The 92439-nt window shown below is 47.6% G+C and carries 83 protein-coding genes and 1 riboswitch; of the genes, 50 read left to right on the top strand and 33 right to left on the bottom strand.

Annotation, left to right across the window (positions count from 1 at the left end):
* The 16 genes from WH37_RS27600 to WH37_RS27520 all read left to right on the top strand — a co-directional run.
* Nucleotides 1-1771, top strand: a 1771-nt coding sequence (locus WH37_RS27600; RefSeq protein WP_046233883.1) for a condensation domain-containing protein, incomplete at its 5' end; no start/stop codon positions are given.
* 119 nt (nucleotides 1772-1890) lie between these two features.
* Entirely contained in the window at nucleotides 1891-5172 is a 3282-nt protein-coding gene (locus WH37_RS27595; RefSeq protein WP_046233871.1) for a non-ribosomal peptide synthetase, read from the top strand.
* Between the two features lie 103 nt (nucleotides 5173-5275).
* Nucleotides 5276-6997 (top strand): ABC transporter ATP-binding protein, encoded by a 1722-nt coding sequence (locus tag WH37_RS27590; protein ID WP_082111031.1) that lies wholly within the window; start codon nucleotides 5276-5278, stop codon nucleotides 6995-6997.
* Nucleotides 6994-8775, top strand: coding sequence for an ABC transporter ATP-binding protein (locus WH37_RS27585; protein ID WP_046233869.1), 1782 nt, complete (start codon nucleotides 6994-6996; stop codon nucleotides 8773-8775). Before WH37_RS27590 ends, WH37_RS27585 begins: the two co-directional genes overlap by 4 nt.
* Nucleotides 8776-9077: 302 nt before the next feature.
* Complete coding sequence (locus WH37_RS27580) at nucleotides 9078-9383, top strand: pyruvate kinase alpha/beta domain-containing protein (RefSeq protein ID WP_269431352.1); 306 nt, start codon at nucleotides 9078-9080, stop codon at nucleotides 9381-9383.
* 270 nt (nucleotides 9384-9653) lie between these two features.
* The gene (locus tag WH37_RS27575; RefSeq protein WP_046233867.1) at nucleotides 9654-10982 is read left to right on the top strand and encodes an SPFH domain-containing protein; all 1329 of its coding nucleotides are present in this window, start codon (nucleotides 9654-9656) and stop codon (nucleotides 10980-10982) included.
* 124 nt (nucleotides 10983-11106) lie between these two features.
* Nucleotides 11107-11556: a hypothetical protein gene (locus WH37_RS27570; RefSeq protein WP_046233866.1), complete on the top strand. Its 450-nt coding sequence runs from the start codon at nucleotides 11107-11109 to the stop codon at nucleotides 11554-11556.
* 48 nt (nucleotides 11557-11604) lie between these two features.
* Nucleotides 11605-12165, top strand: coding sequence for a hypothetical protein (locus WH37_RS27565; RefSeq protein ID WP_156182397.1), 561 nt, complete (start codon nucleotides 11605-11607; stop codon nucleotides 12163-12165).
* Nucleotides 12166-12336: 171 nt separating this feature from the next.
* A complete protein-coding gene (locus tag WH37_RS27560; protein ID WP_046233864.1) occupies nucleotides 12337-12678 on the top strand; it encodes a hypothetical protein in 342 nt (113 codons plus the stop codon).
* A gap of 85 nt (nucleotides 12679-12763) precedes the next feature.
* Nucleotides 12764-13294 (top strand): hypothetical protein, encoded by a 531-nt coding sequence (locus WH37_RS27555; protein ID WP_046233863.1) that lies wholly within the window; start codon nucleotides 12764-12766, stop codon nucleotides 13292-13294.
* A gap of 95 nt (nucleotides 13295-13389) precedes the next feature.
* Nucleotides 13390-13911 carry a DJ-1/PfpI/YhbO family deglycase/protease gene (locus WH37_RS27550; RefSeq protein WP_046233882.1) on the top strand — a complete coding sequence of 174 codons (522 nt, stop codon included), beginning with the start codon at nucleotides 13390-13392 and terminating at the stop codon, nucleotides 13909-13911.
* 275 nt (nucleotides 13912-14186) lie between these two features.
* Complete coding sequence (locus WH37_RS27545; RefSeq protein WP_046233862.1) at nucleotides 14187-15350, top strand: response regulator; 1164 nt, start codon at nucleotides 14187-14189, stop codon at nucleotides 15348-15350.
* An 89-nt stretch (nucleotides 15351-15439) separates the two neighbouring features.
* Nucleotides 15440-15973, top strand: a complete 534-nt coding sequence (locus WH37_RS27540) for a hypothetical protein (RefSeq protein WP_052737256.1) — start codon at nucleotides 15440-15442, stop codon at nucleotides 15971-15973.
* Between the two features lie 358 nt (nucleotides 15974-16331).
* Nucleotides 16332-16416: riboswitch (cyclic di-GMP riboswitch) on the top strand.
* A gap of 13 nt (nucleotides 16417-16429) precedes the next feature.
* Nucleotides 16430-17245, top strand: a complete 816-nt coding sequence (locus WH37_RS27530; RefSeq protein ID WP_046233860.1) for a transglutaminase-like domain-containing protein — start codon at nucleotides 16430-16432, stop codon at nucleotides 17243-17245.
* 282 nt (nucleotides 17246-17527) lie between these two features.
* Entirely contained in the window at nucleotides 17528-23398 is a 5871-nt protein-coding gene (locus WH37_RS27525) for an SdrD B-like domain-containing protein (RefSeq protein ID WP_046233859.1), read from the top strand.
* A gap of 205 nt (nucleotides 23399-23603) precedes the next feature.
* Entirely contained in the window at nucleotides 23604-24248 is a 645-nt protein-coding gene (locus WH37_RS27520; protein WP_231594388.1) for a class D sortase, read from the top strand.
* Between the two features lie 92 nt (nucleotides 24249-24340).
* On the opposite strand, the gene WH37_RS27515 is transcribed toward WH37_RS27520, so the two are convergent.
* From WH37_RS27515 to WH37_RS27485, 7 genes are all read right to left on the bottom strand, one after another.
* Nucleotides 24341-25099 carry a GGDEF domain-containing protein gene (locus WH37_RS27515; RefSeq protein WP_052737255.1) on the bottom strand — a complete coding sequence of 253 codons (759 nt, stop codon included), beginning with the start codon at nucleotides 25097-25099 and terminating at the stop codon, nucleotides 24341-24343.
* A 74-nt stretch (nucleotides 25100-25173) separates the two neighbouring features.
* Nucleotides 25174-28146, bottom strand: a complete 2973-nt coding sequence (locus tag WH37_RS27510) for a hybrid sensor histidine kinase/response regulator (protein ID WP_231594387.1) — start codon at nucleotides 28144-28146, stop codon at nucleotides 25174-25176.
* Between the two features lie 211 nt (nucleotides 28147-28357).
* The gene (locus tag WH37_RS27505) at nucleotides 28358-29242 is read right to left on the bottom strand and encodes an STM4011 family radical SAM protein (RefSeq protein WP_046233857.1); all 885 of its coding nucleotides are present in this window, start codon (nucleotides 29240-29242) and stop codon (nucleotides 28358-28360) included.
* Entirely contained in the window at nucleotides 29239-30597 is a 1359-nt protein-coding gene (locus WH37_RS27500) for an STM4012 family radical SAM protein (RefSeq protein ID WP_231594390.1), read from the bottom strand. Before WH37_RS27500 ends, WH37_RS27505 begins: the two co-directional genes overlap by 4 nt.
* Before the next feature lie 26 nt (nucleotides 30598-30623).
* Nucleotides 30624-31409 carry an STM4013/SEN3800 family hydrolase gene (locus tag WH37_RS27495; protein ID WP_046233855.1) on the bottom strand — a complete coding sequence of 262 codons (786 nt, stop codon included), beginning with the start codon at nucleotides 31407-31409 and terminating at the stop codon, nucleotides 30624-30626.
* A 26-nt stretch (nucleotides 31410-31435) separates the two neighbouring features.
* Nucleotides 31436-32614 (bottom strand): STM4014 family protein, encoded by a 1179-nt coding sequence (locus WH37_RS27490; RefSeq protein ID WP_231594386.1) that lies wholly within the window; start codon nucleotides 32612-32614, stop codon nucleotides 31436-31438.
* Between the two features lie 29 nt (nucleotides 32615-32643).
* Nucleotides 32644-33486 (bottom strand): STM4015 family protein, encoded by an 843-nt coding sequence (locus tag WH37_RS27485; RefSeq protein ID WP_046233853.1) that lies wholly within the window; start codon nucleotides 33484-33486, stop codon nucleotides 32644-32646.
* A 522-nt stretch (nucleotides 33487-34008) separates the two neighbouring features.
* Between WH37_RS27485 and WH37_RS27480 the strand changes: the two genes are divergently transcribed.
* Together WH37_RS27480 and WH37_RS27475 are read left to right on the top strand one after the other, a co-directional pair.
* Nucleotides 34009-34428 carry a hypothetical protein gene (locus tag WH37_RS27480; protein ID WP_046233852.1) on the top strand — a complete coding sequence of 140 codons (420 nt, stop codon included), beginning with the start codon at nucleotides 34009-34011 and terminating at the stop codon, nucleotides 34426-34428.
* A 47-nt stretch (nucleotides 34429-34475) separates the two neighbouring features.
* Entirely contained in the window at nucleotides 34476-39413 is a 4938-nt protein-coding gene (locus tag WH37_RS27475; RefSeq protein ID WP_046233851.1) for a DUF4132 domain-containing protein, read from the top strand.
* A gap of 103 nt (nucleotides 39414-39516) precedes the next feature.
* Here the strand turns inward: WH37_RS27475 and WH37_RS27470 are convergent, their stop codons facing one another.
* The 3 genes from WH37_RS27470 to WH37_RS27460 form a co-directional block, all read right to left on the bottom strand.
* The gene (locus WH37_RS27470; RefSeq protein WP_046233850.1) at nucleotides 39517-40833 is read right to left on the bottom strand and encodes a DUF5050 domain-containing protein; all 1317 of its coding nucleotides are present in this window, start codon (nucleotides 40831-40833) and stop codon (nucleotides 39517-39519) included.
* 181 nt (nucleotides 40834-41014) lie between these two features.
* A complete protein-coding gene (locus WH37_RS27465) occupies nucleotides 41015-41977 on the bottom strand; it encodes an alpha/beta hydrolase (protein ID WP_046233849.1) in 963 nt (320 codons plus the stop codon).
* 176 nt (nucleotides 41978-42153) lie between these two features.
* Entirely contained in the window at nucleotides 42154-43089 is a 936-nt protein-coding gene (locus tag WH37_RS27460) for a DMT family transporter (RefSeq protein WP_046233848.1), read from the bottom strand.
* Nucleotides 43090-43225: 136 nt separating this feature from the next.
* Here WH37_RS27460 and WH37_RS27455 point away from each other — a divergent pair, with 136 nt between their 5' ends.
* Nucleotides 43226-44122 (top strand): LysR family transcriptional regulator, encoded by an 897-nt coding sequence (locus WH37_RS27455; RefSeq protein ID WP_046233847.1) that lies wholly within the window; start codon nucleotides 43226-43228, stop codon nucleotides 44120-44122.
* Here WH37_RS27455 and WH37_RS27450 read toward each other — a convergent pair whose 3' ends face one another.
* Complete coding sequence (locus tag WH37_RS27450) at nucleotides 44123-44665, bottom strand: cysteine hydrolase family protein (RefSeq protein ID WP_231594385.1); 543 nt, start codon at nucleotides 44663-44665, stop codon at nucleotides 44123-44125.
* Nucleotides 44666-44819: 154 nt separating this feature from the next.
* Between WH37_RS27450 and WH37_RS27445 the strand changes: the two genes are divergently transcribed.
* On the top strand, nucleotides 44820-45641 hold the full coding sequence (locus WH37_RS27445) for a PPK2 family polyphosphate kinase (RefSeq protein WP_046233846.1): 822 nt from the start codon (nucleotides 44820-44822) through the stop codon (nucleotides 45639-45641).
* A 79-nt stretch (nucleotides 45642-45720) separates the two neighbouring features.
* On the opposite strand, the gene WH37_RS33995 is transcribed toward WH37_RS27445, so the two are convergent.
* The 14 genes from WH37_RS33995 to WH37_RS27375 all read right to left on the bottom strand — a co-directional run bounded on the left by WH37_RS33995 (nucleotide 45721) and on the right by WH37_RS27375 (nucleotide 59159).
* Entirely contained in the window at nucleotides 45721-46314 is a 594-nt protein-coding gene (locus tag WH37_RS33995; protein ID WP_052737254.1) for an SMI1/KNR4 family protein, read from the bottom strand.
* Nucleotides 46311-47210, bottom strand: coding sequence for a hypothetical protein (locus WH37_RS27435; RefSeq protein ID WP_046233845.1), 900 nt, complete (start codon nucleotides 47208-47210; stop codon nucleotides 46311-46313). Before WH37_RS27435 ends, WH37_RS33995 begins: the two co-directional genes overlap by 4 nt.
* Before the next feature lie 200 nt (nucleotides 47211-47410).
* A complete protein-coding gene (locus tag WH37_RS27430) occupies nucleotides 47411-48394 on the bottom strand; it encodes a LacI family DNA-binding transcriptional regulator (protein WP_046233844.1) in 984 nt (327 codons plus the stop codon).
* A 132-nt stretch (nucleotides 48395-48526) separates the two neighbouring features.
* Nucleotides 48527-49483: a ribose ABC transporter substrate-binding protein RbsB gene (rbsB, locus tag WH37_RS27425; RefSeq protein WP_046233876.1), complete on the bottom strand. Its 957-nt coding sequence runs from the start codon at nucleotides 49481-49483 to the stop codon at nucleotides 48527-48529.
* 38 nt (nucleotides 49484-49521) lie between these two features.
* Entirely contained in the window at nucleotides 49522-50469 is a 948-nt protein-coding gene (locus WH37_RS27420) for an ABC transporter permease (RefSeq protein ID WP_177218070.1), read from the bottom strand.
* Nucleotides 50459-51961, bottom strand: coding sequence for a sugar ABC transporter ATP-binding protein (locus WH37_RS27415; protein WP_046233843.1), 1503 nt, complete (start codon nucleotides 51959-51961; stop codon nucleotides 50459-50461). The genes WH37_RS27420 and WH37_RS27415 overlap by 11 nt, the downstream gene beginning before the upstream one ends.
* Before the next feature lie 33 nt (nucleotides 51962-51994).
* Nucleotides 51995-52393: a D-ribose pyranase gene (rbsD, locus tag WH37_RS27410; RefSeq protein WP_046233842.1), complete on the bottom strand. Its 399-nt coding sequence runs from the start codon at nucleotides 52391-52393 to the stop codon at nucleotides 51995-51997.
* A gap of 41 nt (nucleotides 52394-52434) precedes the next feature.
* A complete protein-coding gene (gene rbsK / locus WH37_RS27405) occupies nucleotides 52435-53343 on the bottom strand; it encodes a ribokinase (protein WP_046233841.1) in 909 nt (302 codons plus the stop codon).
* 71 nt (nucleotides 53344-53414) lie between these two features.
* Complete coding sequence (locus WH37_RS27400) at nucleotides 53415-54014, bottom strand: PfkB family carbohydrate kinase (protein WP_197091399.1); 600 nt, start codon at nucleotides 54012-54014, stop codon at nucleotides 53415-53417.
* A gap of 60 nt (nucleotides 54015-54074) precedes the next feature.
* Complete coding sequence (locus WH37_RS27395) at nucleotides 54075-54827, bottom strand: IucA/IucC family C-terminal-domain containing protein (protein WP_046233840.1); 753 nt, start codon at nucleotides 54825-54827, stop codon at nucleotides 54075-54077.
* Nucleotides 54828-54905: 78 nt separating this feature from the next.
* Nucleotides 54906-55946 carry an ABC transporter substrate-binding protein gene (locus WH37_RS27390; RefSeq protein WP_046233839.1) on the bottom strand — a complete coding sequence of 347 codons (1041 nt, stop codon included), beginning with the start codon at nucleotides 55944-55946 and terminating at the stop codon, nucleotides 54906-54908.
* Nucleotides 55947-56070: 124 nt separating this feature from the next.
* The gene (locus tag WH37_RS27385; RefSeq protein WP_046233838.1) at nucleotides 56071-57729 is read right to left on the bottom strand and encodes a helix-turn-helix domain-containing protein; all 1659 of its coding nucleotides are present in this window, start codon (nucleotides 57727-57729) and stop codon (nucleotides 56071-56073) included.
* Nucleotides 57730-57822: 93 nt separating this feature from the next.
* Nucleotides 57823-58440 (bottom strand): hypothetical protein, encoded by a 618-nt coding sequence (locus WH37_RS27380; protein ID WP_046233837.1) that lies wholly within the window; start codon nucleotides 58438-58440, stop codon nucleotides 57823-57825.
* Between the two features lie 86 nt (nucleotides 58441-58526).
* Nucleotides 58527-59159 carry a TetR/AcrR family transcriptional regulator gene (locus WH37_RS27375; protein WP_046233836.1) on the bottom strand — a complete coding sequence of 211 codons (633 nt, stop codon included), beginning with the start codon at nucleotides 59157-59159 and terminating at the stop codon, nucleotides 58527-58529.
* A gap of 263 nt (nucleotides 59160-59422) precedes the next feature.
* Here WH37_RS27375 and WH37_RS27370 point away from each other — a divergent pair, with 263 nt between their 5' ends.
* Together WH37_RS27370 and WH37_RS27365 are read left to right on the top strand one after the other, a co-directional pair.
* Nucleotides 59423-59788: a hypothetical protein gene (locus WH37_RS27370; protein ID WP_046233835.1), complete on the top strand. Its 366-nt coding sequence runs from the start codon at nucleotides 59423-59425 to the stop codon at nucleotides 59786-59788.
* 30 nt (nucleotides 59789-59818) lie between these two features.
* Nucleotides 59819-60109 carry a DUF3139 domain-containing protein gene (locus tag WH37_RS27365; RefSeq protein WP_046233834.1) on the top strand — a complete coding sequence of 97 codons (291 nt, stop codon included), beginning with the start codon at nucleotides 59819-59821 and terminating at the stop codon, nucleotides 60107-60109.
* Between the two features lie 51 nt (nucleotides 60110-60160).
* Here the strand turns inward: WH37_RS27365 and fliB are convergent, their stop codons facing one another.
* The 3 genes from fliB to WH37_RS35810 all read right to left on the bottom strand — a co-directional run bounded on the left by fliB (nucleotide 60161) and on the right by WH37_RS35810 (nucleotide 62195).
* Nucleotides 60161-61357, bottom strand: coding sequence for a flagellin lysine-N-methylase (gene fliB, locus WH37_RS27360; protein ID WP_143088673.1), 1197 nt, complete (start codon nucleotides 61355-61357; stop codon nucleotides 60161-60163).
* Nucleotides 61358-61570: 213 nt separating this feature from the next.
* A complete protein-coding gene (locus WH37_RS27355) occupies nucleotides 61571-61996 on the bottom strand; it encodes an ABC transporter substrate-binding protein (RefSeq protein ID WP_052737252.1) in 426 nt (141 codons plus the stop codon).
* A gap of 46 nt (nucleotides 61997-62042) precedes the next feature.
* Nucleotides 62043-62195 (bottom strand): hypothetical protein, encoded by a 153-nt coding sequence (locus tag WH37_RS35810; protein ID WP_156182393.1) that lies wholly within the window; start codon nucleotides 62193-62195, stop codon nucleotides 62043-62045.
* Nucleotides 62196-62534: 339 nt separating this feature from the next.
* Between WH37_RS35810 and WH37_RS27350 the strand changes: the two genes are divergently transcribed.
* From WH37_RS27350 to WH37_RS27340, 3 genes are read left to right on the top strand one after another with little or no spacing between them, the layout of a single operon-like run.
* The gene (locus WH37_RS27350) at nucleotides 62535-63014 is read left to right on the top strand and encodes a GreA/GreB family elongation factor (protein WP_046233832.1); all 480 of its coding nucleotides are present in this window, start codon (nucleotides 62535-62537) and stop codon (nucleotides 63012-63014) included.
* Nucleotides 63004-63498, top strand: a complete 495-nt coding sequence (locus WH37_RS27345) for a cation:proton antiporter regulatory subunit (RefSeq protein ID WP_046233831.1) — start codon at nucleotides 63004-63006, stop codon at nucleotides 63496-63498. The genes WH37_RS27350 and WH37_RS27345 overlap by 11 nt, the downstream gene beginning before the upstream one ends.
* Before the next feature lie 3 nt (nucleotides 63499-63501).
* On the top strand, nucleotides 63502-64704 hold the full coding sequence (locus WH37_RS27340) for a cation:proton antiporter (protein WP_046233830.1): 1203 nt from the start codon (nucleotides 63502-63504) through the stop codon (nucleotides 64702-64704).
* A 177-nt stretch (nucleotides 64705-64881) separates the two neighbouring features.
* Here WH37_RS27340 and WH37_RS27335 read toward each other — a convergent pair whose 3' ends face one another.
* On the bottom strand, nucleotides 64882-65550 hold the full coding sequence (locus tag WH37_RS27335) for a PspA/IM30 family protein (protein ID WP_046233829.1): 669 nt from the start codon (nucleotides 65548-65550) through the stop codon (nucleotides 64882-64884).
* A 26-nt stretch (nucleotides 65551-65576) separates the two neighbouring features.
* Nucleotides 65577-65792, bottom strand: a complete 216-nt coding sequence (locus WH37_RS27330; protein ID WP_046233828.1) for a PspC domain-containing protein — start codon at nucleotides 65790-65792, stop codon at nucleotides 65577-65579.
* 238 nt (nucleotides 65793-66030) lie between these two features.
* Here WH37_RS27330 and WH37_RS27325 point away from each other — a divergent pair, with 238 nt between their 5' ends.
* The 16 genes from WH37_RS27325 (at nucleotide 66031) to WH37_RS27260 (ending at nucleotide 79718) form a co-directional block, all read left to right on the top strand.
* Nucleotides 66031-67293, top strand: coding sequence for a LolA family protein (locus tag WH37_RS27325; protein WP_046233827.1), 1263 nt, complete (start codon nucleotides 66031-66033; stop codon nucleotides 67291-67293).
* Between the two features lie 143 nt (nucleotides 67294-67436).
* Nucleotides 67437-68630 (top strand): alanine racemase, encoded by a 1194-nt coding sequence (alr, locus tag WH37_RS27320; protein ID WP_046233826.1) that lies wholly within the window; start codon nucleotides 67437-67439, stop codon nucleotides 68628-68630.
* 231 nt (nucleotides 68631-68861) lie between these two features.
* Nucleotides 68862-69143: a CopG family ribbon-helix-helix protein gene (locus WH37_RS27315; RefSeq protein WP_046233825.1), complete on the top strand. Its 282-nt coding sequence runs from the start codon at nucleotides 68862-68864 to the stop codon at nucleotides 69141-69143.
* Between the two features lie 3 nt (nucleotides 69144-69146).
* Nucleotides 69147-69497, top strand: a complete 351-nt coding sequence (locus WH37_RS27310; protein WP_046233824.1) for a type II toxin-antitoxin system PemK/MazF family toxin — start codon at nucleotides 69147-69149, stop codon at nucleotides 69495-69497.
* Between the two features lie 561 nt (nucleotides 69498-70058).
* Nucleotides 70059-70784, top strand: a complete 726-nt coding sequence (locus WH37_RS27305) for a CpaB family protein (RefSeq protein ID WP_046233823.1) — start codon at nucleotides 70059-70061, stop codon at nucleotides 70782-70784.
* Nucleotides 70784-71629 (top strand): CpaE/TadZ family protein, encoded by an 846-nt coding sequence (locus WH37_RS27300; protein ID WP_046233822.1) that lies wholly within the window; start codon nucleotides 70784-70786, stop codon nucleotides 71627-71629. Before WH37_RS27305 ends, WH37_RS27300 begins: the two co-directional genes overlap by 1 nt.
* A complete protein-coding gene (locus WH37_RS27295; RefSeq protein ID WP_046233821.1) occupies nucleotides 71626-73005 on the top strand; it encodes an ATPase, T2SS/T4P/T4SS family in 1380 nt (459 codons plus the stop codon). The genes WH37_RS27300 and WH37_RS27295 overlap by 4 nt, the downstream gene beginning before the upstream one ends.
* Nucleotides 72998-73933 (top strand): type II secretion system F family protein, encoded by a 936-nt coding sequence (locus WH37_RS27290; protein WP_231594384.1) that lies wholly within the window; start codon nucleotides 72998-73000, stop codon nucleotides 73931-73933. The genes WH37_RS27295 and WH37_RS27290 overlap by 8 nt, the downstream gene beginning before the upstream one ends.
* Before the next feature lie 48 nt (nucleotides 73934-73981).
* Nucleotides 73982-74872 carry a hypothetical protein gene (locus WH37_RS27285; protein WP_046233820.1) on the top strand — a complete coding sequence of 297 codons (891 nt, stop codon included), beginning with the start codon at nucleotides 73982-73984 and terminating at the stop codon, nucleotides 74870-74872.
* Between the two features lie 40 nt (nucleotides 74873-74912).
* Complete coding sequence (locus WH37_RS36110) at nucleotides 74913-75062, top strand: hypothetical protein (RefSeq protein WP_177218068.1); 150 nt, start codon at nucleotides 74913-74915, stop codon at nucleotides 75060-75062.
* 40 nt (nucleotides 75063-75102) lie between these two features.
* On the top strand, nucleotides 75103-75249 hold the full coding sequence (locus WH37_RS35805) for a hypothetical protein (RefSeq protein WP_156182391.1): 147 nt from the start codon (nucleotides 75103-75105) through the stop codon (nucleotides 75247-75249).
* Nucleotides 75246-75671 (top strand): hypothetical protein, encoded by a 426-nt coding sequence (locus WH37_RS27280; protein WP_046233819.1) that lies wholly within the window; start codon nucleotides 75246-75248, stop codon nucleotides 75669-75671. The genes WH37_RS35805 and WH37_RS27280 overlap by 4 nt, the downstream gene beginning before the upstream one ends.
* Before the next feature lie 78 nt (nucleotides 75672-75749).
* Complete coding sequence (locus WH37_RS27275; RefSeq protein WP_046233818.1) at nucleotides 75750-76238, top strand: hypothetical protein; 489 nt, start codon at nucleotides 75750-75752, stop codon at nucleotides 76236-76238.
* A gap of 123 nt (nucleotides 76239-76361) precedes the next feature.
* On the top strand, nucleotides 76362-77591 hold the full coding sequence (locus WH37_RS27270) for a M24 family metallopeptidase (RefSeq protein ID WP_046233817.1): 1230 nt from the start codon (nucleotides 76362-76364) through the stop codon (nucleotides 77589-77591).
* An 11-nt stretch (nucleotides 77592-77602) separates the two neighbouring features.
* Nucleotides 77603-78082, top strand: a complete 480-nt coding sequence (locus WH37_RS27265) for a PH domain-containing protein (protein WP_046233816.1) — start codon at nucleotides 77603-77605, stop codon at nucleotides 78080-78082.
* Nucleotides 78075-79718, top strand: a complete 1644-nt coding sequence (locus tag WH37_RS27260) for a PH domain-containing protein (protein ID WP_177218069.1) — start codon at nucleotides 78075-78077, stop codon at nucleotides 79716-79718. Before WH37_RS27265 ends, WH37_RS27260 begins: the two co-directional genes overlap by 8 nt.
* A gap of 52 nt (nucleotides 79719-79770) precedes the next feature.
* Here the strand turns inward: WH37_RS27260 and WH37_RS27255 are convergent, their stop codons facing one another.
* On the bottom strand, nucleotides 79771-80415 hold the full coding sequence (locus WH37_RS27255; protein ID WP_046233814.1) for a GNAT family N-acetyltransferase: 645 nt from the start codon (nucleotides 80413-80415) through the stop codon (nucleotides 79771-79773).
* Between the two features lie 2 nt (nucleotides 80416-80417).
* On the bottom strand, nucleotides 80418-80981 hold the full coding sequence (locus WH37_RS27250; RefSeq protein ID WP_046233813.1) for a hypothetical protein: 564 nt from the start codon (nucleotides 80979-80981) through the stop codon (nucleotides 80418-80420).
* Between the two features lie 145 nt (nucleotides 80982-81126).
* Here WH37_RS27250 and WH37_RS27245 point away from each other — a divergent pair, with 145 nt between their 5' ends.
* The 8 genes from WH37_RS27245 (at nucleotide 81127) to WH37_RS27210 (ending at nucleotide 90467) form a co-directional block, all read left to right on the top strand.
* Nucleotides 81127-81729: a TetR/AcrR family transcriptional regulator gene (locus tag WH37_RS27245; protein ID WP_046233812.1), complete on the top strand. Its 603-nt coding sequence runs from the start codon at nucleotides 81127-81129 to the stop codon at nucleotides 81727-81729.
* 151 nt (nucleotides 81730-81880) lie between these two features.
* Nucleotides 81881-82261: a hypothetical protein gene (locus tag WH37_RS27240; protein ID WP_046233811.1), complete on the top strand. Its 381-nt coding sequence runs from the start codon at nucleotides 81881-81883 to the stop codon at nucleotides 82259-82261.
* A gap of 168 nt (nucleotides 82262-82429) precedes the next feature.
* Nucleotides 82430-82717, top strand: coding sequence for an Asp-tRNA(Asn)/Glu-tRNA(Gln) amidotransferase subunit GatC (gene gatC / locus WH37_RS27235; RefSeq protein WP_046233810.1), 288 nt, complete (start codon nucleotides 82430-82432; stop codon nucleotides 82715-82717).
* A gap of 67 nt (nucleotides 82718-82784) precedes the next feature.
* On the top strand, nucleotides 82785-84242 hold the full coding sequence (gene gatA / locus WH37_RS27230; protein WP_046233809.1) for an Asp-tRNA(Asn)/Glu-tRNA(Gln) amidotransferase subunit GatA: 1458 nt from the start codon (nucleotides 82785-82787) through the stop codon (nucleotides 84240-84242).
* Nucleotides 84243-84589: 347 nt separating this feature from the next.
* On the top strand, nucleotides 84590-86035 hold the full coding sequence (gene gatB, locus WH37_RS27225; RefSeq protein WP_046233808.1) for an Asp-tRNA(Asn)/Glu-tRNA(Gln) amidotransferase subunit GatB: 1446 nt from the start codon (nucleotides 84590-84592) through the stop codon (nucleotides 86033-86035).
* Nucleotides 86036-86209: 174 nt separating this feature from the next.
* Entirely contained in the window at nucleotides 86210-88129 is a 1920-nt protein-coding gene (locus WH37_RS27220; protein WP_143088674.1) for a DUF4097 family beta strand repeat-containing protein, read from the top strand.
* A gap of 71 nt (nucleotides 88130-88200) precedes the next feature.
* Nucleotides 88201-88629 carry a peroxide-responsive transcriptional repressor PerR gene (gene perR, locus WH37_RS27215; protein ID WP_046233806.1) on the top strand — a complete coding sequence of 143 codons (429 nt, stop codon included), beginning with the start codon at nucleotides 88201-88203 and terminating at the stop codon, nucleotides 88627-88629.
* A gap of 116 nt (nucleotides 88630-88745) precedes the next feature.
* The gene (locus WH37_RS27210; RefSeq protein WP_231594389.1) at nucleotides 88746-90467 is read left to right on the top strand and encodes a glycosyl hydrolase family 18 protein; all 1722 of its coding nucleotides are present in this window, start codon (nucleotides 88746-88748) and stop codon (nucleotides 90465-90467) included.
* Nucleotides 90468-90664: 197 nt separating this feature from the next.
* On the opposite strand, the gene WH37_RS27205 is transcribed toward WH37_RS27210, so the two are convergent.
* A complete protein-coding gene (locus tag WH37_RS27205) occupies nucleotides 90665-91015 on the bottom strand; it encodes a YgzB family protein (protein ID WP_231594383.1) in 351 nt (116 codons plus the stop codon).
* Nucleotides 91016-91166: 151 nt separating this feature from the next.
* On the opposite strand from WH37_RS27205, the gene WH37_RS27200 reads away from it, so the two are divergent.
* Complete coding sequence (locus tag WH37_RS27200; protein WP_046233803.1) at nucleotides 91167-92042, top strand: nucleotidyltransferase-like protein; 876 nt, start codon at nucleotides 91167-91169, stop codon at nucleotides 92040-92042.
* Nucleotides 92043-92439 lie beyond the last annotated feature (397 nt).

Genomic DNA, 92439 nt, shown 5'->3' with positions numbered 1-92439 from the left:
CAAACCGCTGACGGTGAGCGAGCTAAGAGGAAGGCTGTCGCAGGAGATGCCGGGGTACATGATTCCGTCATACTTCGTGCAGCTGGAGAAGATGCCGCTGACGGCGAACGGGAAGACGGACCGCAAGGCGCTGCCCGCGCCGGAAGGAAGCGTGAATACCGGTGCGGAATACACCGCGCCCCGTACACCGCTGGAAGAGCAGCTCGTGCGGATTTGGCAAGAGGTGCTTGGAACGGAAAGGATCGGAGTGAAGGACAATTTCTTCGATCTGGGCGGCCACTCCCTTCGTGCGACTGTGTTGGTAAGCAAGCTCTATAAAGAGATGAAAGTCAATCTGCCGCTGCGGGACGTATTCCGGCTCCCGACCATTGAGGAGATGGCGAAAGCGATCGCCGACATGGCGCAAACGACCTATGCATCCATACCGGCCGTTGAGGAAAGGGCGTACTACCCGCTATCCTCTGCGCAAAAGCGGCTTTACATTCTGCATCAACTGGAAGGCGCGGAACAAAGCTACAACATGCCGGAATTCATGACGCTTGAAGGTCCGCTGAATCGTGAGCGGTTTGAAGAGTCGTTTAGGAAGCTGATCGCACGGCATGAGATTTTGCGCACCGGCTTTGAGATGGTGCACGGCGAACCGGTACAGCGGGTGCACGCGCAAGTGGAATTTGAGGTGGAGTACGGGCAGGCTGACGAAGAAGAGGTCGAAGACATTGTCCGCGGTTTCGTCCGCACCTTTGATTTGAAGCATCCGCCTCTGCTTCGCGTAGAACTCGTCGAGCTGGAGCCGGAGCGCCATCTGCTGATGGTGGACATGCATCACTTAATTTCCGACGGTGTCTCTATGGGGATTTTGGTGGATGAATGGTCCCGACTCTATGCAGGCGAGGAGCTCCCGCCTTTGCGGATTCAGTACAAGGATTTTGCCGTATGGCAGCAGCACGAGGCGCAGCGCGAACGCATGAATAAGCAGGAGGGGTATTGGCTGCAGGCGTTCGAAGGGGAACTGCCTGTGGCAGATTTGCCAACGGATTACGAACGGCCTTCTGTTCGAAGCTTTGAAGGAGCACATGTCGAATTCGAAGTCGATTCCGAGCTTGCACGGCAATTAAACCAATTGGCGTCAACCCGCGGGAGCACGCTGTATATGGTTCTCCTATCCGCCTATAACGTGCTGCTCTCCAAATACAGCGGCCAGAAAGACATCATTGTGGGGACGCCTGTCGCAGGAAGAACACATCCGGATTTGGAGCCGCTGCTCGGGATGTTTGTCAACACGCTTGCCATCCGCAATTATCCGGCGGGAGACAAGACGTTTGCTTCCTTCCTGGAAGAAGTCAAAGAAACGACACTGGGTGCATTCGAGCATCAAGACTATCCTTTCGAAGAGCTTGTAGAACGGTTGGATGTGAAACGGGACGCAAGCCGCAATCCGGTGTTCGACACGATGTTTGTCATGCAGAATACCGAGGATCGTGAGGCCAGGTTTGAAGCGCTGCACTTGACCCCGTACGTTCTTGACCATACGAATGATGCGAAATTCGATCTTTCATTGTTTGTAGCGGAAGATAACGGAGTCATCACGGGCGGCTTCCAGTACTGCGCTAAGCTGTTCAAACCGGCGATGATCCATAAAATGTTGAAGGATTTCCTGTTTGTGTTGTCGCAGATTTGCGAAGACCCGAACATCCCATTAAACCAAATCCAATGTCATGCGCCTTCGGCAAGCCGCAAAGGCTCGTTGGAGGACATTGAATTTGCATTCTAGACAGAACCGAAGAAATACACCGTCTATACCCGAAATATACCCGAAAGAGTGTGTGTCCGTCTTGTTCCGGGGGCACACACTCCGGGTTTTGTCTGACATCAGTATGGGGAGGGATAATAATGAAGTCGGTGTTTGAGAGGGAAGAGGCCTATTGGAACGAAATATTTGACGCCGAAGATAGTATGAGCTTCTTGCCGTACAGCAGCCCCGCCAATAAGGGAACGAGCGTGAATGCTGCGTCCAACATAGGTGTAATCTGCCGCACACTACCGCAGGAGCTATCGGCGAAAATTCTCTCGCTGGCGAATGGATCGGACATGGCCGTCTATCTGATCGTAATGGCTGGAGTCAACGGGTTGCTCTACACCTATACTCACCAAGAACATACGATTGTGGGCATGCCCGCTTACAGCGAGCCTGATGATGGAAATCTGCCGACCCAAGATGTTCTCTTGATTAAAACTAGGGTGAATGGTGAGAGCACGATTAGAACGCTGCTGGGCCAAATCAAGTCGTCCGTCAGCGGAGCCATAGAGCATCAGCATATTCCGTTTCGAAAAATGGTTCGGCCTATGAACGTAGAGTACAATTCGCTTGGCGAGCCCGTTGTCCCTACAGTGGTCTCGTTTGCAAACATACATACGGATGCCGGGAAGAACAAAACTTGGACCGACACCTTGTTTCAGTTTGAATCGATGCAGGGCTCCATGGTATTGAATCTAAGCTTCGACTCCACCCGATACGACCAAGATTTTATGGTCAAGGTGACCGATCATTACATTCGGCTTCTTTCTGGCATTTTGTTTCAACCGGATCTGGCCGTCGATAGAGCGGACATCTTGTCTGAGGCCGAGGTGCATGAGATTCTTACCGTATTCAACGATACGGATGCGGATTACCCGAGAGAGAAGACGATTCACGAGTTGTTTGAGGAGCAGGCGGAGCTTCATCCGGATGCGGTCGCGGTCGAGTACGAGGACGAGCGTCTGACGTACCGCGAGCTGAATGAGCGGTCGAACCGTCTGGCGCGTACTCTGCGCAGCCAAGGCGTAGGGGCGGATCAGCTGGTGGGCATTATGGCCGAACGTTCTCCTTCCATGGTGATCGGGATTCTCGCGATCCTGAAGGCGGGTGGGGCGTATGTGCCGATCGATCCGGAGTATCCGGAGGAGCGCATCCGCTACATGCTGGACGATTCGGGAGCCGGTGTACTGCTGCTGCAAGCGCATTTGCGGGACAAAGCGACCTTTGCGGGCGTTTGCCTGTTCCTGGATGACGAGCAGACCTACGCAGCGGACAGCGCGAGCCTCGTCTCGGTTAACCAGCCGAACGATCTGGCCTATGTGATCTATACCTCGGGAACGACGGGCAAGCCGAAAGGCACCTTGATCGCGCACAAGAACGTCGTCCGACTGCTGTTCAACAGCAAGAACCTGTTCGACTTCGGCTCTTCCGATACGTGGACCTTGTTCCACTCGTTCTGCTTCGACTTCTCGGTGTGGGAAATGTACGGGGCGCTGCTGTATGGGGGCAAGCTGGTGATTGTGCCGCCGATGACGGCGAAACAGCCGGCACAGTTCTTGCAGCTGCTGAAGGAGCGTGGGGTCACGATCCTGAACCAGACGCCGACGTATTTCTACCAGCTGCTTCGCGAAGCGCTGGCGGAGAGCGGGCAGACGCTGAGCCTTCGAAAGGTCATCTTCGGAGGAGAGGCGCTGGCGCCGCAGCAGCTGAAGGACTGGAGGAAGCGTTACCCGGCTACGCAGTTGATCAATATGTACGGGATCACAGAAACGACGGTACACGTGACCTACAAGGAAATCACCGAGGTGGAAATCGCCGAGGGGAGAAGCAATATCGGAAGACCAATCCCGACGCTGAAGGTGTATGTGCTGGATGGCAACCGCCGATGCGTGCCGGCGGGAGTGGCTGGGGAGATGTATGTGGCCGGAGAAGGTCTGGCGCGCGGGTACTTGAACCGCCCAGAGCTGACGGCGGAGAAATTCGTGGACGATCCGTTTACGCCAGGAGAGCGGATGTACCGATCGGGGGATTTGGCGAGATGGCTGCCAGATGGCAACATCGAATACATGGGACGGATCGACCATCAAGTGAAGATACGCGGGTACCGGATCGAGCTTGGGGAAGTGGAAGCGCAGCTGTTGAAGGTGGAGTCGGTGCAGGAAGCGATCGTGATGGCGCGAGAGGATGAAAGCGGGGAGAAGCAGCTGTGCGCGTACGTGGTAGCGGACAAACCGCTGACGGTGAGCGAGCTAAGAGGAAGGCTGTCGCAGGAGATGCCGGGGTACATGATTCCGTCGTACTTCGTGCAGTTGGAGAAGATGCCGCTGACGTCGAACGGGAAGACGGACCGTAAGGCGCTGCCCGCGCCGGAAGGAAGCGTGAATACCGGTGCGGAATACACCGCGCCCCGTACATCGCTGGAAGAGCAGCTCGTGCGGATTTGGCAAGAGGTGCTTGGAACGGAAAGGATCGGAGTGAAGGACAATTTCTTCGATCTGGGCGGCCACTCCTTAAGCCTTATGCAATTGATTCAAAAAGTGTATGCCGCAATGGGAGTCGAAATCTCACTCCACAACATGTTCCAGAATCCGTCCGTCGAAGCGATGGCTTATGAGATCTGGCAATCCGGGCTTGAGGGACACAGCGGCAACCGCTTTATGAAACTCAACGAGAACGGACCGATCAACGTCTTTTGCTTTCCTCCGGGGGGCGGATATGGCATAAGCTATATGGAACTTGCGAAGAAGCTGGATGACCGCTGCGTGCTTTACGCCATAGATTTTATAGACGATACGGATGGCTTCAAGGACATCCCAGACCGTTATGTAGAGGAGATACTCCGCGTGCAGGAAGGCTCGCCGTATGTGCTGCTGGGGTATTCGTTGGGCGGCAATCTGATGTATGAGGTGGCCCAAGCGATAGAGAGGAGAGGCGGCCGCGTCTCCGACCTGATCATGTTGGACTCCCCGTATAAAAAATTCGAAACTCCGATGGACGAAGTGGAGAGTGACATCAAGGAAATTCTGGAGCCTGCCGAAGGCGAGGAGAAAGAATTGCTCGACAACCCATTCATTCGCGAACGCGTGGAGCGCAAAGTGCGGGCGTATCTGACGTATGGAGCGAAGCTGATTCACTCGGGCACGGTTCAGGCGAATATTCACGGGCTAATCGCGGAGGGTTCCAGAGAGCGTGGAGCGCTTGAACATAGGCCGTCATGGCAGGAAGCGACCCGGCAAAACTACGAGGAATATCAGCTCGCCGGGGTTCACGAGCAGGTGTTTGCTCCTGAATACGTGGAAGAAAACGCGAACGTGATTGGTGGCATCGTCCAACACATTATTGAGCGGAAGATGGAATCTCATAAGGTGCCGTTTTGAAGTCGAATAACCCTGCGCATACCTTGAAAGGGGACAACATGTGGTGCAAGAGCGAAAAGACGGATTGACCCTGTGGAAATCATTTCTATGGATATGGACATATATGAAAACTCACATAGGCTGGATGATCGTCGGAATTGTCTCGGCCATGGCGGCAGCGCTGATCGAGATATGGATAGGCAGTTTCATTCAAGATTTAACGACTCGTGCGGAGAATGGGGCAGGGCGGCTTGTCTTGTCCATCGTTTTCACAGTTTTTGCCGTCATCCTAATCGGCGTTCCTGCGAAGTATTTTATGGCGTTCGGCGTGGAGCGAAGCAGCGCCTTGACCATAAGAGATATTCGCAATCATCTGATGAATCATATCGGAAAGCTGCCTGTTCATTATATCGAAAAGCAGCACTCCGGAGATGTGTTGTCGCGATCCAGCAATGACCTGCAGGTCATCCATCAATTCATGAGTCGAGATTTGGCGCAATGGTTTTACCATCCGATGTTGTTTATCGGCTGCTTCATCTATTTGATTTGGATTCAGTGGCAGCTCGTATTGTTCAGTCTTCTGCTTCTTCCTATATCCTTGCTTGTATCGCATTGGGTCGGCAAACAAATGCAGCGACTGACGGAAGAGGTGCAAGAGCATACGGGGCAAATGAACGCTATTGCGCAGGATACGCTGGGCGGAATGCCAATTGTGAAAAGTTACCTGCTCTCAGGAATGCTGCTTCGTTCGTATCAGTCTTTGCTTCAATTGACGCTGCTCAAGAAACTGGCCTTGCGAAAACGGGAGGCTTGGGTTGATCCGCTCTTGTTCTCGTTGATGCTAAGTCCGATTATCTTTGCCGTGATCTACGGCAGCTACTTGATATCCATAGGAAAGTTTGGCGCCGGAGAATTGATCGCCTTTTTGTATCTGCTTAATTTATGCCTGGAGCCGCTGGATCACATCCCGACTCTGATTACGAACACCTTTCAAATGACTGGGGCTTTGAAGAGGGTGGCCGAAATGCTGAAGCAGCCTGCCGAAAATCTGGAGGGGCATTCGATTGCAAGAACGGATGATCCGCCTGTCGTATTCGATAACGTTACGTTCGCTTACGATAACAACGCCCCTGTGCTGCGAAATCTCAGCTTTACGGTAGCGGCAGGGAAAACCGTTGCGCTGGTCGGAGAGAGTGGCGGGGGAAAGAGCACGGTGTTTAAGCTGCTATGCGGATTTTATCCCTTGCCTGCTGACCAAGGAACGATTCGAATTTTCGACCAACCAATTCAAGACAGCAACCCAAATGAGCTTCGTTCTTGTTTTTCGGTTGTTACCCAGGATGCCTATTTGTTCAGCGGCACGATTGCCGACAATATTGCTTACGGACGGGAGCATGCGACGATGGACGAGGTGATCGAGGCGGCGAAGCTGGCTAATGCGCATTCGTTTATCATGGAGCTTCCCGGCGGGTACCAAGCCGAGGTAGGAGAGAGGGGGGGGCTTCTGTCTGGCGGACAGCGCCAGCGGATTACCATTGCGCGCGCGTTCCTTAAGGACGCGCCTATCCTGCTCTTGGACGAGCCTACATCCGCGCTGGATACGGCATCTGAATTGTACGTTCAGGAAGCACTGAAAGTACTCATGAAGGACCGAACAACCATTGTGATTGCGCACCGACTGTCAACCATCGAGAAGGCGGATGAAATCTTGGTCATGGAGCGGGGCGGGATTGCAGAGGCTGGCAATCATGGCGAGCTGCTAGCGTTGAACGGCTTGTACGCCCGTTCGTATCATCAGGAGTTTACCACCGCTCTTGTGAAGAGTAGAGAGGTGGTCTTCTTATGAAAGTGGCTGACATAGTCTCCCATGCAAAGGAACTTGGCCATATCCTAAACTTTATGAGCAAAAGAAGCAAAATTCGTTATTTCACTGGCCTTAGTATAAGCACGACCATTCAAAGTTTGTTTTTGGTATCATTCAGCCTAGTCGTCCAGGGTCTGGTGGATTTTGCGGTGACGCAGGATACTTCGCTGATGTATCGTGCCATTTTTATCTTGGCCGGCTCCCTGTTTCTCGTGAATTTCGTCGCTCCGTTTTTTTCCTATATGTTTCGCAGCAGCGTGGAGTTGACGATGGCGGATATAAGGGAGCGTCTGTTTGTCAAGCTTTGCAAGCTTCGGTCGAGGTATCTGGAACAGACACACAACGGGGATATCCTCTCTCGGATGAACAACGACGTGACCACTTTGGAAGTGACATACACAGGCGTTTATTTCGTGCTGCTGCTGCAATTCGTATTCGGTGTGGGCTCGCTTGTGACGATGTTTGTCGTTCATTGGCCGTTTGCGTGCGCTTCGCTTGCCATTTTGCTGGTTTCCTTTGCGATCAGCGCCCGGTTTGTACAGCAGATCCGCACACTCTCCGAGCAATCGCTCCAGCTTCTGGCCAGGATGACGGGGAAATTCTCCGACTTTATCGGAGGGATACAGCTTGTGAAATTATTTCATATCCAGCCGATCTATGCGCAGTATGCAAGCTTGAATGAACAAGTAACGAGAGTAGCCACACAAACCGCCAGAAAGAATGGTATGCTGGCCGCCGTAAATTATTTTGTCAGTTATGTGACATTCTGCGGAATCATTGCCATAGGCAGTCTGCTCTATACCTATGGCCTTATTGGAATGGGAACCGTAGCGGCGCTGGCCGTGCTTCAAATCAATCTGACCCACGCCATTATGAATTTCGGCACGACGCTGTCCATGGCGCAGAACTCGTTGGCGGGTGCGCAGCGTCTGCAGCAATTATTGGACGAGCAAGAGGAGCCGGAGCAAATCGGATCTCGGCAAGAGGATGAGACTTCGTTTAAGACCTTGTCTGCATCTTCGCCTGCCATGGTGGAGTTTCAGAGCGTAGATTTTTCCTATCTGCCAGGCAAAAAAGTTCTGAGCGATGTATCTTTGCGAGTAGCTCCAGGACAAATCGCCGCGATCGTAGGCAGCAGCGGCAGCGGCAAAAGCACACTGATCAAGCTGCTGCTGGGCTTCTACCCCATTGACGGCGGGGAACTTCTGATTCAAGGCAAGCCGCTAGGACATTATACCTTGGACGAGCTTCGCGCACGCATCGCCTATGTGCCGCAGGATGCCTTCCTGTTCAGCGGAACGATCGAAGAGAACATTCGTTACGGAAATCCGCAAGCCACGGAAGAGGAGATCATAGAGGCGGCCAAAGCGGCGCATGCGCATCATTTTATTGAGGAGCTGCCCGAGCAGTATCGGGCGCAAGTGGGGGAGCGCGGGAAGTCTTTGTCAGGCGGTCAGAGACAGCGGATTGCCATTGCCCGCGCATTGCTCAAGAACGCCCCGATTTTGCTGCTGGATGAGGCAACGTCCGCCTTGGATTCCGAATCGGAATATTGGGTGCAGCAGGCCCTCAACCAATTGATGGAAGGCCGCACGACCATTCTGATCGCTCATCAGCTCAGCACCGTGGAGAAAGCGGATCTGATCATGGTCATGAATGAGGGAAACGTTGTCGAACAAGGCACGTATCGGGAATTGCTTGAACGAGGGGCCTACTTCGTGAAATTATACGGTAGCACGGAATTGAGTAGGAGGGGATGACGAACCCCCTGATCTCTCACCCCCGTACATGCGGGGCGCATACGGCGGCGGTTCATAAAGGTTAACGAATGAACTGGCAAAGAAACGCATAACTGTGGTATGTATCTTCTGAACCGTTTTTTTCAGTAGGGTTGTCATGCAAAAACTCAACTTGAAAAATATCGGGTGACAAGAGCTTGGATTGAAAAGGGATGTTGCTTAGGGACTATCCATTCCATTGTTTTTGGTTCAAGGTTTCCAGATGCCTCAACTACAGCAATGTAGTGTCTTATTTTGCAGGCGATATCGTAGTCCTCCAATAAATTTCCCAGCTTCGTACGGAAAGCGGCTTTACGGCGCGGATGGTATCCAAATATCGCCCGCAATCGCCAGTTATCGCGATTACTTCCGACGAGAAAATTTTGCCGCTGCTGGCGCTGCTATGGGGCGTTATTCCGGTGAAGAGCACGAAGACAGGCACGACGGACGAGCTGCTGCATGCTGCAATGGCAGATGCGGAGCAAACGGGATTGCTTGCTGAGGGAGATTTTGTCGTCATTACGGCAGGAGCGCCTGTTGGTCTATCTGGTACGACGAATTTGATCAAAATCGAGCAATATGGCGTATAGCCGCAAGCCTAAACGATAAGCTGAACGTAAGCTAAACGATAAGACATGGATGATAGACTGGCCTAGGTGGGGCAGGATTATCGATCCATGTCTTTTTTCTTATGTATAGGTTTGCGTAGTAAAGTCGAAAGCTGGCGAAATTCGCTCAAATATGTGGAATATGGAACATAATTTTGTTGAAAAACAGGAAAATTGTTCTTATTATTAAATGTATAGAGATAGAGGCTTTAATAGGATTTGAAAATGTCAGCATGGTAGAGGTGAGAGGGAATGGCTATAGTAGAGGTGGTCAAATACGACGGCTCTCCGGACGTATACGCTTGGAAATATCCGAATGCAGAGCTAGGAACTTGGACGCAGCTCATCGTTAATGATACGCAAGAGGCGCTGTTATTCAAGGGCGGTCAGGCACTCGATTTATTCGGGCCCGGCAGGCATACGCTCAGTACGCTTAATATACCGATTTTAAACCAGTTGGTTAACATTCCTTTTGGCGGGAGATCGCCGTTCTCGGCCGAGGTGTGGTTTGTGAACAAGCAGGTATCTCTCGATGTGAAGTGGGGAACGGCGTCGCCGATTCAATTGCAGGACCCGAAATACAATATTGTCATTCCGGTTCGGGCTTTCGGCCAGTTCGGCATTGCGATTGAGGATTCACGTCGGTTTTTGTCCAAGCTGGTCGGAACGTTACCACTGTTTAATCAGGACACGCTGTCCAAACATTTGCGCGGCATGATTATGATGAATATTAATGAGCTGCTGTCTTCCTATCTTGTGTTCAAAAAAGTGAGCCTGCTTGAAATCAACGCCTATATCGGCGAAATTTCCAAGCATGTGGAGGAACGGGTTGGCGCGCTGATGCAGCCATTCGGCATTCGGCTCGTTAATTTCTTCATTGATTCGATCAGTACGCCGGAGGATGATGCTTCGCTGAAACGGCTGCGCGAAGCGCTTGCGCGCAAAGCAGAGATGGACATTATTGGCTACAACTACCAGCAGGAGCGGACCTTTGACACACTGGAGGGTGCAGCGAAAAATGAAGGCAGCTCGCAAGCCGGCGTCATGGGCGCAGCGCTCGGACTTAGCATGGGAGCAGGAATTGGCGGCATATTCGGCAATCAATTTGGGCAGCTGGGCGAGCAGCTGTATGGAGCCCCAGGAGCAGCTCAGGTTTGTCCAAGCTGTCAGAGCCGCAACGATGCGCAGGCGAAGTTCTGCAACAGCTGCGGCAAAGGGTTTGCTGGCAGTTCCGCCGGGGGTCAGGCGGGAGCGCCGAGACCGATTCATAATTGCGATAAATGCGGCATGCCGCATCGGGAAAATTCCAAGTTTTGCGCCAACTGCGGCGATTCTTATAATCCTTGTCCAAGCTGCGGCACGGATTGTGCGGAGGATGCAGTCAATTGCAGCGCTTGTGGCGAGACATTGCCGCGTCCATGTAGAGGCTGCGGCGAGCAAGTGGCAGCCAGCGCCAAATTTTGTCCGCATTGCGGCACCAGCAACAGCAGCAGCCAGCAATGTCCGGGATGCCGTCATGAAGTGCAGCAAGGGCAGAAGTTTTGTCCGGAATGCGGGCATGGACTGGCTGGCAGAGTATAGCTCATATGCAGCTCGTGTGCAGTCCATGGGAGAAGCAAGCATTGGGCTGCGGCAGCTATCAAAAGCAGCGAATTACTGAGAATAAGCCATAACAATGTTGCTGCTTGGAAAGAGGGAAAGCGTCATGAGTTTGCTGTTCCGCATATTTGGAGTGGGATCTTTACTTATTGTGGGCTATTTGTTAGGGGATTTCGATAATAGGCCAAGCTCGCTTTTATTTACACAAAAAGTAGGATTATATATATTTGGAGCGATTCTTCCTGCTTTGTTCTTTTTTATGATGGCGTATTTTTTTGCCAAAGGGGAGAAGAAACGTGATGACGCATGGGTCGCAAGCATCCGGGCGACCCATGCTACCATACAACAGAATACTTATGAAGCTAAAAAAATGGCCGATGAAATGAGGCATGCCCGGTTGCAGAGAGAGCAGGCAAGGGAAGGCAGCGCTCCAGCGGGCAGCTCAGGGCAAGGGAGAAAGTCTGTTGCTTGCCCGAGCTGTGGCAGTCATACGATGCTATGGCCTAAACAAACGATATTGTGTGAATATTGCCATGCAAATATTGTATACCGCTAAGTGGAATGGTTCCTATGCCATGAGGAGCGAAAGACGGGGTGAATGGAAATGGCAGCTGGTTTTTGGCACAAGGCAATTGGCGTATTGTGGGCTGCTTTAGGTCTCATCATATATCCTAATACTTTGCCTCAGTCGGGCTATGGAGTCGATGGCATCATAGCCTCTTGGATTGTCTTCTTTTTATTTCCTGGTGTTTCCCTTATTTGTTTCGGGGTCAGGAAACACAGGCGTTTTAAATGGAAGCAAAAATATTTAGATGAACAGGAGCCGTTTCTTCTCCAGTTTAGATTGGAAATTCAAAAGCTGGAGCATGAGCAGGAGCTTGGAAGAGAAGAACGTAAACAAGCAGAAGAGGCCGAAGAGGCGGCTAGGTTAGGGGCTGAGAAGGAAGCGACGCTGGCGGCTATGCGTGCAGAAACGGAGGCAGCGGCTAGGCGCGAAGCCACCAACCGTATAACACCGCCCCCACCTCCACCGTCGTCTACGCCTCCACCACCACCGCTCATGCCCAAAAATATCAGCTGTCCGGGCTGCGGTGCGAGAAAGGTACTGCAGCCTATGCAGAGCCTGGAATGTGAGTATTGCGGAACGGTGCTGGTGTACAGTTAGTGTGAGCCGTGCCTGCACGGCAGGCAGGAGCGAAGGAAATTAGAGCAGCAAGCGTTTAGCCTATGTAGAGGTTAACGGATGTTGCTCTTTTTATTTAGCTCTTGTTCCTTATTTCGTAGCTGTTCTTCGCTTCAAATGGTTGTGACAACTAAGGGAGGAGGGCATATAAATATGAGTGGGTTATTCAAAATATTAGGTATTGGATGTTTTTTTGTTGCTGTATTATTTTTGGAGGTATATGCCGATGAGTCAAGCTCTATATCAATTGGGCAAAAAATAAAAGATTATGCGCTGCAAGCTGTGCTTCCAGCTACGTTTTGCTTCATTATGGCAAAGTTGTTCGCAGAGAAAGCAAAGAGACAGGAAGCTGAGTGGGAGTCGAAAGTTCAGATAGAGAAGTCTCGACTAAAGCAACAGATACGTGATGTGAAGAGAAGAACTAAGGATATGCGCGTTACAAGATTAAAAAGAGAACAGGAAGATTATAAAAACTCGGATAATGTGCTTGAGTAAAAATAAAGCACCTCGAAATTTAACTGCTGGTTCAAGCTATGTGAATAATCTTTTTAAATGAAAACGAAGGCGAGGTGATTAAAAAATGACTGCTGGTTTTTGGTTAAAGGCAATTGGTGCATTTTGGATTGTGCTAGGAGTGATTTTATGTTTGCCTAGCCTATTAGAAAAAGGAGATTGGTTCGAACTAGCAATCGTTTGGTCGGTGTTATTTTATTTTCCTGGATGGTCTTTATTTCACATAGGTGGAGTTATACATAAACGTTTAAATCGTAATAAGGCATATATAAAAACGATGGAGGCATTGACATTAAGACTGCATTTGGAAAACCAGAAATTAGACTACGAGAAAGGTCTAAATGCAGAGGCGAGGAAGTCTCGAAAACAGAGAATTGAGTCCACCGAGGGAGTCGTGAGCAAAGCCGTTAGACATGAAAACAATCAATCTAAAAATGTTGATCATACCGATCACACAGTACCGCACGAGGCAGAACGAAACTCACACCCACTTACACCTAAAACGGTTAGCTGTCCAAGCTGTGGCGCTAGAAAGGTGTTGGAGCCTCAACGAAGTGAGGAATGCGACTATTGCGGGAGGATGCTCATGTATCATTAATCGTATCTGAGCATCAGAATTTGTTTGCGAATCCTTTTTTTAGGGTAAAGTAACATATAGCCCAAACAAGAAGGAGCGTGTAAATGATGACGCAAATGAAGAAGGTGGCTTTTCTACTGGCCGATGGTTTTGAAGATTCAGAAATGCAAAATCCGTATGATGAAATGGTGAAAAATGGCCATGAGGCGGTTATTATAAGCTTGCGCAGCAATGAGGAATTAAAGGGCAAGCAGGGTACAATTGCCTACAAGTCGCATCTTGCGATTAATGAGGCGAAGGCAAGCGACTATGCGGCGATTATTATTCCTGGCGGTGCATCACCCTCCCACTTGAAAGAGGATGCATCCGTGCATGCTTTTGTCAAAGAGGCTGATGAAAAAGGCATTACCATCGCTGCCATCTGTCATGGCCCGCAAATTTTGGCGGAGGCCGGTTTGCTGCAGGGACGTACGCTGACGGCTTATCCGGAGCTGGAGCAGGAAATGCAGGCAGCCGGTGGCCATTTTCGCAATGAGGAAGTCGTGGTAGATCGCAATTTGATTACTTCCCGTACACCGGAGGACGAGCCGGCCTTTATTCAAGCCACGCTTGAACAGCTGGGCGTCAACGCCTGGTAGACTCTCTAGCAGAAAAGCCGGACCGTTCATTCCATCCATTATCGATGCGAGTTTTGCCCGCGGGCAAAACCAAAACCGCAGATCGCAAGAGCAGCAAGCGTTTAACCTACCTGAGGTTTAACGAGTGCTGCTCTTTTTGCTATGAAAATTTTCCTAAATTTGTAACGACTATTCATGCCAAATGATTGCGGCAACTATTTAACTGCATTATAATTGTTGTCAGCATGGCAGAGTTTGTGAACGAGTGGTTATTTCGTATATTAAAGGAGTAAAGCATGAAGGTTATCCTTGTAGATGATGAATGCCTCGCTTTGGATTACTTGGAGCGACAACTCGTGAAATTAAATAACGTAGAGGTTTTGGGGAAATATGAGGATCCGATGACCGGGAAAGAGCGGATTTTGCTCGATCTCCCGGATGTTGTATTTTTGGATATTAATTTGCCTGAAGTGAGTGGCATTGCGCTTGCTGAACAGCTGCTTGAGGTCAGGCCGGAGCTGAATATCGTATTTGTAACCGCTTATGATGAATATGCAGTGAAAGCTTTTGAGCTGAATGCGCTGGATTATGTCGTCAAGCCGATCCATCCTGAGCGTTTAATGAAAACGATGGAACGGATTCAGAAGCGGCTGGATTCGTTTGCGAAGGATAAAGAGCGGACTGTACAGCTAGTGAAAAATGCGAATGAGGAGCAGCATCTGGTTTTGCAGCTATTGGGCCAGTTCAGTGTGGAATTTTCCGGGAAAAAGGATGCAGCCATACGTTGGCGCACGACGAAGGCGCAGGAGCTGTTTCTGTATTTGCTCCAGCATCGCGAACAGCTTGTAAGGAAATCGATATTAATCGATTTGCTATGGCCTGATAATGGGACGGAAAAAATATATGCCCAGCTGTATACGACGGTGTACCACATTAGGAAAACGCTTGATCAGTTTGGGAAGTGCTTTCACATTGCCAATACAACAGAAGGATACATATTGACGCTGAATCAGGTTGTGCTGGATGTGGAGGAATGGGAGCGGGGCATTGCCGCCGCACCGCCGCTAGCGGCTGCAACGCTTGCGGAATACGAGAAGGCTATGAATCTTTATAGAGGCGATTATTTAAAGGATTATGATTATTGGTGGGCGGAGAGCGAGCGCCAGCGCCTGAAACGCTTATGGCTGAATACTTCCTATCGCTTGGAAGCATGGCATGTCGAGCATGGCCAGTTGGATAAAGCAATTGCTGGATACATTCGTATTATCGAGGAGCATGCTCAAGCGGAAGAGGCTTATTTTGCCTTAATGCAGCTGTATGCGTCGAAAGGGAATCATCTTATGGTTAATCAGCAGTACAGTGCTTTAACCGCTGTGCTGATGGAAGAATTGAATGAGCAGCCAAGCGCGTACATTACAGAATGGTATAAAGAGTGGAAAAGCAGCGTTAGCGCGTTGTAAGGACTATTTTGTAAAATTTGATGGATTAAACAGAGATTTTGTCGAGAAATTGTAGAGTTGCCCTATTTATAATGGAGGAGCAGGTGAAAATGGAGACGGACAAGCTTTACGGACTTCATTTTCAAAAAATAGCATGTTCAAAGGAATGGTTGAAGAAGATGATGATAACCGAGAAGCGGCAAATGAACGTCATTCGCCATTTTCGCTATCCTGAGCTGGCTTGCTGTATAAGCGAGGGAGCCCAGCACCTACGACAGCTGAATTTGAATCAAATGACCGATTATACTATCGTTCGTGGCTTTTATACCCATCATAGAGGTCATTTTATTGGTATTACAGCTACTTCTGAGGGGCCTTTGTTTTTTTATGACAAGCAATGCTTTAAGCTTTCGGAAGGGAAATTTATGATTACTCTGGAGCATGACGACAAGCGGAACACGTTCTCTTTTTGGTGGGACGGGGTGGAAATATGTCGCCTGAACTACCAGCGTCAGCTTTATCAGTATAATGAGGGAATCGTAGATGATGATGGTATTCGTGATTTTTTTGCTTGGCTTTATTTGTCGACAGGACCGAGGAAGTTTTGGAGATTCCAAAAATTTTATACGGTCAAAAGCAGCTAAACGCTGGTTCGGGTATCGGAATTTTATCAGCCGAAAAGGATTGATAAAACGCATGATGGAGCTGAAGTGGAATGGGCGCGGAACATTTGAAAGAGTTTCAAAGCTTGAAGCATGAGGATGAAATGAGGTATATGCTCCTGCTAAGAGATGTAAAGGGAATGCTTAAAGAAAGGAAAGAAGAGCCTTTTATGAAAAGATTAAAGCGGAGATGGATGAAGAAAAACCGGAAAATACAAGCCTCAGCTTGGAAATAAAAAAGCTTTAACGTATTGTTTATTGCAAATAATGGGTATATACTAGAGACAATTAAAGTTTAATATAAGGTAGTTTATCTACCTAACACCACTTACAAAACTTTACACGATAACGGCAAACCTGTCGAAAGGCAGGGACGCAAAGCTAAAGGGCCTTCTCTATTATTAGATGGCAGCCTAGCCACCGAAGGGAGTTTTTTTTATGCGCAAAAGTTTAACGATTATGATTTTGCTTGCGATGATCCTGTCTGTGTTCCCCCAAGCAGCTGCTCAAGCGGCCGCAGCAACTGGGACAAGCTGGCTCGATGAATCCAATGTGGATAAAGGAAGCATCGGTATTCGTTATGAGGTCAAGTCGGGCGTAGATACGAGGCTGGTTGTAGCCAAAGGCGGTAAAAATTATACGTATTCGCTCCGGGCAAATCAGTCTGAAGAGTGGTTCGCGCTTCAACTGGGCAATGGAGATTACACGATTACATTATTGGAGAACGTGAGTGGAACCAATAAATATAGAGCAGTTCAAACAGCCAAAGTTGCCTTGAATCTCAGTGACAGCAGCCTCGTTTATTTGAACTCCATCCAAAATATTGACTGGAGCAGCAACAGCAAAGCGGTTAAGAAAGCATTGGAACTGACTAAGGGTAAAAAGACGGATACCGAGAAGGTAACGGCTGTTTACAAGTATATTGTGGCGAATATTTCTTACGATCATCAGCTTGCAGCTAAAGTGACTAACGATTATTTGCCTCAAATCGATCGTACGTTTAGCTCCCAGAAAGATATTTGCTACGGCTATGCAGCATTAATGGCGGGCATGCTTCGCAGCTTGGACATTCCAGCTAAAATGGTGACGGGCAAAGCGTCCGATGTACCGAGCTATCACGCCTGGAACGAAGTATATTTGGACGGTAAATGGATAACGATCGATACGACGCTTGATGCTGGCATGAAGAACAGCAAGAAAGCGGGCAAAATGATTAAAGACAGCTCGCGTTATACGGCAGCTAAAGTTTATTAAACGTATATAAGCACATATAAATCAATAGTGACGCAAAGAAGCTTCGTCTATCCTACATGGGATGGACGAAGCTTTTTTGCTTTTATTTAGGCTGTCGAATGAGGGGGAGCTTGTAAAGTTTTTGTACAGTTGGGCTAGATATAATTTTCTTATTTCAATGCAAGGAGGAAGAGAATGGAAAAAGACGTGGCAATCGTAGGGTAATGTTTTTGTACTAGGCTTATTGGTATTCACAACAAGAAAGCGACTAGAGGAGATAGAGAAAAAGAGAGGATTGATAAGATGCCCGCAAGTAGACAGAGAGCGGTCAGGCACAAGATTTCCTGGATCATGCTGCTCGTTTTGCTGCTGCAAGCCGCATTACAGCCATTCGCAGCTCCGATACAGGCAGCAGGTCCGATTACAGGACTGACTTTTACAAAGACAGCCAGTGTGAGCACCGTTAATGTAGGAGATACCTTCATGTATACGATCTTGTATCAGGCGGATGGTGCGACTCATGTTGGTAAGAACGTAACGATTGTTGATTCGGTACCGGCACAATTTGAAATTGTGGATGGCTGGGAGGATGGAGGCTGGGATACGAAAAACGGCCAAACTTTGACCGTCAATGCGCATCCACTGCCTTCCGGTACTTCGGTGAAGCTGGAAATTCCCGTGAAAGCGAAGCCGACTGGCTCAAGCTCGGTTGTGCCTACGACGAATACAGCGACGATTACACTCGTTGATTCGGCAGAAAGCACGACGGCATCGGCGAATGTAACGATTAACGCGGACCCGAATCCGGTAGCTACACCAACGCCTACAGCAACACCAACGGCGACACCTACTGCCTCAACCTATGACAAATGGTGGGCTTACAAAAGCCAAGACACAGGATTTGGCGGCGTTCCGATTATTGGCGGTGCGGTTGAGTATACGGTAGGCATTAAAGGAGAAGCGGGCAATACGAACCCTGGCAGCTTGAAAAATGCGACGTTAGTCGATACGCTGCCGCCAGATGCCGTATATGTGAGCTCAACAGAAAGCGGTGTCTATGATTCAACGGCTCGTACGATCACTTGGTCGAACATTGAGCTTGCTTCCGGACAGTCTTTCGAAGCGAAAGTATCGGTCACCTTCCCTGACAATTTAGGGTATGGTCATCCGACCGGAACACCGCTGGAGCGCAAAAACAACGTTGAAATTTTGAGCGGCTATACGCTCGAAGGAGGCGGCTCGGTCACTGATCCTGACGCTGATGTGACGACTAAATTTGGAGAGCCGGTTTCCGGCGTTTCCGGTTTAACCAAGTCGCGCGTTTACCAGTATCGCTGGCATGGCCAAACCCAGAAGTTCAACATTGGTGGCATCAGCAACACGGGGACGAATGTAAATACCTCTTTATCGAACCTGGTTCTGACAGATGTGCTGCCTGCGGAAATGGACTACAGCAGCATTAAAATGCCAAATGTTTTCACATCCCAGCTTCGTTATAAAACAAGTGATGGCGTGACTGAAACTTGGCATGCGTATAGCGGCAGTCTTGCGCCTAACGGCACAATTACAGTGAGCACGACAGCTGGTACAAACCGCATTGTGCTAAATGCTGGCGAATATTTGGTTGCCTTGGAGTGGTCGTTCAGCACCCTAGCTCCAGGCGGTACAATTGGCGGCATTGAAATTACAGGAACCGTTAGAGATTTTGCTAATGGTACGAATGCCCCTGTCGTCCACGGCGATCAAGTAACGAATCAAGTCTCACTGGATTATCAAGCACTGAATGTAGCCATTCCGGGCCAATGGGATGACAAGCCTCAGAAAACGGCTCAGGCTGATTTTAACATCAATAATGAGAAGCCATGGCTTGTTGCTAATAAAGCGATTGGAGCGGGAAATTTCCGTCCATTGAGCACGGTGCCATTCACGCTAACGGTTCGCAACGATATCAAAGCAACGGGACCTTATGTTAATCCAGTTGTCTATGATTTATTGCCAACAAGCTTTGATTATTACACCAATCCTAAAATAGCCGATCCTGCTGCGGCGCTGGCAGCCTCGTTTACGTTTACGGGCACGCCTGCTGGAGCAAGCGCTCCACAGCTTGAGCTTGTTGATAAAAACTGGAACGGTACTGGACGGACTCTTGTCAAATGGTCATGGTCCGATGGCACCTCTTTTGCTCCAGGCACAAGCTTTGAAATCAGCTATAAAGGCGAGGTTCGTGCAGGGACGCCTCAAGGTACTACCTATACGAACGATATGTATATTACTACAAGCGATCCAAATACAGAGTTCTGGCATACAGGAGATTCCGCACAGGATAATCCGCAAAGTCTGCCAGCGTGGCAAACACGAAACAATACGCTTAAAGATGCAGTGATGGGCTTTGATCCAACAGCGGGAACGGATGAATTTTTTGTTCATTCCTCTGCGAATGTAACTGTACGCAAAGCGTCGCTCGTACAGTCGACAAAATGGAATCAAGGCGATCTGGAGCCTATTTTCCGGGCATCAGATGATGCTTCGTATTCTGGAGAACCAGCTGTTCCCGTACAGCCATTTGATTATGCTGGCGATATTGAATACACCGAGTACCCGCGTTACAGCGTAACGTATGAAGGTGGAACAGCGGATTATAAATTGGCTGTTCGCAATAGCGGTAATACGAGACTAGGCGTCATTGATGTGCTGGATATTTTGCCGCATGTAGGCGATAATGCGCTGCGCGTCAACAGTGGTTCGCCTTATGAGGCAAGGGGTTCCCAGTGGCAGCCTAACTTGGCGGAAGTACTCTCGTCCGGCAATAAAACCTTTACATCCTCAGCGGCAGCGGGGAGCAGAACGGTAAACTACACGCTGTCCACGTATTACAGCAAGTCGGTTAATCAAGAGCAGGTTGTCAACTTCACGAATGTGAATGACAGCAAGCAAGGCTGGATTGAACAAGGCAATTACCAAAAGGATGATTTGACAGACATCAAGTCGCTATACTTCCAGCTGTCGAACATTGTAGGCAGTGATGGATCGGCTGGACTTGCGCCAGGCGACTATATTGTATTGGATTGGAAAATGGATGCCCCTGTAGGAGCTCCGACCAATGAAGTAGCTTGGAACTCTTTTGCCATTCAGGCAACTGAAATCGGTGCAGGCAATGATGAAGGCAGCAAAATGCTTCCAACAGCGCCTAACAAAGTCGGCTTCCTGATTCACCCGAATAACGAGCATGTACCACTTGGCGAAATCGGCAATTTTGTCTGGTTCGACAGCAACCGCGATGGCACGCAGGATGAAGAATATCCGGGCGACAGCGGCCAAGGTGCAGGTATTAACGGTATTACCGTAAATCTGTACAAAGCGGGTGAAACGACACCATTCAAGTCAAGCAAGACGGGCTATCATTATAATGGAAGCCCAGGCTACTATTTGTTCCAGGGACTTGAGGCTGGCAATTATTTCGTAGAGTTTGTGCTGCCGGATCGCTACATGCCAACGACTGCAAATGTGAATGGCGCAGATCCGAGCCACTCGAATGACAATGACTCCAACCTGGTAACGAAAGGTGCTACTGTAGACGGTTATACGCCATATCGTACGGATACGATCAGCCTGGGTACAGCTGGGAAAATTCCGACAATCGATTTGGGTTTAATCGAAACAGCATCACCTACTGGCGATTCTTACCCTTCCATCACGTTCGAGAAAGAAATTACGAGCGTGACGCAAGGCTCCTCCACGATTGCTCCTTCGCAGCAGTATGTAGTGGTAGGAAACGATGTGCATTATAAGCTTACTTTGAAAAATACATCTTCTGTTACTTTGCATAATTTTAGAATTTCAGATGAGCTTGATAGACTGCAAGCCGGCTTTGAGTTTACTAAGCTGACGTATAATGGCGAGGAAATTGCCTTGAATGGCGGCAGCCACGGCAGACCAGACATTATTGGTCAACTGGTAAGCACCGGTACGAAACCGTCTATCGTCATTAAAAATCTGGCAGCAGGAGCGGGACTAACGCTTGAAGGCGTATACCGCGTCACGGATGCAGATTTGGATTTGACAGATTTAGATAATGTAGCAACCGTATATTACAATGAATCCCCTGATCCAATTAAGGATGAGGCCAGCGTTCCGACAGCAGGGCTCAAGATCGAGAAAAAGGGCAGTGCAGTCGCTGTATCCGATACAGCAGCAGGAAGCTGGATTAACTACACGGTTAAAGTAACGAATACAGGCAAGCGCGATTTAACGAATGTTGTGATTACCGATACGAAAGTATCCGGTATACCAAGCATTCCATCGCTAAAATCAGGGGAATCGAAGGAATTTACGTATTCCTACCAGGTAACGTCTGTAGAGACAGCAGCGGCTTCCATTATCAATGTGGCTAAAGCGGTTTCGGAAGAAACGCCGCCAGTGACGACTCAGCATGAAATACCTGTCGTTTCGGATGAGCGTGGCTCCATCGGTAACTATGTATGGCTTGATCGTAATGAAGATGGCCTGCAAGATGCAGCGGAAACAGGCATTAATGGCATTATCGTTAAGCTTTATGACGATGCAAACCATTTAGTGGCCGAGACCGTTACGCATGATGAAAATGGCAAACCAGGGTTTTATTTATTTGCTGGATTGCCGCAAGGCGACTATCATGTTCAGTTCGTCATTCCGGCAGAATACGGCGTAACGAAGCCGGAAGCTGGAGCGGCAGATGTGGATTCCAACAAAACGGATGGCCAAGGAATAACCGAGGTCATTACGATTGGACCAGCAGGCTGGAATGATCTGACGATTGATTTGGGTCTTGTTTCACGCGGCGAAATCGGGAATTATGTATGGCTCGATCGCAACCGTGATGGCTTGCAGAACGAGGATGAGAAAGACGGTATTAATGGCATTGGGGTTAAGCTGTATAAAGGCAGCAGCACGGGTACACCTGTAGCTGAAACTACAACAGCGAATGATGCAAGCGGCAAGCCGGGCTATTATTTGTTCGATAATTTGCCTGCAGGCGAATATTATGTTCAATTCGTTTTGCCAAGCGATTATGTAAAAACAAGCGCTGAGCAAGGAGTGAACACGGCTCTTGATTCTAACGCAACGGATGCAGACGGCATAACAGCCAAAATCGTTATTAACGAAACGGCCGGCTGGGTTGATCATACGATTGACCTTGGCGTAGTTGCCAAAGGGGTTATTGGCAATTATGTATGGTTTGACCGTAATGACAACGGCAAGCAGGATGAGCTGGCAGCGGATGGCCGCAATGGCGTTACCGTACAGCTTTATGATCAAAACAAACAGCAAATTGGAGAAACCATTACAGCAAATGATGTGAGTGGAAATCCTGGTTACTATTTGTTTGATCAACTTCCAAGCGGACAATATTTTGTGAAATTTATTGTGCCAAGCGGCTTCACCGTAACGAAAGCTGAGGCAGACGGCGCTTCTGCTGAGGAAAATTCAAACAAACAGGTAGATGGATATACAGAAGTTATTGTTATTGGTGAAGGAGCGCCGCGTGGCTGGGAAGACCTAACGATTGATCTTGGGCTTATTAATATGCCAGTTAGTCCAGGTGGAAACTCGGGCAACCCATCAGGACCGACGCCGACACCTACACCTACACCAACAGCGACACCATCTCCTACACCAACGCCTGCTGTAACGGAGACGCCAACACCTTCGCCAACGCCGGTGGCTCCAAGTCCTGATCAATCAGGCACACCGACGCCAGCACCAACAGCGACTCCTGTAGTAGAGAAAGATAAGACACAGGAAAATACGCCAGTTGAAGGTAAAGTTGACGTACCAAAAGGTGGAAATGTAGACGTTGGCAAGCAACCTGAGCATGGACAAGTAACGGTTGACGATAATGGACAATGGGTGTATACGCCTGATCCAGGCTATACAGGCAAAGATGATTTCTCTATTATCGTAAAAGATGCTGACGGAAACGAAGAGGAAATATTGTTCGAAATTGATGTGGATGAAATCCCGCTCGGGGTAGTGGAGGATTCGGATTCAGATGGAGATGGAAATACGCCAGCACCGAATAACCAAGGCACACTTCCGAAGACAGGGGAGTCCAGTCAATTGCCAATCCAGCTCGCAGGTGCTGCATTAATTGCACTCGGAGCTATATTGCTTAGAAAAAAACGCTCACGTTCCTAAGTGTGATGCAGCAAGCTACATCAGAGTAGAAGAAATTTGATACTCTGCGTATACAGCCTCCAAAACGAAGACTTTTCATTCGTTTTGGAGGTTTTTTTGAAATAGAAGCGTGTTGCCTGTAGAGAAACTGTAGAGCTAGGCTCGGCATAATAGAGAAGCCTAATCATTTTAACCAAGAAACATATAGGCAGAGGGAGTTGAGAAATTGCGTAAAATCGCAATGATATTGGTCGCAGTCGGAGTACTGCTGCTCATTTATCCGCAGTGGAATGAATGGATGGCTGATCGGGAGCAAGAGAAGCTGTTAAAAGAAGCGCTCCTGCTCATGGATACGCCTGAGCCTGTAAATACTGGGGCTGCACAAAGCTATGCGCAGCTAAATGATATGTTAAATGAAGGAGAAGAAAGCGAGGATGAGGCAGCTTCTCTATTAAACGATTTTCAAAATGGCAAGCCCATTGCAACGATTAAGATAGAACGTATAGATGTCTTATTACCGATTCTAGATGGCGCTACTAAGGCGAATATGAAGCATGCAGCCGTACATATGCGAGAGACTGCTATTTTTGGGGAGGAGGGCAATGCGGCTGTTGCAGCGCATCGAGCCCATACAACGGGAAGGTTATTTAATCGTCTGAACGAAGTAGAAATTGGCGATGAAATTGTCGTGCAGACCAGTACTGCCAAATATATTTACAAAGTGTACGAGACACTAATTGTGGAGCCAACCGAATTATCAGTATTAGATAGTGTTCCAGGCGACAAACTGCTTACACTCATTACCTGTGATCCGCTCATCAATCCGACTCACAGGCTAATTGTACACGCCCGTCAAATGGAGATGCTATAGAGGTACGCAATTGCTAATAGGAACGAAAAAAGCAAGGAGTACCTCACGATCCACTAAACAAGAGGATGAGTAGAACTCCTTGCTTTTTGGCTTTATGACTTAGCTTGATTAATATTGCCGTATTTTTCTTTCGGGAGCTTGCTTCTGCCTTCCCGGAATACAAAAAATCCGTTTTTACCTTGTTTTTTGGCTACGTACATGGCAGCATCCGCTTCTTTCACAAGCATATCATGCTCAGCGTTGCGGGCTGTGCACATCCGAATACCGATACTAACGGTAATTAATACGTGATAACCTTCGACCGCATAGGGCTTCGTCAGTTTATCTAAAATTTGCGTGGCAGCCCGTTTCGCCATAATAGGATCGCAGTTTTTGAGAATCATCACGAACTCATCGCCGCCAAGCCGGAATAGCTCACGTTGTTTTTTAGACTCCACCTGTTGTAAGCGAACGCTGACCTCCCGAAGCAGTGCATCTCCAACATGATGACCGAAACGATCGTTTATTTCTTTAAAGTGATCCAGATCGAGATAGAGAATGGCCATACTTTTTTTGCTGCGATATGTTTTCCAGAATTGCTCAAGCCCATGGCGATTATAAAGATCCGTTATACCATCTCTAAAGGCAAGCTTCTTCAATACTGCTCTCTCAACAAGCATGGCACGCATTATTATGATAAGAACGGTAATGATGATGACCATAAAGGTATTGAAGAAGAAAGGAAGGTTTTGATTAGAGAAGAATGGCTCGGGGAGTCTGAACAGTTGCGTGAAAAACAGCAGCAGCATTCCCGTTATTGCGGCAATCATAATGGAGGTCGGGAGAATCTTAACCCATTTTTTTAAGCGCATGTTTTATCACCATATTTATTTTTTTTGTTCCCCAATATTATACACGGAACTTCTATACAATTTCTATACTTGTTTTATATCTCATTTAAATTTGCTTCATCAGTTGAGGATTTTGGGACGGAAAAGCTTACAACCGTACCTTGTTTTACCGTGCTTTCGATGCGTAATCCCTTGCCGTACAGCTGTTTCAAGCGACGGTCAGTATTGCGCAGGCCAATCCCTCCATGGTTTTGCTCCAGCACGCTTCTAACCTGTTCCTCCTCCATACCGACCCCGTTATCTATAATCGCAATTTCAGTATAATCGTCGTATCCTTTCAGGCGAATACGCACGGTGCCCCCACTTGAACGTGCCAGCACCCCGTGACGCACGGCATTTTCTACAAGCGGCTGAATGGAAAGCGGCGGAATACGAAGCCGCGGCAAGTCATCAAGCTCCCACTCAATTTGCAGGCGATTGCCGAAGCGTTCTTTCTCAATGAATAGATAGGAATGAAGCAAGTCGAGCTCATGCTGAAGCGGAACTACGCGCTCTGAATTTTTCATATCAAAGCTTGCCCGCAAATATTTCCCGAATTCCTCCAGCAATTGCACCATTCTCGATTGATCAATCACACTTAAGGAGGCGATGGAATTTAACGTATTAAATAGAAAATGAGGTTGGATCTGCGCTTGAAGCCAAGCAGCCTCAATGCGCAGCCGCTCATTTACCGTTTGTTTGAGGTCAGTTAAAGCTTGTACGCGAGACTTGAGCTCCATCGCATCGACAGGCTTGGTAACATAATCATTTGCCCCTGCCATAAAGCCTGCGTTAACATCCTCGGGACGGCTGCGGGCAGTCAGCAATAAAATAGGAAGCTCAGAAATGCTGAAGCGTTTGCGAATGGTTTGGGTCAACTCATAGCCCGACATTTGCGGCATCATGACATCGGCGATAACTAAATCCCATTCCTTCGTTTCAAGCTGCTTGAGTGCTTTTTTGCCGCTCGTGACGGTTGTTACTTCATAGAACTCTGAATCCAGCAAGTTAAATAATATTTTTAAGTTAACAGGATCATCATCTACGGCAAGCACAAAAGCTTTATTTTGTTCCGTATCTGAAGCCGCTTCTCTCTGATCAAGGCGCAGTAATTGAGAATGTGCGGCAATGACGGATTCTGCAGACACGGCTGCTTCAGCTTCGCTTGGCAGCATAAATTCCGGTTCGGCAGCTGCATGGGGGTCAAGGAGCATAGTGAAGGTGAAAGTAGAACCTTTACCCGGAACCGACTGTACCGTTAGCTTGCCCCCATGAAGCTCGACTAACTGCCTGCAAATGCTGAGTCCGAGCCCAAAGCCGCCGCTCATAGCCGTCATGCTAGAATCTCCCTGCTCGTAAGCATAAAAAATAGTACGCTGTACGTCTGCATCTATGCCGACCCCGGAATCCTGTATGTGGATATAGGCTTTATCGCCAATAGCTTCTGCATGGACACTAACGATTCCCTCGTTCGTAAATTTAACAGCATTATGGATGAGATTAAATAAAATCTGAATCAGCCTGTTTTCGTCCGCAATTATATTAGGAAATGAACGGGGAATATTCATTTCAAGCTGAACGGGCTTGTCTTCAGTTAAATAACGCAGCATATCGAATACGCCGGAAATGATGTTTTGCAGCCGGACGCTTTCCTTATTCAAATGAATATCCCGATCCTTCAGACGCGTGACATCGAGCAAATCATTAAGCAGCAGCGACATGCGGCGTCCTACGGTAATGAGTAGCATTAAATTATTTTTGCTTGCTTCATTAATGGAATGGGTAGTATTAGCCAGTACGGTCTGCGCCATATTAATCATGCCATGCAGCGGGTTTCTCAGCTCGTGGGAAGTATTAGCGAGAAACTCATCTTTCGCTTTATCGGCTTTTTGCAGCTTAAAAGCAAGCTGCTCCAAATTGATTCTAGTTTGCAGAAATTGTTTGAACCAGAAGGAAGCAAAGCAGATAAACGCAAAAATTAAATCAAATGGATAATAAGGCAAATCCCAATCCGCTCTTAATTTGAGGGTAGCCCAAATAATACTGGAAACGACGCTTATAGCAGCAAAAAGGAGGAAAACCATGTTGTCCTCACCCTTAAGTGCTAGGCGCAAGATCATAATCAATATAATTAGAGGCGGAAGTGAGATCGCCATAATCCTAAGGGGGGACAAGGAAATAACTTGTTCATACGGCAGCAACAAAGTGACGATCGCGTAAAGAGCACATAGCAATAAATACACGCGTATGGCTCTATCCTTCCGATATATAGGAAAAAAATTGGCGGAGAATGCTAACAGCATTGTAGATGCTCCAATCAAAGAAAGCCTTAATAATTTTATATTCCAGTGCAAGGAGATGGGAAGCCAGGCAACCAATAATTTATTATCATCTACGAGAGTACCTAGCAACATACAGAAAATAACGATGGCCAAATAAACAATCTCTTTCTTCCGAACGCCAAGCAAAGGAAGAAGGCCGACATAAATAAGATGAAGTATATAGATGATGGCAACCATAAGCTGCATAGCAATTAACAAATAGTCTTCACGCTGAACGGCGGCTAACGTCCCGAATTTAATTGGCTTAGTAATACCGCCCCCGTTAGGGAAATCATAATTGGAAACGTGAAGCACAATATTCATTTCATTTGTACCCGCAATAGAAGCAATGAGAGGATACATCTTTCCCTCATGCTCTTGTGGATTTGCTGATGGCTGGCCGAGCTTGGATACAGAACGGCCGTTAACGAAGAGTTCATAGCCGCTTGATACAACCATCATCTCCATCCCGTACTGCTGGGTGTCATTGTCAGGAAGCAGAAGCCGAAGACGATAGGTACCGAACCCAATGCCCGTACCATCCGAAGCATTATTTAAATAGTCTCCCCACGCAGCAGGGACAGTCGCCCAGCTTTTGTTAGTAGGCGTGGAATTGAAATAATCGGGAGAGAGAAATTCATTTGGATAAAATTCCCACCGTCCATTGAGCCTAATCGTTTCTTCATCAGTAAAATGCCAACTGCGCAAGTCAAGTACACCCTGTTTTGCGACAGGATGGAGAGGAGGCTGAAATGAAGCGTTCCAGACAAGATGCAAGCCTGATAAAAAGCTTATAAATAGAAAGCTATAAATGAAAAGTCTGAATTTGGGTGTGTTTTTTAGTATCATATTATTTACAATTCGACAGAAATAGACAAGTTCCTTTTCAAGAAAAGTATAGTAACAACAGAAACCTGCATTATGAAGTGCTTACTTTTTCTTTATGCTGAAAATGTGCCGGAATTCGCTCCAGCAGACTATCTTCATAGATGCTTCCCAGCTCCAGCTTTGGCATATGGATATAGCCGATATAGCATCCGCATTTCTTCATGCCGCAAGGCCGTTCTGCGGATAAGCCTTCCAGTCCGTCCCGATAGAGCTGTCCGATGATACGCCGATCTTTGTAGCAATGTTTGACGACACCGCTTCCTTGAACATAAAACACTGAGGAGCCAGCGGAGCAGCGCTGTCCGAAGCTATCATAGTCTCTCGTATTCCATAGAAAATAAGGATCAACGGCTTCAAGCCGGGCAATTTCCGCTTCTGTGTAATAATTAGGCTTATCTTTAAAAGCATTCACCCAAACGTATACATCCTCTGGTAGGCTGCTGCGAAGCGCTTCAATTTGCTCGAAAGCACTTCGCAGCCCTACAGTTCCAACGCTAAAATTAAGCCCTTGTTGGTGCAACTGCATGCACTGTGACAGCATTTGGCTGAGGGTCGTCTGACCAGGGTGGTAAGTAACCCAAAAAGCAGCTTTCTCCGAATTTAGCCGGCTTGTCCAATCTAACTTCGTAGAAAGATTCGTCTGGACGGCTACCTTGGAAATATGGGGCATATGTGACAGCTCGATCATAGCCTCGCGATACCAGCGATGGATAAGGGCTTCGCCATACGGGTTGAAAAAAATAGACAATTCATGGCCGGCGCGTCCTTGCTCCCGAACCCAATTCATGAACGTATGCAATTGCTCCTCGTCTTTGCGAAGCGTAGCGGCACTGTCTTTGTTTTTGCTAAATGGGCAATAGGGACAATCATAGTTGCAGGAGGAGAGCGATCCCCGATAATACAGCACGGCTTTCATGACAGCTCGTACCCTTCCATTAATTCTCTAATATCACCGGAAATAAATTCATCACCGATTGCATCGGAATAAGCCATGCCAAGCTCCGTTAGACGAAGGGTTTGCCCGGCATCCATCATTTGAGCAAAGCCGAGTTGAATAAGCTCAGCCAGTTCGGAGTGATCGGCAAGCGCTTCACTGCCAAAACGTTCTGAATAGCTTGCAAGTGACAGGCCTTCGGCATGCAGCAGAGCTTTTAAAACAAACCGCCGCTTCTGTTCAGCGACATTTAATTTAAATCCGTAATTTGCGGATTGGAAATTTTCTGTGGCAACATAATCGGCAATGATGCTTCTTGTAGCCGCTGCGCTTACCCCATAACGGGAAGCATAATGTACTTCACGGGTATACGAGCGCGCACCGCAACCGAGCCCTGCCATGCCTTCCTCCTGACAGCTAAACGGTAAAATGTTTTTATGCGTAAACGTTATTTCTTTAGCAAAACGCCGCATGGAAAATTGCTTATAGCCTGCCGCCTTAAGGCGGTCGCATGCAATATGGTATAGTTCCAGCCGTGCATCGGTACCTTGGCGCTGAATTTGGTCTGGCTTCAAAATGGTATGTTCTCGCGTATACAGCGGATAAATGAAAATTTCACCCGGAGAGAAGCTTATTGCTTTCTCCAGTGAATAAATCCATGAATCGGTTGTTTGTCCTGGCAAACCATAGATCAGATCAATGTTCAGCAATGGAAAATCAAAAGCCTGCAGCATCGTAATAGCTTGTTCAGCAAGCTTAGGCTTTTGTGGGCGATAAATCGCCGAAGCTTCTTCATCGATAAAGCTTTGCACACCAATACTAACCCGGTCGGTCCGGCGGTCTTTCAAAATTTGCAGCCGTTCTTCACTTACCGTATCAGGAGAGGTCTCCACGGAAATAGATGCTTGGGATGTATTCAGTCCCATAATGTCTTCGGCAATAGTGAACAGTCGATTTAACTGGGAAGCCTCAAGCAACGTAGGCGTGCCGCCGCCAATGGCGAAGCGGGAAAAGGGCTTTCCTGTAATAATGGGAGCCCACTGCAAAGCCTGGCGTTCAAGTGCATCTACATATTGCTCATGCACATGGGTACGGCGATCAGGCAGTGTAAACAAATTGCAAAATCCGCAGCGTACACCACAAAAAGGGATATGCATATATAAGAAATAATAATCAGCAGCTTCGTCCTTCCAGAGTTCCTCAAGCGGCAGCGCTGGAGTTAGTGGTCGATAAGCGGTTTTATGCGGGTAAGAATAAAGATAGGAGCGGTAAGGGGAGGCGAACCAGCGCTTGCCCCATTCCGGCAAATCCGCTGGTCTAGTTAATGATGTTGGCATGGACATCCGGCATCTCTCCTCTTTCATTATAAAATAAATTCACGGTACGGGACGTTCCATACGACCTCATGCGCCAGTCGATGTCCGTCAAAGCCGTCTTCGCCATAGGCAGTTCCATGATCGGAGAAGGCGAGGCAAAGGGTTTTGCCGCGGCTTCGCAGCGCATCGAACAATGTGCCAAGCTGGCTGTCTACGTATCTGAGTGCTGCACGCTGCGACTCAATCGAGTCTTTTCGTGATCCGCCAGGAAGAAAATAATGATTCGGCCCATGAATAGCCGAGACGTTCAGGAACAGAAACAATCTTTCATTGGGATCAGCCTGCTTTAGCAGCTTTAGAGCATGATTGACCTGATGTTCAGTCGAACGAGGATTGGTTACCCCAAAATTCATACGCCAGTAGCTTTCCTGAAAATATCCAGGAAGTACTTTTGCCAGCTTGTTTTTTTTAGTGAAAAAGATGACACCTCCAATACATATCGTTCGGTATCCTTCTTCTGCTAGGCCGCTTACAAGATCAGGTGCATCAAACTGCCACGTGTGGGGATGTGTTTTTAAGCCAGTATTTTTGGTGTGGAATAATCGCATATGCGATGCTTTATCCGTATTGGCAGGTGTAGGGAGAAAGCCTCCAAAAAAGGCGTGGTGTGCAGCATACGTGAAGCTACCAGGTGTATGCCGTTTCTCCCATGGTCCGTCTGCGCATAAGTTGCGGCAGTTGGATTCTTCGAGCTTGGCTACATCATAACGCAGTGTATCAAGCGTAATCATGACAATATCATGGGAGCCCACGATTTGGTTCATATCAATCATCCTGAGCATCCTCTCTTCGTAGGCTTTTATTGCTGCAAAAGGGACATTTGCCATTCGTAAGTATTCATTCCCTTATGCTCGGCATGATACAGTAAATCGCCGAAGGGATTAACATCACATATGTAGGTTAGGCCCCGTTTTTTTTGTACAAGCACATCAATTCCAGCAACCGTCGAACCATTAAAAGCGGCAAGTGCGGAAACAGCGGTATGTTCTACCTGCTCTTTCAAAATAGCTGACAGCATGCCGTCCGTTATTAAACGACGCTCATTGCGCAAATGCAAATTCGTAATTGGTGTGCGGCTTAGCCTTGCTAAGGCATGACAAGGGGAGCCGTTAACGACAAGCTGCCTAATATCGTAGCTGCTTCCATCGATACTGTCCTTTTCAATCCAACGCTCAATTTGAGCACCCTCACGGCATAGCCAGTCGATGATTAAACGGATCGTTGCATGATCGGTATAACGCTGCAATTTACCCGAATTGTAATAAAGCTGTTCATCGTTATGTTGCTCTACACCAATCGTTGTAATCGCAATTTCTGAGCCGGTTACAGGATGCCGCTGATAAGCGATAATGCCTGAGGCTCCGGAGCCATAAGCAAGCTTAATGAATAAGCGGTTCATGCGGCTTGATTGAACAGCGGCCAGAAGCGATTCATAATCTCGGATAGAGCCAGCAGGAGCCGGCATAGCAGGTGTGGGAACACCATTTTGTGAAAGCAGCTGCTGACAGCGTCGCTTGTCGAACATAACGGCAACATCCGCCGGATCGTTGACCCAGCGGATAGGAGAATCACTTTGCTGCGCAGCTTCACGAAGCTCGGCGAGCAGGCGGCAATAGCCACGGTACCATTGCCCTGGATAAAGGATGCGCCCATATTCTTCAGGCAGCCGTAATGCTTTGGCCGCAGTAACGGATAAACCGCTGGTTAAATCTTTTCTGCTGCCTTCAAATTCTGCTCCCCAAGCAATTAATTCACGCTCCACAAGCGGATTTTCTCCGGGAGCTTCCAGCCGGATAATAATGGGCTTTCCTTCAAGGGGCTGTGAGTTTGTTGCCGCCTGCCGAATCGATTCACCTAAATGGATAGAACGATTCAGCAGATCCGAATAAGGAAGAACGATGGCGGGGGGGAGCCCAAGCTTCTGCCTGGCAGCTTGTAGGCCAAGCGTACGTTTGTTGCCCGGGTTCCCAATTAACAAATAGGGCTGTACTGAAGCTGTAGCGGCCATTATTCCGTAATATAGGGATAGCGCCAGTCATCCTCATCAGCATCTTGCCCATCGCTAAGGTCAACAGAAAGACCAGTCGCTTTCCAGCGTTCGACCATTTTATCGCTCATATAGTGGTAATTAAGATCCAAATGTTTAAGCTTCTTCACCCGCTCGCTCGTTATGAGGGCTTCTGCACCCACGTCGGTTAGAGTACCGTAAGACAAATCAAGCGTGTCCAATTGGTCGACAATTGGTGAGTCAGCAATCGCAATTGCAATCTCATCCTGCAGCTCGCTATTTTTTAAGCCCAAATAGGTGAGTTTTGGAAATAGATTAGGTTTTGCGACTGCCAGAACTTCTTCCAGCGATGCATCAAACCCATAATCATCTACACCAAGATACAGCTCGAGTCTGCGAAGCTCAGGAAGCTGGGAGCCTGCAATTTGTTCGATTACACTTTTTGGCAATCCTCCGCAAATAATTTTCAGCTCTTGAAGCGCTGCATGCTGCAGGGGCTCAAAGCTTAAATTGGTGCTTCCTTTAACAGTAAGGGAACGAAGATTAGGGTATGCTTCAAGCAGTGGAGCGATGTTCGTCTGATTAATCCAGGATACTTCACATTCCTCCGAGTCCATATCTCCAAGAAAGAGGCTGCTCAGCCCTGTGAAAATATGCTTGTGTTTAACGAGTGATTCGATGGCATCATCAGGTCCGTTCTCATAGGCTTGTCCCCAATCACCAATCGTAAGCACGGAAATGTTAGCTGCGTTCGGTTTTTCAGTGAGCTGGTCAATAAGCTGGGAAATGCGAACACCATTTTCATATTCATCGTAATCAACGGATAAGCGAATCTCAATCATTCATATCCCTCCAAAAGTTTCCATGTCAAATTTAAAATAACATGCTCTGCTCAGCGACGTCAATCCAGCTGTCTTCCCGAAAATGATTAATAAACAATGAAGCATGAAAGCAAAGTTTCCAATAGAGGGTTATACCCATACTAATGAATGCTCAAACATTCTTATTCATGAATTTTCAACTCTGAATCATCAAAAGTGGAAGGAAGACGTTGGAATTTCATTGACTAAGAACATGTGTTCCTGTATTATGAATTATAGAACCTATGTTCTCTTTTGGCAAGCCGTAAATATTTAGGAGCAATTAAACATACATGAAGACGGAATAATAAAAGTTTATACATCGCGATATTCATTTGCGATAGGTGTAAATAGTCTATATCACGTATTTTTAAGTGTAAAAGGGCCTGGCTGTTTAGAGAAAGTTTCATTATTTCCTCCTAAAGGCATGAAGGGCGCCCTTTCCTTAATATGGTACTATTATGGTAGTCAGGGGACATTATAAGTATCCGGAGGTAGTCGATCATGATTGTGTACATAACGGTGAAGAGCCTGGGAAAGAAGAAAAGCTATTTAAATCGTCTCGAGTGGACACTTACAAATAAACCGGATACGTTGAAAGCACTAATTACGGATCTGGTTACTGTAAATGTTCAGAAATTCAATCAGAAGGAGACGGATGTTCCGCTTGTGCCCTATTTGACGCAAAGTGATGTGGAACTGCAAGCCGAGACGGGCAAGGTCGGTTTCGGCTCTATATATAATGAGCAAAGGGCGAGTATAGATGAAGCGCTTTGCACCGCAATGCTGGCGTTTGAAGATGGACTATATAAGGTATTTATTAATGGCGATGAAATCGAACAATTGGATAGTCCTTTACATATGCAGGATGGCGACGAACTCGCATTGATTCGTTTTACTATGCTGGCAGGTAAAATGTGGTAGGCGAATTAGTTCATATATTATTTTAATAAACAGGAGGCTGTTACAATATGGAGTTGGAAGCGGATAAGGAATATTTTCAGAAGATGCTGGATAAAGCGGGTACCCTGGATAAGGATGAGTCTTATCGCCAGCTTGGCATTCTAGTGATCGAATCTGCTAGACAGAGATATATGGATAGTGACGCGAAGAAAGAATTGAAGCAATGGTTGAAGCAAATGGCAGCAGATGATAGCAGCAAATGGTTCGATCCTCTTGTTAGTATTATGGACAAGCTGTTTGACGACCCTTATGCAGCCGTGTTCCGATATATTGTTAACCATTGCGTGGAGTATCCACACAGTAATGGTTATTTGCGCCGTCCATTCCGTACGTCAAATTTAGAAGTACATACAGAAAGAGTGATGGAGAAATGTATCTCCCTCTTGTATATGCAGGCGGCGAAATTCAATGTGAAAGATTATTTATCGAAAGTTGATCATTCTTCTCTATCAGATTACAACCACCTAATGCTTGCCGCGGCGGATATGATTGCTTATGAGCTTGACAGAGAAAACGAAGAAACGTTTGAGGATTTGAAAGAAATTATATACGGTGACAACAACACTGCACTGCTTTCCCGTCATATGATTTCCGGTATATTTTTGAGCCATAGTGAACGGGCTTATCAAATGATGGGAGAGCTTCTTGTTGCCGCCCGTCTGCAAGAAGGCCTCAGACAAAGTATCGTCGAGCAAATGGACTCGGGCACGATTGAGGCCATGATATTTATGCTGAAAATTGTGGAGGACAATAATTTAATCCGGTTTAGCTCGGTTATTCGTGCGCTGGATGTGTGGACAGGCCTGAATTTGGAGGCCGCGAATGCCCGAGTTGCGAAGCAGTGCCTCAGCTATGTGGTGCAGTCCCTCAGTAATAAGGATCTATGTGAGCAGTGGCTGGAAAGCAACAATGTCAATGAGGTATTTATGGCTTTGTGGACGACAGCTGTGCATGAGGAAAATGATTTGTATGAAAAGATCGCTTATGTAATGGGAAGTCAAGATACGTATCGTAAAGTGGTTGCTCAATATGTTCTTGCACAGAGCACCAATACGGCAATGCGTTTTGCCATTACTAGAAATTGGCTTGATGAGACAGATTCTGAGCTGCAATATTGGATTCTTGATAACTACGCCTATGGTTACAGCTATGTATGGCAGATGGACAGAGATAATACGTTGACTTATACAAGTACACCATTTCTTGAGGAGAAATCGGAGAGACAGAACCATTTTTCGAAATTTTCCACGATGCTTTCCGGAATGAATGAAAAGGAAATAACGAAAAACTCCCGTGTATTTGATTGGATGAGTTATACGCTCCGTGCCGATGAAATAGTAGGAAAGATGCTCTATCTTATTGCTTATGATATGGATAATGAAATGATTGCTGAAATGATAGCTATTAAAGATACATTGAGCCCTAGTATGCGGGGCGAGATGTTAAAGTATTTCCTTCCTGAGCCAGAAAATAAAGCACAGAGAGGCTTTTTGTTTGCAAGCCTTTCAGATAAAAGTACAAGCAATCGCGAAATCGCGATTCGTAAAGCTGCCAAGCTCCAAATGAATGAGGAGGAGCTGTCTTCCATATCCGCTCTGCTAAAGCTTAAGAAAGGAGCGCTTCGCCAAGGCGCCATTGAACTTCTGCTCAATCAGCCTGCTTCCAGTCTTAAGGCTGTAACAAAGGAGCTGCTGCAAAGTCGGGTGGAACTGCAGCGTCTGGCTGCGTTGGAATTGCTGACTGAGATGAAGGAAGACGAGCAGCATGCAAAGCTGTTTGCTGAGCTCCAGGATCAGGTAGAAGTCCTTACTGAGCCAACAGACAAGGAACGGCTATTACTAGCGAAGCTGAAGCAAGAGGCCACCTATTCTTTAGCAAATGGCTTCGGCTTGTACAACCTTCCTGAGAAAGTTGATCGGCTTGTACAAATAGAACCAATGCCGTTGTCAGCCTTGGAAGAAGTAAAGCAATATTTTACGTTGCCGGTGGACAAGATGCAGCATTTTCTACAAGGGTTATCGGAGCTTGTTCATGAATATCGGGAGCATGAATATGAGATTCAAGATTATTATGAGGCTAAACAGTCCGTGCTTCTTGGGACAAGGCTGTCAACAACTAGCTGGCGCTATGATCCCGAAGATAACACACCTGTATTGGAACGTTATCCCCTTGCTGAAGTATGGAGAAAATATTTGGATTCGAGCGGCTTTGGCCCGCTTGAGTTAATGCAGCTGGAATTTTATCGTCATGCGGAGTTCTTGCATCGCTGCTGCACGGGACAATTGAAAAGGTGGGAAATGTACGAATCCAACTTTCAGGCGCTGGAGTCTTGGGGCAAGGAGCTGATTGAAACCATCTATCCAATGGAGAAAGTGGTGGATATGCAAGCGATTTATAATAATTTGGATTATGGGAATCAGGTCAATGAAATTATTGACGCTTATATTTCAGATAGTGATAAGCAGGAGCGGTTCGACAAGTCGAATCATGCGCTGCGTTTAATTATTAAATGCTTCCCTCATGACAAAGAGGATGAAAATCAAGGTATTTTAAATGCATTGACGAATTTCTGGCGGCGCTGGCAAAGATCTGAATTGCATAGCGATGAATCATTCAAACCGTATTTTGAAGTTTATTACTGGCTATTTGCTTTGCAGGACTACAATGGTTATTTACTTGGAATCGAGGATTTTGCAAGGGCGTATAGCTTGGAAATACTGACCGAAAATGAACTTATTCGATTATTTATGTCCAGACCACGCAGCAATAACTATATCGGGGAAATGACTAGCCCCAAAAATCATGATTTAGACTCATACCCAGCAATCGCTGCTATTAAAAATCGGGTTGTCGAGCGAATCTTGGAAATTGAACTTAACCGCGGTGATCTTCCGACGGATGTCACGAAGCTCGCAACAAGCATTTCGCTTATTCAAGGGACTTCTTATTTCCTTCGTATTTTGACAGGGCTGGATAAAGAATCATTCGTTCGAGGCTACATTTATAGCTATGGCAAAGATACGACAAAGAAAGAATCTTTCAGCCAAATGCTTAAAGTATGCCATCCTGCTGCAGGGGAGAACGAGGAGACGCTGAAAGAGCTGCTCCAAGGTAGCAAAATTAGCGAGGTTAGACTGCTTGAAGCAGCGATGTATGCACCGCAGTGGGTTGATATAATAGCAAAATATTTGGGCTGGGATGGTCTGCGCAGTGCAGCCTGGTATTTCCACGCTCATATTAATGAGACCTTTTCGGGGGAAAAAGAAACGATTGTAGCACATTACTCTCCAATTTTACCGGAAGACTTCAACGATGGCGCATTCGATGTGAACTGGTTCCATTCGGCCTATGAAGAACTGGGTGAGACGCGGTTTGATCAACTCTATCAGTCCGCAAAATATATTTCGGCCGGTTCCAATCACAGACGCTCTCAATTATTTGCTGATGCGGTGCTGGGCAAGCTCAAGCTTGCAGATTTGAAAAAATCAGTAGCAGATAAACGCAATAAAGATCATTTGCTGTGTTATAGCCTAGTTCCATTGGAGCAAGACAAGCAGCGTGATGTACTGGAGCGTTATGAATTTATTCAGCAATTTCTTAAAGAAAGCAAAACATTTGGAGCCCAGCGTCGGGCTACAGAGTCAAAAACAAGCTCAATTGCATTGGATAACTTAGCCCGAAATGCAGGGTATAACGATGTTGTTCGTTTAACCTGGGATATGGAAGGACGGAAAATCGACGAGCTTCTGCATTACTTTGATCCTGTCGCTTTGGATGAGGATGTGACGGTACAGCTTATCATTGACGAAGAAGGAAAAGCAGAAATCCGTTTGCTCCGCAAAGACAAGGAGCTTAAGTCGGTTCCGGCCGCTTTTAAAAAGCATGAATATATGGAGACGCTTAAGCAAATTAAATCTGAGCTTTCCGATCAATACAAGCGGGCGCGCAAGGAGCTTGAACGCTCCATGGAAACGGGTAGTCTTTTCACTAAGGAAGAGATTAACAAGCTCGCGAAAAATCCGGTTATTGCGCCTTTAATTAGAACATTGGTATTTGGCGCAAATGGGAAGCTGGGTTATTTTGAAAACGGGGCGCTGCTTGGAGCAGATGAGGGATCGTATGAAGTGGCTGAAGGCGACGAGCTGTTTATTGCCCATCCTCTGCATTTGTTCAATAGCGGACAATGGAGTTTGTACCAGAAGGATATGTTTGACAGGCAGTTGAAGCAACCGTTCAAACAAGTATTCCGTGAATTGTACATGCCAAATGCTGATGAACTGGCTAGTGGTGCGATATCCCGCAGATATGACGGACACCAAGTACAGCCACGCAAAACCGTTAGCTTGCTGAAGAGCCGCTTATGGACGGTAAGCTATGAAGAAGGACTGCAGAAGGTTTATTACAAGGAAAATATCATTGCGAGCATTTATGCGCTTGCTGATTGGTTTTCTCCATCGGATGTCGAATGCCCGACTATAGAAACAGTCCGTTTCTTTGACCGTCATACGTATAAACCGATTGAGATTGAAAAGGTACCGCCGCTTGTTTTCTCTGAAGTGATGCGTGATGTGGATTTGGTCGTCAGTGTGGCGCATGTAGGAGGAGTAGATCCAGAGGCGAGTCTGACAACGATTGAAACTCGCCAAGCTATCGTTCGCGAATCGTTGCGACTGCTCAAAATTGACAATGTAAGATTGGAAGGCAATCATGCTTTGATTGCAGGCCAATTAGGTGAATACAGCGTTCATCTGGGCAGTGGAATAGTATATAAGCAGGCTTCTGGTGCAGTTGCTATTATTCCGGTTCATTCTCAGCATCGCGGCAAGCTGTTTCTGCCGTTTATAGATGAAGATCCAAAGACAGCAGAGATTTTATCCAAAATCGTTCTGCTTGCCCAAGATACGAAAATTAAAGATCCACAAATTCTTGAGCAGATTAAACGTTAAAAAATCAGATAATTTATAATAGAAAAAGAGGAGCAGATTTAAAAATTCTGCTCCTCTTTTTAATATAACGTCGATTCACTTATAAAAACTAAAAAACAGCAGCTTATTGTTTGGCAACAAGCAGAACGCGGCCGATCGATTGCTCGCTAAGCTTGGATGCCGTTTTACCATCGCTGCTTAGGTGGAACAACTGTCCGTAGCCAGCATCCTTGGAGTCGTCATTGATGTAGTAAATACCATCAACGCCTTCATTAAGCTCCATATAATCCCAGTTCAATCCAGGTATCTTTTGAACCGACAAATCCGATTTTAGCAAATAGCTGGCATTGTCGCCGAAAAAGATTGTAGAAGCGATTTTTCCGCCCGACATAATGTTGTATACGGAATGAAGCTTAGAAATGTTAAGATTTTTTTTGCTAATCACTTTATTGTTTTTTATCGTTGCAACATAACCTTTGTCCGCTGCATCAATAAAAGCCACTTTGTCTGTGCCTACATTGGCTAAATCATAGACGCCTGTGCTGTGCAGGGAGAAGGTTTTGCCGCTTGTGTTCAGAAGGTAGCCTTTACCAGTGTTATAGTTGAAATGCCCTTCGGAATCAAGGCGAATGTCCTTGTTGAATAAGTAATACGTATTCGTTGCCCAAATACCGGAATAAGCAGCATTTGCATCAATTGGAGCGTTTAAGTTAAGGGCCTTGGCTGCGCCGCCTTTTTTAGGAACGCTATAAAGTACAATGCAGTCAAGCGAATAAAATTGTTCTTCCGGCTTGGTGTTGACAATAATATTGACGGAATTAGCAGTTGTTTGGATATGATGATCCTGCTCGATGGCACCGGCTGCAATATGTTGCACTTGTCCTGCGCCTGTAACTGCTTTGGAGGCTACCCACGTGGAACGACCATTACGGACGGTGTTGTAGTAGATTTTTCCATCAATGATTTTGAATTCTTCAAAGTCTGTATCAGCTTTATCTGCGATTTGCTTTGCTTCTGACACAGCAGCAGCATTAGCAGAAACGGAATAGATTTTCCCAGCGCTTGTCATGTAGTAAAGCGTTCCATTCACAATGGAATAATGCAGCACATCGTTATAAAATACTTCATCTTCTGTTGCTGTGCCGTCGATTGGCAGGCGCATCAGCGTAGATGATCCGCTGTAGGACAAATAATACAAATATTTGCCGCCACGATTCAGAGCAGTACCGGGAAAGTCGAAATCCTCCATTATGAGAGCGGCACCAGTGCCATCTGTTTTAATACGGAACAGGTCTTTGTCAGACGTGTAATAAACATAACCGCTGGCCGTTACTGCTGCCTCGGCTTTCGGTGCCGTTACTGTGCCGAAGCTAGTAAACAGCAGGGTGAAAATAAAAAGCATGCAAACATTCTTTTTGGTGAAAAGGTGAAGCTTATTCATTACTTAATCTTCCTTTCTAGTGTTGTGGAATAGTATTTGCTGTAAACAACCCTCTTTTAGTGAAAAAAAGGAAGCCGCTTGAATACTTATCGGTTTATAAGGCGAAAAACATTATACTAATTATACAATTATTTATACAAATTTTATTGAATAAACATGGGAGAAGCCAGCGTGAGCTAAGTTACTTGGAGATTGTTGAGGCAAGATTAGCGAGGAATTGCAGGACAGCGGCGCTTAATTGTTCCAGCCCTGGCTGCTCAATCGGAAAATGTCCGGCTCCTTCCAGCAACACCAGCTTTTTCGGACAGGCCAATCTTTTATAAAAGCTTTCGCTAAAAGCATAAGGAGTCATAGGATCAACTTCTGGGTGAACAAGCAGCACCGGACAGGACGTAAAGTTTTCTGGCTGTACTTCAGGTGTCATGTTCAGAAAAGTTCTTAGCAATTTAAGAGGTATTCGGGTTGCTGCTGCACGGGGATCCTCCATAATAAGCTGGGCTAATTCAGCATTGTTGGCGATCAGATCCATGCGCGATACTTTGGAAACAGGCAGCCGAAATGAATCCAGCAAAATCGGGAATGCATCCATTAACCATTTGCCATACACCGCGACATATTTATTAGGGGCAAGCTGGAGGCGCATAGCAGCGTCACTAGTATCTACGAAGGTTGTAGCAATCAGGCCTTGCACATGCGGACTACGGGCAGCAACATGATAGGCGAGCATGCCGCCAATGCTGGCGCCAAGCAGGACGATAGGTTTGCCATCACGTTTATATTCGCTTTCAATTAGATCAACTAGAAGCTGAATCCATTCTTCATAACGGATTGGTTTGGAGGAAGGGCCTAATTTGCTGAGTCCATAGGGAGGAAGGTCCGGGGCAAGCATTTCATAGCCTTGCATTTGCAGCATTTTTCCATAAGGGGCGAATAAACGGCCGTTGCCTCCAGCGCCATGTACGAGTACAATTTTGAGCGGACTTTCGGCTGCTGGCAACCGGTCTAAATGAATCTCGCAACTATTCCATTGCCACCATTCCTCAATAGGCAAGTTATTTTCTTTCAACTGTATTTCTGCAGGGAAAAATCGCTGATAGCTTTCCCAGTAGCTGCTGTTATTATTGTAATTCCTGTGCTTGTTCATGGTTGATCGCTCCTATTCTGATATCTATTATGAATGGATGAATTAGTAAATAGCAATATAGGCTTATGACTAGATGTTACATACAGCACAACATCTAGAATAAAAGTCTGATTACGCAAATAAGCCGTAGGCTGCTCGCCCAAGGCTTATTTGCACGTCAATCGGATGCCATTTTTCTAGAGGGTCTGTTGCAGTACTTCCTTTTCCTTAGTAATACCGAGAACTTTGACCGGAGCCTTAACGGGAAACGCAGCGTCACCACGGCGCTTCCATTTTATTTCGGAGGAGACGACAGCAAGCAGCACGAACGCAGCTCCGACATAGCCCTGCGGCGGCAATATTTCATGAGCAAACCAAAAGCCTACCGCTGCCGCAAACACTGGCTCAAGGGAGAAAATCAGTCCCGTCCGCGTTGGTGTCGTGTATTTTTGGGCAATAGGCTGAATGATGAAGCCAAAGCCGCTGCATAAAAGGCTTAACGCAAGCACGGCAACCCAGCTGGCAGGCGTTTGCGGCAAAGTCGGTGTTTCGAATAGCAGCATGCCGAGTAAGCCAAAACCGCCCGCAAAGCCTAGCTGTAATATGCCTAGGTTCAGCGTGTTTGAAGCTTTCGCCGCCGAGTTCGTTAATATAATATAAAAGGCATAAAAAACAGCTGACAGCATGCAAAGGATATCCCCGCTACCGATGCTGAATGGCATTTTTAGCGTCAGCAGCGCAATGCCGGTAAGGGCGAGCAGGACACTGAGCCGCATGGATGGAGCAAGCTTCTGCTTCAACAGGATGACCGACAGCAGCGGGACGAAGATGACGGTCATGCTGACGAGGAAGCCGGCATTAGACGTCGTAGTCGTCTTAAGCCCAAACATGATGCAGGCAAAAACGGCGAATAGCAGGAAGCCGAGCATCGCACTATATTTGATCGTGCGCCAATCGACCTTGCGCAGCGATCTCCAGAAGAGAAGAGACGTCAGCAGAAAGGCGAGTCCGAAGCGCAGGGCAATCAAATTAAATGCAGCAATGGATTCAAGTCCTATTTTCATAAATAAATAAGAACAGCCCCAAAATACGGTTGCGAGGACGATGAGTAATTCGGCATTTCTAGGTTTCATTAGGTTTATCTTCTCCGACTTTAATAGAATAGGCTTATGGGCCGAAACCTAGTATACTGGGGTTTGACATATAAGTATAACGGGGATTTCTTGTTATAAACATGAGAAATACTCATATAAATAGAGGAGACGCAGGATGAGTATTAATAAGTATGAAATATTCGCACAGGTTGCGCGGCTTGGCAGTTTAACGAAGGCGGCGGAAACGCTGGGCTTTACCCAATCGGGCGTTAGCCACGCGATCAACAGCTTGGAAAGTGAAATTGGCTTTAGGCTGCTGCAGCGCAGCCGCGCGGGTATTCAATTGACAGGGGAAGGCGAGCGGCTGCTCCAGCCGATGCGCGAGGTGCTGCAAGCCAATATTCGATTACAAGAAGAGATAGCCGCAATCCGGGGACTGGAGGCTGGCACGATTCGTATTGGCACGTTCACAAGCGTATCCGTCCACTGGCTGCCGCGGATGATGAAGGCTTTTTTGAACGATTACCCGCAAATTGAATTTAAGCTGATGGAGGGGGATTATCAGGAGGTTGAGGAATGGCTGGAGGAGGGGCAGATCGACTGCGGCTTTTTCTCCTTGCCTACGAGCGATAAGCTGGAGGTTTTCCCGTTAAAAGAGGATCGGATGCTGTGCATTTTGCCCCAGGAGCATCCGCTTTGCGGAGCCGCCTTTTTCCCGCTTGCTCGGCTTGCAGAGGAACCGTTCATTATTCCTAAAGCAGGCTCGGATTATGACGTTCAGCGCGTACTTAAGAAGGCAGCGATTACGCCAAACGTCAGATTTGAGGCGGGTGATGATGCTGCCATCATTGCCATGGTTGAACAGGGACTTGGCATTAGCATATTGCCCGAGCTGGTTATTGAAGGGCGCAATCATCATGTCCATGTCATGGAACTGGAAGAGCCGAGCTTTCGCTCGCTTGGCATCGCCGTCCATTCTATGAAGTTTTGCTCACCTGCTACAAGGCGATTTCTCACCCATGTACAATCGTGGCTGGATGAACAGCAGCTATTGCAAGTCAATAACACATAACTAAGGTGTTGTAGCTATTGTAGCTGTTGAATCTATCAAAAATTCGATCACCTGGTAGGATATAATAGGCCGATCTTGGTATACTGTGTTAATAGCCTCAGCTTTTTTGCTAAGGATGCCTTTTTGCAAAATAACTGCTTTAAAACCTCTTTCAACTGCGCCGTTAGTCGTAAATGTCACACATTCCTCTGCCGAAAAACCAGCGACTACAACGAGCCCAACGTTGTGATTAAGCAGCTGTTGCTCCAAATCTGTTTTCCAAAATCCATTGGAAAATCGTTTCATAATCCGGATATCTTCTGGGTCTACTGTAATTTCGGGAATAATATTTCTTGCTTCTGGATCATCGTCTTTTTCCGATTCTTCCATGTCTTGAAGATGGATGACCACATGGTCCTTTGAACGAAGCAATCCGGATACATGATTAATGTATTCACATGCTCCACTTACATTTAGCTTCTCCTTTTGATCCTGTAATAAAAAATTTTGCATATCGACAATCAAAAATCCAATTTTCAGACCGATCTCCTTCTTTCTACGCAAGTATAGCTTTTATACTAATCGAGATTTCCAGTGAACTCAAGGAATCGAGCGAAACAATGCCGATTTGTGGTTTATTAGCTTGCCACATATGCAGGAGTAAGATTGATAAGATTGGAACAAAGTAGAATACTGGTAAATAAGGAGCGTGAATCAGATGGCAAAAAACCATGAGCTGATGGCGAATAAAAAGGTTGTTTTGAGCAGCATCAATCCAAAGGATAAAGGTCCCTTTGATCATAAGGAAGAGGTGGAGAAGGAAGCGCTGAAGCTGAAGGAGGAATTGGAGCAGCTTCAGGAGAAGCTGGCGGCTGCGAAGGAGCAGGCGGTGCTGTTCGTCATTCAAGGGATGGATTGCAGCGGGAAGGATGGCGTAACGAAGCATGTATTCGCCGGGCTGAACCCACAGGGCGTATCAGCTCACAGCTTCAAGGCGCCGACGGATGTGGAGAAGCGGCATGATTTTATTTGGCGGGCGCACAACAATGCCCCGGAGCTGGGACAAATCACTATTTTTAATCGTTCCTATTATGAGGATGTTCTGATTACACGCGTGCATGGCGCAGTATCCGATAAGGAGGCGAAGCGGCGCTTCAAGCATATTAACCTTTTTGAGTCGCTGCTTGCGGATAGTGGAGTTAAGGTTGTCAAAATCTTTTTGCACATTTCCAAGGAGTTTCAACTGGAGAAGCTGAAAAGCCGAATCGAGGATTCATCGAAAAATTGGAAGTTTGACCCGTCGGACCTGCAGGAGCGGAAACACTGGGATCAATATCAGGGCTATTATGAGCAGGTGTTTGAAAAATGCAGCAAGCACGCGCCGTGGCATATCGTGCCTTCCGACCATCGCTGGTACCGCAATTATGCAGTGCTGCGCATCGCTGTGGACGCCCTGAGAAGCATGGAGCTTCAGGACCCGCCAGCGAATCCGGAGCTGAAAGCTTTTTTGAAGGAAATCAAGGAGCAGGAGCGACCATAACGAAACGAAAATAACCGGCAAAAATCGCAAATCACGTCGCGATTCATTGCCGGTTATCCTTTACTAGCCGAATCAATCCCTAGCTAAAGAAAAAATCCAAATATTGCTGTCCATGCTCGCGTCCAATTATCGCTGGGGCAAGCTCCATCGCGCGTTCAATAAACTCGCTTTTTACTTCGGAATCCTCGTCTGTTGCATCGAGCTCGAACTCTTCCTCCTCGACCTTCATCAATGCAGTGGTCATGGCGAAAAAGTCAGCCAGCGAGGCGGCGATTTGCGAATGCCGCTTCTGAATGCTGCCATATACCGGCCCTTGCGGATCGGTCGAATCAACAATAAGCGCATCGCCATTGTAATCGGCGAAGACGATCCAGCCATCCGGCCACTTCGGATCAGGAGCGAGCCCAGAAGCCGTCATTATCCAGCGCCAGCCCTGCTGCGCACGTTCCAGCTCCGGCAAACGGAAAAATTGCACGGCTAGGACACCGCCAATCATCGGATGCTCCTGCAATTCTATACAGCCGTAAAAGGTTCGCAGCGCTTCTCCAAGCGGAAGCGGCTCCTGAACTGGCAGCGGCTCATGATAATAAACCTCGCCAAGGTCAATGTCATGCCTCCCAAATACAGCAGCGAATTGCTGTAATTGTGTAATTAATGTACGGTTTACGCTCATGTAGCATTCCCCTTCGTCGTCCATTTTTCCAAAATATCAATTAAATCCTGCCTTAATAAATCCACGCGGTAGCTTAGCTTTTTCTTGCGCAGCTTCTCTTCAAGCAGGTCCACAATAACGAGCATATCCGCTTTAAACAGCTGCTGCTGCTCGCTTAAAGGCAACTCGCCTTCCGCTCTCGTAAAATGCCTCGTCACTTCCAGTTTGAGCTCGCCCTTGCGGGAAGCCAGCTTGCCAACTGCAAATTTTGGCTTTATGTAATACCCATGCTCGAACCCGTCTGGAACATCGTCTTGCTCATGAAAATATTCATACTGCAGCGTACGCTCGGCATCGTCATGATGGCTAAAGAAGCAATAAATACCGATGTAGCTAAAGGAATCGCCGTAAAGCTCCTGACGCATATGTTCATCCAGTGCACGGCGCAGCTCACTCAGGCTGTCTATGAAGGGCTTGGCTGACAGCTGATAGTTGCCGGAGCGGACGAGGCGCAGCGGGTTTTTCGGCAGCAGGTTGCGCTGGGAAGCAAAAGCGGCAATGCCATAATCGGTGTTGTCGCTGCCGTCATGGATGATGAAGCTGTCTTGCTGCTTGCTCCAGCCTTTGCAAGAGCCTTTGATCTGCTCGAAGGTGCGTGTGCGCAGCTCGGTGTAATAGGAGCCGTTGATCCATTTTTCCGCAACTGCCTCCACGGGAGTCATAGACGCTCCCCAGCCTGTAATAGCAAGCGCTTCGCATACACGTACAAGCTCATTCCACTGCTTGATGTTGGCATAATGAAAAAGTCGACGATATTCGGCGATTAGCTGCTCGCGCAGGTCATCCATAACTGGGGCCGTTTGAATGACCTCGGTTAGCTGCTCGAGCGTTTCTGTTTCATAGATTGACCCAATCATAATACATTCCCTCCGTGGAAAAAATAGTAATCAGAGGCATCTGGCTATCTCTTATTATGCCATACAATACCGTGAATTTCCTTTATAGCGGATGAACGTAAAAACCTTCGATAGCCGCAGCAGCTTCAGCGGAATCGAAGGTTTCTCTAACTCTAGCATAATAGCGTTGTTTTATTCTGGCCTCTCACAGTATGTGGAAGTCAGGTTGTAGCCTTCTGGAGCAGCTCGACCTCTAGCTCGTAGTTGCGCTTCTCAATCGGCTCGTTGTTGATCTGGCGAATTAAATAGTCCATAGCTGTCCGGCCAATCGTATAAATTTGCTGGGAAACGGTGGATAGCTCTGGATAGACCATGTCCATCCGAATACCGTCGAAGCCAATCAGCTTGATCTGGGACGGGATGGATACGCCAAGCTCATGCAGTGCCTTGAGCGCCCCTGCTGCCATAAGGTCATTGCCGGCAAACACGCCGTCCACGTCGGGATGCTGGCGAAAAATATGCTTCATGGCCTCGTAGCCGCCAGCGACGCTGAAATGACCGGACGCGGTTAGGCTAGGCGTAAACCATGGCAGATGAGAACACATTTCCTCATAAGCGAGCGTCCGCTCACGGGCGGAATGCACATGAGATGGCCCGCATATATGGGCGATTTTGCCGCAGCCCGCGTATAGCAAATGCTGCACGGCGAGTTGGCCGCCGTAGCGGTTAGCTGCTGTAATCGTAACGATCGGATGGTCTGGAAAGCTATTATCAATGACGACGATCGGAATCGAGCGTTTCTGCAGGGTAATAATTTGCTCGGGTGAAATCGTATAAGAAGAAACGATAATGCCATCGATTTGTTTATTGATAAGTGCTTCGATATACATTTTTTCCTTGTCGGGGTTATTGTCTGTATTGCAAAGGACAAGCGTATAGCCTTGTGAAGCGGCTGCATCCTCAGCAGCACGAGCAATTTCTGGGAAAAAGGGGTTTAGGATGTCGGGTACCATTAACGCGACGGCAGCTGTTTTTTTGCCTGCGAGGCTCCTGGCGATTGAATTAGGTTTGTAGTTAAGCTTCGCAACGGCTGCCTGAATAGCGGCTTCTGCTTCCTTGCTCACGTAACCGCTCTGATTGAACAGGCGTGAGACTGTAGCAACCGATACGCCAGCCAGCTTGCTGACATCTCTGATCGTGGTCATTTCTGGCAAATTCCTTTCAATGGTCTGGCCTTTTGAATAAGCGAGCTAGCCAATGAGCAAAACAAGTGTGCTCACGTTTGGGAAAACGTTAGCACACTTGTTTTTGTCCGTCAAGAGAGCAGGGGCCAGCTCTTATTTTGCAGCTGCGGAATCCTTCGTTACAAGTTCAAGATCAACGGGAATTGATTTTTCAACCGTTTCTCCCTTGACGATTTTAACGGCCGTTTGTACAGCTAAAATGCCCATCGAATCCGGTTTTTGAGCAACGGTTGCGCTCATGGTGCCTGCGAATACTTCCTTCACCGCATCATCCGTTGCATCAAAGCCTACGACGATAATATTTTTCAAACCAGCTGCTTCGATGGCCTTCAGGGCGCCGAGTGCCATTTCATCATTGTGTGCGAATACAGCTTTAATATCTTTGCCCGCCTGCAAAATATTTTCCATAACGGTCAGCCCTTTTGCGCGGTCAAAATCAGCGGGCTGCTTTGCAGCAATTTCAATGCCAGATGCTTTGGCCATTTCCTCATTAAAGCCGTCACCACGCTCACGAGCGGCCGAGGAGCCTGGAATGCCTTCAAGCTCAACAACTTTACCACTGCCGCCGAGCTGCTCGGCAATGAATTTCGCCGCCAATACGCCGCCAGCCTTGTTGTCTGAAGCAATATGGCTGGCAATCGTGCCTCCGTCTGACATACGGTCTACCGTAATGACTGGAATGCCTGCGGCATTCGCAGATTCAACGGCAGGCACAACCGCTGCGGAGTCAGTAGGATTAATGATAATAACGTTAACCTTTTGCTGAATCAAATCCTCAATGGAGGAGGCTTGCTTTGCTGCATCATCCTGCGCATCTACTGTAATCAGCTCTACGTCACCGTCAAGCGCCGCTTTTTCCGCTCCTTCTTTTAAGGTTACGAAAAATGGATTGCTTTGCGTGGACACGGCAAGTCCGATTTTAATGGTGCCGCTTTGCGGAGCGGTGCTGGCAGCTGTATTGGCTTCGCTGCCTGGAGCTGTAGTCGAGCATCCGGCTAGCGTAAGGGCTGCAATCAGGGAAATGCTGGCAAGCTTGATCATTTTTTTCATGTTGTAACCACCTTTGTCTATTGTTTGTTTTTTTATCATTAGCTGCTAGCCTTCTTGCGGTCCAGCAAGACAGCTAGCAAAATAACGAGCCCTTTAACAACCTGCTGATAGAACGAGGAGACTCCCATCAAATTCAAGCCGTTGTTAAGCACGCCGATAATAAGCGCGCCAACCAGAGTGCCGACAATCCAGCCCCGTCCTCCTGACAGGCTTGTACCTCCGAGAACGACGGCTGCAATCGCATCCAATTCATAGCCGGTTCCGGCATTCGCCTGCGCTGAATTGAGGCGGGAGGCAAGAATAATGCCGGCGAGAGACGACAGCAGGCCCGTCAGTGTATAAACATAGATTTTAAAGCGCCCTGTCTTAATACCGGATAGACGCGAGGCCTCTTCGTTGCCGCCAATCGCATATACATTGCGTCCAAACGTAGTTTTGCGCAAAATGAAATACAGCACGGCGAACAAAATAATCGTAATCATAACGGGAACAGGGACACCGAAGAAATAGCCTCCGCCAATCATTGTGAAAAACTCGCTGTTAAAGCCAGTAATGGGCCTGCCATCTGTATATACAAGTGCGAGTCCTCGGTAGATGGTCATCGTGGCTAGAGTGGCTATAAACGGTGCAATATTTGTTTTTGTAACGAGAAGCCCGTTCACCGCCCCCATTACCGCCCCGGCAAGCAATCCGATAATTACTGCTGTTATTGGATCAAGCCCGCTGCTCATCATGCCTGCGGTAAGTGCTCCCGATAGAGCGAGAGTCGCGCCAACAGACAGGTCGATACCGCCTGTTAAAATGACAAAGGTCATACCGAATGCGATTAACGCATTGATTGAAACTTGACGGAATACATTTAAAATATTGTTAATCGTCAAAAAGTTAGGGCTTGATAGGATAAGAATTAGAACGATGATGCAGAGCCCGATCAACGGGCCAAGCTTTTGCAAAACGGTTGATAGCTGTTTGTTCTTAATGGCCATTGCTGCTTCCTCCAGTCGCCGCATGCATAATTGCTTCCTGATTCATTTGCGTTTTGTCGAGTACAGAAGCGATACGTCCTTCATGTACGACAATGACGCGGTCGCTTACACCGAGCACCTCAGGAAGATCCGAGGACACCATAATAATGGCGACTCCTTGCTCGCTAAGCTCGTTCATCATGCTGTAGATTTCCTTCTTGGCGCCAACGTCTACGCCGCGGGTGGGCTCGTCCATAATAAATACCTTCGGCAGCTTGCCGAGCCATTTGCCAATTGCGATTTTTTGCTGATTGCCCCCGCTGAGCGATTTTACGGTCTGCTCGGCATCGCGGGTGCGAATATTAAAGCGCTTTATCATTTGCTCGGACAATTCCTGTTCCTTGCCGCTGCTGATGATGCCCTTGCCTGCTATAAAAGGATAATTGGTCAGCGATAAATTTTCGCGGACGGACATATCTAGAATCAGGCCTTGATGCTTCCGGTCTTCAGTGACAAAGACGATGCCGGCTTGAATGGCGCTGGCTGGATCGCTGATGTTGACCACCTTGCCGTCAAGCCAAACTTGGCCTTTTTTCTTCTTATCTGCTCCAAACAATAAACGCATAATTTCGGTTCTACCGGCGCCCATTAAACCGGCAACACCTACAATTTCGCCGGCTTTAACCGAAAAGCTAATATCGTTCAGCTTTTTGCCATCGCTTAAACCACTGACTCGAAGACGCTCCGAACCTATAACCGTGCGGCGTTCAGGATAGCGGTCGCCAATTTCTCGACCTACCATCAAGCGGACAATGTGCTGTACGGTTGTACTGGCCGTCTGTTCCGTCCCTAGAAATGAACCGTCTCGCAGGACAGAAATTTCATCACACATGCGGAAAATTTCTTCCATCCGGTGGGAAATGTAGACGATGCCAACGCCTTCGCTGCGCAGCTGATTCATAATTTGGAACAGCGATTCAATCTCTCGGTCGGTCAGCGCGGCTGTGGGCTCATCCATAATGAGCACCTCGGCATTTTTAGACAGCGCTTTCGCAATTTCGATCATTTGCTGCTGGCCGATTGACAAGCTTTCTGCTACAGCATCTGGGTCCAGCTCGACGCCGAGGCGCTGCATATACTCCCGGGTCTTATTCTTCATTTCCTTATCCCGTAAAATGCCGGTCCGACCATATACAAGCTGCCGACCGAGAAACATATTCTCGGCGACAGTCAGCTTAGGAATAATGTTAAGCTCCTGATGAATGATAGCGACACCGCTATTTTCTGCTTCTGTGGGGTTCGCGAAGGCGGTTTCTTTACCCTTTACTTTAATTGTGCCTGCATCAGCCTTGTAAACGCCGGTCAAAATTTTCATGAGCGTTGACTTGCCCGCGCCGTTTTCGCCCATTAAAGCATGAATCTCACCTGCTTTAAGCCGGAAAGCGGCATTTTTCAATACTTGTACGGATGAGAAGGATTTATGAATGCCTGTCATTTCGATTAAATATTCCATCTGCTCTCCTCCTTTGCTCAAGCTGCGGCAGCTTTACTTGAAGATAACGCCTGCTTGAAGAATGATGTTTGCGTATGGGGTCGCCTCGCCTGTACGGATGACCGCCTTGGCCTGATGCGTTAACGCTTTCAATTGCTCATGTGAAACTTCTTGAATGGTGATATTGCCCAGCTGCTTCAGCATTTTTGGATGAAGTGCTGCGTTATGCGTCGTCATCTCTACGGCGATAACAGCCTTCTCTACCTCCATATCTGCAAGCACGGCCCCGAGTGTATCCATAAAAGAAGGGAGGCCGGGCATAAGCGCCAGATCAATGCGCTTTACCGAATCGGGTATCGGCAGGCCGCAATCGGCAATAACGATGCAGTCTGTATGCCCAAGTCGACCAAGTACGGATGTAATTTCGCTGTTTAGTATGCCTATTTTTTTCATGGAAATATCCTTTCAAGTCAATTCAATTTCGGTGTGGAGCATCAGTTTGACTGCTTAATGAATGCCTCGACAGCATGCCGAAGCGGCATACCGCTTTGTGCGCCAAGCTTTGTGACAGACAATGCGCTTGCGGCAACGGCAAACTGGGCAGCTTCCTGAAGAGAGGCCCCTTCGCTTAGCTTTACAGCTAAAGCGCCATTAAACGTATCGCCTGCACCTGTCGTATCTACAACTTCGACCTTATAACCAGGAATATGGCCCAATTCGCCATTTGCTCCTTTGTAATAAGCACCGCTGCTTCCCGCTGTCATTACGATTGGATTCGGATATTGCTCCAGCAGGGATTCTGGCGTGTTCTTGCGCTCCAGCCCCGTTACAATAGCCAGCTCGGATTCATTCGGCGTAATAAGATGAAGCTGGGCTAGCAGCTGCTCGGGCAGTCTTACCGCAGGGGCAGGATTCAAAATGACTGGAATACCAAGGGAATGGGCAAGCTTAATAGATGCCTCAACGGTTTCAAGCGGTATTTCATGCTGAAGCATCACCATATCGGACGCGGCGATGACTTCTTTCAGTGCAAGTACATCCTCCGGCAGCAAGCAGTGGTTTGCACCTGGAATGACGATGATGCGATTGTCGCCTTCCGTGACGGTTATCGCAGCGATACCGGTTGCCTTATAGGGAACCGTTTTCACATATGTCATATCAATGTTCTCCGCACCAAGTGCATCCCTCAACTGCTGCGCCATTGCATCCTCGCCGACACAGCCAATCATTGTAACCGCTGCTCCAAGCCTTGCACAGGCTACAGCCTGGTTCGCGCCTTTTCCGCCTGTAAAGCTTGAGAAAGCGTTGCCAATTAAAGTCTCGCCTTGCTGAGGCATAACATCCGTTTCTGTTACCATATCGATATTTAAACTGCCAATGACGGTAATTTTCGCTTGAGCCATAGGAACACCTCTTGTTTGCTGAATGTGTGATGTGTAATCGGTTACACATCGATGTTTCTCATTTTAAGCCGCTAGATGCCGATTGTCAATAGGCAGGCGCAAGAAGAAGGGATTATACTAGCAGGCGCTGGGTTCAAAATTACAGGAATGCCGAGTGAATGCGCGAGCTTGATGGAAGCTTCGACCGTTTCAAGCGGGATTTCATGCTGCTGCATCGCCATATCTGAGGCGGCTATAACATGCTTCAATACAAGGACATTTTCCGGGAGCAAGCAGTGGTTTTCACCCGGAATGAAGATAATGCGATTGTCATCTTCGGTGACGTTAATGGCGGCGATGCCGGTTGCTTTATGAGGAACCGTTTTCACATAATGCATATCGATGCCTTCGGCGCCAAGTGCATCCCTCAGCTGCTGTGCCATTGCATCCTCGCCGACGCAGCCAATCATGGTAACCACAGCACCAAGCCTTGCGCAGGCTACTGCCTGATTGGCACCTTTTCCGCCTGTGAAGCTGGAAAATGCGTTGCCAATCAGCGTCTCCCCTTGATTATAATAGAGCTTGGGAAAGGGGAGAGCTAGCATGAAGAGACAGAGGATCAAATTTTGCACACGAATAACAAAAAGCAAGCAAAAACGCAGCTGTCTCGCTTTATAGCGCACAGCTGACATTTTTGCTTGCTTAGTGCCTGACATCTATCGCTTACAGTACCTTTGCTTAACGACCCGTGCTTAGCATTCCTCAGCCCATTTGGCGAGCCTTTCTTGTACCGTTGCTTTAGGACAGGTAAGGCAATTACCATGCGCTTCTCCATCCAAGGATAGGCGGTAAGCAAGGCAGCAGTGCCTGCGTAAATAAAAAGACTCATCTTGACGCGTTTCGTGTGAGAAGCTGCGCAGCTTCAACGCCAGCGGATTTTCAAAAACGGCTGATGGCGTATGCAGCAAGGGCGCTAGCAGAAGCTCGCGATCAGCAGAAAGCATTCTTCGCCGAGACGCGGCCTCCTCAGTGAGGCATTGAAGCTCCAGCCGCAGAAATAAGTTTTGAAGATTATGGGAGACAAGTGACCACATATGCGGAAGCTTTGCCCCGGTATAAACAGAGACTGCTGCAAACACGGGTTTAATATGCTCCAGAAAGAGAGCGGAGGCGAAATCGGCCGCTGCTATGCTCCTAAGCTCCACCTTTTCAGCAGGCAACATACGGATAGGAGATTGTAAAATTTGATATTCCATTTCCGCTTCCTTCGTTAATTTAAAGCGGATATTGTCCGGCTTTATATCCAATATACAATCAAACAAGCTGAAGGCAGCTACAAGTCCCATTACCAAAACAGAATATCGTTTGGCAAATAAGGTGCCTGTCACAATCGAATTTGGATGGCCAAGCTGTTCGGCTTGTTTGGCCAGAACAGGTTTTAAAGCTTCGGGGCTAAGCAGGTCACCAGACGAAAAAGGATAGGCAGGCTCCCCCCGCTGCTGCATGCTGATACAAAAATGCTCTCGAATGTATAGGAGGGCATCTTGCCGAGGCCCTTGTTCCAATGGCTCACTCATATTGTTTTATTTAATAAACTCCACAATTTGATCGATAATTGCTTCCCGGCCGAGCTTGCCCCAGCTCAAGTAAAGCCAATATTCAGGAATGAAAACCTGATTTTTTTTGACAGCTTCGACGTTTTGCCACAGTGAGCTTTGCGTGATTTCTCCCATCAGCTTCTCGCCATCAGCACCGTCTGCTTGCATAAAGATATAATCTGCACCCAACTCGGGAATTTTTTCCTGTGACAAATCCATGCGTTCCACTTGAGCAAGGGCCGATGGTTGGAAGCCAAGCTTGTCGAACAATAAATAATTGAGTGGATGGCCCTCTGTCCCATACAACTGCAGCTCATTGTCACGCACGCGAATATAAGCGATTCGTTTGCTTGGCAAGGCGGCGATTTCAGCGCTCGCTGCCTGCATCTTCTCGTCCAGCTTGGCAATTTCCTGTTTGGCTGTGTCCTCCTTGCCGAAAATTTCGGCGATCTTCATCAAATCGATTTGCCAGTCATCGGCTACAAGGCCGGCATTAGGATCTTTTGATGCAGTCTCGCTGCGGTCGGGAACACCGAGCACTACAGTAGGCGCTATTTTTGAAAGCTCGTTGTATGCTTGTTCTCCTACACCTTTCCCGGAAAGAATGAGGTCGGGTTTAAGCTCAAGTATTTCTTCCAAGTTCAGCACTTCGCTGCCGCCCTTTACAAGCTCAACCTCTCCAAGCTTGCCTGCAATGTAGGGCAGCAGCTTATCATTATATTGCGGAGTGACCAAAATAGCATAAGGCTTCTCGCCAATGGTCAGCATATGATCGGCATATTCATTTTGCATGACGAATACGCGCTGCGGCTTAGCTGGCACCTGCGTAACGCCCATTAAATGTTTAATTTCTTTCCCGCCAGTCGCAGCCGAGCTCCCCGTCTCTTTCTCCACTGTATTAGCTGAAGGAACAGCTGAATGATCAGCTCCCTTGTTTGCTGTTGAGCTTCCGCAAGCTGCGAGCAGCAGGCACATAAGGAGCAGCAAAGTGGCTCCCATCTTTCTGTTTAAACTTAAAGCGTTCATGGCTTACCCTCCATTTGATAAAAGTTCTCAATACAGTTATCAAAGATAGCACGCTTTTTGGAGAACCTCCATAGCTGTTTGAGCGATATTTTTGCACGAATGTGCGAAGGAGGGTGCCTGACGTTTAATAGGCATCTAGCATTTGGTCGAAACGCTTCAGCATAAGCATGTGAGAGTAGGCGGAATATTCGCGCCACGCGGGCCCTTGCAGTGGATAGACCCGCTGCCTGCGTACAGCGTTAAGCGCCTGCCATCTGGGGTCCTGCTGAAGCATTCGGGCGTAGCTTTGGGAATGGCTGTCTTCATAAATATGCAGCAAAATGATATCAGCATCCCATTGCACCAGTTCTTCAAGTGTCGTTTCTTTCTCTTTAAACGGCAAATGCTCAAGCGGAAAAGGAGCGCGCATATGCAAATCGTTGAACCACACATCTCCTATATTTCGCCTGCCGTATAAATACAGCTCAGACTCGTAGATGACGAGAATGACAGAAGTAGCGCCTTCATAGGAATGAATAGCTTTGCGGCGCACGTCTGCTGCTTGCTGTTCATAGCTCTCTAGCCACTGCTCGGCATGCTTCTCCCGGCGCAGCACACCGGCAATTTCCTGTAAATGCTTGCGCCAGCCGAGCTCCCAGCATACTCCGAATACGGGAGCGATAGAGTGCAGATGCTCATCGTTTTGCAGCATTTGATTTTTTTCTCTGACGATGAGATAAGGCCTGGCTTGGCGCAAAATACGTAAATTCCGCTCAGGCTCTACGCCACTGGCTAACGGATAGCTGATTTTATGAAAGTAGGTGCTTCGATGGTGAGCCAGCATATCTACATGCGATGCGTAGCTATTCATTTCTAGTGCCATCAAATGTCCATCAAAGGGATAACATAAATTGGCTAATCGCTGTTCCGTATTTTTCATATATATCGTAGGGGCATGACCCATCTTTTTCTTGAAAATCCGGCTGAAATAATACTCGCTGCTGTACCCGCTTTGCTGAGCGATATGCTCCAGATTATGTTTGGAAAGCAGCAGCATTTCCTTAGCATGGCGCATTCGGACGTTGACGAGATAATCCATAGGGCTTACACCATGCACTTGTTTGAACAATTGGGAATAATACCAAGGGCTGAGCCCTGCCATCTCAGCAAGCTGCTGCCTGGACAGCGGCTCTTTGTAGTGGTCGTTCATATAGGCGGCTGTACGGCCTGCTGCTTCCGCTGACGTCAGTGTCTCACTAATCTTTTCAGGAGCATTTGTATCCATAAGGATAAACAGCAGCTCATAAAGAAGAGAGTGGCATTGCAATCTGGCTGCTAACGCTAGAGGGTACGGCGGTTCAATAGCAGCATAGAGTCGCTCAGCAAGCGGCAGCGCCTGCTTGATTTGCTTGACGGACAGCTTGCCGAAATAAGGGGCAAGCTCATCGGCAAGCTCATTGGAGCGATGCTGCTCAGCTGAAGGCCGTTTGGAGGGCGATGTGTCGTGCTCTAGCCGCTCGCTGGAGGTAAAGCAAATGATGGTGCAAAGTAAAGGAAGGGAATTGACAGCATGTATGGCAGCAGCAGTGCCGGGCGGGAGCAAACAGCCGTTGCCTTCAAGCAGCAGCTCTCCATCATCAGTGAGAAGACGGCATGTGCCGACTTGCATCAAAATCAGGCTGTAGCTGCAAGCGGAGTCTCCTATATGAAGCAGCTCGGCAGAGCCAGTAACGACCTGAACCGCCTGCAAGTGAAACAACGCCCCAGTTAGGCAACTGTTCTTGCTGTTAGTATAATCAAGCATCTGAGGGCTCCTTCCATCAACATGGACTAGCTTAATTTTAATACAGCTTAGCTGATGTGTCGCCCTAGATTGTTCCGTTGTATTGCCGGGGAGTTATAAATTGAAATAGTCAGTGGCAAAAGAAAGTATCAATAGCGCAGTCATAATAGCTCCTGCCCAATAAGCTCGTACCGGGCTATTCCTGTTTTGCTTAAGCGTGAGGTTTCCGTTAGCTGGTGTTTCGGCCTGTCTTCTGGAACGCGCCAGCACGGAGCGAAAATAAAGCAGCGCTCCAGCCGCGATTAATACAATTTCAACCGCTGCGCTTAAGGCAGGCAGCTCCCACAGCCGCAAGCCGAGCAGTGGAAAATCGCCAATATTGCCGGGCAGAATCGGCATATCGCTATGGTGAAAAATCAGGTCGAACAGCCAATGGCTGAATGAGAGCGAGCCAATGATGACGGCGCTGCGCTTGTTCCAGAGTAGCCAAGCGAGCAGGCCTGCCAATAATGATAAAACAAGTGCTCCGATTAACGAGTGAGTATAATCCGCATGAATAATATTTTGGCCATAGCCGCCATGTCCAATGGGCTCCATCGTTTCAGCTCCGCTTAGCAGCAGCGGTACGAAAGCAATATCAAGAAGCTGCGTGCTAACCATAAGTGCCCATAACGGAACCTCTGGTGCTTTTGCCTTCACAATAGCTGCCAATCCAAAATGTCCTGCGAACATTTAGCATTCCTCCTTGTATGCGACTCTTTTGTCCAGCCAATTACATAACACAGTGAACAGCAGCATGAAAACAATAAATGACATCGCTACATAGCCCCTTTGCCAAGCTGTATTTTCAAACCTAATAGCAGCGCTTCAAAAGCATCATCAAATGTGTCGGATAGCCGATTTATAATGGACTCCTGCGACTCTTCTGATAGGGCATAGGTTCCAATAATACCTCGCAGCATATAAAAATAAGTTCTGGAGCAGCGCAGCAAAGCTTCGCCTTCCTCAATATCGAGATAGCGCTGCAAGGCGCCCATCAACGTGGCAAACATTTGGTTTCGCAGCTCGTTGATCGCAAGCTGCGGACTCTGCTCATCCACTCTGATCGATTTTGCTTCAAAGAATACCGTATACATGCTGCGATGCTCCAGACAGAACTGGATGAAAAGACGATTGATCCGCTGCAGCTGTTCACTAGGCGTCAATTCCTTTGCTTGTGCAGCGACGGTTAAGGCCGAATGAAGCTCCTCTAGCGGCTGCATGGACAACGCGTGAAGAAGCGCCTCCTTATCTTCAAAATAAATATAAATCGTCGTATGGGAGCAGCCTGCTTCCTTGGCGATTTCTCTAATGCTTACACTTTCGTAACCTCGTGCTGCGAACAGCTTCGCAGCCGCTGCTATGATGGAGCGCTTCGTTTCTTCGGAGCGCTGTTCCTTTTTCATCGCCATGATTGTTCATCTCCTTAAGTCATTATTTATAACCGTTGGTTACTAACCGTTGGTTATATGTTAGCACGCAACAAACGGCTGGTCAACAGGCCGATGTCTATTTTCAGGAAAGAGCGCTTCACAAAAAGCTAGTTCTATTGGCATGGCTGAGGTGAATAATCAGTCGACAGGCTGATATTATCGGGTTATAACCGTATGATACAATTGTGAAATAATGTTTTTTGAGTTCCAGGGCATAATGGCCTTGGCTGGGAGGTGCTTTTATGGAACAAGTAGGACTTACATATAGGTTGGAAACGGATGGAGCAGTGTATAAGAACGAATCGGTTGAAGCGTCGGTCATCACAGATATTATTTATGGATTCGATTCGAATTGGGAAGATTTTATCGTTTTGGAGCCGAGCTTGCCGCTGGAAGATAGCATCTATTTACAGGCCGCAACCGAAGGGGAGGGCTTAGGTGGTATTATCGTTGAAATCCGGTTCGTGTATGCCGACGAATCATTTAAGCACTATGACTACAAAACGACGGATAAAGGCGAGGTTATTCGGATGTTTCTTGAATATTGGGGAGCGCAGAAGCTGCCAGACCTGTCACAGTGGAACGATGTTACAAGCACGTTCTCCTAATATTCACATAAGCTTAAGCGGAGGAAAGACATGCATTTCAGGCGCTTCATTCTTTTTTCAATAGTCATATTGGTTTTGTTTTTTTTACTCATTAATACTAGCTTGTTTCAGGAAAATGCGGCAAAGGCGGCTTCCCATTATTACGTTCGCTCTCATTACGCGAGCAGCGATTTTACCTTTGTAAATATTGCATATGATGCCAACCTCGGTAATTACACGGTTACTTATAAGGATAATGCGGAGCAGCAGTTTAGTTTTACGATGACTCCGCGCTATTTTCCCGTATACGTGGGGTATGATCCACTGGATAAACACCTGTAAATAGTAAAAGTTCCGACCCATCCTTGCGGAGGCTCGGAACTTTTTTTGTGTTTAGTCATTTTTAATGAGCAGGCTCATGTAGCCTAGCGTATGATAGCCTTGTTTTTTAAAATCATCGAGGATGTTTTTAAGAAACAGCGCGGCATGTTCATAATTTTTAGTATAAGATTGAATGAGCTTTACGGTCAGCTCCGCGGTTAATTGCTGATGATGCGCAGCTATGCCGATAAGGTGCAGCTTGATCATGGCAAAATCGGCTACCAGCATTTGATAGCTGTCAAAAACGGGGATATTCACATGCATCTCCGCAAGCATTCGGCTGTATAAATGATTCAAAATAAAGTTCTCCAAAACATGCGCATGCTGATCCATAAATGGTTTGAAATAATGCTCGTAAGAATAATTGTAGGTGCCTGCGATGGCCTCCAATGAACTTCCATTTCGCGTCATTCCTTGTTTATAATCCTGAATACACTCCCGGTAGCGGGCATTCCATATCGTATCATCCAAAATATCCATCAAATAATTATTCAAATATTGCAGTTGAAAAATAGTATCCAGCGGATACACATCATAACTGCGCAGCTCATCGTTATGGGAAACCTCTTCCCGAAATTGAACGCAAAAATGAGGCAGCTCCTTATATTTTTTCTCATCCATCAGCAAGTTGACATTATCGCAAAAAACACCAAGCAGAATAAGGCGATGGGACAGGCTGAACTCCCGATATTTCATAATTTCCATCATCATCTCGCGTATTTCAGGGAAGTAGAACTCCCGGCGATTTTGATCCAGAGTAGTGGCTGCTTTATGTTTATACGTCACGGAGCCGATTTGAGCCAGATCGACGTCTACAAATTCCATCGCTTGCTGGTCAAGCAATACTAACCGGGCCGCTTCCGGGCAAGAAAGCTGGGCCGTCATTTCCAAGGCATTGCCTGCCTGATTAATGACACGGGGGTAGGTTCGGCAGGTTTGGGACAGGTATGATTCTCCAAGCTCTAATTGAATGGAGCACATTCCTTGATCAAGCATGGCACAATCGCCTGTATTTGGGTTCAACTTCATTTCAGCATAATCTTGAACGCTGCCCTGCGGTTTAACGGATAAGTTTTGCTTCAATTTGCGCCTTAATTGGGTACTCGCGATCGATTGATATTTCGTATAAGTATGTTTATCAATACTGATCCCCCACCAAGCGCAGCAAGTATCTTCACAGGCAGAACCAATGCAAGCAAACTGTTCCATGTATTTTGGAGCTTTGTTTTGTGGAGATGTCATGCTAACCTTGAAACCTCACTTTCTTAGTTGTATTAATCATTTTTTATTTTAAAAATAGTGTAATAAGAAGGATTAATTCAAGTCAAGCCGCATTTGTGCAAAAAGTTACAGCGCAAAAATCCCGAACATTCCATCAACATGGGATGCTCGGGATTCTTTTATAGCTGCTAGCTCAACTATTTAGTTAGATGAGCCGAGCTCGGCCACAACATCATCGATTTTCATGCTGTTCGCCAGAGGGCCAGAGCTAATCCAATGTCTTGCATTTACGAAAATGACATGGCCCGCTTTAACGGCCGGTACCGATTTCCATACGGCAGATTGCTCAATCGCGCTGAAGCTTTCCTTCGCTTGTTTAATTTCCTCCTCCGTACTGCCGGCTCCGCCAAGTGTGACGAATAAATAATCGGCCTGCAATTCGGGCAGCATTTCAAGCGAAATCGTTGCATTTTGAAAATTAGGCTGCTCCTTATGCCATTGCTGGACGGTTGGATCAAGCTTCAACCCAAGCTCATTGTACAAAATACCTGGATACGTCGGCCATTCTATCTGCGTCTGCTCATCGACATAATTAGGGAAATAAACACGGAAATCTTTAGCAGTCATGCGGATGAAAGCATAGACGATGATGGGAGCGATTTTGGACAGGCTATTATAACCTTCTTGCTGAATAGCCGTGCTGGAAATACCAGTTTTCGCTTTCGCTCAAAGCGGACGCTTGCTGCTCCAAATCCGCCGTGGTGACCTGCCTTTTCCAATAGCTGTAACCGCTGCCCGTTTGAAGGGCGGAAGCCGGTTTTCTCATATTCGCGCCCTCCTTTGTAATGAAGCTTCTCATTTATATTTTTCAATAGCGCCGCGCTAGAGTTAATCCTTTCAGCTCACCATCATTTATTGAGAATTGTTATCAATTATATTTTAAACGAAATCAATAGTCTGTACAACCTCTTTTCCCGCTTTATAACAGCATGGCTTGTCACATTAGATTTAAATAATAGCTGGACATATATTATTTGTTTGGTAAGCTTGTTATAAGGCCTCTGACGCAGAGGCCTTATATTATTTTAGGAGGAGAAAAGCATGGAAAAAGCGGTTTATTGTTTATGCAAAATCAGTAATGTGCGCATAGGGAGTGAGGTCTACTATGAACCATAGTATCGGATTATCCTATGCCCAAGAACAGTTGTTGGTGCAACTTGCGGTGTTAGGTAACGAGAAGAAACGTTTCCTCGACGCCTATTTTGTTATGCAAGGGAAAGAGCGTATGGAGATGGACGAATTCCTATCCATCTATACGGACGCCGTGCAAGAGCTTCTCTCGGAACCGGACATGCTAAAGGAAGAAAAGCTTCATTCCCTGGTGCTTATTGGCAGCCAAATTACGATTGAATATCCTGACTATGACACGAAGGATTCCTTTACAATCGTGCTGCCCGAGCAGGCAAATCCGGATCATAACCTCATTTCGTTTCTGTCTCCTCTAGGCAGGCAATTGCTGCTCGCACGTCTGGGCGAGTTGATCGCTGTAGCCACACCATCCGGCCCAATGCGTGTCATTCTCGCCTCAATCACGTTTGCAGAAATTACATTTCCCCGGGAAGGAGGAGCTGTAAGTGGATCTTAGAGAATCCGAACTGCCTGGTATTGGCCGAAAATACAGTCTGCGCACCCGCAGCGGGGAGAAGCTAGTTATCGTCGTTCATAATGATGAAAGACGGGATATTTTTCACATGGACGCTGATGAGCCTGATGAGATGCGGTCAATGGTTACACTTGACGACGAGGAGGCCAGAGTCGTATCGGCCATCATTGCAGGCATCACCTATAAGCCTAAATTTCTAGAAAACCAGGAAATAGCATTAGATAGCTTAGTTATCGAATGGATTCGGCTTGAGCCATTATCTAAATGTGTAGGCAAGCGGATTGGCGAGCTGGATATCCGTAAAACGACGGGTTCGACCATACTGGCCGTAGTGGAGAAGGATAAGACCAAGCATATTAACCCAGGCGCGGAATATGTGTTTACGCCAGGTGTTACATTAGTCGTGGCAGGTGAACGCATTCAACTGAACCAATTAAAAAAACTTTTGCTGAATGGGATGCTTTAGCCCATGGAGACGCTCATATTTGAAGTCGGGATGGCACTGGCACTCATTACGCTGACAGGCTTGCTTTCAGCGAAGCTTCGCTTCTCGGTTATTCCTTTTTATATTTTAATCGGGATGGCTGTTGGACCGCATGCGCCTCATTTTTGGATTATTGATTTGCGGTTTATTGAGAGCTCCTCCTTTATCGAATTCATGGGACGTTTAGGCATTTTATTTTTGCTGTTTTATTTAGGGCTGGAGTTTTCTGTGAAGCGGCTGTTGAAATCAGGAAAGGCGATAATAGTAGGCGGCTCCTTCTACGTAGCGCTGAATTTTCTGTCAGGGCTGCTGCTTGGCTGGATCGGGGACTTGCCCATCAAAGAAACGCTAGTCGTGTGCGGCATTATGACCAGCTCATCCACCGCTATCGTGGCAAAGGTGTTGGTCGACTTAAAGAGAACCGCAAACCCGGAAACAGAAATCATTATGGGCATGATCATGTTTGATGATTTGTTCATTGCGGTACACATTTCGATTTTGACGGGGCTCATATTGAGCGGCGCATCTTCATTCTGGAGCGTTTTGCTGATCTCTTTGACCGCACTCGCATTTATCGTTGTATTTTTATTTATTGGCAGGAAAATTATTAAATATATTGATTTTGCGCTTAATATTAAATCGTCAGAGCTGTTTCTGCTGATGATTATGACGCTGCTGTTTCTTGTCGCAGGCTTCTCGGAAACGCTGCATGTGGCAGAGGCGATCGGAGCTCTGATGATCGGGCTTGTACTGGGCGAATCCAGGCATGTGAAGCGGATTGAGCAGCAGGTTTTGCCCTTTCGTGATTTTTTCGGGGCGCTGTTTTTCTTTAGCTTCGGATTAACGATTGAGCCCTCCTCCTTGGGCGGCGCGGTAGGGATGACGCTGATTGCGGTCATTTTGACGCTGATTGGCAATTTTGGAGCAGGCATGCTAGCGGGCCGTATTTCAGGCATTACGCCAAAGGCGTCGCTTAATGTAGGCTTTACGCTCGTTTCCCGAGGCGAGTTCTCCATTATTATGGCGAACATCGGCAAAGCGGGCGGCCTGATGGCCTCTATTCAATCATTTGCCGTGCTGTACGTCCTTATTCTTGCCGTGCTCGGCCCTTTGCTTACGAAGGAGTCCAAATGGATTTATCAAAGCTTTGAGCAGCTGAGGAAGAGGCTAAGGCGCTCAAGAGGATAACGGACATTGTCCGAAAAAAGAACAGGAGCCACTCAGAAAGCAGTATGACTGCTAAATGAGTGGCTCCTGTTTTTAGTTAAAATATAAGAATTTATAAGGTTCACCCTTATAATGGGCTTATATTTCACCCTCGAAACGGTAGCTTTGCCGCCAGAGGACGGCGACAGCCGTTTACGCTTAACCGACGGATTTCTTCTGCAATAACCGCTGAAGCTCTTCCTCTACTCTTGCGCTTTGCTGCTCATTTTGCTTGGTATTTCCTGCCGTGTCACGACCCGCACCATAGGGGGCTTTAGACAACTCCTGCTGTGCTTCCCGTTCCATCAGCTTCTGCTCAATGCGGTCAAAACCTCGGGAAGCGAAGCTTCCCTGCAACGAATCTCCTGATGAATAGCCAGTGGCCCCGTCTGTTTTCTTCAAGCGCAGAACGAGTTCTTTGCGTTTTTCCTGCAGCCGAATTTTTTCTTCCTTAAGCGATTCGAGACGAAGACCGAGCTCAAACGCGCTCTGCTTGGCTAGCTGAGCCAGCTTTGAGGTTTCTTCGCGCTGATCGGCGTAAGCCAATTTGGCTTCAAGTGCAGCACGTGCTTCTTCCTCGCGTTCACCTGCTACCGCTTGCTCTGCTTTGCTTTCATAGTAATCGGCTTGTTCCTGCAATTCAGTGAGCTTTGCTTGTAAAACACGCTCTTGCCCTTGCTGATGCAAGCTTTCCCGTTCAGTGCTTGCGATGTCCTCGTCCAGATCCCTCAAATACTGGTTAAGCATCGTTACTGGATTTTCCATTTTATCTAACATCTCATTGGCCGCTGCCTTCGTCATACTAAATACACGTTGTAAAATTCCCATTCTATCATCTCTCCTCAAAATTAATTTTAGTAGTGATCAGCAAATCTGAAATCGCCTTGCGGAGCTTTTGGAACAATTAATACTGCAATGAAATACGCAAGTATGACAGCACCTAAGCTGAAAAGTGATGCAACAACAACAAGCAATCTTATAATAGTAGGATCAATGCCGAGCCATTGTCCTAAACCTCCGCAGAGACCAGTCAGCTTGCTGTCCGTAGTTGAGCGAAATAATTTTTTCATATCGTTCATCCTTTCCCGTGTTCGTCTATGTCCTTATTGTAAGGCGGTCCTTCGTTTTCCGTAACGGACCACAGTCCGTTCAGCATACTAGCCTTTAGGCGGGCATCAACGCGACAAATGGCGGGGGAACATCGATTGGTTTTAACAGCCAGCTTGTCAAACTAGTCCGCATAAATGTCCAAGTTCCCTCATACACATGAATCAGATGGCAAAACATTGTGAAGAGGGGATGATTTTAATGCGTCGCATGACATGGGCCGCGGCAATGATATTATGTTTTTCACTCGTATTGGCTGCCTGCGGGACGAAGGATGCCGAGTCCGTGGTGAAGGATCTGGACAAGGTAGTAAATGGGCTTGAGAGCTATCAAGGAAGCGGGACAATGACACTGCATACGGGACAACAGCCGCTTACCTACAAAGTTGAAGTTTCCTATCAGAAGCCGCAATATTACCGTATCAAGCTAACCAATGAAGAAAAAGACATTACCCAAATTGTACTGCGCAATGACGATGGCGTTTTCGTCCTGACGCCACGCCTCAATAAAGTGTTCCGCTTCCAGAGTGATTGGCCGCAAAATCAAGGCCAGGTTTATTTGTACCAGACGCTTGTGCAGAGCATTCTGCTTGATAACTCGCGCCAATTTGCTTCTGAAGAAAGTGCCTACGTCTTCGACGTCATGGCGAACTACAATAATGGTTCACTGGCGCGGCAAAAGATTTGGCTCGACAAGTCGAGCTACAAGCCAGTCCATGTCGAGGTCAGTGATGCCAATGCTGCGCTTATGGTCGAGGTGCAGTTTAATACGTTTGAATTTGGCTCCAAATTCGATAAAAGTGTATTCGAGACAGAAGCTAATATGAAGTCGACGCCATCAAGCAGCGGCACAGGTGACCAAGCGACTTCGGCTATGCCAGAGGATAATGCCAATAACAATGGCACGGACAATAATCAGGCTGCTGGCTCAAGCAATAATGCAGGCGGGCAGAACGATGTAGACAGCAGTACAGGCAGCTCAGGCAGCTCAAGCAATGCTAATACGGATGCCAACTCGGAGCAAAACACCGACACTGAACAAAACGTGGATTCAGATCAAAATACAGATGGCAGCTCGAATGCCGGCGAGGATGCCAATGAGACAAGCGCGCTGCCGGATGATGGCGTGTTCCTGACGATGGCTCCGACTTATTTGCCGGAAGGCGTAGTGTGGAAAGACAGCAGTGATGTGGAGTTCGCTGGAAATCCTGGCCAGCTGACCCGTTACACAGGCGTTTACGACTTCTCTCTCATTCAAACGCAGCCTCACGATCAAGCAGCCTCGCTCGTACCGGGTACTTTAGTGGATCTTGGCTTTACGTGGGGTGAGCTCACCTCAGGAGCCGAGCAGCAAACGCTCAGCTGGACTTATGAAGGTGATCAGTTCAGGCTTGCAAGCGCTACGCTGCCAGAAACCGAAATGATTAAAATTGCTCAATCCGTGCAATCAGGTGTCGATAAATAGGAAGAACTCTGAATTTCCAAGACGTGCTAATCAAATCCGGCGGCCATTTCATTGACAGTCCTGACGGCAACGTATAACATTAATACTATTGATGTTTACTGGCCTTAATGTATGGGGCTGCCGGATAGGAGAAGGTGAACGACTTGGAGGGGTATTATCGCCCAACACGGGTAGAAATTTCTTTAGATGCGCTGCGTCGCAATTTAAGCGCGTTTCGAGCGCATATGGGCGAGGGCGTACGCCTGATGGCTTCTGTGAAAGCCAATGCTTATGGCCATGGAGCGGTAGAAATTGCACGCGAAGCTGCAAGCAGCGGAGTAGATTATTTAGGGGTTGCATTTCTGGATGAGGCATTGGAGCTGAGACGGGCAGGCATTTCCATCCCTATATTGGTACTCGGCTATGTTGCGGCGGATGCGCTGTGGCTTGCACGAAAGCATGACATAACGATTGCCTTGTTTCGTGAGGATGTTTTGGAGGCGGCGTCCAAGCTGCCAGCTCCGGATGAGGATCATATTAACGATAAGCTAAAGGTTCATATTAAAGTTGATTCCGGCATGGGACGGCTTGGGCTAATTGGAGCGGATGCGGCTATCCCTTTTATTGAAAAGGCGCTTTCCGTTCCCCAGCTTGAAGTCGAAGGGTTATTTACCCACTACTCGCGTGCGGATGAGCATGACAAAAGCTATACGATTTTGCAGCACGAGCGCTTTCAGGAAGTCGTTCGTTATGTGCAGCAGCAGGAGCTGCCGATTCCGATCATTCATGCGGCGAACAGCGCCGCAGGCATGGATACGCCGGAGCTTGCAGGCAATATGCTGCGACTTGGCATCAGTATGTATGGCCTGTACCCTTCGGATGAGGTGCGCCATGATGAGCTGCAGTTGGAACCGGTATTGTCGCTTAAGACGGAGATCGTCATGGTGAAAAATGCACCTTCTGGCTGGGGCATCAGCTACGGCGCCCGTTATGTGACGGAGGGCGAGGAGCGGATTGGTACGCTCCCGATTGGCTATGCCGACGGCTTTAGCCGGATGCTGACGGGCAAAGCGCAAGCGCTCGTTCGTGGCGTGAAGGTTCCTGTCCGCGGGACGATCTGCATGGATCAATGCATGATTGCTCTTGATGCGGCGGCAACAGAAGCTGGAGAAGTCGTAGAGCAGGGCGAAGAGGTCGTACTCATTGGCGAGCAGGGCAATGCGCGGATTTCTGCAGAAGAGGTTGCGAAGCAGCTCGGCACGATTAATTATGAGGTGACCTGCATGCTGGCTGCCCGTGTGCCGCGTGTCTATTTGAAGGATGGAAAGGCGCTATCCGTCGTAAATCCTTTAATTTGACAGCATGAGCGCTCGGGAAAAATTTCAAATGCCATTTTTACGCAAAAAAAGAGGGTTTTCACCATTTGTCTCGAATTAATGCTAGGTCGGGTTTAAAGACGCTAAAGTACGTCATGTTCGTACAGCATATTTGATATATCGCTGACATAGATATGTTGAAGTATAGAGGGGCCTTATTATTGCAATAATGTGTATTAAAGGTTGTGGAAAAGTTTTGGAGGTGCTTGTTCGGTGGCCAATGTGCAGAACACCAAGAGGATCATGATTAGCTTGCCGGATCATTTACTGGAGGAGGTTGACGGTATCGTAGCTAAGGAGAACTCTAACCGCAGTGAATTTATTAGGCAGGCTATGAAGCTGTACCTTGTGGAAAGAAAGAAACGGCAAATCCGCGAGTCCATGCAGCGTGGGTATCTGGAGATGGCGAAAATCAACTTGAACATGGCCTCGGAAGCTTTTCAAGCGGAGGTAGAGGCTGATCACACGCTCGGCCGTCTTGTAAGCGGGGTGTAGAGCTTGATCGTAAAACGTGGAGACGTGTTCTTTGCTGATCTGTCACCTGTCGTCGGATCGGAGCAGGGAGGAGTGCGGCCTGTTCTTGTCATTCAGAATGATATCGGCAACCGGTTTAGTCCGACCGTCATTGTGGCGGCCATTACCGCGCAGATTCAGAAGGCGAAGCTCCCTACACATGTAGAAATGAACGCGGCTGCACATGGCTTTGACCGGGATTCCGTCGTTCTGCTTGAGCAGATTCGAACGATCGACAAACAGCGGCTGACCGACAAAATTACGCATTTGGATGATGAAACGATGCGTAAAGTTGATGATGCGCTGCTGATTAGTGTGGGCCTGATTGATTTTTAAAAATATAAGCATTTATAAGGTTCACCCTTATAATGGGCTTATATTTCACCCTCGAAACGGTAGCTTTGCCGCCAGACGACGGCGACAGCCGTTTACGCTTGAAATATAGAGAAAGGATAGCGTTAGGATATCCTTTCTCTATATTTCTCGGAATGAAACGCGCCGCGCCGCCAGAGGATGGCGACAGCCGTTTCACCTTGACGTATAGGAAAGTATATGAATTTGCTCATCCTTTCTCTATACGTTTCGTCGAAACGATGGCGTCTATAGAAAGGACGCCGTCAGGCGTTTCTTCTTAACGGGCTAAATCCTGCGTAAATGCGCTTTTTTATAGCATCGTTGATGCTGTAGGAGAGCGCATTTGTGCATGAGCCGCGCTTGAAATTTTATTTTAAAAAAAGATGGACAAGAAATGTTTCCTTTGCTATTATGTGGTTAATCAAGGAACAAACCAATTATATATGAGCAATATTTAGCGAAGAACGCTAGTAGTTAAGCCTTTTACAGGCTGCTGCTGCGTTCTTTTTTTGTTGTCTGCTAATGGCTCGGAAGGGAGAAGGAATGAACAGGAAAAGGAATATTTGGATCAGTGTGCTGGCTGCGCTGCTCTCGGGTGCGCTTGTATACGGCCTGTTTCAGATTCAGCAGCTGCAATTGCAGCGTCAAGAGTTGGTTGCTGTCGTCGTACCCAAGCGCTTTATCGCTGCTGGCGTAACTTTGATGGCAGGGGATCTCGCCTATCGGTATGTGCCGAAAGCGGCTTATGACAATGGGATGCTGCTGGATGTTGCGACTGCTGCTGGAATGGAGACGATTGTACCTCTTGGCACGCAGGAACCGATTCTCGGTTGGAAAATCGATCGCTTTCACCTGCTGCCGGGCAGTGGCGAATCGACCTTTCAAATTCCGCGCGATTATGTACGCTCCATCTCTAATGGCATTCGCGCCGGAGATAAGGTCGTACTGTATTTATCCGGTGAGGGAGAAGGCTCCGGCCGCTTGTTCAATCAGGCTGTTACGGTTGCTTCAGTCAAATCCTCAGGCAATATCGAAATCGATAACATGGAAGATCCGAACCTGCTCTCTCTAGCAGATGGGGATAAGGAAAAGATGTACGCATCGCGTCGTGAGGCCAATGGCATGATCGATTATATTAACCTCAATCTTACCGAGGGGCAGTGGCTCGAAATAGACGGCTATTGCAAGGATGGGAGCCATAAGCTTGTCATTGCTTTCAGCCCGGAATCGCTTAATGTTGCGGATGAGACTAAGGAGGATCAGCCTTGATGGAACAGCGAATTCCTCTCATTGCCTTTGTTGGAACGACGCCTAATATTGGGACAACGACAGCTGCTTTTGCGGCGGCGTACCGAGTGGCCGAAGCCAGCGGCCTGCATGTCGGGTATTTATGTCTGCATCTTAAGAGCGCGAAGCTCCATCGCTACCTTGGCATCAAGGAGCCGCAAAGCACGCTCGACAAGCTGCGGCCCGAGCTGCAATCCGGCTCGCTGACACCAGGAAGATTGAAGAGTGCTATGCATAAGGTCGAAGGAAGAGGGAATTTGCGAGTATTGTTCGGCAATGTAGTGCGCGATCAGGCAGAATTTTTCACGCCCGAGGAGGCCGAGCATTTAATCCATATTGCAGAGCAAACCTTTGAGGTGCTTTTTATGGATGTCAGCGCTTATTGGGATAATGCAGCTACCGTTTGTGCATTGCGGCTGGCGAGTACACGGATTGTGGTTACGACTGGTGCGCTTTCCCATTTTCAGGAGGATGGGAAACGCTGGATAACACAAATTTCCCCGTTATTCGGCTTAACAGCTGATCAATACAATACCGTTATTATACAACCCCCATGGGGCAAAGGAGGCTATCGAATGAAAGATATTTGCAAGGAAATGGGAACGGTGAAGCTGGGTGAAATGCAAATGACGAAGGATACCTTTATACACTTGGACAGCGGCAAGCTTGGTCAATGGCTGGGGGAGGATCAAGTAGGCAGGACGGCAATGAAGAAACCATCGCAGCAGTTAATGGAGCGATATGACATCCGGACTGTAACGCCTGCGTTTAAGCTGCAGCCATGGTACCGCAAGCTGCTCTCGCATCGCAATGAGGCCCGCTCTTGAAGGCGGGGGGAAGCCGATTCTCGCCTTTCGATTATTCAGCCCAGTTGAGAGTGGGGGCAACTGGAAGCCCGGAGGGGGAGGCTGGAGACGCGCAGCTGCCTGCTTCGTCACATGCGGCGGATTTTGACAGGCTCGCTGATGAGATGAAAGCTTTTTTGGCCGCGCCGCGCGGACTGAACGATGAGGAGCGCAGACAGTACAATGAGACGCTGAACCGGGCTGTACTTGGTTTTATGCCGGAGCGGGAGCAGATTTATGCGGTCATTAATGATCGGCTGCGGCGTCTGCGCATCCATAACCAAGATGGTTATCAGCATCCCTATCAATCGCTTGCTGAAGCTTTATTCGCCGAGGTTATTGGGCTGAATGTGCTGGAACTGGTTTTGCAGCATAAGGATGGGCTGGAGGAAATACAGGTCGTAGGCACGCAAATTTATGAGGTTCGCAGTGGCGAGGCTGTTATATCGCAGCATCAATTTGCAAGTGTCCGCGATGTTGAGCGCATCCAAAGCAATTTGGTGCTTTATAATAACGATCGCTTCACCCCGCGCAAGCGCTGGGCGGAAGTGATGCTGAGCGACGGCTCGCGCGTCACCATGACAGGATTCGGCTTCACCTCGAAGCCGACGCTGACGATTCGCTTTTTTACAGTTACAAGCTTTGGGCTAGCTGAACTTTGCGAGCCGGGATACGGAACGATAAGCCAAACGATGCTTTCGATGCTGCAAGCTGTGCTGCAAGCGAGATTCAATCTCATTATTATTGGGCCGACGAATTCCGGCAAAACCCATTTAATGAAGGCGCTAATTGCGAGCCTGCCGGATGAGGAGCGAATCATTACCATTGAAGGGCGCTTCGAAATGATGCTCGGAAGGGATTTCCCGGCAAAAAATATCGTCGAATACGAAGCCGACGAGGATGATCCGCAGCACCAGGCCAACCGGGCGTTCAAATTAGCCCTCAGGCAATCCCCGCAGCGCATCGTGCATGCGGAGATCAGGGACAGCGATGCGAACATTTATGTAAGAGCCTGCACTAGAGGACATTCCGGCAGTATGACAACGGTGCATGCGAATGCGCTGGAAGATGTGCCGGAGACGATCACCGATATGTGCATGCTGGATGGGCGGGGCATGAACCCGGAACGACTGACGAAACGGATTGCCGAATATGTTGTGGAGATTGGGATTGAAATGCGCAACATCAAGGGCCGGCGTGTCGTATCGCGCCTTGCTGAAATAGGCTGGGCGGACAACGAGGTGAAGGTACGCGAATGGGCCGTTTATGATGAAGCGCTGGAACAGTGGCAATATCCGCAGCGCCCTTCGCAGCGAGCTAGGCAGAAGCTGGCGAGGGGAGGTTTGTTTTTTGACTAGGCTGTATGTTCTTGGAGGCGGTGCGCTGCTGTTTTTATTCCTGTTTATTATGCTTGCTGCGCTGCTTGTCATGTGGATGGAGAGGCATGAGCGGTTAGCGAGGCTGGCCTATCGGCAGCGAGGGCGATTCCGCCATCGGCTGGAGCAGCGACTGCAGCGGATGGACAAGCTCTATCGTCCGCTTGCCGATTTATTGGAGGTGCTCCATATCAAGCTGCAGCCATCGGCATTTTTATGCTTGTCGGGATTGCTGCTGCTGACCGGGCTGACGGCTGGCGGATTGTTTTTTCAGACGGTAAAAGGCACCTTGTTGTTCGGGGTTGTGCTCGGCTGCTTGCCGTATACGGTGCTGCGGGCGCTGCTTGTCCAGCGTCAAATGCAGACACAGGTCGAATTTTTGCCCGCCATTGAGCTGTTTTACCAATGTTATTTAGTAACCGGCGGGGTACAGGTGAGGGCAGCACTGCAGCGAACGGTCGATGAAAGACGGCTGCTCGGCCCGATGAAAAATGTTTTTGAGCAGTTGTATCGCAATTTGTCTGTCCGTGGTGATGATGAAGCGAGTTTGCGTATTTTTGCTGCTTCGCTAGGTCATACGTGGGCAGATTATTTCGCTAATATTTTGCGTGTTGCGCTTGCTGAAGGAGTGCCGATGGCGGATGGACTCAAGGATTTACTCTCAGATATGCGCAAGGCGCGCCGCGCGAATGAGCAGGAGCGGAATCGGCTGCTGGAAATCCGAATTGCTAATTTTACGCCCGTGTTGTTTCTAGCTTTATTTATTGGCATCAATTTGCATTATAACGAGCAGAATGCCTACTACTATTACGTTCTGGACCCTAGGGGCAGAGATATGCTTTTAAATGCGCTGCTGCTCATTTTTGGATCCTTTCTAATGGGACTATGGCTATCTCGCAAAAAAATGTAGGCTGCTTTACATGACGTATTTGCAAGCAGAAAAGGAGGCAAGGCTACGATGCATCATTGGGTGGAAGGAGGCGTGCGCGCAGGAGCGATGGCTGCCCAGTTTATATTCGGGTTTATTGCAGCGGTCGCTATACTTAGGCTGCTGCCGCAAAAGAAGCCGCGTTGGCTGCATCTCACCGGAATCAAATGGCATTCAAGAAAAATACCGGATAACTGGCTCAGCAAGCTCAGGCTTTCAAGGGAACAGCAGTGTTTCGTTGACCGGGAAATGCTGCTTGCCGGATGCGGGGTGGAAACAGATCCCGGTTGGTACGTAGCTGCTCGAAAATTGCTGCTCATTGTATTGATGATAGGCATTTCCATCTGCGTACCCGTAAGTGCGGGACAGGGTCAGGGCAGCAAGATGGCATATTTATCAGCATTGCTCGTTTTCTGCTGGATTATGCTGGTGTGGGATTTGCCATGGCTGCGAATGCTGCGCAAGCTTCGATCGGAACGCATGACGAAGGAAATTTATGTGATGAGCAATCAATTGCTTTATTTGGCCGATTCGTCGCTGCATATTCATACGAAGCTGACACGCTGCATCCCATATACGAGCACACTTCGCGGCGATTTGGAGCGGCTGCTGGCGGAATGGTATCACGATGCCGAACAGGCATTGCGTCAATTCAAGCTCAGAATGGGAACGGATGACGGCATGAGCTTTGTAGAGACCATTGATTCGCTTCGCATTGATGACAGCGAGGAGTATTATATGCTTTTGCGTGACCGTATTCAGGAATATAAGGAGAAGCTGGAGCTTGCCAAAGACAGCCGCAAGGAGACCGCGTCGTATTTGCTGTTTATGCTCGCTGGCGTTCCTATTTTGTATACGTTTCAAGTTTTCATTTACCCATGGGTGATGGAGGGACAGAAGCTGTTCGCATCATTGGGTTGAGGACTATGCAGCGACTACATAACAAGGAGGTGAATTCGCAATGCGCAATATTTTAATGACCGTCATGCTGTTAGTTGTCGTTATTTTGCTTTTCAACGGCATTATCGCTAAGGATACGACTGGCACTAGCAGCCAAATCCAAACGCAAGGAGACGCTGCCAATGAAAAAATCAGCAAGCTGTTGCAGTAGTTTGCAAGCCAGCATTAGCGGCAAAAGAGGAGGAAAGGCGATGCGTACCCTGCTGGCAGCGATATTGCTGCTTGTGACGATTGTTATGATTTACTCTGGAGTTGCAGAAGGGGATCAGGGGATGAAAAAACAGCTTGAACGCTCTGGCGATGCCACAAGCAGCTATATAAGGAATATGAGCCCATGAAGAGCATTTTAGTATTCGTGCTGTTCGCGACGATTTTATGCTGGCTAATGTTCTCGCCTATTTATAAGCATGTGCTGATTGTACGACAGGCAGTGCTACAGCAGGAGGTTGATTATTTGCTTGAAGTCGGGGCGAGTGGCACGCATGGCTACATCAGTCCAGAGATGCTGGAACAGTCGCGTCAACGGCTGGCGAAGTTCGGAATGAAGCCGGAAGCGCTGATTTTTGAAGTGGCGGCCGATAATGGCGAGCAGGCAACGAATTCGGCTATGCCATTGCTGCGAGGGACGGGCTTGATTGTTCTGCTCAGCTATCCCTATGAGGGGCTGTTTCAATTGGATCGCTTAATCGGCGTGGAGCCGCCTAATGAAAATGGCAGGCTGCGCGCTACAGGCATCAAAATGAGCGAATATGTGCCTTAAAGGGCTGCAATTTCGGCTACTAAGGTGAGTGGATAGCTGAATGACAGAATGAGTGAACAGGTGACAGGGAGTTATGCTATGTATAAGCTGACGATAATTGTGCTGATGATGACGATCTGGCTCATGCTGCACGTCATGCAGACAGATGAGGAAATTGCGATGAAGACGCTTTTTCAGGGCAAGCATGCGCTAAACCGCGCCGTTCATGCGGCTGCACAGCAGGTGGATAAAGCTGCACTGGGAGACGGTGTCGTCCGCATAGATCCGTTGGCGGCTGAAGCGTCAGCAAACCGTTATTTGCAAGGCAACCTGCAGCTTGATGCAGCAGGGAAACCGCTTGGCAGCTCCTTATTGAAGGAGCCGGTTAAGGTTGTGGTTTTCGATGTTATTAACAATGAACACACTTTTCCGTATCAATACGTAAATGCACAATACAGCTATGAAGCTACGCTGCGCCGTCCGGGAGTTGTCATGATCATAAAACTTGTGAACCCAAGTGTGTTCACAGCGCTTAAGCCAATAGAATGGACGATTAAAGGCGTGTCCGAGCTGACTTTTGATTTTTAGGCGTATGGAAAGGAGAGGTTGATCATAAAAATGCCTGCGGCAGTTGTCCTGCAGTTGACTGCCATTTGTAAAATTGTTCTAATGAAGGGGAGGGATAAATGATTTCGGGAGCTGAGCATAACGATGGATAAGACAACTATAACGAGAGAGATACCTGATGACTTGGTTCAGGAGCGCATAAGCAAGCTTCAGCTGGAGATGGGCAAGAAAGCGATTGACGGCATGCTGCTAACGCAAAATATAGATTTGTATTATTACACTGGCTCAATGCAAAATGGTTACGCATTTGTTCCGGCCGAGGGCATGCCCGTGTTTTTCGTCAAACGTAGCCTGGAGCGTGCAAGACTGGAAACGCTGATTGCTGTAGAGCCATTAGGCTCATTCCGCCAATTTGGACAGACGCTCGCAGAGCGTATTCCACAGCTGTTTAAGGCGGGAGGTTCTGTTACTGTGGCTGCGGATCTTGATGTGCTTCCTGCACAAACCTATTTTAAGCTTAACCAGTTGCTGCAATCGGCAGGGGCAGTCGAGCTGGTAGACGGTTCAGCCCTTATTAGAGGACAGCGAATGATTAAATCGCCTTGGGAAATCAAGCGAATTGAAACAGCAGCGAAAGCTGTAGATGAGGCGCTAGGTGAAGCTTTAAATGTGTTAAAAGAGGGCATTACCGAGCTAGCCTGGATAGCCCGAGTAGAATATGAGCTGCGGCTTCGAGGACATATCGGCTTGATGCGTATGCGCGGCTACAATCAGGAAGTAGCGACAGGGATGGTGACGTCAGGAGCTGCTGCTGCCGTGCCTACTTATTTTGACGGTCCGGCAGGCGGCCTTGGCTTGGGGGCTACTTTTCCGCAAAGCGTCAGCCACAGAGTAATCGGACGCAATGAGCCTATACTCATTGATGTGGGCTGCTGCATTGACGGCTACATTATCGATCAGACGCGTACTGCGGTTATTGGACAGCTTTCAGAGCAGCTTGCTCATGCTTACCGAACGTCTGAGGAAATGATGCGCGCAGCGGAAAAAGGCATGGTTCCCGGGACGCCATGCTCTGAGTTGTATATCGCTTCACTTGATCAAGCGGCTGCTGCGGGGTTATCTGCGCATTATATGGGCTTTGGCCTTGATCAAGCGAAGTTTCTCGGACATGGTATTGGCCTTGAAATAGACGAATGGCCTGTGCTGGCCCGCGGTTTCGATCTGCCGCTCGCTTCCGGGATGGTGCTTGCAGTTGAACCGAAATTCACTTTTCCAGGGCAGGGTGTTGTTGGAGTGGAGAACAGCTATGTAATTACTGACGGCACGCCCCGCCAGCTTACACGTACGAAAGAGCAGCTAATTGTATTGCCATAGGGGGATGAGAAATGAATCGGGCTTTAACGCAGAGGGTCGATAGGGACTATGTAAAAGTAAGCCGGATTGAGGCAGCTATTGCAGCGGCAATTGGTTATTTAATCGTATCCGGTTATGGGGTATTGGCCATAGCGAAAGAGTGGACTCTTATTCCGTTATGGATCGGGCTTGGTGTCGTTACAGCTTACAGTGTATTAGATATTTGGGTAGTGCCGAGCCTCCGCTACCGACGTTTTCAATATGAACTGTTTGAGGAAGAGCTTGAGCTTCAATACGGGCTAATCATTATTAAAAATGTACTCGTTCCGATGGTGCGTGTCCAGCATGTCGAGCTGGAGAGCGGACCGCTCATGCGCAAGTTCAAGCTGGCGAGCGTAGCGGTTGTAACGGCAGCCACGACCCATCGCATTAAAGGGCTCAAGCTGGTAAAAGCAGAGGAGCTGAAACGGAAAATCGGACAGCTGGCGAAAGTGGATGATCAGCATGAATAATCCGCGAAGACTACACAAAGTATTTGTTGTTTTTACGCTGTTCCAGTTTATTAAAGGATTATTGCCGCTTATTTTTATTACGCTGCTTAGGAAATCAGGGTTCCTTGGTCTGGAGTGGTATTGGTATGCAGGAGCCGCGGGACTGATTTTACTGGCATTGTTTTTCGGCTGTCTAGAATGGCGAGCCTTCACTTACACGCCAGAGGCAGACCGCATTGTCATTCGAAAAGGCGTGTTATTCAAGGATGAGAAGACCATTTATTATGGACGTATACACTCCGTCAATGTGGAGCAACCGTTCCTGCAGAGAATACTTGGTGTTGCAGAGCTCAAAATCGAAACGCCGGGTGGCGGAAAAAAAGCAGATGGTATATTGCCGGCGCTAACTGTACGCGATGCAGAGCAGCTTCGCCAGCAGCTATTGTCCCGTCAGCACCAAACGGCAGACAGGGCTGCTCAACAGGCAGACGATAGCGACAGCAAAGTCAGGCTGGATAAAGACATCGACATGTCGAAGCATGGAGCTAACGCAGTTCCGATGGAAGATGCCCATGGCTTTTCAGCGAATAGCGGGTTAGGCAGCTTGAATCAAAGCGCAAACGGCCTTTCTGAACAAGAAAAGGGAGCAAGCCACACTATTCATCAGTCCAGTTCTGGCCAGCAAGCATCTAATGGGGGAGACAGCGCGTATTTTCGACTGACAAACGGACAGCTTCTGCTGGCGGCAGCCACTTCAATGAATTTAGGTCTTGCGCTTGCTTTTATTGCGGGTATTTATTCTTTTGCTGATGATTTTCTGGAGAAATTTGCTCCAATGCGAATATTCGAAATGCTGTATGCGGAATCAAAAAGCTTGGTGCCCGGCTATGTCATCATCGGCATTGCTGTCGCCGCAATTTGCGCTTTGGCAGCGGGTTGGGCACTATCACTCATTTTGTACATTATTAAATACAGTGGATTCACCGTTCATCGGGAGGGTAAGCGAATATCGGTATCATACGGTATGCTTGACAAAAAGACCTATCTATTTGATCCGAACAAGGTACAATCCGTCATCATTGAGGAGGGTATCTTTCGGCAAATGATAGGTTATGCCCAAATTAAGCTTCAAGTTGTCTCGTCTGACAAAAATGAACAGCTCATGCTGCATCCTTTTGTGTCCGTAAGGGAGCTGGAGCATGTTATTAGCCACTTTGTGCCCCAGATGAAGCTAATGGAGATAAACGCACACGCTCCTAAGCGGGCATTGCTTTATTATATGCGCATCGAGCTGGCGGTTGCTCTCGTCCTCTGCGGCGCGGCAATCGGCTTCTGGCCTACAGATGGCCTGTGGTCGCTGATGCTTATACCGATTGTCTACTTATGGAGACGGGCATGCCATAAAGCTGCTGGAGTAAGACTGGAAAATGGCCAATTAATACTGCGCCGACGTAATTTGGCAAGAATCACCTACCTCATACGCCGACCGCAAATTGTCGCAATGAAGGTGAAGCGGAGCTGGGGGCAGCAGCGAAAAGGGTTAGTATCATTGGGCGTGCGCACGATGGGAAATGCGAGTGATTACACCGTAGCTATTCTTGACCATAACGATGTAGAGCCCGTATGGAACTGGTTCAGCAGGGAACAACGGCAATAACGTGGTGGCAATAAAGTCTATCGTGATAAGGATTCTGGCTCAATATGTCCGCTCAGGTTCGCTGTCCTTTTTGATAAAACATGCAATAGACAGGCAAATGACCGATTTGTAATTCCCGGCTTAATGTAAAGGCGAACCGGCGATATAAATTTACATTGTCAATGTTTTCTGTGTCCAAAGCTACGCCATGCGAATAATCATCCGCGAGTGCCGTTTCTAATACATGCAGCAGTAGAGCTTTCCCAATTCCTGTGCCTTGAGCATCGGGCTTTACGCCAATCATAATAAGGTAGTGATGCGGCAGGGCTGGTGCAGCGGTGCGGGTGACTCTCATATAGGCATTAAGCTGGCCCAGCGATTTACGGGATATATGTGTTAATAAAGGAAGAAGCCTTCCAAACAGCAGCAATCCGCCATATATTTGTTGAAGCTTGCTAGTGTGCGGCGTCTCAATGACGTATGCGCCAAGCAAGCTTTCTTTTTTATAAATACCCCATATTTCTTCATTCAGAAGGAAGCTTTTATCAAAAATAAAGGACAAGAAGGCCTGCATGTTTTTATTTGCTCGATTATCAAGCTTTGGATCACCAAATAAATGGATAAACAACGGGTCTTCTGCAAAGGCGCTGCCCATGACAGAAAGGAAGGAGGCCTTATCTGACTTGGTAAGCCTGACAACATGATAGGCATGACTCATGTCTAGCTATCCGAACGCTGTAAGACTTTGCCGTAATGGTCGACAGCGAAGCTGAACAGCACCTTCAGCATGAATAGCAAAAAAATAATGAGCATATAGGGCTCCAAATGTGGCAGCATAGGCATAACGCCCATCCCTATAGATAGAAGCAGGCCCGCAACGAACAGCTGTGCATGCTTGCCAATTAGAGCATTTACAATGAATGCGCCTACGATGGTGTAGAGCCACACGCTAACAGCATGAACGATTGCCGTGTTCAATAGCAGCGCAACTGCCACAATATGAACATGGATGGCTATAAATACGGCTCGATTGATTTTTCGACTTGCATAAAAGTTGCTCGTTGAAGTGGTGAAATTAGCAAGACAGCCTGAAAAAATATCGAAAATCAACAATAAAGCCAAAACGCTGCGCCAAAATGGCAAGCCTGCTGTAAGCTCTGGAAAACTTACATATAACGCAGCAGTCAACAAACCTCCAAAAAGCAAAATGGTTAAAATCGCGATTAAGCTCTGTTTCTCACCGAATACATCATGCAGAAATGAAGGGATTTTTAATGGTCTCAACGTTTCTCCTCCTAATTATGTAGTTATTATATTGTTTTACTATAAAAACATTATAACTGTGGAGAGGATAATCTTCAATAGATTTATACTAGTATAATTGATTTACTCTAAAACTTCTATTAAACTACATAATGAGGTGGAAAAAATGAACGGCTTCGAACGAAGGAAGCAGCAAAAACTTGAGCAAATCTATAGCGCAGCTTTCCAACTGTTTTTTAGTTTTGGCTTTCAGAAGGTTAGCGTGAATGAAATTGCAGATAAGGCGAAAGTGTCGCCAGCAACCATTTATAATTATTTTAAAACCAAAGAGCAGCTCTATTCCGATATGCTTATGGACTGGATGAATAAGCAGTTGGAACAATATGAGCGAATTTTGGGTTCAGAAAATCCTTTCCCCGAGAAGACGAAAGAAATAATGTTATGCGAGGCAAAAAATTTAAAGCTGCTATCCAATGAGTCCCATCAGGCGGCATTTTCGGGACAAGTCGAATTCGTCCGTTTAATGGAAGAATATAATGAGCGGAAGGTTATGCCTTTTTTTAAGCGATTTGTTGCGATGGGTAAGCAGGAGGGCTATGTTCATTCTGATATTAGCGAAGAGATGATGATGCTTTATTTTACGATGTTTAAAAATGAACTCGGACGGCACTGGGAAACCTCAAATCAAGCGGGCGGAAGCATCCTGAGTGTGGAGCAGCTCGTGGAATTTTTTTTCTACGGATTATCCAGACAAGGGCGAACACCGTAAATTGAATCATAATTAGCGGCGATTCTTCACTCGCTGCTTTTGATGGCTCGCGGTCGGCAAAGGGTCAGTTTCAATCCCTATTGGACACCGCTACTATTTTTTAGTAGGATAATAGTTATAGGTTAGCGTCCGATAGACAGGAGTGAAGACGATGCTTAGTTTGGGAGTTAAGGTAATTATAATATCTGATCATTTTGAGCAAAATCTTCCCGTGGGGGAATATGGTTATATAATTGCTTACGACCGCAATGCCGACAACGTATTTGATTACGTGGTGCGCGTTCCGGCCGCTAATCGCAATTTTTTGCTGCCGGATGAGGATGTGGAGCTGGAGGAAGTTTTGCTTCAAGAAGAGGTTGACCGCATCGAACGCGAATCGCTGATCGACTTTGCGCTGGCTACTCATAATGAAGAGCTGTTTAAGCGTATAATGAGAGGCGAAGAGTCCGCCCCGGAAGCGGAGCCAGCTGCTGCTGAAGGCCAAAGCCAGAAGGATTTTATAAGGCAGGTTAATTTGAAAGCGTGGATTTAATAAGCTTCTGCGAGATGACCCTTCCGCCAGGTGCGGGAGGGTCATCTGCTGTTAATGAGTATTGCAGAATTTAAGCATGCTAGCCCGTGTTTGCGTACTTTGTCAAAATGTGATTCTAGGCTATAATAGAAAGAATGATTGCAGGCTTAAGAAGGGGGAGGAACATTCATGAGCATTACGATTAAAGATGTCGAGCATGTTGCAAATTTGGCTCGCCTTGAGCTGTCTGACGAGGAGAAGGGTCAATTCACCGAGCAGCTTAATGCGATTTTAAAATATGCAGAAAAGTTGAACTCGCTTGATACAGAAAACGTCGAGCCGACCAGCCATGTGCTGCCGATTACGAATGTGACGCGCGAGGATATTACACATGAATCGCTGCCGATCGAGAAGGTGCTGTTGAACGCGCCTGATGAAGAAGACGGCCAGATTAAAGTGCCAGCCGTATTGGAATAGTCCGCATGATCAAGCGCAATAGCCTTATATGCTTGCTGCGCTTTTATATTGAAGGGAGGAACATGTTTTGTCACTGTTCGATTTGCGTCTTCAGGATGTACATAACAAGCTGAGCCACAAGGAGCTTTCCGTCACCGAACTGGTTGATGAATCCTTTGCTCGTATTAAAGCAACAGAAGCTTCCATTCAAGCGTTCCTTACGCTTAATGAAGAGGGAGCTCGCCAGCATGCAGCCGAGCTGGACAAGCAGCTTCAAGCGGGAGCTGAACGCGGCTTGCTGTTCGGCCTTCCGGCTGGAATTAAAGATAATATCGTTACCGAAGGCTTGCGCACAACATGTGCCAGCCAGTTTCTAGACAACTACAATCCGATTTATGATGGAACGGTTGTCAGCAAGCTGAAATCGGCGCAATCCGTCACGATCGGCAAGCTGAACATGGATGAGTTCGCGATGGGCGGCTCGAATGAAAATTCCAGCTATTATCCGACTCGCAATCCGTGGAACACGGAATATGTGCCAGGCGGCTCCAGCGGCGCTTCCGCTGCTTCTGTTGCTGCGGGTCAAGTTTATTTCTCGCTTGGCTCCGATACGGGTGGCTCGATCCGTCAGCCAGCAGCTTATTGCGGCATTGTCGGTCTTAAGCCAACGTATGGCCTTGTTTCCCGTTTTGGACTTGTCGCTTTCGCTTCATCGCTTGACCAGATCGGCCCTTTGACGAAAAATGTTGAGGATTCCGCATTTGTGCTGCAAGCGATTGCTGGTTATGATGCGAAAGACTCTACTTCCGCGAATGTAAGCATTCCTGACTATACGTCTGCCTTGACAGGGGATGTCAAAGGTTTGCGTATTGCGGTACCGAAGGAATATTTGGGAGAAGGCGTTGATCCAAAGGTTAAGGAAGCGGTTTTGAATGCACTGAAAGTGTATGAAAGCCTTGGCGCAACATGGGAAGAGGTTTCGCTGCCGCATACCGAATATGCCATTGCTGCTTATTATTTGCTTGCGTCTTCTGAAGCTTCCTCCAACCTGGCGCGTTTTGACGGCGTTCGTTATGGTGTCCGTGCAGACAATCCGGCGAACTTGATCGATCTGTACCGTAAATCGCGCAGCGAGGGCTTCGGTCCAGAAGTTAAGCGCCGTATTATGCTGGGAACGTATGCGCTTAGCTCCGGCTACTATGACGCGTATTATTTGAAAGCGCAAAAAGTGCGCACGCTCATTAAACAGGACTTTGACCAAGTATTTGAAAAATACGATGTCATCATCGGGCCAACTGCCCCGACAGCAGCGTTCAAGCTTGGCGAGCAGGTCGGCGACCCGCTGACGATGTATTTGAACGATATTTGTACGATTCCGGTCAGCCTTGCAGGCGTTCCGGCGATCAGCATTCCTTGCGGCCAAGCGGAAGGCTTGCCAATCGGATTGCAAATTATCGGCAAAGCCTTCGACGAGTCGACTGTTTTGCGCACAGCCCATGCTTTCGAGCAAAATACCGAATTCCACAAGCTGCGTCCGCAGCTCTAATACATTCAGCCTTGCAGGGCTAACCTGTGATCTTTGCCTGTAGGGATATAGGTTTTCTCATTTAGGTTTTACCTTGCTATAAAAGCCAGCTTGCGAAGCGATTTTTACTTAATGGTTGCCATAGAAGCTAGATGAAAAAGGCAAGCGGAGTGAAAAGGTTGGACTGTAGAAGCGTAAGCGTTCGCCTTTGCCCTAGAATTTTACCGCTAAGCGGGATTGATTCGAAAAATGCTTGGGCAACAGCGATCGTAAGCCAACCTTTTCGCGCAGCGCAGATCCTTTTTCAGCATGTTCTATGTGCCCTGTTCAAGTAACCTCGCCCAGCAAAATTCTAAGGAGGATTAACGATGTCTGAAGCGACTCAATATGAAACGGTAGTCGGGCTGGAGGTGCACGTTGAGCTGCACACCAACAGCAAGATTTTTTGCGGCTGCTCCACCGCTTTCGGAGCTCCGCCTAATACGCATACCTGCCCGGTCTGCCTCGGTCATCCCGGCGTGCTGCCGGTGCTGAACAAGCAGGCGGTTGAATACGCGATGAAGGCTGCAATGGCGCTCAATTGCACAATTGCTGATGTCAGCAAATTTGACCGTAAAAACTATTTTTATCCCGATTCGCCTAAAGCTTATCAAATTTCGCAATTCGATCAGCCTATCGGCGAGCACGGCTGGATTGATATTGAAGTTAACGGCGTTACGAAACGAATTGGCATTACCCGGCTGCACTTGGAAGAAGATGCGGGCAAGCTGACGCACGTTGATGGAGGTTATGCCTCTCTCGTTGACTTTAACCGTGTAGGCACGCCGCTCGTTGAAATTGTTTCCGAGCCGGACATTCGTACACCTGAGGAAGCGAAAGCTTACCTAGAGAAGCTGAAAGCGATTATGCTTTACTGCGAAGTATCGGATGTGAAAATGGAAGAGGGCAGCCTGCGCTGCGACGCAAACATCAGCCTTCGTCCTTATGGACAAGAGAAGCTTGGTACGCGCGCTGAGCTGAAAAACATGAACTCCTTCCGCGGTGTTCAACGTGGCCTTGAATATGAGCAATGGCGTCAGGCCGAGGTGCTGGACGGCGGCAATAAGGTTGTTCAAGAAACTCGCCGCTGGGATGAGGCGCAGGGCAAGACGATTTCGATGCGCGGCAAAGAAGAATCCCATGACTATCGTTATTTCCCGGACCCTGATTTGGTTCGCCTCTACATCGACGAAGAGTGGAAAGAACGTGTCAAAGCTTCGATTCCTGAGCTTCCAGATGCACGTAAAGCCCGCTATACAAGCGACTACGGTTTGCCATCCTATGATGCTGATGTCATTACTGCATCGAAGAAAATGGCAGACTTTTTCGAAGCAAGCTTGTCCTATACGAAGGATGCGAAAGCTGTATCCAACTGGATTATGGGCGATCTGCTCGGGTATTTGAACTCGAACAGCCTGGAGCTGTCCGATGTGAAAATTACCGGACAAGGGCTAGGGGAAATGATCGGATTGCTGGAGAAAGGCACGATCAGCAGTAAAATCGCCAAAACGGTCTTCAAGGAAATGCTGGAATCCGGCAAGCTGCCGCAGCAAATTGTTGAAGAGCAAGGTCTCGTACAAATTAGCGACGAGGGGGCAATCATTGCCATCGTCGATAAAATTATTGAAGCGAACCCGCAATCGGTTGAGGATTTCCGTGCGGGCAAGGAGAAGGCGATCGGATTCCTGGTCGGCCAAATTATGAAAGAAACGAAAGGTAAGGCGAATCCAGCAATGGTTAACAAAATGCTGCTGGAGCGTCTGCAGCAAGCCTAATTAAGCATAATCAACAGGCAAGCTGATTGATGCAAATCAAGCAAGAGCTGTCCACAAGCTGGACGGCTCTTTTTTTTGCATTTTCATGCAAAAGTCTTATCAGGCGGGCATCTATGGTACAATAATAAGCAATAAACTTGCACATACGGAGGACATGTTTTGCAGGAGCTTGGGATGAAAACTGGACGTAGGAAAAGTCGACTGTTTACGGTGCTGCTGGCCTTTCTATGGCCAGGAGCGGGACATTTATATACAGGAGAATATACGAGAGGACTGCTGCTTGCCGCTGGAATTTTACTTGATGGCGGCACCATTGTCCGTCTGGCGGATGCCGATGGTGCGAAGCATTTGCTGCTTATTGTGTATTTAGGGCTTGCACTGCCTGTATTTTATTTTATTAGCGTCTATGATGCGCTGCAAAGCTTGGATCGGCGAACGGAAACGCAGTCCGGTTTAAAGCTTAGGGACGGCATACTCATTATGGTCGCAGGCATTTTGCTTATGCTGCTGCTTATGCTTCGGCAGCCGACCGCGCTGTTCACTTGGTTTGACGAGGCTGCGAATTATGCGGTAGGCCCTGTACTCGGGCTGATTGCCATTGGGTTGGTTTTGCGCCAGCGGCTGGCAGCGGTGTTTCGGCTGGGGAGCTTCACAGCTGCTTTATTCATTGCTGCTGCAGGCGGGCTGCTGCTGTGGGATGAAATGCACAGCAGCAATGTTTTTGCGCTGATGCGCTATTGGTGGCCTGCGCTGTTTATATGTCTAGGAGGCGAGCTTGTCGCCTACAGCCTATTGCAGCGGCGGACGCGGAAGCAATTGCGGCTTGATTTTATCGGAAGCATGGCAGCGGTCGTCATTGCGGGCTTTGGCTTTTTAGTAACGCAATATGCGGATTTGCCTTTTCGCTGGATTGATCAATATGTCGATTTGAATGGCGCACAGGATTACGGCGAGGAAAAAGGCTTTCATTATCAGAAAGAAGTGCTTATCGTTCCGATAGAAGAAAAGACGACAGCTATTCAGATTTACAATGTGAATGGAAAAGTGACGTTGCAAAGCGGAAATAATGATTTTATCAGCATTGATACCGAGGTATGGGTTGATGTCGATGATGAAGCAGAGGCTGATAAAATGGCCGAAAAATCGAAGATCGAGGCGTCATCAAGCGGTGAAAAAATCACCTTGCAGGCCAAAAGCAGCAGCTACGGGGAGAACGGAACACGTAAACCGCGGATCAATATTACCGTAACCGTGCCGCGTTTGCCGAATGTTCAGGTGGAGGAAATTGCCGAGCCTGATCTTGAGCTTGAGCCGGACGATCAGGCTGCTTTGGAGACTAGTACGCCAGATCCAAGCCCGTCTGATAATGTGGAACAAGCCTCGGCCTCGGCTTCGAACACGATATTATCAACACCTGCTCCAGAGCAGTCGCCACAACAAATGGAAGAGCAGCAGCAAGATGAACAGCCGATGAGACAGCTTTCTGTACTCGTGCATACCGATAATGGACCGATTAAAGTCAAAAACCTCGATGCTCCCGGAGGTGTGGAGCTCTCCAGTGATACAGGTGAAATTTTAGCAGAAGGAATAAAGGGCAGCGTTCAGGCGAAAGCGAATAATGGAACGATTACTCTTCGTCATATAACGGGCGATGCGAGTATAACCTTATTAAATGGGGCTGTTACCGCAGCTTCTATTAAAGGGAATGTATTTGCAGAAGCGACCAACGGCGCCTTGAAGATGACGAATATCTCTGGAGATATAGAGGCCGATACGAAAAATGGAAAAATCAACATTAATGAAGCTAGCGGCTCCGTAAAGGCTGCTACCTTGAATGGCGGCATAGAGCTGGCGAGCTCGGTAGTCGGCGGTGACTGGGATGTCGATAGCTCCGTAGGGGAAATTAAACTGACTGTCCCGCAGTACGGCAGTTATACGGTGTATGGATCGGTCACATTTGGAGCAATTACAACGAATTTGCCGCTCGAAGTCAGTAAAAAAACGGTGCGGGGAACGATTGGAGACGGCCAATACCGTCTGCAAATTAATGCCAATAACAGTATTGCCATACAGCATAGCGTCGCGGAGCAATAGCCGCATTCATTGACAAATCATTTTGAAAACACGTACAATAGTTTTAACTACTAACGAAAGGCGTGAGGGGAATGGGAGCCGTCAATGCAGCATTGCAGCAATTAAAAATGAATGGTGTCCGTATGACCCCGCAGCGTCATGCCATTTTAAGCTATTTAATGGAATCGATGACTCATCCGACAGCCGATGAAATTTATAAATCACTGTCGCCTAATTTTCCAAGCATGAGCGTGGCGACCATATATAATAACCTACGGTTATTTGTAGAAGCGGGGCTTGTTAAGGAACTGACATATGGGGATGATTCCAGCCGCTTTGATGCGGATACATCGGAGCATTATCATGCCATATGCAATGACTGTGGTCAAATTGTTGATTTTGAGTACCCACCTTTACTTGAGGTGGAGCGTGTCGCATCGCAGGAGACTGGTTTTATCGTGAAAGGGCATCGAATGGAAATTTACGGTTCCTGCTCTACCTGTGCGGCGGCTAAGAAATAAGAACTAAGAATCAAGAACTAATCAAACCTAACAAAATGATGGCGTGCAGGGAAGCGTTCAACCGCGGATATGCACGCTTTCGTCTTTTATAAAGGAGTGCGATACGCTTGGAAACTATGCTTCGCCGAACTCCTCGTCGCCGCAAGGGCAGTGGGGCTCGGAATATACTTCTCTTTTTTATAATTATTTTGGCAGTAGGTGGGGGTTGGTTTGTATACGACCGCTATATTCCTAATTTTAAACAAATGGTTCCCGATTATGGGTTGGAAAATCCAATCGTCGTTCATGGCGAAGTAATGAAGCAAGGTGCCATTATTGAAAATAACGAGGTGAAGCTGCCGCTTCCTGTGCTTCAGCAGGTACTTGGGGCAGACCAGCCTATACGCTATGAAGCGGATAGCGGATCGATTATTTTTACAACAGCGAATAAGGTGCTGCGTTTGCAGACAAATTCCTTGACAGCGACCGTGAATCGCAAGCCTTTTGACTTGACGATTACAGCTGAGGTACAGGATGATGTCGTTTATATTCCGATTACGCCGATTGAGGAGCTTTACGGTTTGCAGACGGAGTATGTTGCAGATTCGGGCGTTGTCACCCTGCTTCAGTCTGGTGGAGCTATTCAACTTGCGGAAGCGAAGCGGGAGAAAGGAGCGGCTATACGGACAGAACCTACTATTAGGGCACCGATTGTGGAGAAGGTTGCACTCGCGAGCAAGCTCAGAGTTTGGGGAGAACGCGATGGCTGGCTGCACGTTCAGGGGCCGGATGGACATCCTGGCTATATCGCTAAGGATAACACCGCGCTCACCAGCATGGAGCAAATTGCACCTAGCGATAACGAAACGGATTTTGTTGCTTGGAAGGTTACAGGCAGCAAAATCAATCTGACCTGGGAGGCTGTTTATCAACGCAAGCCAGATCCAGCCACAATTCCGGAGATGCAAGGCGTCAATGTTGTCAGTCCAACCTGGTTTGAGCTCCAGGATGCGAATGGCACAATTAAAGGTAAAGCAGATCCAGCGTATGTAAAATGGGCCCAAAAGCAAAAAATGCAAGTATGGGCACTCTTTAGCAACGGGTTTGAGCCGGATCGGACGAGTGCCGCACTGGCGACTGTAGAGACGCGTTTTCATATGATCCAGCAGTTGCTTGCATTTGCAGAGCTTTATCATTTGCAGGGCATTAATGTTGACTTTGAGAATGTTTATACGAAAGATAAGGAAAATCTGGTTCAGTTCGTCCGTGAGCTGACGCCTCTGCTTCATGAAGCGGGCCTGGTTGTATCTATTGATGTGACGCCTAAGTCTAACAGCGAGATGTGGTCTGTTTTTCTCGATCGTAAAGCGCTTGGCAAAGTTGTAGACTACATGATGGTGATGGCTTATGACGAGCATTGGGCGACAAGCCCGGTTGCGGGTTCGGTCGCTTCGCTGCCTTGGACGGAGCAAGCTTTGAAGAGAATATTGGAAGAAGACGGCGTTCCTGCAAGCAAGCTTATATTGAGCATGCCGCTATATACCCGTATTTGGACGGAGACCGAAGAGAATGGCGAAACCAAGGTTAGCTCTAAAGCGCTCGGTATGGATAAAGTGAAAGAAATCATTACGCAATATAAGCTGAAGCCTGTACTCGATAGTGATGCTGGGCAGCATTATGTGGAGTATAAGGAAGAGGAAGCGCTAAAACGCATCTGGATTGAGGACGAGCTGTCGATCAAAGCTAGAGTTGCGTTGGTTAAAAAGTACGGGTTAGCTGGAGTAGCGACATGGCAGCGCACTTTTCAAACGAACGCTATTTGGGAAACGATTGATACCGCTTTGAATAAAAAACCGTAAATTGCAATGATAACAATACAATCTTATTAAAAAGAAGGCCATCGCGAGTTCAGCGGTGGCCTTCTTTCATTGCAAATATAAGAATTTAAAAATTTGTTCTTATAAACTAGCTTCTGTTTCTGTGTGAAAAGGGCGTTGCCCCTTTTTGGTGGCAACGCCCTTTTGTGCTTATGTAACTTATTTTTAATAGCAGCGTATTATTCGGAAGGTGCATGGGTGGCTTGCGCCGGATCGAGTGTCAGAATCGTTTTGCAGAACATGCAGCGATCTGTTTTGCCGAGCATTTTCGTTGGGCGATTACATTCTGGACAGGTTAGCATCGTTGCACTGGTTGACATCATGCCTGCCCAGAAATAAACGGCAACGCTAACGAGCAAGGAAATCATCCCGATAACCATAAAAATCGCGGCAACGATTTTACCAGCTTGTCCCCAAAGAACGATTCCGGCTGTGCCGAGAATCATAACACCCATACCGACGAGTGTGAAAATCAGCCCCCACAGACGAAATTCGTTTATTTTCGCTGACTTGAAAAAAAACTTATTCACTTTGTCCATCCTCTCCATGGTATTCTTATTAAAAATCAGACGGTTTTTCCATCCATGTAAGCAGGAAACTGTCTCGGCTTTGTCGAAATAACAAACACCGTAGATTATTATTATATCTTAATCATATTGGATTAGCTATACGGAGGCCCAAGTGAAACATATAAAAGAACATTTCATTCAAACGCATCAATCACAGCCAGAGCTGCTTGGTCTAATCGCAATCGAAAACTCTTTTGCTTACAGTCCGTTGACCGAAGGTTTGGATTTGCTCCTTCTTGCGATTGTAGAGCAGCCTGCTGTTCAAAGTATTGAGCATGTCCGCATTGAAGGCAAGCATGTGCTGATCCGCAGTGTGAGTGTAGGTCAGCTGGAGCAGTGGATGGCAAGCGGGGAAAACAAAAGTATTATTCAATGGATAGTTCGGGGGGAGATACTGTTGGAGCGCGACAGCCGTATAAGCGATATTCGTGAGCGCATTATACAATTTCCGGACGTCATGAGGGAGCAAAAGCGGTTTGTAGAATTCTCTGGCTTTCTGAGAAGTTACCTACAGGCCAAGCATGATTACGAAGGGCGTAATATATTGGATGCTTACAGCAACATTTTAACTGCTCTGCATCACTGGGCGCACATTGTATTAATTGAAGAAGGGCAGCATCCGGAGCTAACTGTGTGGCGTCAAATGCGCCGAGTACATCCGGGGGTGTACAAGCTTTATGAAGAATTAACGGTTAGCCCTGAAACGCTGGAGCAGCGTGTACAACTCGTTATGCTCGCTTGTGAGTTTACGGTAATCAATAAAATGAAGGACTGCTGCTCCTTGCTCTTTAATATCATGATGAGCCGGGAGGAGCCATGGAGTATCAGCGAGCTTCAGGAGCATGAGAGAATTAAGGCCCTTCATGTCGATTTGTCCCTGCTTCTGCAACGATTAGTTAAACGCTCGCTTATTCGCGAGGTTGCGGTGATGGCAGCAAGCGGAGATACGGAGGCGTTGGAGCTTCGATATATGACGCTGGCTGTATAAAATAGAACGGCAAAAGATACCCAAATCGCTTGTTTCAAGCGGAGGGTATCTTTTTTTGAAATAGGGCTTGACTAATTTTTGAGAGCTGTGATATATTAATACACGCCGCTTTTGAAGCAAGCAAATAACTTGAATCGACAAACAAAAAAAATGTCGAAGAAAAGAAAAAAAGTACTTGCAATTGAGTAGGCAGTCATGGTATATTATAAAAGTCGCCGCTGAGAGAAAACGCGGTTGACGCAAAAAGAATTAGCAAGAGAAATTGTTCTTTGAAAACTGAACAACGAGTGAAACTGCCGCATTAACTTAAGTTAATGTAAAGCGATACAAAAAAGTAATGAGCAAGTCAAACACCACCTAAATGGAGAGTTTGATCCTGGCTCAGGACGAACGCTGG

Origin of the sequence: Paenibacillus algorifonticola (assembly GCF_000971975.1) — a bacterium.
GTDB lineage: Bacteria > Bacillota > Bacilli > Paenibacillales > Paenibacillaceae > Pristimantibacillus > Pristimantibacillus algorifonticola.
The sequence above is the reverse complement of the archived record's forward strand: the minus strand, read 5'-3'. Positions and strand labels throughout refer to the sequence as shown.

Bases quoted from the DNA above. Each gene is read 5' to 3' on its own strand.
- WH37_RS27565 (WP_156182397.1), top strand. From the start codon at position 11,605: ATGGCAGCTGGTTTTTGGCACAAGGCAATTGGCGTATTGTGGGCTGCT.
- WH37_RS27395 (WP_046233840.1), bottom strand. From the start codon at position 54,827: ATGCAGCAGCGGGGGGAGCCTGCCTATCCTTTTTCGTCTGGTGACCTG.
- WH37_RS27505 (WP_046233857.1), bottom strand. From the start codon at position 29,242: ATGAAAGCCGTGCTGTATTATCGGGGATCGCTCTCCTCCTGCAACTAT.
- WH37_RS27420 (WP_177218070.1), bottom strand. From the start codon at position 50,469: ATGGCCATTAAGAACAAACAGCTATCAACCGTTTTGCAAAAGCTTGGC.
- WH37_RS27555 (WP_046233863.1), top strand. From the start codon at position 12,764: ATGACTGCTGGTTTTTGGTTAAAGGCAATTGGTGCATTTTGGATTGTG.
- WH37_RS27525 (WP_046233859.1), top strand. From the start codon at position 17,528: ATGCCCGCAAGTAGACAGAGAGCGGTCAGGCACAAGATTTCCTGGATC.
- WH37_RS27350 (WP_046233832.1), top strand. From the start codon at position 62,535: ATGAACCATAGTATCGGATTATCCTATGCCCAAGAACAGTTGTTGGTG.
- WH37_RS27365 (WP_046233834.1), top strand. From the start codon at position 59,819: ATGCATTTCAGGCGCTTCATTCTTTTTTCAATAGTCATATTGGTTTTG.
- WH37_RS27500 (WP_231594390.1), bottom strand. From the start codon at position 30,597: ATGCCAACATCATTAACTAGACCAGCGGATTTGCCGGAATGGGGCAAG.
- WH37_RS27485 (WP_046233853.1), bottom strand. From the start codon at position 33,486: ATGATTGAGATTCGCTTATCCGTTGATTACGATGAATATGAAAATGGT.
- WH37_RS27255 (WP_046233814.1), bottom strand. From the start codon at position 80,415: ATGAGTCATGCCTATCATGTTGTCAGGCTTACCAAGTCAGATAAGGCC.
- WH37_RS27285 (WP_046233820.1), top strand. From the start codon at position 73,982: ATGCATCATTGGGTGGAAGGAGGCGTGCGCGCAGGAGCGATGGCTGCC.
- WH37_RS27260 (WP_177218069.1), top strand. From the start codon at position 78,075: ATGAATAATCCGCGAAGACTACACAAAGTATTTGTTGTTTTTACGCTG.
- WH37_RS27570 (WP_046233866.1), top strand. From the start codon at position 11,107: ATGAGTTTGCTGTTCCGCATATTTGGAGTGGGATCTTTACTTATTGTG.
- WH37_RS27515 (WP_052737255.1), bottom strand. From the start codon at position 25,099: ATGCGCTTAAAAAAATGGGTTAAGATTCTCCCGACCTCCATTATGATT.
- WH37_RS27495 (WP_046233855.1), bottom strand. From the start codon at position 31,409: ATGATTGATATGAACCAAATCGTGGGCTCCCATGATATTGTCATGATT.
- WH37_RS27275 (WP_046233818.1), top strand. From the start codon at position 75,750: ATGTATAAGCTGACGATAATTGTGCTGATGATGACGATCTGGCTCATG.
- WH37_RS36110 (WP_177218068.1), top strand. From the start codon at position 74,913: ATGCGCAATATTTTAATGACCGTCATGCTGTTAGTTGTCGTTATTTTG.
- WH37_RS27385 (WP_046233838.1), bottom strand. From the start codon at position 57,729: ATGCTTGATTATACTAACAGCAAGAACAGTTGCCTAACTGGGGCGTTG.
- WH37_RS27330 (WP_046233828.1), bottom strand. From the start codon at position 65,792: ATGAAAAAATTATTTCGCTCAACTACGGACAGCAAGCTGACTGGTCTC.
- WH37_RS35810 (WP_156182393.1), bottom strand. From the start codon at position 62,195: ATGAGAAAACCGGCTTCCGCCCTTCAAACGGGCAGCGGTTACAGCTAT.
- rbsK (WP_046233841.1), bottom strand. From the start codon at position 53,343: ATGGCTCAAGCGAAAATTACCGTCATTGGCAGTTTAAATATCGATATG.
- WH37_RS27575 (WP_046233867.1), top strand. From the start codon at position 9,654: ATGGCTATAGTAGAGGTGGTCAAATACGACGGCTCTCCGGACGTATAC.
- WH37_RS27265 (WP_046233816.1), top strand. From the start codon at position 77,603: ATGAATCGGGCTTTAACGCAGAGGGTCGATAGGGACTATGTAAAAGTA.
- WH37_RS27280 (WP_046233819.1), top strand. From the start codon at position 75,246: ATGAAGAGCATTTTAGTATTCGTGCTGTTCGCGACGATTTTATGCTGG.
- rbsB (WP_046233876.1), bottom strand. From the start codon at position 49,483: ATGAAAAAAATGATCAAGCTTGCCAGCATTTCCCTGATTGCAGCCCTT.
- WH37_RS27305 (WP_046233823.1), top strand. From the start codon at position 70,059: ATGAACAGGAAAAGGAATATTTGGATCAGTGTGCTGGCTGCGCTGCTC.
- WH37_RS27550 (WP_046233882.1), top strand. From the start codon at position 13,390: ATGAAGAAGGTGGCTTTTCTACTGGCCGATGGTTTTGAAGATTCAGAA.
- WH37_RS27340 (WP_046233830.1), top strand. From the start codon at position 63,502: ATGGAGACGCTCATATTTGAAGTCGGGATGGCACTGGCACTCATTACG.
- WH37_RS27590 (WP_082111031.1), top strand. From the start codon at position 5,276: ATGAAAACTCACATAGGCTGGATGATCGTCGGAATTGTCTCGGCCATG.
- WH37_RS27435 (WP_046233845.1), bottom strand. From the start codon at position 47,210: ATGATTGGGTCAATCTATGAAACAGAAACGCTCGAGCAGCTAACCGAG.
- WH37_RS27460 (WP_046233848.1), bottom strand. From the start codon at position 43,089: ATGAAACCTAGAAATGCCGAATTACTCATCGTCCTCGCAACCGTATTT.
- WH37_RS27355 (WP_052737252.1), bottom strand. From the start codon at position 61,996: ATGACTGCTAAAGATTTCCGTGTTTATTTCCCTAATTATGTCGATGAG.
- WH37_RS27475 (WP_046233851.1), top strand. From the start codon at position 34,476: ATGGAGTTGGAAGCGGATAAGGAATATTTTCAGAAGATGCTGGATAAA.
- WH37_RS27335 (WP_046233829.1), bottom strand. From the start codon at position 65,550: ATGGGAATTTTACAACGTGTATTTAGTATGACGAAGGCAGCGGCCAAT.
- WH37_RS27585 (WP_046233869.1), top strand. From the start codon at position 6,994: ATGAAAGTGGCTGACATAGTCTCCCATGCAAAGGAACTTGGCCATATC.
- rbsD (WP_046233842.1), bottom strand. From the start codon at position 52,393: ATGAAAAAAATAGGCATACTAAACAGCGAAATTACATCCGTACTTGGT.
- gatB (WP_046233808.1), top strand. From the start codon at position 84,590: ATGTCTGAAGCGACTCAATATGAAACGGTAGTCGGGCTGGAGGTGCAC.
- WH37_RS27375 (WP_046233836.1), bottom strand. From the start codon at position 59,159: ATGGCGATGAAAAAGGAACAGCGCTCCGAAGAAACGAAGCGCTCCATC.
- WH37_RS27560 (WP_046233864.1), top strand. From the start codon at position 12,337: ATGAGTGGGTTATTCAAAATATTAGGTATTGGATGTTTTTTTGTTGCT.
- WH37_RS27220 (WP_143088674.1), top strand. From the start codon at position 86,210: ATGAAAACTGGACGTAGGAAAAGTCGACTGTTTACGGTGCTGCTGGCC.
- WH37_RS27245 (WP_046233812.1), top strand. From the start codon at position 81,127: ATGAACGGCTTCGAACGAAGGAAGCAGCAAAAACTTGAGCAAATCTAT.
- WH37_RS27240 (WP_046233811.1), top strand. From the start codon at position 81,881: ATGCTTAGTTTGGGAGTTAAGGTAATTATAATATCTGATCATTTTGAG.
- WH37_RS27455 (WP_046233847.1), top strand. From the start codon at position 43,226: ATGAGTATTAATAAGTATGAAATATTCGCACAGGTTGCGCGGCTTGGC.
- WH37_RS27370 (WP_046233835.1), top strand. From the start codon at position 59,423: ATGGAACAAGTAGGACTTACATATAGGTTGGAAACGGATGGAGCAGTG.
- WH37_RS27595 (WP_046233871.1), top strand. From the start codon at position 1,891: ATGAAGTCGGTGTTTGAGAGGGAAGAGGCCTATTGGAACGAAATATTT.
- WH37_RS27430 (WP_046233844.1), bottom strand. From the start codon at position 48,394: ATGACCACGATCAGAGATGTCAGCAAGCTGGCTGGCGTATCGGTTGCT.
- WH37_RS27270 (WP_046233817.1), top strand. From the start codon at position 76,362: ATGGATAAGACAACTATAACGAGAGAGATACCTGATGACTTGGTTCAG.
- perR (WP_046233806.1), top strand. From the start codon at position 88,201: ATGGGAGCCGTCAATGCAGCATTGCAGCAATTAAAAATGAATGGTGTC.
- WH37_RS27415 (WP_046233843.1), bottom strand. From the start codon at position 51,961: ATGGAATATTTAATCGAAATGACAGGCATTCATAAATCCTTCTCATCC.
- WH37_RS27445 (WP_046233846.1), top strand. From the start codon at position 44,820: ATGGCAAAAAACCATGAGCTGATGGCGAATAAAAAGGTTGTTTTGAGC.
- WH37_RS33995 (WP_052737254.1), bottom strand. From the start codon at position 46,314: ATGAGCGTAAACCGTACATTAATTACACAATTACAGCAATTCGCTGCT.
- WH37_RS27480 (WP_046233852.1), top strand. From the start codon at position 34,009: ATGATTGTGTACATAACGGTGAAGAGCCTGGGAAAGAAGAAAAGCTAT.
- WH37_RS27380 (WP_046233837.1), bottom strand. From the start codon at position 58,440: ATGTTCGCAGGACATTTTGGATTGGCAGCTATTGTGAAGGCAAAAGCA.
- WH37_RS27530 (WP_046233860.1), top strand. From the start codon at position 16,430: ATGCGCAAAAGTTTAACGATTATGATTTTGCTTGCGATGATCCTGTCT.
- WH37_RS35805 (WP_156182391.1), top strand. From the start codon at position 75,103: ATGCGTACCCTGCTGGCAGCGATATTGCTGCTTGTGACGATTGTTATG.
- WH37_RS27300 (WP_046233822.1), top strand. From the start codon at position 70,784: ATGGAACAGCGAATTCCTCTCATTGCCTTTGTTGGAACGACGCCTAAT.
- WH37_RS27465 (WP_046233849.1), bottom strand. From the start codon at position 41,977: ATGAACAAGCACAGGAATTACAATAATAACAGCAGCTACTGGGAAAGC.
- WH37_RS27545 (WP_046233862.1), top strand. From the start codon at position 14,187: ATGAAGGTTATCCTTGTAGATGATGAATGCCTCGCTTTGGATTACTTG.
- WH37_RS27210 (WP_231594389.1), top strand. From the start codon at position 88,746: ATGCTTCGCCGAACTCCTCGTCGCCGCAAGGGCAGTGGGGCTCGGAAT.
- WH37_RS27470 (WP_046233850.1), bottom strand. From the start codon at position 40,833: ATGAATAAGCTTCACCTTTTCACCAAAAAGAATGTTTGCATGCTTTTT.
- WH37_RS27400 (WP_197091399.1), bottom strand. From the start codon at position 54,014: ATGTCAGCTGTGCGCTATAAAGCGAGACAGCTGCGTTTTTGCTTGCTT.
- gatC (WP_046233810.1), top strand. From the start codon at position 82,430: ATGAGCATTACGATTAAAGATGTCGAGCATGTTGCAAATTTGGCTCGC.
- WH37_RS27540 (WP_052737256.1), top strand. From the start codon at position 15,440: ATGGAGACGGACAAGCTTTACGGACTTCATTTTCAAAAAATAGCATGT.
- WH37_RS27325 (WP_046233827.1), top strand. From the start codon at position 66,031: ATGCGTCGCATGACATGGGCCGCGGCAATGATATTATGTTTTTCACTC.
- fliB (WP_143088673.1), bottom strand. From the start codon at position 61,357: ATGGAACAGTTTGCTTGCATTGGTTCTGCCTGTGAAGATACTTGCTGC.
- WH37_RS27390 (WP_046233839.1), bottom strand. From the start codon at position 55,946: ATGAACGCTTTAAGTTTAAACAGAAAGATGGGAGCCACTTTGCTGCTC.